This is a genomic window from Ligilactobacillus sp. UO.C109 (assembly GCF_026847815.1).
Lineage (GTDB): Bacteria > Bacillota > Bacilli > Lactobacillales > Lactobacillaceae > Ligilactobacillus > Ligilactobacillus salivarius.
Window position 1 is genome coordinate 1 of the sequence record NZ_JAPSFH010000004.1, and the last position, 90,471, is coordinate 90,471.

Annotated in this window: 76 protein-coding genes, 1 rRNA gene, 2 pseudogenes and 1 CRISPR repeat array; of the genes and pseudogenes, 58 read left to right on the forward strand and 21 right to left on the reverse strand. The window is 33.2% G+C overall.

Going from position 1 to position 90,471, the window contains the following annotated elements; all coding sequences use genetic code 11:
- The first annotated feature begins 159 nt into the window (after window positions 1–159).
- Window positions 160–276: ribosomal RNA gene (rrf, locus tag OZJ21_RS00830) — 5S ribosomal RNA — on the forward strand.
- Between the two features lie 106 nt (window positions 277–382).
- Here the strand turns inward: rrf and OZJ21_RS00835 are convergent.
- Together OZJ21_RS00835 and OZJ21_RS00840 are read right to left on the reverse strand one after the other, a co-directional pair.
- Complete coding sequence (locus OZJ21_RS00835; protein WP_081508941.1) at window positions 383–1,375, reverse strand: LacI family DNA-binding transcriptional regulator; 993 nt, start codon at window positions 1,373–1,375, stop codon at window positions 383–385.
- An 18-nt stretch (window positions 1,376–1,393) separates the two neighbouring features.
- Window positions 1,394–2,884, reverse strand: a complete 1,491-nt coding sequence (locus OZJ21_RS00840; RefSeq protein WP_268857278.1) for a sucrose-6-phosphate hydrolase — start codon at window positions 2,882–2,884, stop codon at window positions 1,394–1,396.
- 402 nt (window positions 2,885–3,286) lie between these two features.
- On the opposite strand from OZJ21_RS00840, the gene OZJ21_RS00845 reads away from it, so the two are divergent.
- From OZJ21_RS00845 to OZJ21_RS00870, 6 genes are all read left to right on the forward strand, one after another.
- Window positions 3,287–5,215, forward strand: coding sequence for a sucrose-specific PTS transporter subunit IIBC (locus OZJ21_RS00845; RefSeq protein WP_268857279.1), 1,929 nt, complete (start codon window positions 3,287–3,289; stop codon window positions 5,213–5,215).
- Window positions 5,216–5,332: 117 nt separating this feature from the next.
- The gene (locus OZJ21_RS00850; protein ID WP_268857280.1) at window positions 5,333–7,078 is read left to right on the forward strand and encodes an alpha amylase N-terminal ig-like domain-containing protein; all 1,746 of its coding nucleotides are present in this window, start codon (window positions 5,333–5,335) and stop codon (window positions 7,076–7,078) included.
- 150 nt (window positions 7,079–7,228) lie between these two features.
- Window positions 7,229–8,581: a TrkH family potassium uptake protein gene (locus OZJ21_RS00855; protein ID WP_225358241.1), complete on the forward strand. Its 1,353-nt coding sequence runs from the start codon at window positions 7,229–7,231 to the stop codon at window positions 8,579–8,581.
- A 19-nt stretch (window positions 8,582–8,600) separates the two neighbouring features.
- Window positions 8,601–9,239 carry a potassium channel family protein gene (locus tag OZJ21_RS00860; protein WP_003700714.1) on the forward strand — a complete coding sequence of 213 codons (639 nt, stop codon included), beginning with the start codon at window positions 8,601–8,603 and terminating at the stop codon, window positions 9,237–9,239.
- 76 nt (window positions 9,240–9,315) lie between these two features.
- Window positions 9,316–9,969, forward strand: a complete 654-nt coding sequence (locus OZJ21_RS00865) for a matrixin family metalloprotease (RefSeq protein WP_034990239.1) — start codon at window positions 9,316–9,318, stop codon at window positions 9,967–9,969.
- 26 nt (window positions 9,970–9,995) lie between these two features.
- Window positions 9,996–11,012, forward strand: a complete 1,017-nt coding sequence (locus tag OZJ21_RS00870) for a glycosyltransferase family 2 protein (protein WP_268857281.1) — start codon at window positions 9,996–9,998, stop codon at window positions 11,010–11,012.
- Window positions 11,013–11,089: 77 nt separating this feature from the next.
- Here the strand turns inward: OZJ21_RS00870 and OZJ21_RS00875 are convergent, their stop codons facing one another.
- Window positions 11,090–11,362 carry a hypothetical protein gene (locus tag OZJ21_RS00875; RefSeq protein ID WP_003701855.1) on the reverse strand — a complete coding sequence of 91 codons (273 nt, stop codon included), beginning with the start codon at window positions 11,360–11,362 and terminating at the stop codon, window positions 11,090–11,092.
- A gap of 184 nt (window positions 11,363–11,546) precedes the next feature.
- Between OZJ21_RS00875 and OZJ21_RS00880 the strand changes: the two genes are divergently transcribed.
- The 5 genes from OZJ21_RS00880 (at window position 11,547) to OZJ21_RS00900 (ending at window position 17,301) form a co-directional block, all read left to right on the forward strand.
- On the forward strand, window positions 11,547–13,340 hold the full coding sequence (locus OZJ21_RS00880; protein WP_268857282.1) for a DUF2207 domain-containing protein: 1,794 nt from the start codon (window positions 11,547–11,549) through the stop codon (window positions 13,338–13,340).
- Window positions 13,341–13,474: 134 nt separating this feature from the next.
- Window positions 13,475–14,011 (forward strand): biotin transporter BioY, encoded by a 537-nt coding sequence (locus OZJ21_RS00885; protein ID WP_178847590.1) that lies wholly within the window; start codon window positions 13,475–13,477, stop codon window positions 14,009–14,011.
- Window positions 14,012–14,252: 241 nt separating this feature from the next.
- Complete coding sequence (locus tag OZJ21_RS00890; protein ID WP_268857283.1) at window positions 14,253–15,509, forward strand: serine hydrolase; 1,257 nt, start codon at window positions 14,253–14,255, stop codon at window positions 15,507–15,509.
- A gap of 212 nt (window positions 15,510–15,721) precedes the next feature.
- Window positions 15,722–16,498 (forward strand): DeoR/GlpR family DNA-binding transcription regulator, encoded by a 777-nt coding sequence (locus tag OZJ21_RS00895; protein ID WP_003701918.1) that lies wholly within the window; start codon window positions 15,722–15,724, stop codon window positions 16,496–16,498.
- Entirely contained in the window at window positions 16,495–17,301 is an 807-nt protein-coding gene (locus tag OZJ21_RS00900) for an HAD family hydrolase (protein WP_268857284.1), read from the forward strand. Before OZJ21_RS00895 ends, OZJ21_RS00900 begins: the two co-directional genes overlap by 4 nt.
- Window positions 17,302–17,364: 63 nt before the next feature.
- Here OZJ21_RS00900 and OZJ21_RS00905 read toward each other — a convergent pair whose 3' ends face one another.
- Together OZJ21_RS00905 and OZJ21_RS00910 are read right to left on the reverse strand one after the other, a co-directional pair.
- Complete coding sequence (locus OZJ21_RS00905) at window positions 17,365–18,066, reverse strand: DUF4811 domain-containing protein (protein WP_268857285.1); 702 nt, start codon at window positions 18,064–18,066, stop codon at window positions 17,365–17,367.
- Window positions 18,066–19,544: an MDR family MFS transporter gene (locus OZJ21_RS00910; RefSeq protein ID WP_081536640.1), complete on the reverse strand. Its 1,479-nt coding sequence runs from the start codon at window positions 19,542–19,544 to the stop codon at window positions 18,066–18,068. Before OZJ21_RS00910 ends, OZJ21_RS00905 begins: the two co-directional genes overlap by 1 nt.
- A gap of 155 nt (window positions 19,545–19,699) precedes the next feature.
- Between OZJ21_RS00910 and OZJ21_RS00915 the strand changes: the two genes are divergently transcribed.
- Both OZJ21_RS00915 and gloA2 read left to right on the forward strand, forming a co-directional pair.
- Window positions 19,700–20,140, forward strand: coding sequence for a MerR family transcriptional regulator (locus OZJ21_RS00915; RefSeq protein ID WP_268857286.1), 441 nt, complete (start codon window positions 19,700–19,702; stop codon window positions 20,138–20,140).
- Window positions 20,140–20,520, forward strand: a complete 381-nt coding sequence (gene gloA2, locus OZJ21_RS00920) for an SMU1112c/YaeR family gloxylase I-like metalloprotein (RefSeq protein WP_003707229.1) — start codon at window positions 20,140–20,142, stop codon at window positions 20,518–20,520. The genes OZJ21_RS00915 and gloA2 overlap by 1 nt, the downstream gene beginning before the upstream one ends.
- Window positions 20,521–20,567: 47 nt before the next feature.
- On the opposite strand, the gene OZJ21_RS00925 is transcribed toward gloA2, so the two are convergent.
- The 5 genes from OZJ21_RS00925 to OZJ21_RS00945 form a co-directional block, all read right to left on the reverse strand.
- Window positions 20,568–21,254 carry a DUF554 domain-containing protein gene (locus OZJ21_RS00925; RefSeq protein WP_268857287.1) on the reverse strand — a complete coding sequence of 229 codons (687 nt, stop codon included), beginning with the start codon at window positions 21,252–21,254 and terminating at the stop codon, window positions 20,568–20,570.
- 158 nt (window positions 21,255–21,412) lie between these two features.
- Window positions 21,413–22,708: an ABC transporter substrate-binding protein gene (locus OZJ21_RS00930; protein ID WP_268857288.1), complete on the reverse strand. Its 1,296-nt coding sequence runs from the start codon at window positions 22,706–22,708 to the stop codon at window positions 21,413–21,415.
- A gap of 9 nt (window positions 22,709–22,717) precedes the next feature.
- Complete coding sequence (locus tag OZJ21_RS00935) at window positions 22,718–23,374, reverse strand: response regulator transcription factor (protein ID WP_268857289.1); 657 nt, start codon at window positions 23,372–23,374, stop codon at window positions 22,718–22,720.
- 14 nt (window positions 23,375–23,388) lie between these two features.
- A complete protein-coding gene (locus OZJ21_RS00940) occupies window positions 23,389–24,687 on the reverse strand; it encodes a sensor histidine kinase (protein ID WP_268857290.1) in 1,299 nt (432 codons plus the stop codon).
- The gene (locus OZJ21_RS00945; protein WP_268857291.1) at window positions 24,687–25,679 is read right to left on the reverse strand and encodes a substrate-binding domain-containing protein; all 993 of its coding nucleotides are present in this window, start codon (window positions 25,677–25,679) and stop codon (window positions 24,687–24,689) included. Before OZJ21_RS00945 ends, OZJ21_RS00940 begins: the two co-directional genes overlap by 1 nt.
- 270 nt (window positions 25,680–25,949) lie before the next feature.
- Here OZJ21_RS00945 and OZJ21_RS00950 point away from each other — a divergent pair, with 270 nt between their 5' ends.
- The 5 genes and pseudogenes from OZJ21_RS00950 to OZJ21_RS00970 form a co-directional block, all read left to right on the forward strand.
- Window positions 25,950–26,948 carry a PTS sugar transporter subunit IIB gene (locus tag OZJ21_RS00950; RefSeq protein ID WP_003705039.1) on the forward strand — a complete coding sequence of 333 codons (999 nt, stop codon included), beginning with the start codon at window positions 25,950–25,952 and terminating at the stop codon, window positions 26,946–26,948.
- A gap of 18 nt (window positions 26,949–26,966) precedes the next feature.
- Window positions 26,967–27,776, forward strand: coding sequence for a PTS mannose/fructose/sorbose transporter subunit IIC (locus tag OZJ21_RS00955; protein ID WP_003700745.1), 810 nt, complete (start codon window positions 26,967–26,969; stop codon window positions 27,774–27,776).
- Between the two features lie 18 nt (window positions 27,777–27,794).
- Entirely contained in the window at window positions 27,795–28,709 is a 915-nt protein-coding gene (locus OZJ21_RS00960; RefSeq protein ID WP_095842310.1) for a PTS system mannose/fructose/sorbose family transporter subunit IID, read from the forward strand.
- Between the two features lie 20 nt (window positions 28,710–28,729).
- On the forward strand, window positions 28,730–29,119 hold the full coding sequence (locus tag OZJ21_RS00965; RefSeq protein WP_003701867.1) for a DUF956 family protein: 390 nt from the start codon (window positions 28,730–28,732) through the stop codon (window positions 29,117–29,119).
- 33 nt (window positions 29,120–29,152) lie between these two features.
- Window positions 29,153–29,266 (forward strand): annotated as a pseudogene (locus OZJ21_RS00970) (family 1 glycosylhydrolase); the annotation flags it as partial.
- Window positions 29,267–29,368: 102 nt separating this feature from the next.
- On the opposite strand, the gene OZJ21_RS00975 reads toward OZJ21_RS00970, so the two are convergent.
- Complete coding sequence (locus OZJ21_RS00975) at window positions 29,369–30,925, reverse strand: C40 family peptidase (protein WP_328284329.1); 1,557 nt, start codon at window positions 30,923–30,925, stop codon at window positions 29,369–29,371.
- Window positions 30,926–31,345: 420 nt separating this feature from the next.
- On the opposite strand from OZJ21_RS00975, the gene serC reads away from it, so the two are divergent.
- The 4 genes from serC (at window position 31,346) to OZJ21_RS00995 (ending at window position 34,820) form a co-directional block, all read left to right on the forward strand.
- On the forward strand, window positions 31,346–32,437 hold the full coding sequence (gene serC / locus OZJ21_RS00980; protein ID WP_223687002.1) for a 3-phosphoserine/phosphohydroxythreonine transaminase: 1,092 nt from the start codon (window positions 31,346–31,348) through the stop codon (window positions 32,435–32,437).
- A 7-nt stretch (window positions 32,438–32,444) separates the two neighbouring features.
- Window positions 32,445–33,629 carry a phosphoglycerate dehydrogenase gene (locus OZJ21_RS00985; protein WP_268857293.1) on the forward strand — a complete coding sequence of 395 codons (1,185 nt, stop codon included), beginning with the start codon at window positions 32,445–32,447 and terminating at the stop codon, window positions 33,627–33,629.
- A gap of 1 nt (window position 33,630) precedes the next feature.
- Complete coding sequence (locus OZJ21_RS00990; RefSeq protein ID WP_268857294.1) at window positions 33,631–34,227, forward strand: uracil-DNA glycosylase family protein; 597 nt, start codon at window positions 33,631–33,633, stop codon at window positions 34,225–34,227.
- A 95-nt stretch (window positions 34,228–34,322) separates the two neighbouring features.
- Window positions 34,323–34,820 carry a hypothetical protein gene (locus OZJ21_RS00995; protein ID WP_034982288.1) on the forward strand — a complete coding sequence of 166 codons (498 nt, stop codon included), beginning with the start codon at window positions 34,323–34,325 and terminating at the stop codon, window positions 34,818–34,820.
- 1 nt (window position 34,821) lies between these two features.
- On the opposite strand, the gene OZJ21_RS09820 is transcribed toward OZJ21_RS00995, so the two are convergent.
- Window positions 34,822–35,031 (reverse strand): prepilin-type N-terminal cleavage/methylation domain-containing protein, encoded by a 210-nt coding sequence (locus OZJ21_RS09820; protein WP_407659825.1) that lies wholly within the window; start codon window positions 35,029–35,031, stop codon window positions 34,822–34,824.
- Here OZJ21_RS09820 and cas9 point away from each other — a divergent pair.
- From cas9 to OZJ21_RS01090, 19 genes are all read left to right on the forward strand, one after another.
- Window positions 34,992–39,029, forward strand: a complete 4,038-nt coding sequence (gene cas9, locus OZJ21_RS01000; protein ID WP_268857295.1) for a type II CRISPR RNA-guided endonuclease Cas9 — start codon at window positions 34,992–34,994, stop codon at window positions 39,027–39,029. The two genes, OZJ21_RS09820 and cas9, sit on opposite strands and share 40 nt — an antisense overlap.
- Window positions 39,030–39,223: 194 nt before the next feature.
- Window positions 39,224–40,129 (forward strand): type II CRISPR-associated endonuclease Cas1, encoded by a 906-nt coding sequence (gene cas1, locus OZJ21_RS01005; RefSeq protein WP_098034277.1) that lies wholly within the window; start codon window positions 39,224–39,226, stop codon window positions 40,127–40,129.
- Window positions 40,107–40,412 (forward strand): CRISPR-associated endonuclease Cas2, encoded by a 306-nt coding sequence (cas2, locus tag OZJ21_RS01010; protein ID WP_003709117.1) that lies wholly within the window; start codon window positions 40,107–40,109, stop codon window positions 40,410–40,412. The genes cas1 and cas2 overlap by 23 nt, the downstream gene beginning before the upstream one ends.
- Entirely contained in the window at window positions 40,409–41,080 is a 672-nt protein-coding gene (csn2, locus tag OZJ21_RS01015) for a type II-A CRISPR-associated protein Csn2 (protein WP_201897102.1), read from the forward strand. Before cas2 ends, csn2 begins: the two co-directional genes overlap by 4 nt.
- Window positions 41,081–41,111: 31 nt before the next feature.
- A CRISPR array of direct repeats spans window positions 41,112–43,247; the repeat unit is 36 nt; unit sequence GTTTCAGAAGGATGTTAAATCAATTAGGTTAAGACC.
- Window positions 43,248–43,416: 169 nt separating this feature from the next.
- Window positions 43,417–43,737 (forward strand): PadR family transcriptional regulator, encoded by a 321-nt coding sequence (locus OZJ21_RS01020; protein ID WP_034982287.1) that lies wholly within the window; start codon window positions 43,417–43,419, stop codon window positions 43,735–43,737.
- Window positions 43,738–43,739: 2 nt separating this feature from the next.
- On the forward strand, window positions 43,740–44,345 hold the full coding sequence (locus tag OZJ21_RS01025) for a DUF1700 domain-containing protein (protein ID WP_268857296.1): 606 nt from the start codon (window positions 43,740–43,742) through the stop codon (window positions 44,343–44,345).
- Between the two features lie 2 nt (window positions 44,346–44,347).
- The gene (locus tag OZJ21_RS01030; RefSeq protein WP_268857297.1) at window positions 44,348–45,313 is read left to right on the forward strand and encodes a DUF4097 domain-containing protein; all 966 of its coding nucleotides are present in this window, start codon (window positions 44,348–44,350) and stop codon (window positions 45,311–45,313) included.
- A 17-nt stretch (window positions 45,314–45,330) separates the two neighbouring features.
- The gene (locus tag OZJ21_RS01035) at window positions 45,331–45,561 is read left to right on the forward strand and encodes a PspC domain-containing protein (RefSeq protein ID WP_003704561.1); all 231 of its coding nucleotides are present in this window, start codon (window positions 45,331–45,333) and stop codon (window positions 45,559–45,561) included.
- A 339-nt stretch (window positions 45,562–45,900) separates the two neighbouring features.
- Complete coding sequence (locus OZJ21_RS01040) at window positions 45,901–46,212, forward strand: bacteriocin immunity protein (protein WP_003700769.1); 312 nt, start codon at window positions 45,901–45,903, stop codon at window positions 46,210–46,212.
- A 401-nt stretch (window positions 46,213–46,613) separates the two neighbouring features.
- Window positions 46,614–48,128, forward strand: a complete 1,515-nt coding sequence (gene glpK, locus OZJ21_RS01045) for a glycerol kinase GlpK (RefSeq protein ID WP_003700771.1) — start codon at window positions 46,614–46,616, stop codon at window positions 48,126–48,128.
- Between the two features lie 12 nt (window positions 48,129–48,140).
- Complete coding sequence (gene glpO / locus OZJ21_RS01050; protein WP_003700772.1) at window positions 48,141–49,970, forward strand: type 1 glycerol-3-phosphate oxidase; 1,830 nt, start codon at window positions 48,141–48,143, stop codon at window positions 49,968–49,970.
- A gap of 35 nt (window positions 49,971–50,005) precedes the next feature.
- Window positions 50,006–50,713: an MIP/aquaporin family protein gene (locus OZJ21_RS01055; protein WP_003700773.1), complete on the forward strand. Its 708-nt coding sequence runs from the start codon at window positions 50,006–50,008 to the stop codon at window positions 50,711–50,713.
- 118 nt (window positions 50,714–50,831) lie between these two features.
- Window positions 50,832–51,920: an ABC transporter ATP-binding protein gene (locus OZJ21_RS01060; protein WP_003709129.1), complete on the forward strand. Its 1,089-nt coding sequence runs from the start codon at window positions 50,832–50,834 to the stop codon at window positions 51,918–51,920.
- A 15-nt stretch (window positions 51,921–51,935) separates the two neighbouring features.
- The gene (locus tag OZJ21_RS01065) at window positions 51,936–52,736 is read left to right on the forward strand and encodes an ABC transporter permease (protein WP_003700777.1); all 801 of its coding nucleotides are present in this window, start codon (window positions 51,936–51,938) and stop codon (window positions 52,734–52,736) included.
- Complete coding sequence (locus tag OZJ21_RS01070; protein ID WP_003709132.1) at window positions 52,737–53,573, forward strand: ABC transporter permease; 837 nt, start codon at window positions 52,737–52,739, stop codon at window positions 53,571–53,573. It begins immediately after the preceding gene.
- Entirely contained in the window at window positions 53,573–54,658 is a 1,086-nt protein-coding gene (locus OZJ21_RS01075) for an ABC transporter substrate-binding protein (protein WP_003707194.1), read from the forward strand. The genes OZJ21_RS01070 and OZJ21_RS01075 overlap by 1 nt, the downstream gene beginning before the upstream one ends.
- An 808-nt stretch (window positions 54,659–55,466) precedes the next feature.
- Complete coding sequence (gene trpX, locus OZJ21_RS01080; protein WP_003700783.1) at window positions 55,467–56,459, forward strand: tryptophan ABC transporter substrate-binding protein; 993 nt, start codon at window positions 55,467–55,469, stop codon at window positions 56,457–56,459.
- On the forward strand, window positions 56,456–57,352 hold the full coding sequence (locus OZJ21_RS01085; RefSeq protein WP_268857298.1) for an ABC transporter permease: 897 nt from the start codon (window positions 56,456–56,458) through the stop codon (window positions 57,350–57,352). Before trpX ends, OZJ21_RS01085 begins: the two co-directional genes overlap by 4 nt.
- Entirely contained in the window at window positions 57,349–58,113 is a 765-nt protein-coding gene (locus tag OZJ21_RS01090; RefSeq protein WP_268857299.1) for an ABC transporter ATP-binding protein, read from the forward strand. The genes OZJ21_RS01085 and OZJ21_RS01090 overlap by 4 nt, the downstream gene beginning before the upstream one ends.
- Before the next feature lie 40 nt (window positions 58,114–58,153).
- On the opposite strand, the gene OZJ21_RS01095 is transcribed toward OZJ21_RS01090, so the two are convergent.
- Complete coding sequence (locus OZJ21_RS01095; RefSeq protein WP_081533480.1) at window positions 58,154–58,783, reverse strand: L,D-transpeptidase; 630 nt, start codon at window positions 58,781–58,783, stop codon at window positions 58,154–58,156.
- A 178-nt stretch (window positions 58,784–58,961) separates the two neighbouring features.
- On the reverse strand, window positions 58,962–59,435 hold the full coding sequence (gene greA, locus OZJ21_RS01100; protein ID WP_003705013.1) for a transcription elongation factor GreA: 474 nt from the start codon (window positions 59,433–59,435) through the stop codon (window positions 58,962–58,964).
- Between the two features lie 439 nt (window positions 59,436–59,874).
- Here greA and mnmE point away from each other — a divergent pair, with 439 nt between their 5' ends.
- Together mnmE and mnmG are read left to right on the forward strand one after the other, a co-directional pair.
- On the forward strand, window positions 59,875–61,269 hold the full coding sequence (mnmE, locus tag OZJ21_RS01105; RefSeq protein ID WP_003700790.1) for a tRNA uridine-5-carboxymethylaminomethyl(34) synthesis GTPase MnmE: 1,395 nt from the start codon (window positions 59,875–59,877) through the stop codon (window positions 61,267–61,269).
- 23 nt (window positions 61,270–61,292) lie between these two features.
- A complete protein-coding gene (mnmG, locus tag OZJ21_RS01110) occupies window positions 61,293–63,206 on the forward strand; it encodes a tRNA uridine-5-carboxymethylaminomethyl(34) synthesis enzyme MnmG (protein ID WP_268857300.1) in 1,914 nt (637 codons plus the stop codon).
- 350 nt (window positions 63,207–63,556) lie between these two features.
- Here mnmG and OZJ21_RS01115 read toward each other — a convergent pair whose 3' ends face one another.
- Together OZJ21_RS01115 and OZJ21_RS01120 are read right to left on the reverse strand one after the other, a co-directional pair.
- Window positions 63,557–64,228, reverse strand: coding sequence for a histidine phosphatase family protein (locus tag OZJ21_RS01115; RefSeq protein WP_003705011.1), 672 nt, complete (start codon window positions 64,226–64,228; stop codon window positions 63,557–63,559).
- 55 nt (window positions 64,229–64,283) lie between these two features.
- A complete protein-coding gene (locus OZJ21_RS01120; protein ID WP_268857301.1) occupies window positions 64,284–65,147 on the reverse strand; it encodes a CPBP family intramembrane glutamic endopeptidase in 864 nt (287 codons plus the stop codon).
- Window positions 65,148–65,282: 135 nt separating this feature from the next.
- On the opposite strand from OZJ21_RS01120, the pseudogene OZJ21_RS01125 reads away from it, so the two are divergent.
- The 7 genes and pseudogenes from OZJ21_RS01125 to OZJ21_RS01155 all read left to right on the forward strand — a co-directional run.
- A pseudogene (locus OZJ21_RS01125) lies at window positions 65,283–65,744 on the forward strand (flavodoxin); the annotation flags it as partial.
- 92 nt (window positions 65,745–65,836) lie between these two features.
- A complete protein-coding gene (locus OZJ21_RS01130; protein ID WP_034982273.1) occupies window positions 65,837–66,154 on the forward strand; it encodes a carboxymuconolactone decarboxylase family protein in 318 nt (105 codons plus the stop codon).
- A 442-nt stretch (window positions 66,155–66,596) separates the two neighbouring features.
- The gene (locus tag OZJ21_RS01135; RefSeq protein WP_160993784.1) at window positions 66,597–67,721 is read left to right on the forward strand and encodes a 5-methyltetrahydropteroyltriglutamate--homocysteine S-methyltransferase; all 1,125 of its coding nucleotides are present in this window, start codon (window positions 66,597–66,599) and stop codon (window positions 67,719–67,721) included.
- A gap of 51 nt (window positions 67,722–67,772) precedes the next feature.
- Entirely contained in the window at window positions 67,773–68,615 is an 843-nt protein-coding gene (locus OZJ21_RS01140; RefSeq protein ID WP_268857302.1) for a MetQ/NlpA family ABC transporter substrate-binding protein, read from the forward strand.
- A gap of 21 nt (window positions 68,616–68,636) precedes the next feature.
- Complete coding sequence (locus tag OZJ21_RS01145) at window positions 68,637–69,698, forward strand: methionine ABC transporter ATP-binding protein (protein ID WP_268857303.1); 1,062 nt, start codon at window positions 68,637–68,639, stop codon at window positions 69,696–69,698.
- Window positions 69,691–70,392, forward strand: coding sequence for a methionine ABC transporter permease (locus OZJ21_RS01150; protein WP_003700804.1), 702 nt, complete (start codon window positions 69,691–69,693; stop codon window positions 70,390–70,392). Before OZJ21_RS01145 ends, OZJ21_RS01150 begins: the two co-directional genes overlap by 8 nt.
- Window positions 70,393–70,433: 41 nt before the next feature.
- Window positions 70,434–71,582 carry an ArgE/DapE family deacylase gene (locus tag OZJ21_RS01155; protein WP_160993788.1) on the forward strand — a complete coding sequence of 383 codons (1,149 nt, stop codon included), beginning with the start codon at window positions 70,434–70,436 and terminating at the stop codon, window positions 71,580–71,582.
- Window positions 71,583–71,633: 51 nt separating this feature from the next.
- Here OZJ21_RS01155 and OZJ21_RS01160 read toward each other — a convergent pair whose 3' ends face one another.
- A complete protein-coding gene (locus OZJ21_RS01160; RefSeq protein WP_003702509.1) occupies window positions 71,634–72,278 on the reverse strand; it encodes a nitroreductase family protein in 645 nt (214 codons plus the stop codon).
- Between the two features lie 167 nt (window positions 72,279–72,445).
- On the opposite strand from OZJ21_RS01160, the gene OZJ21_RS01165 reads away from it, so the two are divergent.
- On the forward strand, window positions 72,446–73,279 hold the full coding sequence (locus OZJ21_RS01165) for an acetoacetate decarboxylase family protein (protein WP_160993789.1): 834 nt from the start codon (window positions 72,446–72,448) through the stop codon (window positions 73,277–73,279).
- Between the two features lie 16 nt (window positions 73,280–73,295).
- On the forward strand, window positions 73,296–74,177 hold the full coding sequence (locus OZJ21_RS01170; RefSeq protein WP_003702512.1) for a 3-hydroxyacyl-CoA dehydrogenase: 882 nt from the start codon (window positions 73,296–73,298) through the stop codon (window positions 74,175–74,177).
- A gap of 57 nt (window positions 74,178–74,234) precedes the next feature.
- Here the strand turns inward: OZJ21_RS01170 and OZJ21_RS01175 are convergent, their stop codons facing one another.
- Window positions 74,235–75,590, reverse strand: a complete 1,356-nt coding sequence (locus OZJ21_RS01175; RefSeq protein WP_268857304.1) for an FAD-dependent oxidoreductase — start codon at window positions 75,588–75,590, stop codon at window positions 74,235–74,237.
- A 290-nt stretch (window positions 75,591–75,880) separates the two neighbouring features.
- Here OZJ21_RS01175 and OZJ21_RS01180 point away from each other — a divergent pair, with 290 nt between their 5' ends.
- Window positions 75,881–77,980, forward strand: coding sequence for a putative ornithine decarboxylase (locus OZJ21_RS01180; RefSeq protein ID WP_268857305.1), 2,100 nt, complete (start codon window positions 75,881–75,883; stop codon window positions 77,978–77,980).
- A 59-nt stretch (window positions 77,981–78,039) separates the two neighbouring features.
- On the opposite strand, the gene OZJ21_RS01185 is transcribed toward OZJ21_RS01180, so the two are convergent.
- Complete coding sequence (locus tag OZJ21_RS01185) at window positions 78,040–78,564, reverse strand: hypothetical protein (RefSeq protein ID WP_003703111.1); 525 nt, start codon at window positions 78,562–78,564, stop codon at window positions 78,040–78,042.
- Window positions 78,565–79,033: 469 nt separating this feature from the next.
- Between OZJ21_RS01185 and OZJ21_RS01190 the strand changes: the two genes are divergently transcribed.
- The 3 genes from OZJ21_RS01190 to OZJ21_RS01200 all read left to right on the forward strand — a co-directional run bounded on the left by OZJ21_RS01190 (window position 79,034) and on the right by OZJ21_RS01200 (window position 81,656).
- A complete protein-coding gene (locus OZJ21_RS01190) occupies window positions 79,034–80,092 on the forward strand; it encodes a methionine ABC transporter ATP-binding protein (RefSeq protein WP_069468734.1) in 1,059 nt (352 codons plus the stop codon).
- A complete protein-coding gene (locus OZJ21_RS01195) occupies window positions 80,085–80,771 on the forward strand; it encodes a methionine ABC transporter permease (RefSeq protein ID WP_003700817.1) in 687 nt (228 codons plus the stop codon). The genes OZJ21_RS01190 and OZJ21_RS01195 overlap by 8 nt, the downstream gene beginning before the upstream one ends.
- A 69-nt stretch (window positions 80,772–80,840) precedes the next feature.
- Window positions 80,841–81,656 (forward strand): MetQ/NlpA family ABC transporter substrate-binding protein, encoded by an 816-nt coding sequence (locus OZJ21_RS01200; RefSeq protein WP_081530176.1) that lies wholly within the window; start codon window positions 80,841–80,843, stop codon window positions 81,654–81,656.
- A gap of 175 nt (window positions 81,657–81,831) precedes the next feature.
- On the opposite strand, the gene OZJ21_RS01205 is transcribed toward OZJ21_RS01200, so the two are convergent.
- Both OZJ21_RS01205 and OZJ21_RS01210 read right to left on the reverse strand, forming a co-directional pair.
- Window positions 81,832–82,386, reverse strand: coding sequence for a DUF4256 domain-containing protein (locus OZJ21_RS01205; protein WP_081530177.1), 555 nt, complete (start codon window positions 82,384–82,386; stop codon window positions 81,832–81,834).
- Window positions 82,387–82,392: 6 nt separating this feature from the next.
- Window positions 82,393–82,629 (reverse strand): hypothetical protein, encoded by a 237-nt coding sequence (locus OZJ21_RS01210; protein ID WP_268857306.1) that lies wholly within the window; start codon window positions 82,627–82,629, stop codon window positions 82,393–82,395.
- Window positions 82,630–82,854: 225 nt separating this feature from the next.
- Between OZJ21_RS01210 and OZJ21_RS01215 the strand changes: the two genes are divergently transcribed.
- The coding region (locus tag OZJ21_RS01215) for a mucin-binding protein (protein WP_268857307.1) at window positions 82,855–90,471 on the forward strand (7,617 nt) is incomplete at its 3' end.

Consider the following 90,471-nt stretch of genomic DNA (forward strand, 5'->3'; position numbering starts at 1 on the left):
AGATGATCAGGTAGATAGGATGGAAGTGGAAGTGCTGTGAGGCATGGAGCGGACCATTACTAATCGATCGAGGACTTAACCAAGTAGAGAAAACGTGAGTTTTCGGTGAAAGAAGTAAATGATATCTAGTTTTGAGAGAATAAAATCTCAAGTAAATAGTGCGGTGATGATGGCACGAAGGATACACCTGTTCCCATTCCGAACACAGAAGTTAAGCTTCGTAACGCCGAGAGTAGTTAGAGGAACGCCTCTTGCGAGGGTAGGAAGTCGCCGTGCAAATGAGAGCTAGGAAGTAATTCCTGGCTTTTTTATTTATCTCATGAATAATAGAATAGATATATGTATAGTAAAAAGTTCCTACCGGTTTTCGATAGGAACTTTTTTAATTGTCTGAAATTGTTTTAGACTTAATGAATCTAATAGGTAAAATATAACTTTTTTGTTTTAGATCTTCATCAGGATGAGCAATTCTACGTTCTAGAAGTTTAACCAATAAAGCAGCAATATCTTTAGTAGGTTGAACAACAGTTGATAATTCAGGATGATATTGTTGGATAAATTTAGTACCATCAAAACCAGTTATCTTTAATTGTTCAGGAATATTAATACCAAGTTCTTGTGCTGCTTGAATGACTAGCAATGCAGTAAGATCATCGGTACATACAATTCCATCTGCTTTATGTTCGGAAAGTAGTTGTTTAATTGCCATAATCTTAAGCATAGGTGTTTCTGAAAAAGATACTGGATGAATATGTAAAGTTAATCCTAACTTTTTAATTGTGTCACGATAACCTGAGAGGCGGTGGTCAGTTGGATTTCCTTTTTGAACAGGATTACCCACAAAATATATATGACGACAACCGGCATCAAAAAGTTCTTGAGTAGCAATAACTCCACCTTTATAGTTATCCGAACTAACAATAGGAACATTTTCAGATAAACTTCTATCAAAAGAAACGATTGGCAAACCAAATTCTTGATACTCATCGATACCTAAATTATGAGCACCGGCAATAATTCCATCAACTTGATTGGCTAAGAGCATTCTTAAATAAGAACGTTCTTTTTCTTTATTATAAGCAGCATTACATAAGATAACTTTATAACCATCTTCAAAAAGTTTATTTTCTATTTCTTCGACCAATTCACCAAAAAATGGATTGGAAACACCAGGAAATATTAAGCCAACTAGATTAGTCTTTTTACCGTGTAGCGAGCGGGCTAATGAGTTAGGTTGGTAATTTAACTCCTTCATTGCTTCATGTACTTTATTACGAGTTTTATCACTAATATAACCGTAATTATTAATAACACGTGAAACAGTTGTAGGAGAAACGCCAGCCTTTTTAGCAACATCGCTTAATTTAGCTCGCATATAACTTTCACTCCTTAACTAAATATTTTTCATATTCCAATAGGTTCCAGTATATTGTAGCTTTTTATCACTAATAAATGCAATCTTATTATTACCATCAGGAGCAAAAAATCTTGAAGTTAAGGTATGTCTACCATTATTAACAAAGATTTCGCAAACAGAACCGTCAACGAATATATCTAAGCTAAGTTGTTTGTTAGCTGGCAAAGCAATAGTTCTAGTTGTACCGTAATCTTCTGCGAAAGGAATACCAGCCTTACTACGATCTACTGTAAGGAAAGCATCATCAGCAGTAGAGAATTTAATTTCAATTCCTTGGGATAGATCTTTATTAGCTGCTAGGAATAATTTACCATTTTGACCAGCTGTAAGATCAAGTTTTAATTCATAATGTTTTGAAGCTGCAGAGTGGACAATTTGTTGGCCATCAAATACTTCTTCACTTCTAACAAGAGTTCCTTCTTCTCTAAGTGATGCCATAGCTGGAACAGGGCGTTGGTATAATTCACCATCAACTACAGATAATTCTTTAACCTGACTTAAGCAGTTAGCCCAGTTTTCACTATCAGTTGGATAAGAGATGTCAGGAAGTCCAATCCAAGAAATAGCATAAGCTTTACCATTAGGTGCATTGAATGCTTGTGTAGCATAAACATCAAAACCATCGTCAAGATTTAGAGGTGCTTTTTGATTAGTATTGAATTTAGCTTTGTCTAAACGAATATCTGAACCAACAATATACATATTAGGATAGATATTTTCATAATCAGCAACTTTCTTATCTAAACCTTGTGGGCAGAAAATAAGTACAGGTTGATCATCAACAAAGACTAAATTAGGGCATTCTACCATGTATCCCATTTCTTCTTCAGTAAAATCAAGATAACCTAGGTCTTGCCAGTTCTTTAAATCTTTTGAACGGAAGAGTGAGATTTTACCAGTCTTTGTTTCAGCATCTTGAGCACCTAAGATAACAAAGTATTCATCGCGATGTTTTAGTAGTTGTGGATCACGAAAATGTTCTGTTATATGATCTACAGGTTCAATCATAGGTTTATCAAGTTTAGTAATATTGTTGTCCTTGTCCATGATCGCACCAATTTGATAAGGGTAACGAACCCATTCTTTACTACGATGATTACCAGTATACATTAAGAATAATTTATCATCGATAACACGTGCTGAACCAGAGTAAGCACCATGACTATCGTATTTAGTATCAGCATTGATTGCTAATCCGAGGTTTTTCCAGTGAACTAAGTCTGGAGAAGTTAAATGAACCCAAGATTTCAAACCATGAACTGCACCAAATGGATAAGATTGATAGAAAACATGGTACTCATCATTAAAGTAAGAAAAACCGTTAGGATCATTTAATAAGCCTGATTGAGGGCGAATATGATAAGACATTTGGTATTTTGAAGCTGTTGCTTGTGCCTGTAACTTCAGTAAAGTTTCCGCATCCCATTCAGAATATTTTTTATAACGTGATTCACGTGTCCATTCCATAATAATTCCTCCTATTATTGTAAACGTATTCTTATCTGTTATTATATTTAATATTGAAAAAACTGTCAATCGTATAACATAACTACAAGTATTATTATAGCATGTAAAAAAGCGATTAAATAAGGAATAAATCACTGAAATTGTCATGAAATATTGGATTTTTATCTGAAATAGAGATTTTTGAGCATTTTTAAGCCAAAATTGCTAAACGATATTCATAAAATTTAATTAAGTAGAGAAAATATAGATTTCATCAGCGTTTTAAAGGGATTTTTAAAAGAAATAAAATATTTTTTGTGATAAACGATTGACATATAATAAAAATACGTTATCATAAATAGTGTAATAATCATTAAGCGTTTTCAAGAAAACGTAAATTTAGATGAGAAGGAAGTGTAGATCATGGATCACAAAAAAGTTGCTAAAAATGTAGTTGACGCTGTTGGTAGAGATAATTTAATCGCTGCCGCTCACTGTGCTACGAGATTACGTTTGGTACTTAAAGACGATAAGAAAGTAAACCAAGCTGCTCTCGATGCTGATCCAGATGTAAAAGGAACATTTAAAACAAACGGACAATATCAAGTTATCATTGGACCGGGCGATGTAAATAACGTCTATGATGAATTGATTAAAGATACAGGTTTAAAGGAATTATCTACTGATGATTTAAAGAAAGTTGCTGAACAAGGTCAAAAGTTTAACCCAGTAATGGCATTTATCAAGCTATTATCAGATATTTTTGTACCAATTATCCCTGCCTTAGTTGCTGGTGGTTTGTTGATGGCTTTGAACAACTTCTTAACTCAACCTGGATTATTCGGACCTAAGTCAATTGTTTCAACATCTCCAGTTGTTAAGGGCTTATCAGACATGATTCAATTAATGTCTGCTGCTCCATTTATCTTCATGCCAATTCTAGTTGCAATCTCAGCTTCTAAGCGTTTTGGTGCTAACCGTTTCTTAGGTGCTGCTATTGGTATGATTATGACTTCTCCAGATTTAGGTAAGACTGCTAAATACTGGGACATCTTCGGAATGCATGTTGCTCAAACAAACTATGCTTATCAGGTTATTCCTGTAATCGCTGCCGTATGGGTACTTGCCTTTTTGGAAAAGAGATTCCACAAGTTGTTACCAGCAGCTGTTGACTTCACATTCACACCATTACTTTCAGTTATGATTACTGGTTTCTTAACATTTACAGTAATTGGACCAGTTCTAAAGACTGCATCTGATATGTTAACAAACGGTATTGTATGGTTATACGACACAACAAGCTTTGTTGGTATGGGTATTTTTGGTTTAACATACTCTGCAATTGTTATGACAGGTTTACATCAAAGTTTCCCTGCAATCGAAACACAATTGGTTACAGCATTTGCTAACGGACATGGTGCCGGTGACTTTATCTTCGTTGTTGCATCAATGGCTAACGTTGCTCAAGGTGCTGCAACATTCGCAATTTACTTCTTAACAAAAGATAAGAAGATGAAGAGTCTATCCTCATCTGCTGGTGTATCTGCTTTACTAGGAATTACTGAACCAGCTTTATTCGGGGTAAACTTGAAGTATAAATTCCCATTCTTCTGTGCTTTAATTGGTTCTGGTGTGGCAGCTGCATTTGCAGGCTTAATGCACATTATCGCAGCTTCAATGGGTGCTGCTGGATTTATCGGATTCCTATCCATTTATCCAAAATCAATTCCAATGTACGTTGTTGCTGAATTAATCAGTTTCGCCGTAGCATTTATCTTGACATTTATCTACGGTAAAGGTCATATGAAAGAAGAAGCTCCTGTTGTATCTGCATCTGAAGCTGCTGAAACAGAAGCAAAAGTTGAAGAACAAGTAGCTGCTGAAAGCAAATTAAACGATGAAGTTGTTGCAGCTCCAATTAGTGGTGAATCAAAGAAATTAACTGACGTAAACGATCCTGTTTTCTCTACTCTAGCAATGGGTAATGGTGCTGCAGTTGTTCCAACTGATGGTACAATCTATGCTCCAGTTGATGGTGAATTAACAGTTGCTTATGAAACTAAGCATGCTTATGGCTTGAAATCAGATAATGGCGCTGAAGTATTAATCCATGTCGGCATTGATACAGTTAACTTGAAAGGTCAACATTTCGAATCATTCGTAAAACAAGGCCAAAAAGTTAAGAAGGGCGACAAGTTAGGAACTGTTGATTTAGATGCAATCAAAGCAGCTGGCTACGACACTACAGTAATGGTTGTTGTTACAAACACTATGAACTATGCTTCTGTTGATAGAATTGACAATACAAAAGTAAATCATGGTGACGATTTAGTAGCAGTAACTGCAAGATAAGAATATAGATTGTAAAAGTATCTGACTTAATTAGGGGTCGGATACTTTTTATTTTTCTTAAAATGTAAGCGATGTTGTATAATAATGCTAAGAGAAATTGTAAAGGTGGGATGTTAGTTGAATAAAGCAGCGATATTACATATACCAGCAAGTGAGATGGCTTATTATGAAAATAAGGATGAACTACACCTTCAATTACAATCAGCCCACAATGATTTAGCGGATGTAACGGTTTTGGTAGGTGAAGTTAGCGGAAATAATAATGATAGCTGGAGATATGAAAGCTTTTTTATGCAGAAAACTTTCGCAACTAGATATCATGATTATTGGGAAGTCACATTAAAATTAAACAAAAATGAAGCACAGTATGTATTTAAAGTTACAGATACTTACGGTAATGTGGGACTTTATGACGCCCAGCGTTTATGTGAAGCTACGGAAGAAAATGCTAATTCACCATATGGATTTATCATTGAAAATAGAGATATGCGACAAGTAACGCAAATTCCAGATTGGGTTACAAAGACAGTCTGGTATCAAATTCAAATTGATAGATTTGCTAATGGCAACGATAATCTAGCTAAGTTATCCGAGAATGAAGACAATACAACTCAAATTTTAGGCGGAGATCTAACTGGTATTTTGAGTAAACTAGATTATTTACAAAATTTAGGCATTAATGGCATTGTGCTATCTTCTATTTTTGAAGGTGATGGACCATTTAAATTAACGACTAATGATTTTTATAGCATTGATAGCCAGTTTGGCAATAAAGATCTCTTCAAGATGTTAGTCAGCAACTTACATCGCCGCAATATGAAAGTAGTACTAAAAATGAATTTAGCTTATTTAAGTGATAATTCTAGACAATGGCGTGAAATTCTAGAAGAGGGACAACATGCGAAATATGTAGATTGGTTTAATATTAAGGGATTTTCACCTAAATATAGCCAAGATCCACATAATAAAAATATTGTCAGAGCTAATTATAAATTCAGTGAGTTAAATCCACATTATCCAACATTGAATTTAAAAAATCCAGAAGTTCAAACATATCTAATTCAAGCAATAAAATACTGGGTAGAACATTTTGAGATTGATGGATTAATATTGGATCATGCTGATAAATTGAGTCGAGAATTTGTACATTTATTAAACCGAAATCTTAAGAAGATGAAACCTGATTTTTACCTAGTTGGGAAATCAGAATTGAGCACTACTAGTGTAGTTCAATTAGGTGATTTTGATGCGATGACAGATGATGCTTTGGGTAATTTATTATTGAATTTTGCTAGAGATAAGAAAATCGCCGCTAGTGAATTTAAATATCAATTAAGTCGACAAATGTTAGCCCAAAATACCAAGCTAAGTCGAGTGACTTTAAGAACATTGGATGATTTAACATCTTCGAGAATTTTAACGCGCTGTCGCGAAAATAAGGCTTTGATGCGCTCCTTGTTAACCTTTATGTATTTATTAAAGGGTAGTCCAGCGATTACTTATGGAACAGAACTAGGTCTTTCAGGACACGATTTTCCAAGTAATCTAGCAGGAATGGATTGGAACCAAGAAGATCAAGACGATAAGATGATGCGTTTTATCAAAGTGTTGAATAATTTTAGGTTGCAAAACTATAAAATTCTAAGTGAAGGCAGTTTTGAGTGGGGCCAGATTAGTGATAGTTATGATTATGTAAGTTTTATCAGAAGAAAAGATAAAAGAAGATTATTTGCTTTATTTAATTTTGGCTACAATGGAATAAAATTTGTCTTACCTAAACATGCCAAATTAATTTTAGGTCAAAATATTGTAGATGAAAAATCCGAAATAGGTCAGTACGGATTTGTAATATTAGAAGCATAAAGTAAAAGCATATTTGGAAATCATTTCTAAGTATGCTTTTTTAGTAATTTGAGAAATTATGATATATTAATTGTAATGTTATGATTTTTATTTTATAGAGAATAAGGGATTAATATGTACGGAAGAAGAAAAATGCGAACGAGGCAGGGCTTGTCTCGAATTCAAATTATTACTTTGAGTTTTCTACTAGCGATAATGATTGGTAGCTTGATTTTAATGTTGCCTATTATGAGTGCGAATGGAGAAAGTACAGATTTTGTTGATGCATTATTTACTGCAACAACAAGTGTCTGTATTACTGGATTAGTAACAGTTACGACAGCAACTCATTGGTCGAGCCTAGGACATATCGTAATTTTATTGCTAATCCAGCTTGGAGGTTTAGGAACGATAACGCTGATGTCGTTAGCCTTTTTTGCAACTGGTAAGCGAATATCACTACAAAATAGACTATTAATGGCTGATGCTTTTAATCTAGATAATAATAAAGGAATTGTAAACTTTGTAATTCGAGTCATTAAAGAGTCATTGATGATAGAAGGATTAGGAGCAATAGCTTATTCTATATATTTCATACCACACTTTGGTTTTCTTACAGGAAGTTGGTATTCAATTTTTCATTCAGTATCTGCTTTTTGTAATGCCGGAATTGACTTATTGGCAGATAATAGTTTAATTGCTTATGCAGGTAATTGGTGGCTGAATATCGTAACAATGCTACTTATTGTTTGTGGGGGTCTAGGTTTTACAGTATGGAATGAATTAATAAAAGGTTTTGTTAATCAGTACCGTTACTACAAAAATGGTAGAGGAAAAAGATTAAAAAATACACTGTCACAACATACTAAGATGGTTTTGACAACAACATTTGCCTTGATATTTGGTGGAGCAATTCTATATTATCTTTTTGAAAGAAGTAATCCTAACACATTAGGTAGTGTTAAAAATAGTCAGGCGATGTTAGAGGCACTATTCCAATCTGTGACTACTAGAACAGCTGGTTTTGTAACTATTCCTCAAGCAAACTTAACCATTCCATCAGTAATGTTGACAGTATTCTTAATGTTTATTGGTGGTTCTCCAACTGGTACAGCTGGTGGGATTAAAACAACTACATTAGCAGTAATACTAGCTGAAGTTAGAGCAACAATAAAAGGTGAGCCAGAAGCAATTTGTTTCAAACGGCAAGTTCCACGTCAAACAACTAGAAAGGCGATTGCGATCACACTAATTAGTGTTGCAGCAAGTGTTTTAGCTGTATTAATAATGTATTTTATCCAACCTGGAGATATGACAGATAATGTCTTTGAAGTTTATAGTGCTTTGGGAACAGTGGGTATAAGTCGCGATTTGACTCCACATTTAACGACAGCAGCAAAATATTTGATTATTGCTTGCATGTATTTAGGTAGAGTAGGTCCAATTTCTATTTTATTAGCATTAATGAGAAGAAAACATCATGCAAATCTAAAATATGCCCCGGGAAATATTCGAGTAGGTTAAAAAGAAGGTAGGTAAAAGAATGGACAGATCATATGCAGTTTTCGGTTTAGGAGAATTCGGCCGAAGCGTTTCTTATGAATTAATGGAAATAGGAGCCGATGTGTTAGCAGTAGACAAGAATGAAAATAAGATCACAGCAATTGCTGATGATGTAACGATGGCTATTTCAATCGATGCATTAAATGAAATGGCATACGAGAAACTGGGATTGAATAATATGGATGGTGTGGTTGTTTCAATGTCAGGTAACCTCAGTGCTTCGATCATGGCAATTATAGCAGCTAAAGATGCAGGGGTACCCTTAGTAATAGCTAAAGCATCGGATGATACACAGAGAACGATTTTTAAAAAAGTTGGAGCTGATCGAGTGGTAATTCCTGAACGCGATGGTGCGGTGCGAACAGCTCATAATTTAGTTGCAAAAAATTTCTTAGATTACATAGAACTTTCAGATAAAATTTCAATAATAGAAATAAATGTTAAAGATGAATGGTTACATAAACCATTGGCGGAATTAGATTTACGTTCAAAATATGGTCTCAATGTAATTGCGATTAGACGAAATAATGATTTGCAGACAGATATTGGTCCTAATTTGACTTTTGATAAGGGAGATACAATTCTGGTTGTAACAGATAAACACGATTTAGGATTATAAAAAAGTCTTAAGATACACAATTTATAACTAAGTGTATGTTAAAATAGCAGGTAAATTAAGCTAAGGATGGGATAGTGTGAAGACTATTTTTCGACTAATAGTAAGGTTAGGAATTATAGCGGTAATTCTAGTAGGAATACAAAAAGTCTTAACAACACCACGATATTTACAGGCGATAATGCCATATGTAAATCAAGTAGAAGAATTATTAGGAAAAAAGACCAATTATACACTTGAAAGTGGAGAACAGAAGAATAAAGTACAAACGGATAATGTTAAATATGACAATAACCGTTGGCCTAACAATACAGCCACAGTCTATATAGATATTGATGATAGTACTTTATACAATGCCTTTGTGTCAGCAATAAAGCAGTGGAATAATACCGGTGCATTTACATTTAAGATTGTGAATGATAAGAAAGACGCAGACATAGTAGGCAAGTTAATGGAAAATGATGATGGAACTGCAGGAACGACAGATACTACAACTGACGAGCAAACTAAGCGAATTATTAAAGCTACTGTTTACTTAAATCGTTATTATCTAGAAAGTGCCACATATGGTTACAGTGAACAACGAATTATTAATACTGCTGAACATGAATTGGGACATGCGATAGGACTAGATCATACGGATGAAGTATCAGTTATGCAGCCAGCAGGATCTTATTATACGATTCAGCCACGCGATGTAGATGTCGTTAAGAAACTGTATCAGGAAAATTAGAATTAAATTCAGGGGAGAAGATTGGGGTGGAAGATTATCTAATTACGATTGTAATACCAATGTATAATGTAGAAAGTAGTATTGAGAGACTTATTATTAGTATTTCGGAGGCTTTTAAGGATCAAGAAAGTTTAGTAGAGGTGCTAGCTATAGACGATGGGTCTACTGATAAGACAGTGGAAATTTTTAAAAATTTACATGGAAAGAGTCAGCTATTAGCATTAAAATTAATACAAAATTCACATGGTGGGGTAAGTAAAGCTAGAAATACGGGAATTAAATATAGTAAAGGACGTTATATAACTTTTGTTGATAGTGATGACGAACTTGCCTTAGTAGATGTAGTTGATTTGAAAGAAAAGTTAGCCCAAAACGCTGAGGTAATAATTTTTGATACGGATAGAAATGAGACTATAGATCTAAATAAGGATGGTAACAGAGTAAAAGCTTTGGCAGAAATTTCGATGTTAGGTAGACATGTGATTAGCGCTGGAATACAGAATAAAATATATTTGCGATCATTTTTAATTGAAAATAACATATTCTTTAGTGATAAATTACGAGTAGGGGAAGATACCTTATTTATTTTCAATGCAATATCAGTGGCAGACAAGATAGTGAAAACAAATAGTAATTTTTATGTAGTTCATGAATCTAGTTCAGTGCATCTATTCAATGAATATAACCTAACTAATGAATTGTTTTTTCGTAAGTATATGTTAGAAATATTATCTAGATTTGAGACTGACCCGACGATCGAGAAAATTAAAATACGTTTTGGTATAACTGGGATAATTTTCTTAATTGAATGCTATTTTGCACCTTTAGTGAGAACTGGACGCTTGACTTATACAGAAGCTAAAGTAAAGTTAGAAGATATTGTACGTGAAGGACAGTATGAAGGTTTTGATAGTAATATTTTTGATAAAGCACTATCTAAGCGTGGGAAAATTTTCAGAAGATTAATTAATAAGGGAATGTTTAAAACGGTAATTTTCTTGTTAAATACTGAAGATAGGATAAAAGGAATTAATCGAATATAAAAGTAAAAATTGCTAGAGATCATTATTAAAACGATCTTTAGCAATCTTTTTATTATTGAGAAATTATTTAATTTTCTTTATAAAAATTGATATTCTTCTAGAGAATCAAACCAGTCATAACGTAGTAATTGTTTTAACTTCTTATTTACTGGAATCCAAATACCACTACGTAAAATATCAATCATAGTTTTTAAGAAGAGTTTATCTTTGATAGTACTTTTTGGTCTATCAACCGTAATAATCTCATTGTCTTCGGTTTTTAGAGTAATTGTTTTATTATTAACTTTTATAACTTGTGCAGGGACAATATCATTTTCATTAATTTTAACTTCTACATTTTTTTCATTAATTTTAATCAGCTCATTTCTAAAAGAAACACTTATCTGTATCAACGATTCTTATATTAACAGAGTGTTATAAAGTAAATGTAAACGATAACTAAAGATTTGTTAAAATAATTGACGATATTTTGAAATTTTAGTAGATAAATCTTATTTGGTATAATAAAAATGTAAAATAGAAAGAGGTGGGATGATGAAAAGGAACATAGTACTTATTCTTTGTTGCATATTCCTCTCGCTAATAGGAATAAAGAATATTCAAGCTGATGTAAATTATGATGTAAAAGACTATACAGTTAATGTTGATGTTCAAAAAAATGGATCATTAATAATTAAAAGACATATTCGCTATGATTTTCCAGATGAAGCACATGGCGTATACTATCGTCAAAATTTGGAAAGTAATCAGCAAATAAGTCAAACTCAAGTATGGATTAATGGACAAGAAGCTCAACAAAACGATAGCGCAGGAAATAATACATACAAATTAACACGCGATGATAAAGGATATTTATTTAAGGTCTATCATAATGTAGACAATCAAGAAGTAAATTTCACGTATCAATATGTATTAAATAATGCTGTTATTAATTGGAAAGATACAGCTGAATTGAATTTTAAAGTAATTGGCGATGGCTGGGAAACAGAGTTAAATAATGTAAAAGTGACGATTAAATTGCCAGGACAAGATGTCTCTGATTTGCAAGCTTGGAGTCATGGACCGTTAACAGGAACGACAAAAGTAGATAAGAAATCAGGGCAGGTAACACTTAGTTTGGCAGAATTACCAGCTAAAAATTTTGTAGAAAGTCATATTTTATTTCCAGTAGCTCTTACTCCGGAGAATACTAACGTACGAAATGAAAAGCATAAGGCTGAGGTTCAGAAACAGGAAAAACAACTAGCCTTAGAAGCTAATCGAAAACGTAAAGCGCAGGAAAGAAAAGATAGACTTTGGGCTGGAGCGATGTTTGTGGTAATCTGTGTGGGATCTTTTGGAAGTATCTTGTATAATTTGATGCCACTAAAGGAGAAGACTTACCGTCCATTATCAGTTAAGAACGCCCCTCATGTGTTCGAGCTACCAAATTATGAAGCTGCGGTAGCGCAAAGTTTATTTAGAGATACAGATCCTGATAACAAGGCGTTAAGTGCTTATTTACTAGAGCTATCAGTAAAAAGAGTAATAAAAATTGAACCAATCCCAAATAAAAAGAAAGACTATCTTTTAACCTTACTGGATGAAACAGCGTTATCCAATAATGAAATATTAAAATTGTTGTTTAATAAAATAGGTGATACCAAGCAGGTAAGTATGAAACAAATAAAGAAATACGGTAAGAAAAAGCATGAACATATGAATGTTGTAAATGCGTATAAGGCTTGGCAGAAATCAGTTAGAACTAAGGCTAGCAAACTAGGATGGGTTTCGGATAATGCAAAATCAGCTATGATTAGAAGAGCAATCATTTCTGGTATTTTGCTGTTAATATTAATTGTGGGACTCATTGTCACTGATAATTCAGCCGCTCTATGGGTCATGGGGGTAAGCTTAGTGTTACTAGTGGCCTCAATTCTATACTTTATAATGAAAGGTTCAATTTATACCAAAACAGGTGCAGCTGGAATGACAGAGCTGCGAGGTTTTTATCGTATGATGGACGATATTGGTAGATTTAATCTTAAAGAAGTTGGTGACATTGTTTTATGGGAAGGATTGTTACCATATGCAGTTGCTTTAGGATTATCTAAAAAAGTATCTAAAGCCTTAATTGATAACTTTACAAGTGAAGAACTGCAAAATAGTAATTTTATTTACTACTATCCATTCATCTATCATAATGGAATTGCTAATTTTAGTAATGATTTTAATAGTAGCTTTACCAGAGGAATGGGAAATTATTCCTCACCATCAGGCGGATCCGGTGGCTTTTCTGGTGGTAGTTCTGGTGGATTTGGTGGTGGCTCTGGTGGTGGAGCATTTTAGAATTAATCTCAGTAGGAAACTACTGGGATTTATTTTTGTGTTTATTGTTAACTTAAATATAAAAATAGGTTAACAATTATCGAAGTATAGGGTATAATATCTATATGTTTTGAATTAGAAAGTGAGGAAGAGAATTGAAAACAAAAAATGTAGCATTAATTGCGATGATGACAGCAATTATTATTGTATTAGGATTTGTACCACCAATTCCTTTGGGATTTATTCCTGTTCCATTAGTTTTACAAAACATGGGAATAATGTTAGCTGGGGCTATTTTAGGCTCTAAGCGTGGATTTTTATCAGTTATTATTTTCTTACTACTCGTAGCAGTTGGATTACCATTAATGACAGGTGGTAGAGGTGGAGTTGCAGTCTTTGTTGGAGCAACCGCTGGCTATATTTATGCTTACCCATTTGCAGCAGCATTAATAGGTTACGGACTAAAGAGATTTTCATATGCAAATTTCTGGCTAGAACTTTTGATTGTCTGGACAGTAGGTGTTATCTTCATAGATGTTTTAGGAGCAGTAGGGTTGACAGCCATAGCTCACATGCCATTTATGAAAGCACTGATATCTAACTTAGTATTTATTCCTGGTGATACAATTAAAGCTTTGGTTGTAGTGCTAATTTATAGAAGATTGAAAAAAATGAATGTTATTGAGAGATAGAAAAAACTAGATTTTCAGATAAATTTTAAAATATCAATATTCAAAAAACACTAGGAATTAAGTAATTTCTAACGTTTTTTAAAGTTTGAGATTTTTTCCAAGAATTCTTTTGTAAGTTAGACTTTGAATTAAAAATGTGGGACTATTATGTACAAAAAAGTATGAAAATTCAATCTGAAATAAACTTATTGTATAATGATACTATTATTTCGATGGATGTAAGTATAGAAAGGAAAAAATAGTGTTTAAGAAATTAAAAAAATTAGGAATAAGTATCTTAACTTCTTTGATAATAGTAACAGGTGTAGGACAATTAAGTTTAATCAAGGCTGATCAAACTTTGCCACAACTAGATTTAGAGGCTAAATCTGCAATTGCGATAGATGCAAAAACGGGACAAATTATCTATGCCAAAGATGATAAACAAACATATCCAGTTGCTTCAATGTCCAAACTTTTGACAGCTTATATATTATTACAAGCAATTCATGAAGGAAAAATTACTTGGGAAACTAAAGTAACTCCTACTGTAACTGAAGTAGATATCAGTAATAATACAGAGTTAACAAATGTTCCTTTAAAAGAAGGGCATAGCTATACTATAAAACAGTTATATCAAGCGATGTTGGTAGGATCAGCGAATGCTGCAACAATGTTGATTGGTAATGCCATTTCAGGAACACAGACAAAATTTATAGATAAAATGAGAGAAACTGCCAAAAGTTTGGGAATTACAGATGCTAAGATCTACAGTGCGAATGGACTAACAGCTAAGTATTTGGGCGATGAAATTTATCCTAATACAGATGAAAATGCAGAGAACGAATTTTCAGTACGAGATATGGCTATTATTTCGCAAAAGTTGATTAAAGAGTATCCAGAGATTTTAGAAACGACTAAATTAACTAAGATCGATTTTAACGATAATGGAGAAATTACAACTGTTAATAATACAAATGAATTACTACAAGATGATTCACATTTAGAAGTTGATGGTCTTAAAACGGGAACATCAGATGCAGCAGGTTATTGTTTTGCATCAACAACTAACAAAGATGGTCATCGCATCATAACAGTAATTGCTGGGGCAAAAGACAATGATGCTAGATTTGATCAAACCAAGAATTTGTTAAATTATATTTACAATAATTATGATTACTTGGCTATAAGTACAAATCAAGCGTTAAGACAGGATGTTAAAGTCAAGTATGGAAAACAAAGCAGTGTATCAGCAATAATCGGAAATGATTTAAGTTTATGGGTACCTAAAAATATTAAAGAAAGGGCATTGCAGATTAAATTAATACCAAAATCTTCTACAATAGAAGCACCAATCAAGCAAGGTGAAGTAGTTGGAGAGTATCAAATATCTGTTGCTGGTAATTTAGGATTTATAGATGGTTCAAATAATTTAAAAACTAAAGCATTATCTGATAATAATGTAGAAGGAATTAATATTTTCATAAAATGGTGGCAAATGTTGACTGATGCAATATAAGAGAAAAGACGAAGTTCAAATGAATTTCGTCTTTTTTCAGCATTTGTCATGAAATGCTGAACTAATAATCTGATTATATTAGTATTTATAAAAAAATGATCAGTATTTAAAACTTAAAATGCCGATATATACTGAATTTAAATTGTAATATGCTGATTAAATGCGTCTGAAATCAGTAAAATATGCTAGAATTAACTTGTGAGGTGATGAAAATGCTTTCTCAAGAGCAAAGATTAGAAGAAATTAAAGAGATGTTAGCAAAAAAACATAAATTAACAACACATGAATTAGCTGATCATTTTGGGATTGCATTTGATACGGCTAGAAGAGATGTATTGAGATTGACATCTACGGGACAAGCAGCTCGAATTCATGGTGGGTTGATGGAAATTAAATTTAATAATGTACCAGGATTTGTAACACGTTCCCACATTCAGTCCCCAATTAAAGCTAAAATGGCTCGATTAGCTAGAGAAGAATTTAATCCAAGTGGCTTATATTTTGTAGGTGCCTCCACAACATTGATGCAGATGTGTGAGCAATTAGGGCAAATTAATACTACAATTATGACCAATTCAATTGATAATGCTGTAAGACTAATGTTAAATAAGTTGCCAGAAGTGGAATTATTAGGTGGAAAAATTGATAAGGGGAATCGTTATACATATTCAATGGAAACATTGTCCCAATTAGATAATATTACTTTTGATGCTGCATTTATCGGAACTTCTAAGATTCAACCAGATGGAGTTATGGTAGTGGATTCTTATGATGCAGCGATTGCTAAAAAAGTTGTTGAACGATCAAGAAAAGTTATTTTGATTGCTCAGAAGTATAAGTTTGTAACTAATAATTCCTCACCATATAAGTCCGCTAATTTAAAGGATATTGACGTATTAATTACAGATGTGCCATTAGAAGAAAAATATCGTAAGTATTTTAAACCAGATATAAAGATAAAGTACGTGAAAGAAGATGAGACAAAATGATAAAGCATATATTTACAGATATGGATAAAACATTGTTGAATGATAAGGGACAAATTAATCCCAAAACAGCAGAATATCTACAAAAGATAGATTTGCCATTAACTTTAGTAACTGCACGTGCTCCTAAGGAAATGCAGTTTGCGATTGATGATTTAAATTTAAAAGGTGAACAAATTGCTTTTAATGGTGGATTGATATTCTTCCCACATAAAGATGGAAATGAAGTAATTTCTTCTAATCCATTACAAGCAGAAGCTGCCAAGCGAGTAATTGAAAAAATTCAAGATAAATACGAAGGCGTGTCAGTAAGTTGGTATACAAAAGATGAATGGTATGCTCAACAAGAAGATGATGGTACAAGATATGAGACAAGTATCACTAATATCAAACCAACATTGAAGAAATATGATGAAATTGACTACACTGAACCTATTTATAAAATTATGATTGTTGGAACAAATATGGAAAACTTCGATAAAGTCGTAGATATAATTAGAGGAATGAAATTAGATGGCGTTAGTGCAAATCATTCTAATTATAATTACTTTGAAATTACTAATGAAGTTGCGGTTAAGAGTTTTGGAATTGAGTACATCAGACAAAGAGATAACTTAAAGAAAGAAGAGTTATTAGCATTTGGCGATGGAGAAAATGACATTAAGATGTTCGAAACAGTTGGTACTTCGGTAGCGATGGGAAATGCTAACGATAAAGTTAAATCAATTGCGACATATACCACTCTATCAAATGAAGAAGATGGAATTGTTCATGGTTTAGAAAATGTTGTTAAGCATTTACTATAAGATAAAACCCACGATAAATCTAAGTAGAAATTAGACTTATCGTGGGTTATTTTATATGCTTGATTATTTTTCTTTTACAGATTGAATTAATTTTTGCATCGCAGCTTGAGTAGCCTCATTTTGAGCTTGTTGGATTAATTCTTTTTGTTGTTCAGCTGACATTTGTGGGTTGGCTTGCATTGCAGCAGCAACTTTAGCCTTAACTTCAGTTTCTACTTGAGACTTCAATGCAGCTTGATTCTTTTTAACCAACTTATCTAATTCTTTAGCTTGCTTAGCTGTTAATACATTCCAATCACGATTGATATTGAAAGTGTAATAGCGATGCTTCAATTCATTATTATTGTGAAGAATGCCAAAGAAGAATTTAGATACGCCATCTTTGTAAACATAGCGTTTTTCAGTAATTGTTACATTTGGCTTATCACTTGTAATAACGTACTTAGCACTAGAGTCTTTAGTTTTTATAGGTTTGATCTTTTGCTTGGAAGAAGTCTTGTAAAGATAAACTTTTTCAGATTCATTTCCAAGTGGTTGATATAAAAGCACGTTCATCTTATCTGAAGCTGAAACTAATTGGTAACGAGTAGTAGTAGTCTTCACTTTCATACCATAGTGGTAAGTATCATTAGCAACAATTGAGACACCACTCAAAGTAGCAATTACTAAGAAAAAGAAGGCAATGATTCCGTGATATTTATTAAATGGAATTACGGAACAAATAAAGAAGAATATTAAAGCAATAATTAGTAAAATAATACTCATTATTTTTTACCTCCTAACATAGCAGCTTCACGAGCACGATTTCCTTTCTTAAGGAAGAATGCTAGAGCTAAAGCAACGATTGCGAAGATTGCAGCTACTAAGAATGCGGCTGTATAACCACTTAAAACAGCGTCAATAGCCTTATCACGATAAGCTAAAGGTGTTGCGTGAAGTAAGGACTTAGCAGGCATGTTGTCTTTAGTAGTTGTACTTAATACAGATACTAAAATAGCAGTACCGATTGAACTAACAACTTGACGGAAAGTATTGTTTACAGCAGTACCGTCAGAAATTTGCTTGAATGGTAGGACGTTCATACCAGAAGTTGTAACAGGCATCATAACCATTGCGATTCCGAACATACGCACAGCATAGAAAATAGTGATGTATAAAATAGAAGTGTGACTAGTTAGGAAAAGGAATGGTAATGTTCCTAGAGATAACATTGTCAAACCAGTAATTGCCATGTATCTAGCACCGTAACGGTCAAATAAGCGACCAGTAATTGGAGACATAATGGCCATTGCCATCGCACCTGGAAGTAAAATTAAACCAGAGTGGAAAGCTGATTCTCCGCGAATATTTTGAATGTATAATGGTAAAATCATTTCAATTCCCATCATAGCAAGGTTGGATACACTTGATAAGATGGCAGCAAGGCTAAATTCCCCATATTTGAAAACAGAAATATCAAGGAATGGTACTTCCATCTTAAGCTGACGCCAACCAAATAAAATAACGAAGATAATACCAACAAAAATAAATGCTAGTACAAGTGGATCAGTCCAACCGTCGTTACCAGCTTTGGAGAATCCATAAAGCATGGAACCAAAACCGATAATGGATGTAATAGCAGAAATAACATCGATATCTTGATCGCGGTTAGGGATAACATTTTTCATTAAGAAGATTGAAAGAATGATAACACCTAAAACAATTGGAAGCATCATACCGAATAAATCACGCCATGAGAAGTTATCAACGATCCATCCAGAAAGAGTAGGTCCAATCGCAGGAGCTACACCGATCGCAATCCCTACAGTACCCATTGCGGCACCACGTTTTTCAGGTGGGAAGATGGATAACATGATTGTTTGAAGAAGAGGCATAGATACCCCAACACCCAAACCTTGGATTAAACGTCCAGCTAACAATGTAGCAAAGTTAGGGGCGATAAATGATAATAAAGTACCAACAAAGAATGTTGACATAGCACCAATATACATTGTACGAGTATTAAACTTATTAATCATCCATGCAGAGATAGGAATCATAACCCCGTTAACTAACATAAAACCAGTTGTTAACCATTCAACCGTTGCGGTGCTGATGTCAAATGACTTCATAATTGCTGGAAATGCAGTTGCGAGTAAAGTAGCATTTAAAATAGTACAAAAAGAACCAATCATTAAAACGAGAACTAATAAAGATCGGTTATATGGTTTTCCGTAAATATCAGTAGCTTGTGTTTCAGCCAATTTTTGTTTCCTCCTTAAATAATATATTTTCATAGCTTACAATTTAACTTTGAAAATATTACACCCTAATTTTATTTTTGTCAAGAAAGTTGACAAATGAGTTAAAAAAGTTACAATTGATGTATAATATATGGACAAAAGAAAGGAGCAAAGTTGTGTTTTTTCAAAATACAGATGGTAAAAAGGCGATGGATGATATCCAAATTGGAATAGGGGATATGAGCAAATCTACCGGTGTTTCTTCTCGACAATTAAGATATTGGGAGGAAAAAGGATATATAAAATCAATCAATGATGGTGATGGAAATAAAAGAAAGTTCACAATTAATGAATATTATCATATAAGATTGATAAAACATTTTTTAGATGAAGGATATACTTTAAATACTTCAATTGAAAAAGCAGAGGAGCGCAGACAACAATTATTAGTTTTGCGAAGATTTGGTGTCGAAATTATCAAAGATGTTGAGATAACAGATAGAGATAAACATTATGGCAAAATTGACTTGGGAAAAGTATGCAACGATGAAAATAAGCATGCATATGGAATAGTAAATGAAGATGGGTGTTCAATAGAAATAGAAGGTGAAGAATAATGGATTTTAGCAAGGTACACCATATTGCGATTATTGGAACAAATTTCGAAGAGATGAAAGAGTTTTATGTAGACAAACTGGGCTTTACTTTGTTAGATAAGCATGTTAGGCCAGAAAAAGATGATATATTATTTAATGTTGGATTCGGAGAAATGGTATTAGAAATCTTTATCAAAAAAGGAGCTCCAGTTCGACCAACCTATCCAGAAGCTAAAGGATTACGTCATCTAGCTTTTAGAGTTGATAGTGTAGAAGAAACTGTTAAAGAATTAACTGCCAAAGGGGTAGAATGTGAACCAATTCGTAATGATACCTTTAATGGTAAGGCGATGACATTTTTCTATGATCCAGCAGGAACACCATTAGAAATACACGAATAAAAAAGTTAAATCTGATCATTTGATTTCAAGGATCAGACTTAACTTTTTTAAATTATACCGATGTAATGAAGAATAAAGAAGAGAATACCAGATACAAGTAGCGATGGTAATAAATTCATAGTTTTAAACTTTTTAATTCCAAGAATACTAAGACCAGAGGCTAGAATTAAAACACCGCCAACAATTGACAATTCATGTAAAAAATCAGGATTAACGCTACTTTGTAACAAGAAGGCTATTAAATAAAAGCTACCTTGCCAGAAGAATAAAACAAGTGCAGCTAACATAATGGTTAATCCAAAAGTTGATGCTAGAATGATAGAAGTAATGCCATCAAGAATACCGTTTGTAAAAAGATAAGTATAATTGTGGTGTAAAGCAGCTTCAACTGGACCTAAAATGGATAAAGTACCCATACAATATAGCAAGATAGCAGTTGACAATCCTTCAGATGATTTAGAATTACTGAATTTTTTAACAGAATTAGAAAAACGAGTAGCTAGGTCAAATTTAACTCCTAATACGCCACCAATTGCCAAACTTAAAATAAACAAGATAGGGAGTTTACTTTTAGGGAGATTTTGCAAGACAGCTTGCATTCCTAAGCAAGTGGCGGCTAATCCCATCGCTTGCATCAGAATTTCTTGATATTTATCAGCAAAGCTTTTCTTGAAGTAATTTCCAAGTAAACTTCCAATTAGAATTGTACTGACATTGAAGAATGTTCCAATCATGAAAAATATCCTCCTTAATTTTAGTGTATAAGACTAAAATATCATAAAAAGTAAAAAAGAACGATATAGATATAGGACCAATTTTCTAATTTATGCAATGTAAACGGTTGTTTGTATAAATTAGAAAATTGGTCCTATCTTAAAAATAGCATTTTTAACTATTTCGCTAATTCTTCTTGGATCTGATTTTGAATATTTGATAATTGAACTTCAACGTTACCATTTTCAAGGGCAATATTAATTAAATAATCAGCTGTCTGCATGACATTATTATAATTTTTGAATTCAGGATATTTTTGTGATTTTGCCATAATACTTGCGAATTTTTCCTCGGTTAAAGCATTGTCAGCATTATTTTCCTTTTGTAAATTCTCGGTAATATCTTTACTCTTCATAACACTCTTAAGAACGGAAGCTCCTTGAGAGTAGGTAAAGAGTTTCTGTTGAACATCGCCATTATTAGACAAAAATTTAACAAGTTTCCATGATAAAAGTGGATGTGTACTTTGAGAAGACATTGCCACCATGGAAGTATTCACATAGGTTGAGTTAATATCTGGAGTAGCTCCAGGCATTCTAATGCACGTCCAAGAAAATGATGAATAGCGCGAAACGCGATAAGGGTATGATTCATAAGTGCGATATTGAGCTAGTGTCATAGGAAGAAAAGCAACTTTTCCCTTATCAAAGTCATCTGCGGTTACTTTATAATCTTTTTGTAAATTATATAATTTTTCCATCATGGTTAAAGCTTGGCGTACTTTATCTGAATTAAAATAGCTAGCTGTGCCTTGACTATTGAATAATTTAGCATTATAGGCTTGGGCTGCATCTTTCCAAGAATAATCTGCATAGCCAAATTGATCCACTACACCATCATGATTAGTATCTTTTGTAACTTGATGACAAATTCGATAGAAGTCATTTAGTGTCCATCCCGATTTTGGAATAGTAATGTGTTCTTTTTTGAGTAAATCAGTATTAACGCACATCATCATCGGATTACTTTCGAGTGGGAGTGCATATTGCTTACCTGCGGACATTCCAGCTTTTAAATTAGTAGGGTAATAATCATCGGTATTTAATCCAGATAAATCCATGAAATAATTTAAATTTCGCATAGTTCCTAGAGAAGATAAAAAGCCAAATTGCTCAGAAGGAACGATAAAAACATCTGGTGCTTTATTATCAACAATCTTTTGTGACAACCATTCTAAGTAATCATTCTTATTAATGCCACTTTCATATTTAACCTTAACATTTGGATTTTCTTTCTCGAATTTCTTCACGACATAGTCAATGAATTTGTATTCATTATCATTAGGAACGTCCCAACTACTATCACTGTAAATGCCGATAGTAATAACTTTTTGCTTTTTCTGATAAATAAAAATCCCACTTATTATTACTAGAATCATTAATAATATCGATAGAATAATATATCTTTTTTTCATGATATTTACCTACTTACGTGGAGCATTTTGAACAGCCCAAATTGCCAATTGAGTACGGTCGCGTAAATTTAACTTGGAAAGAATATGTGATAAGTGATTACGGACAGTACCCTCAGATAAAAAGAGTTCTTGGGAGATTTCTTTATTAGATAAACCACGTCCAACTTGGTAAATTACACGCCATTCAGCATCCGTAATTAGAGTCGCTCCTTCCTTATCTACATCAATTTCAAAATCACTTTGAGCCATTTTAGAAAACAATTTTACAACTTTAGCAGCAATATTAGGATTAATCATGGAGCCGCCATTGTAAACTGTGGTGATAGCGTCATGTAATTCAGTAGGAGAGACACCCTTTAAGATGTAGCCAGATGCCCCATATTTGAGTGCGCTAAAAATGAAATCATCATCATCAAAAGTTGTTAAAATAATGATTTTTATGTGAGGGTAGGACTGCTTAACTAATTTTGTGCTTACAGTTCCATCCATATTAGGCATGCGGATATCCATTAAAATTACATCTGGTTCTTGTTCTTCAATACTTTCTAGGACTTGTTTACCATCGCCAACCGTATCAATTACTTGAATATCTTGATAGGTATCTAAAACAATTTTCAGTGATTCCCTGATTAACTTTTGATCATCAGCTATTAGTACTTTTATCATAAATATATTTCCCCCTAGTTTTTAATAATGAATTTTATTTTTGTAGTAAATCCGTGATCTCCTTGGTAGGTTACAGTACCACCGATAATAGCAAGTCTTTCTTGCATCTGAGTTAGACCAAATCCAGGCTTGATAGTTGGACTACCTTTACCGTTATCGTGAATTTCAATATAGTAGTATTTATCATCTTTAGTCATTCTTATCCAAATCTTTTCAGCATGACCATGTCTAATAGAATTAGTAATGGATTCTTCGATAATTCTAAAGACGACATTTTCAGTAGTTTTCTCTAAATCAACGCCTTGCCATTGAAAATCTAAATCAATCGTTAAAGTTGGAATATTATCATAGCGACTAATCATATCAACAATCGAATCGTATAAGGATAATTTTTCTAAAGCTCCGGGACGCATTTTATTTAATGACTTACGTACATCTACAATACCTTGACGTACTACCTCAGATAAATTCCTTAATTGCTCCTTGGCGCTATCTTTATCCATATCAATTAGTACTAGGACAGCGTCAATACCAGCTGAAATTCCAGTTAAAGCATGGCCTAGAGTGTCGTGTATTTCCCGGGAAATACGTTTTCGTTCACGCAATTCGGCGTTCTCTTCGGCAACACTAATATAGTGCTGAAGTTCGACATTAGCGTGATCAACCATTCTAAGCTCTTCTTCGATATTGCGTTTCTCATTTGTTATATAAACGACATATGTAAATAAGGATAAAGTAAAAATAACGATACTAATAATAAAAAGAAATAGACGCATTAGAGATAACAGAGTTGCCACATGACTCGGTAAAAAGCTAATATAAATTTCTAATGATGGTAAGGAAATTAAAGTTGCCAAAAAATTACTATTTGATACTAGTAAGCATACCGAAGCAACGATAATGAAAATCAGCCAATAAAATTTATTACTAATGGTGTGGAAGTCATCAGTTGAAAAAAAGATATCAGCAAAGGCTAAGAAGACTAAACCACCATAAGTTGCCTTAGTTAGCCAAAAAATTAATACTATTAGTAATAATTCTAGCCAGAGTAATTTATTCGTCTTTTTATTGGTTGAGGTTCGGCGTAAATAGATGACAGTAACTAAGTATCCAAAAAGTACAAATACTACCCAAAAAAGTAATCTAAAATTACCAGGCATGACTTGTAATTGTTGTAAGAGGTATAAGCTAAGATTCTTTTTTGAAATGTAACTAGTAATTAGTAAATATAAAGATACATCAAACATTACTGAAATAAAATTTACCATTACTAACAACCAATATACATAAGTTGCTTTGGTTAATCGACTCATTATTGCCACCCCGATATATCGTAATCATTGATATTTTTCTTTGTCAGCAAGAAGACTGGTACAACAACATCTTTGGAAACTTTTTTTCCTTTGACGAGCTTATAGCAGACTTGGATTGATTTCTGGCCTAACTTAATAGGAGATTGGGCCACTGTTGCCTGTGCATTAGGATTACTTAGTAGTAGATGCTTCATATTAGTCGAACCATCAATTCCATATACCATAATTTTATTGTGAAGATTTAGGGCGTCCATAGCAGCTAATGCCCCAACGGCACTTTGATCATCCATTGCCATAATAATATCAAATTTATCAGGATTGACTTCTAGCAGTTCTTGTACATTTTTTAAAGCCACGTCAGTCTGACCTAGAGTTTCAAGATTTTCTGTAATCTGATAGTTAGGATTATCTTTAATTTCGCTAACAAAGCCTCGATATCGTTCTTTTACAGACAAAGCATTCCAATGACGCAGAACTAAAATTTTAGCCTGGGGAGAATTTTTCATCATATACTTTGCATCTAATACGCCAGCTTTAAAATTATCAGAAACAACATTGGCATTAACAAAAGAAGAATTGCTCAACTGACTGTCTACAACGACAATTTTTATACCTTTATCATGGGCAATTTTTAAAGCATGTTGAATTTGTTTACTTTCACCATTCACAGGATTGATTAAAATAACATCTACTTTTTTGTCGATAAAATCATATATTTGTTGACATTGTTTAGAAACACTTAATCCTGGATCACGAGTGTATAAAATGTCACCATTTTGGCTAACTTGTTTTTTTACTTCCTCATTAATGGTTTTATAAAAGCTATTATTGAGGGTCATGTAGGTTGAACCAATCTTTACTGGCTGTTTCACAAAAGGCATGTAAAACGAGCCAATCCAAACAACAAGTATGATACCTAATAAAAAAATAGCGATCGAGATTAAGCGAACGAAATCTTTCTTTTTTATGAACTTTGTTAATTTATACTTCACAATAATTCTCCTAAAAGCGTTTTATATCTTGATTATATCATTTTTAACATAGCTATGAACGTGATAAATGTCATAGTAGAGCGAGTGAAATCATAAATTTTTGTGTCTTTTAGCATACTTAGGAGAAATGATATTGTGATTGAGGTCACTTGTTGAGATTTTAGAAATCGTTTACAATTGCGAAGTAATAATTATTTATCAGTATTACGTATAGAAATTATTATTTACATATTATTAGAACTGATAACGTATATGTAAGGAGGAGTACTTATGGTAGGAGTTATTCTTGCTAGTCATGGTGGTTTTGCAGACGGCATTCATCAATCTGCTGAAATGATCTTTGGGCCTCAAGAAAATTTTAAGAGTTGTATCTTAAAGCCTGATGAAGGTCCAGAAGATGTTAAAAAGAAAATGCAAGAAGCCGTTGCAAGTCTTGATAATCAAGATGAAGTTTTGTTTTTAGTAGATTTATGGGGTGGAACACCTTTTAACCAAGCTTCAAGTTTAGTTAAAGAACATGAAGATAAGTGGACAATTGTTGCGGGAATGAATCTTCCAATGGTAATTGAAGCATTAACACAACGTTTCTCAGTAGAATCTGCTAGAGAAATCGCTAGAGCAATTGTTCCAACTGGTAATGACGGTATTAAGACATTCCCAGAAGATGCAATGCCAGTTAAAAAAGAATCTGATACTAAAGCAGTTAAGACAAGTGGCAAAAAGAAGACAATCCCTGAAGGTACTGTTTTAGGCGATGGACATATCAAGTATGTTCTTGCTCGTGTAGATACACGTTTACTTCACGGACAAGTTGCTACAGGTTGGACACATACTACTCAACCAAATCGAATTATTGTTGTTTCAGATACAGTTTGTCATGACAAGTTGAGAACTAGCATGATTAAACAAGCTGCACCTAATGGAGTTCGCGTAAGTGTAGCACCTATCAAGAATATGGCTAAAGCTAATAATGATCCTAGATTTGGTGATACTCGTGCGATGCTCTTATTTGAATCAGTTGAAGATGCTTTAGCAGCTGTTAAGGCAGGGGTAGAAGTAAAAGAAATTAACCTTGGTTCTTCTGCTTATAAAGAAGGTAAAGTTAACGTAACAAAGGCTTTATCATTTGATCAAACAGACGTTGATTCGATCAAAGAATTACAAAGTATGGGTGTAAAATTTGATGTTCGTGGGGTTCCAGCTGATAGTCCTGCAAATATCGATGACTTAATTAAATTAGCTGAAAAGAAATTAGCTGAGAAAAATTAATTTTGGAGGTTTAATGAAATGAGTACGATTCAAATTATTTTAGTCGTTATCGTAGCCTTTATCGTAGGATGTAGTTCTGTTAACGACCAAATCGAAACTTATCAACCAGTTGTAGCTTGTTCTTTAATCGGACTTGTTACAGGTCAACTAGAACTTGGTGTTATGCTAGGTGGTAGTTTACAATTAATCACAATGGGTTGGGCTAACGTTGGTGCTGCTATGGCTCCTGACGCAGCTTTGGCCGGTGTAGCTTCTGCAATTATTCTTATTGAAGGTAACCAAGGTGCACAAGGTATTGGACCTGCTATCGCTTTGGCTGTTCCTTTGGCTGTAGCTGGTTTAGGTTTAACTATGATCGTTAGAACAGCAACAGTATTTATCGCACACATTATGGATAAGCGTGCTGAAAAGGCTGATATCAATGGTATTCAAGCATGGCACTTTATTGGTATGACTTTACAAGGTTTACGTGTTGCTATTCCTGCATTACTTTTGATGTTGATCCCTGTAAGTCTTGTACGTCAAGGACTAGAAGCAATGCCAGAATGGTTGACAGCTGGTATGACAATCGGTGGTGGTATGGTTGTTGCTGTAGGTTATGCTATGGTTATCAATATGATGTCAAGTCGTGAAGTATGGCCATTCTTCTTCCTAGGATTTGCTCTTGCAGCTATTAAGCAACTAACTTTAATTAGTTTAGGTATTATCGGTGTATGTTTAGCTATATTATTCCTTGCTCTTGAAGGTAGTGGTGGTAGCTCAAATGGTTCATCAAATGGCTCTGGCGATTCAGATGATCCGCTTGGAGATATTTTGGAAGACATCTAACTTAGGAGGGGAAAAACAATGGAAGAAAAGAAAATTAAATTAACAAAAGCTGATCGTTTTAAAATGTTCTTGCGTTCTTACTTTCTATTAAGTTCCTTTAACTATGAACGTATGCAAAATGGTGGGGTTGCTTATACTTTAATCCCTGCAATTAAGAAACTTTATTCAAGCAAAGCTGATCGTGCAGCTGCTTTGAAGCGTCACTTAGAATTCTTTAATACACATCCTTTTATGGCAAATCCTATTTTTGGGGTAACACTTGCCTTAGAAGAAGAACGTGCTAATGGCGCAAATGTTGATGATGCTGCTATCTCTGGTGTTAAAATTGGTATGATGGGACCTTTAGCTGGTGCCGGTGACCCACTATTTTGGTTCACATTACGTCCAATTATGTTATCATTAGGTGCAAGTCTTGCTGTATCTGGTAACGTTGCTGGTCCATTTGTATTCTTCATTCTATGGAATATCATGGCAGCTGCTGTTAAGTGGTATACACAAGAATTCGGTTATCGTGCTGGTACTGCTATCACTGATGACTTATCTGGTGGTTTATTACAAAAGGTAACTCGTGGAGCTTCCATGATGGGTATGTTCGTTATCGGTTCCTTGATTCAACGTTGGGTATCTATCACATTTACTCCAGTTGTTTCCACAGTTAAACAACAAAAAGGTGCTTATATTGACTGGGAAAAACTTCCAGCAGGCGCAAAAGGTTTGAAAGAAGCATTTACACAATATGCTGCTGGTCGTTCACTAAGCGAAACAAAAGTTACAACTTTACAAGATAACTTAGATCAATTAGTTCCAGGTTTGGCTGCTTTAGGTCTAACATTCTTATGTATGTATCTTTTGAAGCGTAAAGTTTCACCAATCATTATTATTCTTGGAATCTTCGTGTTAGCTATTGTATTCCACGTAATTGGTTTACTATAAAAAGAAAGGTTGAGATTTAAATGGTTAAGTCACTAAACACAAAAATGGATATGTCTTGCAAAGGTACGTGGTACCGTAATGGTCCTTTTTACGGAAATATCATGGTTGGTGACAACGCCTTTGAATTCTACAACGAGACAAAGTTACAGGATTATATCCAAATTCCATGGGATGAAATAACTTATGTAGTAGCAGATGTTTATTTCGGTGGGAAATATATTCCACGTTTTGAAATTAGGACAAAAAGCAATGGTACTTTTAGATTCTCTGCTAGAAATAGTCGCCAAACTTTAAGAGCTATTAAAGCTAGAATTCCACGTGAAAGTTTGCGTAAAGCACCAAGTATGGGATTTATTCTCAAACATAGATTTAAGAATTTGGGTAAAATGATCTTGAAGAAGAAAGCTTAATAATAAGACAAAGACTGGTAAAATTATCAGTCTTTTTTTTATGTAGATCGTGATGACGAAGGAAATGGAAGTTTGGAACGTTTAAAGAAAGACTTATTTTATTGGTACAAAAAAGTAATTGAATCAAATGGTACAGATTTAGATTAAAGAATAAAGATGGACTGATATGTATATAGTGCATATCAGCCCATTTTTTTACTATATAAAAAGACTTAGGATCTAGACTCCTAAGTCCTTGTGGTAAGTATTCTATTGAAGCACACGAACTGCGAAAGATGGTTGGAAGTATTGAGTGCTACCAACTTTTACACTTTCACCAGGTTCTGGAGCATGGATAAAGCTACCACCACCAGTTGCGATTGCAACGTGGTAGGAAGAACCTTTAGCACCCCAGAAGTATAGATCTCCTGGTTGAGCAGCAGATACAGGGATAACTGTACCAGCATTTTCTTGAGCTGTTGTTACACGAGGTAAGTTAACACCATAGTGTGCGTATACGTATTGTACTAAGCCAGAGCAGTCAAAACCAGATGGTGTAGATCCACCCCAAACGTAAGGAACACCAATGAATGATTGTGCGTAACTAATGATTGCACTAGCTGAAGCAGAACCAGTATTAGTTGTTGTAGTTACGTTAGAAGTATTAACTGTTGTAGCGTTGTTGTTTGTAGCTGCAGTATTAGTTGTAGTTGCTTGTTGAGTATTGTTTGTTTGAGCAACAGAACTGGAGCTAGCAGCAGAACTACTTGATGCTGCTGGAGTAGTTACAGTTTGTTGTTGACTGCTGCTTGTTTGGGCAACAGAACTAGAACTACTTGCAGCTGATTGTTGTGAGTTACTACTTTGAGTTGTAGTAGCTGCAGTATTGTTTGTAGCAACACTATTAGAAGAAGAACTTTCTTCTTGGCTAGGTGTCTTTGTAGGGTTAACAATTGTTAATGTTTGTCCTGGTAATAATGTGGCACCAAGATTATTATTTGAACGAAGAGAATCAATTGAAACTCCAAAACTTTGAGCAATAGAGTACAATGAGTCACCAGCTTTAGCTGTGTATTGTACTTTTTGTGTATTGTCATCTTTTACTTCAGAACTACTTTGAGTAGTTACCTGTGAAGAACTTTGTTGAACTGCAGAACTAGAGCTAGCAACAGGTTGTTGAGCAACAGAACTGCTTGAACTTGTAGTAGCAGCTTGTGAAGCAGCTGGAGTAGTTACAGAAGAACTAGTAGCGGTTGTTGCAGCAGAGCTACTTTGAGCTGTTGAAACAACTTGTGAACTGCTGGAAGCAGAAGTAGCTTGTGCTTGACTGCTTTGATTATCAGTTGCTGGAGTAGTAACAGCTGCTTTATCTTGTACTTGTTGTTGAGTACTTGATGTGCTTGTAGCAGCAGCTGAAGTTAACTTAATAACTTGTCCAGGATAGATAATGTCACTAGCATTCAAGTTATTCAAAGATAACAACTCATCAAGAGAAATGTGATTATTTTGGGCAATTCTCCATAATGTATCACCACTCTTGATGGTATAAGTAGATTTATTATCATTTTTATTTACAGTTTGAGAGCCATCCTTTGAAGGAATTTGTAAAGTTTGACCTGTAATAATTAAATGATTGCTGTTGATACGGTTTAACTTTTCAATAGATTGAATAGAAACACCATACTTCTTGGATAAGGCCCAAACTGTTTCATTTTGCTTAACTTTATGTGTAGTAGTTGAATCGGCATTAGCGGCAGTACTTGATGCCAGAAGTACTCCTGCAGCACCGACTGTACCTACTAATAACTTCTGTGCTGTTTTTTTCAAGTAAGTCACTCCTTAATATAATCCCTGAAGATTATAGTAAATTATTTTAATATCTACATTGTACCCCTTTTTTATTGCAAGTAACTATATAAATATATTACATTTATGTAAAATCTTGTAATAATTGTGTGCTAAATAAAATAATAAGAATATAGCTAGATAGGACAATGAACCCTAATTCTAAATAACTCATTTGTGAAGTTTTAAATTACATAAATGTTACATAAAAGTTAAATTATGATAGTGAGGAGTTAAGTATTACAGGAAGTAGCAAATATTATTAAGAAAATAATTGACAATTATTTGAAATTACGATAATTTTTAAAGTAGTAATATTAGATTATTATTAGAAATGTTTTTATATTATATAATAATGAATATCATATTGTTACTGAATTTTTATTTTGGAAGGTGAAGGAAATGACGAAAGTATACAACTTTTCAGCTGGTCCAGCTGTGTTACCAAAAGAAGTTATAAAAAAGGCACAAGATGAACTAACTTCTTTTAAAGGTAGTCAAATGAGTGTAATGGAGATAAGTCATCGATCTTCACTTTACACAGAAATGTTTCAAAAAGCAGAAGAAGATTTGAGATATTTAATGGAAATTCCAGATGATTATGATATTTTATTTCAACAAGGTGGGGCAACTTTACAATTTACGGCAGTTCCACTAAATTTAGCTAATAATTATCGAAGAATCGGATATATAGATACAGGACATTGGTCTCAAAGAGCGTATCAAGAAGCAGAATTATTACATAAATTTGATGTAGATGTTGTCGCAAGTTCTAAAGATAGTAACTACACTGAGTTAGTGCATCAAGTTGAATTGAAGAACAAAAATTATGATTATGTTCATTTAACTACTAATAATACAATTGAAGGAACAATGTATCGAGACTTACCTTCTGGACTTGCCGGACAAACTATTGTGGCAGACATGTCGTCTAATATTTTAGGACAAAAATATAATGTAGATGATTTTGGATTAATTTACGCTGGTGCTCAAAAGAATATTGGTATTGCAGGACTAACAGTGGTGATTGTAAAACGTGATTTAATTGGAAAAGTAAGCAATTTACCCTCAATGTTAGATTACAAGAAGCAAGCTGATAAGCAATCAGCTTTGAATACACCACCAGTTTTTGCGATTTATATGGCAGGATTAGTATTTGAATGGTTAAAAGAACAGGGTGGAGTAGCAGCGATGCAAGCTCTAAATGAAGAAAAATCACAATTACTATATGAATATTTAGATAATTCTACGTTATTTAGTTCTCCAGTAAAAAGAGAAGATCGTTCATTAACAAATATTCCTTTTGTGACTGGCAATAAGCAGTTAGATGAAAAATTTATAGCAGAAGCCACATCAGCAGGACTATTGAATTTAAAAGGACACCGTTTAGTAGGTGGAATGAGAGCTAGTTTATACAATGCTTTTGAACTAGAAGGTGTAAAAGTGTTGGTAGATTTTATGAAGGAATTTGAGTTAAAAAATAAAGGGGAATAATATAATTATGAAAGATATAAAAACTTATAACGTAATTGCACAAGAAGGACTAGATGAATTACCAGCAGATATGTACACGGTGAATAAAAGTACTAAACCTGATGCTTTGTTGATTAGAAGCCAAGATATGCATAAAACACCTTTTGGAACTAGTGTTTTAGCGATTGCTCGAGCTGGAGCAGGAGTAAATAATATTCCTTTAGAGAAAGCAACTTCACAAGGAACTGTAGTTTTTAATACTCCAGGTTCAAACGCAAATGCGGTTAAGGAACTTATTATAACAATGCTATTACTATCTGTTAGACCAGTTTTTGCATCTATAAAATGGGCCCAAAAATTAGCTGGGGCAGATGTTTCTTTACAAACAGAAAAAGGTAAAAATCATTTTGCTGGAACTGAGTTATATGGAAAGAAAATAGGGATAATCGGTTTAGGTAATATTGGTTCACGTGTGGCTAAGGCATGTATGGATTTGGGGATGAAAGTAATTGGATATGACCCATATATTTCTGTTGAAAAAGCATGGCAACTTTCCAATGATATTCCTAGAGCTGAAAGTTTGGAAGAATTGCTAGAACAAAGTGATTTTATTACTATTCACATTCCTTACACTGATAAAAATAGAAATATCATTGGTGAAGATGAGATTAATGTGATGAAAGATACGGCAGTATTACTCAATTATTCACGCTGGGGAATTGTGAATGAAGATGCAGTAATCAAGGCACTTAATGCTAAAAAATTACGTTTATTTATCACAGACTTCAGTTCTGAGAAAATTTTAAATAACAAACAAATAATTGTAACTCCTCATTTAGGTGGAACAACAGAAGAAGCAGAAGTTAATGGAGCTAAGATGGCTGCTAATACTTTGAGAAAGTATCTTGAAACTGGAGATATTGTTAATTCCGTTAACTTGCCAAATGTAGAAATGGCATTCGATGCTCCATTGCGTCTAACTCTTATTCACCAAAATGTTCCTAATATGGTGGGTAGAATTACTACTATTTTGGCTAAAGAAGAAATAAATATTGATAACATGATTAACCGTTCACGTGGTAAAATTGCTTATACAATGATTGATGCTGCGGATATTTCAGAAGAAAAGCTTAAAGACCTAAAGAAAGAGTTACTAGAAATTCCTGAAGTTATTCGAGTTCGAGCATTGCATAATCCAAAAATTGTGAAATGAGATGATTAAAACGGCTGATGAATTTCAAAAGGTTTTTGAAGAGATAAAGCTAGATCCTCAAAATCAAGAATACACTGAAAAGGGGATTGAACCTCTATATTATGCTAATCCTAAGGCTAAAATATTAATAGTAGGTCAAGCACCTGGACAAAAAGCTCAAGATACGCATATGGTCTGGAATGATTTGAGTGGAGATAGGTTGAGGACATGGTTAGATGTGTCTCGCGATGAATTTTATAATTCAGATTTATTTGCGATTATGCCAATGGATTTTTATTTTCCAGGCAAAGGTAAGGGTGGAGATCTGCCACCACGAAAGAATTTTGCAGTAAAGTGGCATCCAAAGTTAAGAAAGTTAATGCCAAATATTGAATTAACTATTTTGGTAGGTAGCTACGCTGTTAAGAAATATTTGAATCTAAAAAGTAGTGCTAAATTAACTGATATTGTAAAAGATTATCAAACGTATCTGCCAGAGTACTTTCCTTTGGTACATCCTTCACCTAGGAATTTAATTTGGTTAAAGAAAAATCCATGGTTTGAGGAACAAGTAGTAAAAGACTTACAGAAATTAGTATCTGAGATTAAGAATAAATAATAGTCTGGCAAAAATGTCAGGCTATTTTTTTGATCAAATTTGGTGTTATACTTAGATTGAAAGAGTTTGATAGAAGGTTGGAAGGAAGTAATACTATGCTAAAAAATCTAAATTTAACTTTTGGACCTGAAAAACAACTACAAGAAATTATTGAAAACAATAAAGATCGTCAAATGGTACTATTAGAATCTGTAACTGATTCAGAAAAGTTTGCACTATTAGATGTTTCAAACGAAGAAAGTATTTTTCATAGTCAATTAGATTATCGAATCTATCACACGATAAATCTTAAAGAATGGGATGGATATTTTGAATTTAGATATATAACTTTGGATACAGAGCAACAAAAAATTTTTAATGCTCATTTAGATAAATGGGATGATTCATTCAATCGTCCAGTTGGTTTAAAATCTACACTTGTTGGCCATGATGAGAGAAAAGACTATGAATTCTTGATGATTAATATCTGGGAAGATCAAGAAGATTATGTCGAATGGGAAAATGAAAGTGACAATGAGTTCAGAGAATTCGGCCATGGCGGAAATGCTAAAGCATTAGTTGCACAATATAAATTGGTAAAAAATAAAGAATAGTTTAAAAGGTGTGTGGATCTGATCTGCATGCCTTTTTGTTTTGGATAAACAAAACAATAGCCATTTCAATCAGGGTAAATCCATGTCTAAAATTATTTATTATATATTTGGAAATTTGATAAAAATTATTGTATAATTTAATTGTGTTTAAACAAAGGAGGATTAAATAAAATGGAAAAATATCACATCGGATTAGATATAGGGACTTCATCTATAGGATGGGCAGTAATAGGCGATGATTTCAAAATTAAGAGAAAAAAAGGAAAGAATTTAATAGGAACTCGTTTGTTTAAGGAAGGAAATACCGCCGCAGAACGTCGAGGTTTCAGAACTCAAAGAAGACGACTTAATAGAAGAAAATGGCGATTGAAACTATTAGAAGAAATTTTTGATCCGTATATGGCAGAAGTAGATGAGTATTTTTTTGCTAGATTAAAGTCTTCAAATCTTTCTCCAAAAGACAGTAATAAGAAGTATTTAGGTTCATTATTATTCCCAGATGTATCTGATTCAAATTTCTATGATAAGTATCCAACAATTTATCATTTGCGAAGAGATTTAATGAAAAAAGATGAGAAGTTTGATTTAAGAGAAATCTATTTAGCAATTCACCATATTGTCAAGTATCGTGGCAATTTCTTAGAAAATGTTCCTGCAAAAAACTATAAAAATAGTGGAACATCGATTGGATTCCTTCTAGAAGAGGTTAACAGTTTATATAAGGATATTATTGGTGATGAAAGTGTTGCTATTCTTAACAGCGGAAAGTTTGAAGATGTAGAAAAAATAATCTTAGATGAAGAGACTAAAAATCTTGATAAACAAAAGAGTGTAGGGAAACTATTAGTAGAAGATAAGAAGAAAAAGAATATAGTTACTGCATTTTCTAAAGCTATTTTTGGATATAAATTTAATATTGAAGATTTATTATTGATTAAAGATTCAACATTGATAGAGAGTGATAAAAATAAAAAAATAACGTTTAATGATGAAAATATTGATGACATTTTTAATGAATTATCACATTCCCTAGATGATAACCAAATGGATTTACTAACTAAGACTAGAGAAATCTACTTTAAGTTCAAATTAAATATGATTGTTCCGACTGGATATACATTATCTGAATCCATGATAGAAAAGTATGAGATGCACAAAGTTCATTTAAAAATGTACAAGGAATTTATCAATACTCTAAATACAAAAGATAGAAAGACCTTAAAGAATGCTTACAGTAATTATATTAATAATGAAAAAGCTAAAGCTGCTAACGCACAGGAAAATTTCTATAAAACTGTAAAGAAGACCATTAAAGACAATGATTCAGATACGGCTAAAAAGATTATAGGCTTAATTGATGAAGGTAATTTTATGCCTAAGCAAAGAACTGGTGAAAATGGTGTGATTCCTCATCAGTTACATCAAATAGAGTTAGATAGAATTATTGAAAATCAGGCTAAGTATTATCCATGGTTAGCAGAAGAAAATCCTGTAGAAAAGAATAGAAGGTTTGCTAAATATAAATTAGATGAACTAGTTACTTTTAGGGTGCCATACTATGTTGGACCACTGGTAGATAAGACAGAGTCTAATAAAAACGAAAAAGAAACAAAATTTGCGTGGATGGTTCGAAAATCAAAAGGAACAATAACTCCATGGAATTTTGAAAATTTAGTTGATAGAACAGAATCTGCTAATCGTTTTATTAAACGCATGACTTCCAAAGATACATATATAATTGGTGAAGATGTATTGCCTGCTTCTAGTTTGTTATACGAGAAATTTAAAGTACTTAATGAATTGAACAATATCAAAGTAAATGAAAAAAAATTAGATATTGAACAAAAGCAGAATGTTTATCTTAAACTATTTAAGACTGAAAAAAGTGTGACGAAGAAAAATTTAGCTACTTCTTTAAATTGTGATGCAGAAAGTATTACTGGACTAACCGACAACAAAAAGTTTAATTCTTCACTGTCAAGTTATATTGATTTAAAAGCAATATTAGGAAATGTAGTAGATGATTACAGTAAAAATGAAGATTTAGAAAAAATTATTGAATATTCAACTATTTTTGAAGATGGTAATATCTACAAAGAGAAATTAAGTGAAATATCATGGTTGACTGACGAGCAGATTAAGAAATTATCAAATATTCATTTCAAAGGATGGGGAAGATTATCAAAGAAATTACTAACACAGATTACTAATGAGAATGGTGAAAGGATTATTGATGCATTATGGAATACATCTAATAATTTTATGCAAATTGTAAATGATGAAAGTATTCAAGCAAAGCTGGCTGAAATTAATGGTGAGTATGCTGATAAATATGATTTGGAAGATATATTAGATGAGGCGTACACCTCTCCTCAAAATAAAAAAGCCATTAGACAAGTAATGAAAGTTGTCGAAGATATTGAAAAGGTGATGCAGTGTGAGCCAACATCTATAGCTATTGAATTTACCCGGGAAAAACGAAAGAGTAAATTAACGAATACTCGTTATAAGAAAATATCTGAAATTTATGAGAAAATTGCAGACGAACTAATATCTGAATATGAATTAGAAAAGTTACAATCAGAATTAGATAGTAACGCCAATAATATAAGAGATAGGTACTATCTATACTTTATGCAGTTAGGTAGGGATATGTATACTGGTGAAAAAATAAATATTGATGAATTACATCAAAAGTATGATATTGATCATATTCTTCCACAATCATTTATAAAAGATGATTCTCTTAATAATAGAGTGTTAACTCGTAAAGATGTAAATAATAAAGAAAAGTCAGATAAGACAGCTGCAGATTTGTATGCAGCGAAGATGGGGAACTTTTGGCGTAAACTTTATGAACAAGACTTAATAACTAAGCAAAAATATAACAACTTATTAACTAAGACAGATAGTATAAACAAGTATGTTAAACAAGGTTTTATTAAGCGTCAATTAGTAGAAACAAGCCAAGTAGTAAAATTAGTTGCTAACACATTGAAAAAACAATATAGTGATACAAAAATCATTGAAGTAAGAGCAAGACTGAATAGTGATTTAAGAAAAGAATATGAGTTGATAAAAAATCGAGAAGTTAACGATTACCATCATGCAATAGATGGGTATTTAACAACCTTTATTGGACAATATCTGTATAAAACCTATCCTAAATTACGCAGTTATTTTGTATATGATGATTTTAAAAAACTAGATAGTAATTACTTGAAATATATGAATAAATTTAACTTTTTATGGAAATTGGAAGATGAGGAAGCAGAAGATGTACATGATAAGGTAAATAATGAATTTGTTTTAAATGTGCCAGAGATGAAAGCCTATATACAAAAAATTAATGATTACAAATATATGTTAGTTTCGAAAGAAGTAACTACTAAAAACGGTGCGTTTTACGATCAAACTAAATATAATGCTAAGACGGTTAACTTGATTCCAATAAAGAAAGATAAACCAACAAATATTTATGGAGGTTATAAAGGAAAGATAAGTGGTTATATGATGCTTGTTAAGATTCAAAAGAAGAAGGGAGTAATATATAAATTTGTAGGTGTACCTAGACTTTGGACTGATGAATTAGATAGATTAAATGATACTGATGAAAAGAAAACATTATTGAAAAAAATAGCAAAAGCAAGTTTATCTAAAGCAGAACAAAATTTTGAAGTTATTTTAGACAAAGTTTACTATGGACAACTGATCATAGATGGAGGTCAAAAATATACCTTAGGAAGTTCCGAATATAAGTATAATGCGATGCAACTGCATTTGTCAGAACGTGCGTTAAAGATTTTAGCTAAGGAAAAAGATAAAGAAGCAAAAGTAACAGACAAAGAATTAGTAGATGTATATGAAGAAATATTATCAGTTGTTAACAAGTATTTTGAATTATATGATATTAATAAATTTAGACAAAGGCTAAATGAAGGATTGGAAATGTTTAAGAAATTACCTATCCACAATGTGTATGAAGGCAATAAACTAAAGCAAGTTGGAAAATTTGAAGTGTTGAACAGAATTTTAATTGGATTACACGCTAATGCAATGATAACAGACTTAAAGGTTTTAGGAATAAAAACCAAGCTAGGTCAAATGCAAGTAATAGGTGGTATAAAATTATCGCCAGAAGCTAAATTAATATATCAATCACCAACAGGAATTTTTTCAAGAGTTGTTAGAGTGAAAGATTTAGAGTAATTCTTTTTAGAAATAAAAAATAAAAAGGAGTCAAATGACTCCTTTTTATGTATTGTCCATAATTATATGGATCAAAAAGAAAAACTCAGCTATAAAAGCTTTGTTTGATTTCAACTCAGAATGTTAAATCAATGAGGTTAAAACCTACAAGTATATTATAAAACAATTGATAGTAGAAAGGCAAGTGAAGATTTATGGGATTCAGAAATGTAATTATCACCCAACATTCTAAGTTATCGTATTCTAATAATGCGATGATAGTCCAAAATAAGGATGGGATTAATCAAATACCGTTAGTAGATATGGATATATTACTTATTTCAACTACTCAAGCAGTTATCACTAGTGCGTTAGTAAGTAAGTTAGCAGAATCTGGAATCAAAGTAATTTTTACAGATAATAAAAATGAACCTGTGACTGAAACAGTAAATTATTATTCCAATAATAGGTCATTAGGTACATATTTACAGCAATATGAATGGAATGATCATGTAAAGGAAATTTTATGGACGAAAATTGTTAGAAGTAAAATTATTAATCAAATAAAGGTTCTCAAAAATTATCAAATAGATTGTCAAGATTTGAAAAATGAATTAGATAAGTTAGAAATAAACGATATGACCAATCGTGAAGCCGTAGTGGCAAGAAAGTATTTTGAAAAGCTATTTGGCAAAAAATACAGTAGAAAAGATTTTACACCTATGAATGCAGCACTAAATTATGGATATTCAATTTTATTATCAGCTGTAAATAAAGAAATTGTTTCTGCAGGTTATGTAACATATTTAGGAATTCATCATCAAAGTCAAGAAAATATGTTTAACTTTGGATCAGATTTAATGGAACCGTTTAGACCAGTTGTAGATTATTGGTTGGCAGATAAGAATTTTTTAGAGTTTACACCAGACATTAAATATGGATTAGTTGATTTATTGAACTTAGAAATTAAATACAATAAAAAACAAATGCTGTTAAAGAATGCAATTGCTAAGTATGTAAGAGATGTAATTGAATACTTAAATCAAGAAACTGTTGAATTTGATGTGGAGGTAGAATTTACGAATGAGGTACCGAATAATGCGATTAATGATAATGTTTGATTTGCCAGTAGAAACAAGTGAGGAAAGAAAGGAATATAGGAAGTTTAGAAAGAATTTAATAAATGAAGGATTTATTATGATTCAATACTCTGTTTATGTAAGAGTTTGTGTAAACAAAAAATCAGCGGAATTTACAGAAAAACGCATAGAATCTTTCTTACCTTCTAAAGGGGTAGTGCAATCTTTGATATTAACTGAAAAGCAATACAATGATATGCATTTTTTATTGGGTAAAAAGATAAAAGAAGTTAGAAATAGCGCAGAAAGGACAATTATTCTATGAAATTATATTATACCGGGCATAAGGATATTGAAATAAATGCTGGAAAAATCACTGTATTAGGAACGAATAATGTAAATGTGTATAAAGAATTTATTGATACTTTTTTAAATGGGTACGGAAGTAATATTCAATTAAGTGATGATAAATATAATCGAAAAGATATAAGTACGAGCGTTGATTGGGATGGGGATGTAATGTTAACAGACCAAATTAGCAAAAAATATATGAATGTATTGATCAAGAAGATTATTGAAGACATCACAGATGTTGAAAGACAAGCAATACTAAAATCAGTAAATGGTTTGTATGATCGTATTCGAGAGGTTTTGTATAAAATTGATATACCTTTACAAGTAGATTATGACAATGATTTAACAAGACTATTTAAGTATTGTCAGGTACATACAGAGGCATTGCTATGGAAAAATGCGTATGATAGAATATCTTCAGATGTTAAATTACATGTGGAACTAAACAGAGAAAGAATTATAGGTCTAACCAATGTCGCACATTATCTCACTAAAGAAGAGTTTCAGGAACTTGTAAATCTTGTTAAGGCGACTAACGCATCAATGTTTATAATTGAATTCACAGAAAAGAATGATCAGAGATTCTTTGAAAACTGTGATAATTACTATATTGATGAGGATTATATTGATTGGTACTAACGAATCGTTAAATTTTGATTATAAAATAACGGTTTCAGAAGGATGTTAAATCAATTAGGTTAAGACCAAGGCTTGCCCCGTTTTGCAGCTAACTAACGTTTCAGAAGGATGTTAAATCAATTAGGTTAAGACCTGTGGTTGCTTGTAAGGCTTTTTGTTTTGCGTTTCAGAAGGATGTTAAATCAATTAGGTTAAGACCCTTAATTCATAATAAAGAGACTCTACACCAGTTTCAGAAGGATGTTAAATCAATTAGGTTAAGACCTTCACAACATAGGAGCTAAAGCTTTCGCCGGTTTCAGAAGGATGTTAAATCAATTAGGTTAAGACCAGTTTATGAAATTCTAATTGCTAGGGGCGAGTTTCAGAAGGATGTTAAATCAATTAGGTTAAGACCTTTCTTGTGCGACAAAACTGTCTCCCCAGTGTTTCAGAAGGATGTTAAATCAATTAGGTTAAGACCTGACTTATCGACTAATATATCATGAACCTTGTTTCAGAAGGATGTTAAATCAATTAGGTTAAGACCTTGCACGTTGGAGAGCTGATGAACTCACTGGTTTCAGAAGGATGTTAAATCAATTAGGTTAAGACCTTGTACATATTTTTGGCATTTTCCTTACTTGTTTCAGAAGGATGTTAAATCAATTAGGTTAAGACCCAAAAAAATTAAATACAGAGTAAAAAAGAAGTTTCAGAAGGATGTTAAATCAATTAGGTTAAGACCTTAGTTAATATAGATCAGATCGAGCAAGGCGTTTCAGAAGGATGTTAAATCAATTAGGTTAAGACCGTCTGGTATATGTTTATCAATATCAACTCTGTTTCAGAAGGATGTTAAATCAATTAGGTTAAGACCATTTACTAATTTGTTAATATAATTTACTAAGTTTCAGAAGGATGTTAAATCAATTAGGTTAAGACCCTGATAATCAATTAAAAGAACAATTGAGCAGTTTCAGAAGGATGTTAAATCAATTAGGTTAAGACCTAATCGCATAGTACACCTCCATATTATATAGTTTCAGAAGGATGTTAAATCAATTAGGTTAAGACCGCGGAGATTGGGCTACAGCTTGGTTTTCAAGTTTCAGAAGGATGTTAAATCAATTAGGTTAAGACCTGTTGCGTTTTGGATCGGAACGCATTAAGAGTTTCAGAAGGATGTTAAATCAATTAGGTTAAGACCTCGGAAAAAACAGAAAAACTAGACTGTTATGTTTCAGAAGGATGTTAAATCAATTAGGTTAAGACCAACAAATAACATTTTCTACACCCCTTAATAGTTTCAGAAGGATGTTAAATCAATTAGGTTAAGACCTTAATCGTTTTGCTAAATTACCAAGCCCAGGTTTCAGAAGGATGTTAAATCAATTAGGTTAAGACCTATTTGTAAATAGTTTTACCATACTTTTTTGTTTCAGAAGGATGTTAAATCAATTAGGTTAAGACCTTCAAGTTTGAAATCACTACTTGCTTTCTTGTTTCAGAAGGATGTTAAATCAATTAGGTTAAGACCACGTTATCCACGCTTGTATCGAACCCTGAAGTTTCAGAAGGATGTTAAATCAATTAGGTTAAGACCTTTTACAGATTATTTTTCTGAATAATTTCTGTTTCAGAAGGATGTTAAATCAATTAGGTTAAGACCTTGAATTATGAAAAAACTCGATATGCAGAAGTTTCAGAAGGATGTTAAATCAATTAGGTTAAGACCTTTCTTCGTTATATTTGTGCTTGTAAGCATGTTTCAGAAGGATGTTAAATCAATTAGGTTAAGACCTTTATGAAAATTTTAGACGTATGTTGTGGAGTTTCAGAAGGATGTTAAATCAATTAGGTTAAGACCCTAGCTCCTCAATATCTACTTTTTTAGCATGTTTCAGAAGGATGTTAAATCAATTAGGTTAAGACCTTTCCAAGTCTTTTAAGTGTCGTTTACATGGTTTCAGAAGGATGTTAAATCAATTAGGTTAAGACCTTGTTTCCATGACTCTAGTTTTGTTTTGTTGTTTCAGAAGTATGTTAAATCAATTAGGTTAAGATCTACTTTCTTTTATGATATAATTTAGGCGTAATTTCAGAAGTATATTAAAGATCTTTAGGACTTGGAAAGTCACAGGAGGATTAAGTTTCAGAAGTATGTTAAATCAATTAGGTTAAGACCTAAAGTACCAAAAATATCTTATAGTACTTATAAATCTATCAGAAAATTTTCTGATAGATTTTTTTATGCAAAAATTTTGTATTTTATGCTATATTATGGTTGATAACGTAATATTATATGATATATAATATAGTTGAAGATAAGATATAAAAGAAAGTGAGGGATGATGATGAAAATTCAAGTTAGTTCTGATTTACTAGATGGTTTAGTATTAGCGCTTTTAGATAAGCAAGATTATTATGGATACTCATTGACACAGGATATGCAAAGAGCAATTTCAATTTCAGAATCAACACTCTACCCAGTATTACGCAGGTTAAAGAATAATGGTTTATTAGAAACATATGATCAATCATATCAAGGGAGAAATCGTAGATATTATCGCATAACAAATAGTGGGGAAGAACATTTAGGAAGAGTTAAAAAAATGTGGAGTGACTATAAAGTTAGTTTGGATTCAATTTTCGAAAAAAATAGAGAGGGGGAATAATAATGAACTCAGAAATAACAAAGTATCTACAAGAATTAAAAAAATATTTAAGACGTTTAGATGATAGTGAGATCAAAGATATTGAGGATTTCTACACAGAATATTTAGAAGATGCAGGGGTACAAACACGTGCAGAAATTGAAGAAAAAGTTGGAACACCTAGACAATTAAGTCTACGAATACTAGCAGATTATTCATTGAAGGATGATGGTAAGGAAAGTGGTGGCATTTTACCTAAGACAAATATCAAGACTGCTTGGCTAATCATTTTGGCATTACTTGCGACACCAGCAACTTTAATTATAGGGGTAGCCTTACTAGGAGTTTTAGTAGCAGCAATTGGTGTAGCTTTTGCAGTAGCAGTAACAATTATTGCCTTAGCTGGAGCAGCTATCTTTATAACCCTAACTAGTTTATATGTAGGAATATTCCTATTGTTTACAAAATTAGGAGTGGGACTATTTTATCTTGGAATAGGAATTATTGGTATCGGAGCATTAATGGTTATTCTACCAATAATTTACTTGATAATAGTAACAGTTGTAAAAATGGTAGCGAACTTCATTCGATATATTTACAAACGTTTCAACAAAAAGGGGGTTAGATAGCTATGAAAAAGACAATAATAAGTGGTTTTATAATTTCCATTATTGGCGCTATTTTATTAGCAATTGGCTTTGGACTTAAAGGAAATAAAAGTATTGTTTTTGAAGATTTAAAACCTGTTATTGCAGATAGTACTAAAGTTACTCAAGCTCATACCTATAAAGACATTAACAAACTTGATATAGATGTTAAAGATGTTAATGTGGAATTTAGAGAAGGAAAGAACTATTCTGTAAGATACGAAGGTGCAAAATCTAGCTCCCCAACGGTAAAGAAGTCTGGTAATCAACTAGAAATTAAAGGACGCTTAAGTAGTCATAGCATAAGATTTAATGGAATGAGCATGTATGATGATTATTATCGAAATTCTGATCGAAATAAGATGATAATTACTTTACCAAAGGATAGTAAATTAGATGAACTAAATCTTAAATTATCTGATTCTTTATTATCACAGGTTAATATGACAGGAATTGAAGCAGATCAAGTTAAGGCATCTATTCATGATACTAAACTAGATTTAAGAGATGCTAATTTTGGAAATGTAGAATTATCTGCAGGTGATTCAGATATTAGTATGACCAATACGGTGTTAAGTAATGGTAAGTTAGACTTAAATGACACAGATGTACGCTTAAATGGTGGATCATTGATGCAAGTTGCAATGAATATTACTGACGGAGATGTGGATTACAATAATTTGTCTATTCAAGGTGGTAACTTACGTAATAATGATGGTGACATTAAGATGAGTAATACACAAATTCAAGGTGGATACAAGATAGATGATACTGACGGAGACGTACTAGTTTCTCGTGTAACAGTTGATGGCTATCGAGTTCAAAGTAATGATGGCGACGTAAGATTATTTGAACAAACAACAAGTAATGGTAATGTTTTAGAGAAGAATTCTAACTCAGATAATGTATTAGATATTATAAGTAATGATGGCGATATTACTGTAAATTAATTAAGGAGGAGATAAATATGAAAAAATTGACTAAATCAAATGATAAAGTTTTGACTGGTGTATTAGGTGGTTTTGCAGAATATTTTGGAGCAGATAAGGCTCTAGTTAGAATTATTGGTGCTGCATTGATGATGGTAACTGGATTCTTCCCAGGAGTATTCCTTTATATTATTGCAGCAGTAATAATGCCAGAAAAAACAGACAAAGATAATGACGACGTAATTGAAGGCGAATTTCACGAGAAATAATGAGTATTAAAAAGTATGTTTAGGAAACTGAGCATACTTTTTTATTAGCAGGTATTTCGGATTTTAAATAAAGTAATTACTGAGTGATAGCAAAAGAGCAACACCTTAGTCAGTATTATAATCATGATATACTTTCAAATGCTGATATGTTTAGAAAGCATGAGGCTAAAAGGGTTAAATATTACTTTGACGTATGATACAGTAGACTTGTAGGAAGAAAGATAATGATTTCTCGAGAAAAAAAGATAGGAAAGTGCACAAAACTATCAATAATTATCATTGGCCTACTTGAAAATAGTAGTGAAGTTAGAGCTAGATTTAAGTATGGAGTGATAAAATATGGAAAAAGTACAAGAATTACAAAGATTAGTTGTAGAGTTATATGACAGTTTTGAAAATGATAATCGTAAAGGTGTAGAAGAAATTCGTCAAGTTCTAGCAAATGTAAATGAAAAGTATAAAACAAGTAGTCATCCATTGGCTTGGACAGGAAGATTGGTACTTTATCTACAAGTGAATGCTGTGAAAAAAGACTTATATTTGACACCAGAACAAAAGGATATTATCAAGGAATTGGCTAGAATTGGTAAAAGAACAAATTTGAATTATGTTTATCTTAGTCCAGTGGATGATGCTAAACAATTTGTTTAGTTAAATAATTAATAATAGTTTGAAGTCAGCGAATCAAATTTTTGATTAAATTTGGTTCGCTGATTTTTTTATGGATTAAATATACGAAATTATATTTTGTAACACAAATGTAACATTCTTAACATAATTTTCTCAACGTGTGCAAATTATGTTTTAAACACTTACAGCATCAGCGTTTTCTCGATGTGCACAACAAGAGCAAAAATGATTAGATTATGAGAAAATATCTCATTCACAAATCTATACCCTTTATTAATAAGCGTTTTCAAAACTAAAAACACTAATTTGTGAATAATAAGATAATTATTTTATATGTTGAAAAACTATATTTTACATGATATGCTTAGTTCATAAATTAAAGAAAACGTTTTCTTAAAAGAGGTACATAAGGAGGTCTAATGATGTCAGATAAATATATTATGGCTATCGACGAAGGTACTACAAGTACACGTGCGATTATCTTCGACAAAAAAGGAAATAAAGTTGCTGAAGGACAAAAAGAATTTCGTCAATATTTCCCTCAACCAGGTTGGGTAGAACATGACGCTAATGAAATTTGGAACGCAGTATTATCAACAATAGCTAATTCTTTTATTAGCTCAGGGATACAACCAAAACAAATTGCAGGTATTGGTATTACTAACCAACGTGAAACAACTATTATTTGGGACAAAGAAACAGGATTACCAATTTATAACGCTATTGTTTGGCAATCAAGACAAACAAGTGACATTGCACAAAAATTAATTGATGAAGGTTATTCTGATACTATTCATGAAAAGACAGGTTTAATCATTGATGCCTACTTCTCAGCAACAAAGATTCGTTGGATCTTAGATCATGTAGAAGGCGCTCAAGAACGTGCTGAAAAAGGTGAATTATTATTCGGTACGATTGATACATGGCTTACATGGAAATTAACAGGTGGTAAAGTTCACGTAACAGATTATTCTAATGCTAGTCGTACAATGTTGTTCAACATTCATGATTTGAAATGGGATAAAGAAATTTTAGAATTATTGAATATTCCTGAAGCTCTATTACCAGAAGTTAAAGGAAATTCTGAAATCTATGGTCAAACTGCAGCATACCACTTCTTTGGTAGTCAAGTTCCTATTTCCGGTATGGCTGGTGACCAACAATCTGCTTTATTCGGTCAATTAGCTTTAGAAGATGGAACAGTTAAGAATACTTATGGTACAGGTTCATTTATTGTAATGAATACAGGTAATAAACCAGTTCTTTCCAAGAATAACTTGTTAACAACTATTGGATATTCTATTGATGGCAAGATTAATTTTGCTTTAGAAGGTTCAGTATTTGTATCTGGTTCAGCACTTCAATGGTTAAGAGATAGTATGGAAATTATTGAATCAGCTCCTGAATCAGAAAGAGCAGCTAATGAATCAACTAACCATAATGAAGTTTACGTTGTTCCAGCCTTTACAGGTTTAGGTGCTCCTTACTGGGATAGTGATGCTCGTGGGGCAGTGTTCGGATTAACACGTGGTACAACTAAGAATGACTTTATTAAAGCTACTTTACAATCACTTGCTTACCAAACAAGAGATGTATTAGATACGATGGAAAAAGATACAGGTATTAAGATTCCAGTCCTTCGTGTTGACGGTGGAGCTGCTATGAATAACTACTTGTTACAATTCCAATCTGATTTGCTTAATAAGTCAGTTGAAAGAGCTGGAAACTTAGAAACAACAGCTCTAGGTGTAGCTTTCTTAGCTGGATTAGCAGTTGGTTTCTGGAAAGACACAGATGAATTGAAAGAATTATTTACAGTTGGTCGTAGATTTGAACCAGAAATGTCCGATGATGCTAGAGAATATCTATATGCTGGATGGAAGAACGCAGTAGAAGCAACACGTATATTCAAACATAAAATAAACGAAAATCTTTAGGAGGAAGATACAATGACATTTTCAATTAAAACACGTAAAAACACAGTTGATAAATTAAAGAATGAAGAATTAGATTTGTTAGTAATTGGTGGGGGAATTACAGGTGCAGGTGTTGCCCTCCAAGCTACAGCTTCCGGTTTGAAGACTGGTTTAGTTGAAATGCAAGACTTTGCTGAAGGAACAAGTTCTCGTTCTACAAAATTAGTTCATGGTGGTATCAGATACCTAAAGACATTTGATGTAGGTGTTGTTGCAGATACTGTACAAGAACGTGCAGTTGTTCAAGGAATTGCTCCACATATTCCAAGACCTTTCCCAATGTTATTACCTATTTATGACGATCCAAGTTCAACATTCGACATGTTCAGTGTTAAGATTGCGATGGACTTATATGACCGTTTAGCTGGAGTAACAGGCACACAATATGCTAACTACACAATTTCTCGTGAAGAAGTATTACAACGCGAACCAAACTTGAAGAGCGATAAGTTATTAGGTGCAGGTGTTTACCTTGATTATGTAAATAATGATGCTCGTCTAGTTATTGAAAACATTAAAGAAGCTGATGAATTAGGTGGCTTAATGGCTAGTCACGTTAAGGTTGTAGGTGTTCTTCATGATGATAATGGGCGTATTAATGGTGTAAAAGCTAAAGACTTATTAACAGATGAAGAATTTGAAATCAAAGCTAAGATGGTAATTAATACTACAGGTCCATGGGTAACTAAGACATTAGGCTTAGATGACAAGAATGGTGAAGGCGAAGTAATTCGTCCAACTAAGGGTGTGCATTTAGTTGTAGATAGCTCACGTCTAAGAGTTCCTCAACCAACATATTTTGATTCTGGAATTGGTGACGGTCGTATGATTTTCGTTGTTCCACGTGAAAACAAAACATACTTTGGTACAACAGACACAGACTACACTGGTGATTACAAGCATCCAAGAGTTGAACAAGCTGATGTAGATTACTTATTAAAAGCTATCAACAACAGATACCCAGAAGCTGAAATTACAATTAATGATATCGAAGCAAGCTGGGCAGGTTTAAGACCACTTCTATCTGGTAATGGAAGTTCTGACTATAACGGTGGTGGATCTAACACTGGTAAAGTATCAGATGAAAGTTTCGAAAACTTAATTAAGATAGCTGTAGCATACAGTAAAGATGAAGCAAGTCGTGGCGAAGTTGAAAAATCAATCAGTAGCTTGAAGACAGCTTCAGCAGAAAAGACTCTAAGCCCATCACAAGTATCTCGTGGTTCTTCACTTAAAGTAGGTGATGATGGTTTAATCACACTTTCTGGTGGTAAGATTACTGACTACCGTAAGATGGCAGCTGGGGCAATGGAATTAATCCGTAAGTTATTCAAAGAATTATTTAATAAAGATGTACGCGAAGTTGATTCCAAGAAATTACAAGTTTCAGGTGGACACTTCGATCCTACAAACGTTGATGAAACAATGAAATTCTACCAAAAGATTGCGATGGACAAAGGTATGCCAGCTGCAGATGCTGCTGACTTAGCAAATCGCTTTGGTTCAAACACAAGTCGTGTAATTTCTTACGCAGACGATGTAGAAGCAGCTCCAGGTTTAACTTTAGCTGATACATTGAGCTTACATTACTCTGTAAACGAAGAAATGACCTTGAATTTAGTAGACTTCTTATTACGTCGTACAAACTATGTTCTCTTCCATAAAGATGAATTAATGATGAAGAAAGATGCCTTTGTTGATGAAATGGCACGCATTATGGAATGGAATGAAGAAGAAAAAGCAGCTGCAGCTAAGCAATTAGATGAAACTATTGCAGAATCAAGCTTAGCATATTTAAAGTAAACTGCTGATAAAACTAGATAATAGAGGTGATTTGTGTGAACGGGTTTTTAGGAGAATTTTTAGGGACAATGGTCCTAATCGTACTAGGTGTGGGCACGGGTGCTGGTGTTAACCTTAAAACATCATATGCACGTAATTCAGGTTGGCTATTCATCACAATTGCTTGGGGTATGGCTGTAACATTTGGTGTTTATGTAGCTGGTAGCTTTGGTTCTCAAGGACATTTAAATCCTGCAGTTACAATCCCATTCGCAATCTTTGGATTCTTCCCATGGGATCAAGTATTGCCATACTTATTAGGTCAGTTCTTAGGAGCCTTTGTTGGTGCAGTTTTAGTCATCATCCAATATGGAGCACAATTTAAGAATGCCAAAGACGCTAATGACGGTAATGTAGTAGGAATTTTTGCAACAGGTCCTGCTATTAACAATGGCTTATACAATTTCTTAAGTGAAACAATCGCAACTTTTGTATTCATCCTAACATTATTAAACTTAGGAGACTTTACAAAAGGATTGAAGCCATTGATTGTTGGTTTACTAATCATGGTAGTTGGTCAAGCTTTAGGTGGAACAACAGGATTTGCCTTGAATCCAGCTCGTGACTGGGCTCCAAGATTTGCTTACTCAGTATTACCAGTACCTAATAAAGGTGATTCAAACTGGGGTTATGCTTGGGTTCCAATGTTTGGCCCATTAGCAGGTGGTTTAATTGCAGCTTGTGTTCAATATTTCTTAATGTAATAGGTAAATATATATTTCAGAGGAGAAGTGTAAAGGGTTTGCACTTCTCTTTTTTTATATATAAAAGTGTGCTACAATTTATCTTTTGAAGACAATAAAAGATAACGAGGTGAAAAAGTTGAAGCAGCCATTAATTTCATTTAAACATGTTGTTAAAAGCTATGATGACGATGTTCAGGTACTGAAAGATGTAAGTTTTGATATAGAAGAGGGTAAATTCTATACGCTGCTGGGTCCTTCAGGTTGTGGGAAAACTACAATTTTGAATATTATTGCAGGTTTGTCTGATGCTACATCGGGGGACGTTTATTTTGATGGTAAACGAATAAATGATGTACCAGCTAACAAGCGACAAGTTAATACAGTATTTCAAGACTATGCATTATTCCAACATTTGAACGTGTACGATAACATCGCATTTGGATTGAAAATAAAGAAAGTTCCAGCTGATAAAATTAAGGAAAAGGTTACTGAGGCCTTGCGCATGGTACGTTTAGATGGTTATGAAGATCGAGCTATATCTGAAATGTCAGGTGGTCAAAGACAACGTGTTGCAATTGCAAGAGCGATCGTATTGGATCCCAAGGTTCTCTTGTTAGATGAGCCGCTTTCAGCTTTGGATCAAAAGTTAAGAGCAGAAATGCAATATGAATTACGTTCATTACAAAAAAAACTAGGAATAACATTTATTTTTATTACTCATGATCAAGAAGAAGCTTTGGCGATGAGTGATGAAATCTTTGTTTTAAATAATGGTAATATTGTTCAAAGTGGAACGCCAGTAGATATTTATGATGAACCAATTAATCATTATGTGGCAGATTTTATTGGAGAATCTAACATTGTAAATGGAATAATGATTAAAGATGAGTTGGTAGAGTTTGCTGATCAACAATTTCCTTGTGTTGACGGGGGAATGAAGCCTAACGAACCAGTTGAAGTTGTGATCAGACCTGAAGATTTAGTTTTGACAAGCCCAGAAAAGGGACAATTGAAGGTTAAAGTAGATACACAATTATTCAGAGGGGTTCATTATGAAATTCGTTGTACAGATGCCTTAGGTAATAAATGGTTAGTACATTCTACCAAGCGAGCTGTACCAGGTGAAAATATTGGACTTTCATTTGGACCTGAAGATATCCATGTTATGAGATTCAATGAATCAGAAGAAGATTTTGATGCTCGTTTGGATAGCTATAATGATTAATAGGGGGAATAGTAAATGAAAAAGATAAATCCTTTATTAACAATCCCTTATTATCTATGGATAGGTTTATTTGTAATTGCTCCAGTGTTGTTAATTGTCTATTATTCTTTCATAGACATCCATGGGAACTTCACTTTAAGTAACTATGGAAATTATTTCGGTTCAGGCAAGTATTTAATGATGACTTTTAACTCATTCCTATATGCTTTTATTATTACCTTTTTTACGGTTTTAGTAAGTTATCCCATGGCATATTTTTTGACGAAGTTAAAGCATAAAGAACTTTGGCTATTGTTAGTCATCTTACCAACCTGGGTTAATTTGTTGTTAAAAGCTTATGCCTTTATTGGTATTTTTGGAATTGACGGAAGTGTAAATCATTTTCTTAGTTTTTTTGGAATAGGACCTAAACAGATATTATTTACTGATTTTAGTTTTATTGTTGTTGCGACCTATATTCAAATACCTTTCATGATAATGCCAATATTTAATGCCCTTGAAGAAATTAATCCGTCAGTTTTACGTGCTAGTCGAGATTTAGGTGCTAATGAATGGCAAACCTTCTTTAAAGTTGTAATGCCATTATCTATGAATGGGGTAAAAAGTGGAATTCAAGCAGTATTTATTCCATCGCTCTCACTATTTATGTTGACACGTTTGATAGGAGGAAATAGGGTAATCACTCTAGGTACTGCTATCGAAGAACATTTCTTGGTAACACAAAATTGGGGAATGGGTTCAACAATTGGTGTTGTTTTGATTGTTATAATGTTCATTGTTATGGTAATTACCGGCGAGAAAAGGGGGCATAAATAGATGAAGAAAATTAATTGGAAAAATGTGTATCTATGGGTAATGTTTATCTTCTTATATGCACCAATCTTTTACTTAATATTTTATGCCTTTAATAGCGGTGAAACGATGAATAGATTTGAAGGTTTTAGTTGGGTTCATTTTCAAGAATTATTTGCTGATACGCGATTATTGATAATCTTGTTAGAAACTTTTATTTTAGCTTTCTTATCTGCATTGATTGCGACTATGATAGGAACTTTTGGTGCAATTTCAATTTATCGTTACCAAAAACGCAGAACAAGACTGGCTTTATTATCATTAAATAATATTTTGATTGTATCGCCAGATGTTATTATAGGTGCTAGTTTCTTAATTCTATTTACATTATTAGGTTCCTGGATACATAGTTTATCATTAGGATTTGCTAGCGTACTATTATCCCACATAGCTTTCAGTATTCCAATTGTAGTTTTGATGGTATTGCCCAAATTACAAGAAATGCAAGATTCTTTGACGATGGCAGCTTATGATCTAGGTGCAAACCACTGGCAAGTTTTAACAAATGTTGTACTTCCTTACCTAACACCAGGAATAATTGCAGGATACTTTATGGCATTCACATATTCATTGGATGATTTTGCAGTTACATTCTTTGTTACAGGAAATGGCTTTACAACTCTGTCAGTTGAAATTTACTCACGTGCTAGACGAGGAGTCAGTTTAGAGATTAATGCTTTGAGTGCGTTAGTATTTTTATTCTCTTTAGTTTTAGTGATAGGTTATTATTTTATCAGTCGTGATAATAGCGCCAACCATCGCCGCCAAGGTAAGCAAGTTAGAAAAGAGGTGCTACACTAATGAAAAAATTACTAGCACTAATATCAGGAATTATTGTAATTATTGTATGCTTGTCCTTAGGTGTTATGAGACTTAATCGTACAGAAAATACACAAACGAATAGCAGTAGTAAGAAAGTGTTAAATATCTACAATTGGGGAGATTACATTGATCCACAATTGGTAAAGAAGTTTGAAAAACAAACAGGATATAAAGTTAATTACGAAACTTTCGATTCTAATGAAGCAATGTTTACTAAGATTAAGCAAGGTGGAACACCATATGATATTGCTGTTCCAAGTGATTATATGATTCAAAAAATGGCAAAGGAAAAATTGCTATTGCCATTAGATAAACACAAGATAAAAGGAATGGATAACAATGATCCACAATTCTTGGATTTAAGTTTTGATAAGCATAATAAATATTCTGTACCTTATTTCTGGGGAACACTGGGAATTGTATATAACGATAAGTATATAAAACCAGGTGAAATAACTAATTGGAATGACTTGTGGAATTCTAAGTACCGTAAGCAAATTTTGTTTATTGATGGTGCTAGAGAGTTCATAGGAATTGGGCTAAATAGTTTAGGATATTCTTTAAACTCTAAGAATGATTCTCAGATTAATCAGGCATATGATAAGTTAAAGAATCTAACACCTAATGCTAAAGCTTTTGTAGCAGATGAAATTAAAACGTATATGCAAAACGATGAAGCGCCTTTGGCAGTAACATATTCGGGGGAAGCATCAGAAATGTTAGATAATAATTCTCATCTTCACTATGTAATCCCAGATGATGGAACTAACTTGTGGTTTGATAATATTGTTATTCCTAAGACAGCTAAGAATGTTAAAGGTGCGTATGAATTCATTAACTTCATGTTAGAACCAAAGAATGCTGCACAAAATGCAGAATATATTGGTTATGCTACGCCAAATGATAAAGCAGCTAAATTACTTCCTAAGTCTATAACTTCTGATAAGCAATTCTATCCTACTAAGAAGCAGATGAGTAAAATGGAAGTATATGCTGACCTAGGTCAAACATATCTAGAAAAATATAACGATGACTTTTTAGAATTAAAAATGTATCGACAATAAAAATAAGCAGTATTGGTATTTTCACCAGTACTGCTTTTTAAATTCTAATTAAAAACACAACAAAACAACCCTTAGCTTCTTCATTTAACTTTAATATCACTTGGAATCTAATGTTCCCTGTCTTCAATGAAGCTAAGAGTTGTTAATCTTATAATAAGGAGTTCTACTCAATTGTTCCCACACCTTTAAAAATATTTTCTATCTGTTGGTTCATAACCTAACAAGATCTCCTAATTAATCCAATTAGTAACGCAATTCAAAATCAAGATTTTCTGACATATTAAAATGTCTAAACTCAAGTTGTTGGTTCTATCACCCTCTAAGGACTTATTGCAACAACGACTATTCAGTTGTATGATTCGTACTAATTGTGGGAATCCTTTGACTCCTTACACTTATTTTATAACATATATTTCTCTTTATTGCAAGCGTTTTCCTTGGTTAAATAAAATTAACTTATTTTTAAGAAATATATTGACAATAATATAAAGTCTTTTGTATAATCAATTACAACAAATGACGGAAAGGAAGAAGTATTATGAATAACTCTAAGATTAATGAATTGAATATTCGTTGGCAAAGCCAGTATTAGGGTTGTTTCTGTGAGTGCAGATACGACCTTGTCAGATTGTCGTATCTGTGCTGGCTATATATTATATTTCTTCAATTGCCCGCACGGATTAAGTACTTCGTGCGGGTTTTGTTTTTTTAGGCATCTCCTGCAAAATGTGGGAGGTGCCTTTTTTGTTGGTACGACAATTTGAACAAATAATTGAAGATAAATTTCAAAGAAAGGATTTTAAGAAAAATGAAAAGATTAATAGCAACAATTATTGCATTAGCAGTATTTTTAGGAGTAGCTTTTAACGTAGAAAAAAAGCAAGAAGAAAGCAAAAATAAAATGCCTACAGTCGCTATTTTACAAACATTAAGTCATCCAGCTTTAGATCAAATCCATCAAGGAATAGTGGATGGATTGAAAGAAGAAGGTTTTGTAAATGGTAAGACTATGAAGATTGATTACCAAAATGCTCAAGGTGATCAAAGTAACTTAAAGACAATGAGTGATAGATTTGTACAGGAAAAAGCATCAGTACTTATTGGAATTGCTACACCTGCAGTTCAATCACTAGCAAATGAAAACAGTAAGATTCCTATTACAATGGGAGCTGTAAGTGATCCAGTTGGAACTGGTTTGGTAAAAACTTTAGAAAAGCCAGGTGGTACAGTTTCTGGGGTAATGCACAAGGAACCTGTCGCTGCTCAAGTGAAGTTGATTAGAGAATTCATGCCAGACTTGAAAAACATTGGAGTAATTTACACATCCAGCGATGATTCATCAACTGCCGAATATAAGGAATTTAAGAAGTTAGCTGAAAAAGCAGGAATTACAGTTAAAACTTATACAATAACTTCTACTAATGATATTGATCAAGTATCTGCAACTATGGCAAGTGAAGTACAAGCTGTTTATGTACCTTCTGATAATACCGTTGCTTCTGGCTTCTCTACTTTAGTAAAGAATACTAATGCGAAGAATATTCCAATTTTCCCAGGTGTTGACTCAATGATTAAAGGTGGCGGTGTAGCAACTGTTAGTGTTAGTCAATATGAATTAGGAAAATTAACAGGTAAGATGGCAGCTCAAGAACTTAGAGGTAAGAATCCAGCAACAATGCCAGTCGAAACAGTGAAAAAAGGTTCTACAGTTATTAATCAAAAACAAGCAGATAAGCTTGGTTTGAAAGTACCAGCAAGTGCTATAAAGCAAGCAAATGAGAAAGGGGAAATTATAAAATGAGTTTAGTAACATCAGCAATAGGTCAAGGCTTATTATGGGGAATATTAGCGTTAGGTTTATTCTTAACATTTAGAATTTTAAATTTCCCTGATATGACAGTTGAAGGGACATTCCCATTTGGTGCAGCTGTATGTGTATCAGCTTTGGTTCATGGAGTTAATCCAATTGTCGCAACTGCATTATCTTTTGGCGCAGGATTATTAACAGGATTAATGACAGGTTTACTTTATACAAAAGGTAGAATTCCTATTTTACTAGCAGGTATTTTAGTAATGACAGGTATTTACTCTATTAACTTACGCATACTTGGAAGAGCCAATGTTGGTTTGATGCATCAAAAGACATTATTCTCACCAGAATTTTTAAAGAATTTACCAGACGGTTTTGATAGTGTCTGTATGGGAATTATTTTTACAATAGTTATCGTAATTTTATTGGCAGTTTTTCTAAATACTGATATTGGACAAGCATTTATCGCTACTGGTGATAATGAAAAAATGGCACGTTCATTAGGAATCCATACTGACAATACAAAAATATTAGGGCTCATGATTTCTAACGGTTTAATTGGTTTAGCAGGTGGATTGATTTCACAAAATAACGGTTATGCTGATGTAAACATGGGTGTGGGAACAATCGTTATTGGTTTAGCTGCTATTATTATTGGTGAAGTAGCATATGGAGAATTGAGTTTGACTGCACGTTTGGTGGCCGTAGTAGTCGGAAGTATTTTATATCGTTTCGTGCTATTAATTGTCTTGAAACTAGGCTTCAGCACTAATGACTACAAATTACTTTCAGCAATAATTTTGGCATTCTGCTTAATGCTACCACTATTACAAAAGAAATTTCACGTTAATAAAGTTTTGAAGAAAGGGGTTGAACGTCCATGAGCCAAGTAGCGCTAGAATTAAAGAACATTAATACTACTGTGAATATTGGAACACCTGAAGAAAAAAGAATTTTAAAGGATTTGAACTTAACTTTAGAGAAAGGTGATTTCGTAACATTACTAGGAACAAATGGTGCTGGTAAGTCAACTTTATTGAATGTAATCAATGGATCATTGAATACTACTTCTGGTCAAGTAGTTCTAAATAATCATGATTTGACTAAGTTATCAGAAGTTAAACGCGCTAAATATATCGCTCAGGTATTTCAAGATCCTAAGATGGGAACAGCTCCAAGAATGACAGTTGCTGAAAATTTATTATTAGCTACTAAACGTGGCCAAAAAAGAGGGTTAAAGCTTAGAGGTCTGAAGAAATATCTAGCAGAATTTAAAGAAGAAACGGCTCAATTACCAAATGGTTTATCAGATAGATTAAATACATTTGCTGGTAGCCTTTCTGGTGGTCAAAGACAGACACTAAGTTTCTTAATGGCAACAATTCAAAAGCCAGAATTGTTATTATTGGATGAACATACTGCAGCTTTAGATCCTAATACGAGTCACCAATTGTTAGAATTAACAAATGAAGTTGTAGAAAAAGAAAATTTAACATGCATCATGATTACTCACCAAATGAAAGATGCACTAAAGTATGGTAATCGAACTGTAATTTTAAATGATGGTAAGGTTGTGCTAGATGCTAAGGGTGCAGAAAGAGAAAAGTTGACTGAAGAAGATGTATTAAAATATTTCGCAAACTAAGCAAAAAAAGCTACTGGTTTTTTAAACCGGTAGCTTTTTATTATTCAACAACAACTTTTGTTCCTGTTTTAATATTTTCATAAAACCATTTAGCATCTGCGACAGACAAACGTACACAACCATGAGAATTACTTGATTTCCCCAATTGTTCAGCTTCGGAAACGACATAATTACCGTTAGCATCAACTGGAACTGTATGGAAAAGATAAATTCCGTGATCTTTAAAAGATACCCAATAGTTTGCACCTTCACCAGACTGAGCATTGTAGAAATGATCGCCACGCTCAGCTTGAATTTCGAAAGTTCCCTTAGGTGTTTCTTGACCCTTGGAGCCAGTAGAACATAACATGGTATATAAAACTTTATTACCATTCATAAGGTAGACGCGATGCTTGCTAGTTGAAACTTTGACCCACATATTGGGATAGGCATTAACATCTGGATATGGTTTTTTCTCAGATGGACTTTGCCAATCTACTTTAGATGCTTGGTGAGTAACAACAGTTTCAACACTGGAACTACTCGAATTAACATTTTGACTAGCTGTATTTTTAGCATAATTAAAAAGTAACTTGTAACCACCAACGGCAATTACGACAAGTATCAGTAGAAATTTGAAAAAATTCTGTTGATATTTTCTTTTGCTAAATTTTTCAGATCTAGAAGGCAAAACTAGCACCCCTTTCTCTCTATACTAATTTAACGTATAGCAGATTAATAGTCAAAAATAAGCAGATAAAGTTGACAAAACTTAATAATTTTGTAAGAGTATTGTATTTTCAAAAAATACATGTTATACTGTAGTTTCTATATTATACGGTTTAGCTAGGAAAAGGTCCTAGCTTTTTTCATATCGAAATAGAGATGATTTTGACAGTGTAAGAGCCAGCTGGAGCAATAACAGTAGCTGTGTGACCAACTTTTTTGTGCATAATAGCCTTACCTATAGGGGAAACAAAAGAAATTTTGTTATCATCAACATTAACTTCTTGCTTTCCAACGATCTGATATGTTTCTAGGTCGTTTTCATCATCATCGAATTGGATAGTTACAGTGGTTCCAATATCTACACTATCAGCATTTTTAGGAGTTATGATTTCTGCATATTGAAGTTGTTTATTTAAGTAGCGTAATCGACTTTCTAAATGACGTAAGTCACGTTTAGCGGCACTATATTCAGCATTCTCTGATAAATCGCCTAAAGCTCTAGCTTCTTGAAGTTGTTTGATTTTAGCCGGACGATCGAGTTTTAATTGTTCAATTTCATTTTCGATTTGTTTATAACCGTTTGGTGTCATTTTTTGGAAATATATTTTGGGCATATTGTCACCTCTTTGTAAGTTATAGAGATAATTATAATAAGAAAAATTTCAAATTCCAATAGTAAATAATTGACACAAGGAAGTAGTCATTGTATAGTGGTTACTTATAAAATGTTAGTAAGAGAGAAGTGAGTGAAATAATTACTGCAGATATTTTAGGATTAACAGCTTTAATTGGTATTTTATTATTAGTTCAAAGTAGTTTAACAAAACGTAAAAAGTAAAGATATTAATAATCTATATATGTTGGGCAATAGATAGTCAATATTGACATTTTTTATACAAGAATATATATTATAAGTAATCATTCTTATCTGAACTTAGATGAAGTAGTCAAAGTGCTTTGTCCACGTTCCCTATTTTAATTTATGGGGCGTGGTGTAGGCACTTTTTTATTTGTTTAAATTTATGTATTGTAAAGAAGTAAGGAGGTAAGGGCATGGCTACAATGGTACCAACAGAATTTGATACAATCGCTGCAATTTCAACTCCACCTGGAGAAGGGGCGATTTCAATTGTTCGTTTAAGTGGGGAAGACGCTGTTAAGATTGCAAATAAGGTGTTTAAAGGAAAAAATTTAGAAAAAGTTCCAACACATACCATTAATTACGGACATATTGTTAATCCTAAAACTAATGAAGAACTTGATGAAGTAATGGTGTCAGTAATGTTAGCACCTAGAACATTTACTCGTGAAGATGTTATTGAAATAAATTGTCACGGAGGGATTGTTCCAACTAACCAAATTCTACAATTACTATTATCAAATGGAGCAAGATTAGCAGAACCTGGTGAATTCACAAAGCGTGCTTTCTTACATGGAAGAATTGACTTAACTCAAGCAGAATCTGTAATGGACTTAATCAGAGCTAAGACTGATCGTTCAATGAAAGTGGCTTTAAATCAATTAGATGGTAATTTATCACATTTAATTAGAAACTTACGTCAAGATATCTTAGATGTTTTGGCTCAAGTTGAAGTTAATATTGACTATCCAGAATACGACGATGTGGAAACACTAACCACTAAGATGTTACGTGAAAAAGCAATTGAAGTTAAGAAGAGTATTCAACAATTGTTAACAACTGCTAAGCAAGGAAAAGTTTTACGTGAAGGCTTGGCAACTGCAATTGTAGGGCGACCAAATGTTGGGAAATCTAGTCTATTGAATCATTTACTTCATGAAGACAAAGCAATCGTAACAGATATTGCTGGAACAACACGTGATGTAATCGAGGAATATGTTAATGTAAGAGGTGTTCCTTTGAAATTGATTGATACAGCTGGAATCCGAGAAACTGAAGATAAAGTTGAAAGGATAGGGGTTGAACGTTCCAGAAAGGCAATCGAACAAGCTGATTTAGTTATGTTAGTTTTAAATGCTAGTGAAGAGTTAACTGATGAAGATAAAGAATTAATTCAGGCTACGAGTGGTAAAAAGAGAATTGTTATCTTAAATAAGACAGATTTACCACAAAAGCTTAATATGGATGAAGTGCGTGAATTAGTGCCAGAAGATGAACTTATTACGACATCTGTTTTAAAGAAAACAGGGGTAGATAAGTTAGAAGAAAAGATTGCAGAACTGTTCTTCGGTGGAATAGAGAATTCACAATCTACAATTATGGTAACCAATGCTCGTCATATCGCTTTATTAAATCAAGCAGAAGATTCTTTAGATGCAGTTTTACAAGGATTAGATTCAGGAATGCCAGTTGACTTATGCCAAATTGACATGACAAATGCCTGGGATGAACTAGGCGAAATTACGGGCGATTCTTACCAAGATGAATTATTAACACAGTTGTTTAGTCAGTTCTGTCTAGGAAAATAAGAAAAAGAACAAAGAGGGAAATCATGGAATTCGGAAAAAGATATAAAGCTAAAGACTATGATGTAATTGTTGTTGGGGCAGGACATGCCGGATGTGAGGCAGCCTTAGCTTCAGCTAGAATGGGTAATGAAACTTTATTAATTACGATTAACCTTGAAATGGTTGCATTTATGCCATGTAATCCATCTATTGGTGGACCAGCTAAAGGTATTGTAGTTAGAGAAATTGATGCCATGGGTGGCGAAATGGGACGTAATATTGATAAGACTTACGTTCAAATGAGAATGTTGAATACAGGTAAGGGGCCTGCTGTACGTGCTTTAAGAGCCCAAGCTGACAAGCGTCAATATTCTATTGAAATGAAACATACAATTGAACAAACACCACATTTAACTTTGCGTCAAGGAATTGTTGATGACTTGATTATTGAAGATGGTGAAGTTAAAGGTGTAGTAACCAATACTGGTGCTTGCTATGGTGCGAAATCAGTAGTTTTAACAACTGGTACAGCTGCTCGTGGAAAGATTATCATTGGTGAATTAATGTATTCTTCTGGTCCAAACAATACTCAGCCAGCTTTAGAACTATCTAAGAACTTAGCTAAATTAGGATTTGAATTGAAGAGATTTAAGACAGGTACTCCACCTCGTGTCGATGGAAATACTATTGATTACGACAAGACTGAAGAACAACCAGGTGACGTGGAACCTAACCACTTTAGTTATGAATCTAAGGATGAAGATTACTTAAAAGTTAAGGATCAATTATCATGTTGGTTAACATATACTAACGAATATACACATAAAATTATTCAAGATAATTTAGACAGAGCACCAATGTTTACTGGCGTTATTGAAGGGGTTGGACCTCGTTACTGTCCATCAATCGAAGACAAGATTGTACGTTTTTCTGACAAACCTCGTCATCAATTGTTCTTGGAACCTGAAGGACGTAATACCGATGAATACTATGTTCAAGGTTTATCAACATCTTTACCAGAAGAAGTTCAACAAGAAATGGTACATTCTATTGATGGCTTAGAACATGCTGAAATGATGCGTCCAGGTTATGCAATTGAATATGATGTTGTTTCACCATATCAACTAAGACCAACATTGGAAACTAAGTTGATCAAGGGACTATACACAGCTGGACAAACTAACGGTACTTCTGGTTATGAAGAAGCTGCAGGTCAAGGCTTTATTGCTGGTGTAAATGCTGGTCGTCGTGCTAAGGGACTAGAAGAAATCACTTTGAAACGTAGCGATGCTTACATCGGTGTTATGATTGATGATTTGGTAACAAAAGGAACAAACGAACCTTATCGTCTTCTAACTTCACGTGCAGAATATCGTTTAATTTTGCGTCATGATAATGCAGATTTACGTTTAACAGAATTAGGTCATGAAATTGGTTTGATTTCGGATGAACGCTATGCTGCTTTTGAAGAAAAGAAAGCACAAATTGAAGCTGAAAAGCAAAGACTATCAAAGATTAGAATTAAGCCAAATGCTGAAGTTAATGCCTTTGTGGAAGCTCATGGTGATCGTGAATTAAAAGATGGTGTGCTAGCAACTGAATTCTTAAGAAGACCTTATGTAACTTATCAAGATCTATTGAAATTCATCCCAGCACCTGCTGAACCATTAGATAGACGTGTAATTGAACAAATTGAAATACAATTCAAGTACGAAGGATATATCAAGAAAGAATATGCTAAAGTTGAAAAACTAAAGCGTATGGAAGCTAAGAAAATTCCAGCAAGAATTAATTACTCTCGTATTGAAGGAATTGCTACTGAAGCTCAACAAAAATTAGCTAAGATTCAACCTGAAACATTAGCACAAGCTGGACGTATCTCAGGGGTAAATCCAGCTGACTTGTCCATTTTAGCTGTTTATATTGAACAAGGAAAGATTGCTAGAGTCGACGATTAGCATAAATTTACTTTTTCTTATACATTTTGAAAAAATTTGTCGAGAAAATTCATATTTTCTTCATAATTAAAAGGTATTATATAAACATAAGCTAATGATAAATTAACCCCATTTATTATTAGACTTTTTCATTTTTTCTCATACCTTATAGTTTTCTCCCCCAATTAAATAAAACTATAAGGTGATATAACATATAACTCCTTTTTCTCCATGGTTTTTCTGTTGTTGACCATGGAGTTTTTTTATATATAAGAATTTATTTTTTATTGAAAATGAGCTAGATAAATTTACCTAAAAATAACAAAAAAGTTCTATACCAATACGTCGGTATAAAACTTTTTTTATTGATATTAGTAAGTTTCGTTATCTAAATAATGATTGTAATACTCAACCTTAATATCATCTTTTGAAACAATTAATTTAGTAACTGAACCATTTCTAGGTCCAAGTTCAGCTGCTCCCAATTCTGGGGCAAAACGATCTACAATACTTCTAATTGTAATACTGTGACTAACAAGAAGAATGTTTTCACCATCTTGGCGATGACGACGAAGATGATCAAAGCCAGCATTGATTCTAGCCCAGTATTGTTCATCTGTTTCTGCATCTTTGAATGGGTCAATTTCATTTAAAAAGTCGCGAGTTTTACCTAAACTATAGTTTGCAATAAGTTCGTTATATGAACGATAGCCACCATGTTGAGCACCTAACATTGTCCAAACTTGTGAAGAGTCATTGCCTTCAAAATAACCAAAGCTTTGTTCACGGAAATTGCGAATTTCTTTAGGTGTAATATCATTGGATGCAATGTTTTCTTCAAGAATATAACGACATGTTCTCATAGCACGAGTTGTATCTGAATGATATGCATGATCAAAATTGATATGAGCTAGATGACGTCCAGCACTATGAGCATCTTCCATTCCCTTAGGAGTTAGTGGGGAATCGCACCAACCTTGGAGACGGTTATACTTATTTAAAAATGTTTGTCCATGACGAACCATGTAAATTGTAAATGCCATTGAATACAAAACCTTTCTCTAAATTTAATCTATTATAAATTTTAACATAGAAAAACTAGTTTAGGTCCAATTTATTATCTGAATATTTTTGACCTAGGTAAACAGTTAAAAATGACAATAAGATTAATACGATGATGCAAGTAAGACTAGCTTCAATACCGAAAGCACCACCATTTAACCAAAGATGGTGAGGTACAGAAGTAGACTTAAATAATAGTTCTGTCCCACTAATTCCAGAAACTGGAGTACCAAAGAATGGGCCTTCAGCAAAATTCCAAGCACCATGGAGAGCACCACATAGCCAAAGATCACCTGTATAAAAACGAAGCAAGGCTGTTAGAATACCGAATGCAAGCAGACCGACGAACCCTTCGAACGAAACACCAGCATTTCCTAAGTGACCACTTGCAAAGAAGAGGGCACTAAGAGCAATTGCCCAAAATACACCTAATTTTTCAGTAATCCTTCCTTGAACATAACCACGACAAACAATTTCTTCGGTAGTTCCTTGGATGAGAAATCCAATAAGCATTAATACAAATAAAACAATATTTTTACTTGACCATACAATCTTAGTAGTAAAACCTCCACCAAAAACAGCAATGGCGAAAATTATAGCAAAAGCTAGAAAACCTATGAGGTATCCTATGCCAAATTTTTGAGCAATTTTATCTTTCTTAAATGGCATAACAATATCAAGTGCATCTAAATTATTTTTAGCACGATAATAAATAAAGAGATAGATAGGAACAATAATCTCACCTATTAAAGTGATAGTTAGAAATACAGGAGTATCAGTGGAAGTACCAGGATTTGATGTGGAACTGTATCCCATGACAAAACCTCCTGGAATACTTGCTAAACTCAAAAGTAAGAAAGCAAGTAATAATGTCTTAATGACAAATAATGTTTTTTTCATAAAAGCACCCTTTTCCTTTAAAGATATTACAAGTATACATTAATTATTAACTATAAACAAAATTTGATTAATAAAAAAGAATTGACTTGGAGTTAACTCAAAGGTGTATGTTAGTGATGAAGGGAAGGATGGCATATGACTAAAAGTTTAGTGATATATTTTTCAATGACAAATAATACTAAAAAAGTAGCAGAGATGATTGCCCAAGAACTAGGTGCTGATACATATCGCATTCAAGCTAAGCAACCATATACTTCTGAAGATTTGAATTGGCATAACAATAATAGTCGTGCTAATCGCGAACAAGAAGATAATAATAGTCGTCCGGAATTTGCAGGACAACTTCCAGATCTTACAAAATACGATAGAATCCTTATTGGACATCCTACGTGGTGGGGAATTCCTCCACGTATAATTAATACTGTAATTGAAAAGCTTGATTTGAGTGGAAAAGAAATCGCAACCTTTTCTACATCAGGTGGGTCGACTTATGACCAAGCACAGAAAGTAATGAATGAGTTAATCGGATCCGATATTAAGCCTGGCCGTGTTTTGAGTTCTAAAAAAGATGTTGAAAATTGGTTACGAGATATTAATTTTAATCATGTTGCAATTACTAAAGGTAACAGTGAATGGCTTGAACCTGTTAGCGATGAAGAATATAACAAATTAGGATAGGGGAAAATAAAATGGTTGAAAAACAAACTGCTGGACGCGATAATTTAGGAGATTTTGCACCTAAATTTGCGGAATTAAATGATGATGTATTATTTGGACAAGTGTGGTCACGTGAAGATAAGTTAAGTCCAAGGGATAGAAGTTTCTTAACAGTAACTGCTTTAATTTCTCAAGGTGCTTTTGAACAATTAAAATATCATATGAATAAAGCAAAAGAAAATGGCATCACAAAAGAAGAAATTTCTGAAATTATAACTCAATTAGCATTTTATGTAGGTTGGCCTAAAGCTTGGTCAGCATTTGGAATTGCTAAGGAAATTTGGAAGTAAAAGACTAAATGATTTAGAAAAATATCACTATATCAAAAATATATAGTGGTATTTTTTTATTAATTTCAAATTTAGTGTTGACATTATATCCTGTATCACATATTATTATGACATAATAATTAGAAATAGCTAAGAAAAGATGAGTAATTAATGTGAGTATCACTAAAGAGAGTCGTGAATGGTGAGATGCGATGTGTTGAAAGCTTAATGAAGATGGTCTTGGAGCTAGATTATCTGTGAGCCATGGCAAGCAGATAACAGGGGTCGCCTGTTATAGCGAACGAGTATAGCTTGTACAGTGTACTTAGTGAGGATATTACTGTGAGGTAGTATCGAATAATGGGTGGTAACACGTGAATTAGATGATAACACGTCCCTAGAATGACAAAAGTTGTTCTAGGGGCGTTTTTTTATGCCAAAAAAGAAGATAGGAGAGATTTTTATGACAAAAGATGTATTACATTACGATACTGTAGGAAGTTTTTTAAGACCAGAAAAATTAAAGCAAGCTCGACAAGAATTTTTAGAAAATAAAATTTCAAGAGAAAAATTAAAACTTGTTGAGAACGAGGCAATTGCTGATTTAGTTGAGAAGGAAAAGCAACTTGGATTAAAAGTAGTAACTGATGGTGAGTTTAGAAGAAGTTATTGGCATCTAGATACTTTTTGGGGATTTGGTGGGATTGAACATACCATTCCAGAACATGGATACTTTTTCCATGGTGAAGAAACAAGAGCAGATTCAGCAACAGTTTCAGGAAAAATTCATTATGTAGAAAATCATCCTGATGTACAAGCATTTTCATATCTAAAAGAATTAATTAAGGATGATGATGACGTAACTGCACGTCAAAGTATCCCAGCTCCAGCGCAATTATACGTAGAACTTTTCAGAGATGAGCATAATAAGAAAATTACAAATGAGTTTTACCCAGATCACAAAAAATTAGTGGCAGACATCTCTAAAGCTTATCGTGAGTTAATTCTTGATTTGTATAACCATGGTTGTCGTGATATTAAACTCGATGATTGTACTTGGGGAGTTATCGTTGATGACGATTTTTGGAATGTTTTCTCAGAAGACGGAAAGTATACAAGAGATGGTTTACAAGATTTATATCTTGAATTAAATAATGGTGCTTTAGTAGATCTGCCAGAAGATTTAAGAATAACGACACACATTTGTCGTGGAAACTATCATTCGACTTGGGCATCTAAGGGAGGTTATGAACCAGTTGCAGCACATGTTTTTGCTAAAGAAAATGTTGACGCATTTTATTTGGAGTTTGATGATGAACGATCTGGAGGCTTCGAGCCATTGAGATTTGTTCCAAAAGGTAAAGAGGTAGTCTTAGGAATTATTACAAGTAAGAAACCAGAATTAGAAGATAAAGAAGAATTGAAGCAAAGAATCAAAGAAGCTGCTAAGTATGTTGATTTAGAAAATCTAGCTTTAAGTACACAATGTGGATTTGCTTCAACAGAAGAAGGAAACAAGCTAACAGAAGAAGATCAAGAAGCGAAAATCAAGTTAGTAATAGAAACGGCTAAAGAAGTTTGGAAATAATCTAGAAATTTAAAGATTGCTAAGTATTTTACATATAAGGAGACGGATATTATGAGAAGAAAAGGTTTATTAGGATTTATTGCAGTAATTATTGTGATTGCAGTAGCAGCATTTTTCACTTTTGGTCATAAAAAGACTGAAGCTAAGAAAACAGTGACAGTAGGTGTAGTTGGACAAACTAATCAAGATGAAAAAATTTGGAATCAAGTAAAGAAAACAGCTAAAGAAAAATATGGAGTAACAGTTAAAATTAAAAACTTTACAGATTATAATCAGCCAAATAAAGCTCTACAAAATGGCGAAATAGATTTGAATAGTTTTCAACACAAAGCTTTCCTAAATGCGTGGAATAAAGCCAATAAAGGTACCTTAGTTCCAATTGGAAATACAGTTATTGCACCAATCAGATTATATTCCTACAAATACAAAAATATTAATGAGTTACCAAAGAATGCAACAATTGCTGTTCCTAACGATGCATCAAATGAAAGTAGAGCATTGTACGTATTAAAGAATGCGGGATTAATTAGTTTCAAGAAAGGAACTGGAAAATTAGCAACAATTGCTGACATTGAAAAAAATCCAAAGAATTTAACAATTAAAGAATTAGGTGCTGAACAAACAGCTCGTTCTCTAAATGACGTAGATGCCGCTGTAGTAAATAATACTTACGCTATTCTAGCAAAATTAGGTGATAAACAAACAATTTATACTGAACCATTAAATAAAGATTCAGAACAATGGATTAATGTCATCGTAGCTAATAAGAAAGACAAGGATAACGAAGCATATAAAGCAGTGGTTAAATCTTATCAAACAGATGCTGTAAAGAAATTAATCCACAAAGCTTATGGTAACAGTGAAGTTACAGCTTGGAATTTAAAACTAAAATAGAAGTAAAGGGGACTATGATGTATGACGGATATTATTACATTAGAAAATATAGATGTCACATTTAAACAAGGAAAGCAAATCGTTAATGCTGTTAAGAATGTCAATTTAAATGTTGAAAAGGGAGATGTTTTTGGAGTAGTAGGTTATTCAGGTGCTGGTAAATCCACATTAGTACGTACAATTAATCTACTTCAAAAGCCAACTTCAGGAACTGTAAAAGTGAATGGAACATTGTTATTTGCGGATAATAAGCAACAAATTAGTAACAAAGAACTTCAAAAGCAAAGACGAAGCATAGGAATGATATTTCAACATTTTAATCTTCTAAATGAAACAACAGTAGTAGATAACGTAGCTTTTGCCTTACGTCATAGTTCTTTATCCGATAAAGAAATTGAAGAAAAAGCTTTAAACTTATTGAAACTAGTAGGATTAGAAGATAAAGCAAAATTTTATCCGATTCAATTATCTGGTGGGGAACAGCAAAGAGTAGCAATTGCAAGAGCTTTGGCAAATGATCCCGAAATATTGATTTCTGATGAATCAACTTCTGCGTTAGATCCACGAACGACAAATCAGATTTTAGATCTTTTAAAAGAACTCAATGCAAAATTAGGTTTGACCATAGTTTTGATTACCCACGAAATGGATGCTGTAAAAAGAATAGCTAATAAAATAGCCATTATGGAACATGGAGTGATAATTGAAAAAGGGAAATTGCGCGATGTATATCTTCGTCCTAAAGAAGAATTAAGTCGACAATTTGTGGGAGGATCACTCGCAGCTATCGAAACTTTGAAGGCATTCAATTTGGGTAACCTATCACCTAATCAAAAATTATTTCAACTTGTCTTTTCTGCAGCAAATGTTACAAAGTCAATAATTCTTGAATTGTATAAAGAGTTAGGATTAGACGTGTCAATGTTGTACGGAAATATTGAAGTTTTAGAGAGTGAACCTGTAGGAACTATGTTTATTTTGGCTAAGGGAGAACCGGATAAACTCGATAAGGTTGCAGATTATTTGAAAAAAGAAAATGTTGAAGTAACAAGAATTGATGAACGGGGGATTTGGAATGACTAGTATTATTGAAAAATATTTACCCAATGTAGCAAACTTGGGCTGGACTGGTGATAGTGGTTGGTGGACTTCAATTATTCAAACACTTTATATGACTTTATGGCCTGCAATTTTTGGTGGGATTTTAGGATTGATTTTTGGAATTATCTTAGTAGTAACTAAGCCCAAAGGAATTTTAGAAAGCAAGCTCTGGTTTAGTATCTGTGATAAATTAGTTTCACTATTTAGAGCTGTTCCATTCATTATTTTACTAGCTGTTATTGCCCCAGTGACTAAACTAATTGTTGGTACACAAATTGGAACAACGGCAGCAATTGTTCCTTTATCACTGGGAGTTTTTCCATTCTATGCTCGACAAGTTCAAGTAGCATTAGAAAGTGTAAATAATGGTAAAGTTGAAGCAGCACAGGCCTTAGGAGCAACTAATACAGACATTATCCTAGATGTATACCTTCGAGAAGCGCGATCAGAACTCGTTAGAATTTCAACAGTAACTCTTATCAGTTTAGTTGGTTTAACAGCGATGGCTGGTGCGATTGGTGCTGGAGGTTTAGGTAATACGGCTATTTCTTATGGATATAATCGTTTCAATAACGACATAACTATTGTAGCGACATTATTAGTTCTATTGATAGTTATAGTAATCCAATTAGTAGGAGATTTTTTAGCAAACATATTAAATCATCAAAAGAGATAGTTTTCAAAATTAGATAAAATCTAAGAATCGAGGCTAAAATTATGGAAGAAAAAGAAAAGATTAAAATTTTGCAGGATTTAATCCAAATTAATTCAGTTAATGGAAATGAATTAGAAGTAGCAGAATATTTACACAAGCTTTTTGCAAAATCAAATTTAGAATCGAAGGTTGATGAATTTGGTGATAGAAGAGCTAATTTAGTACTAGATGTTGGACAAGGCGAAAAAGTACTAGGACTTACAGGACATATGGATACTGTTGCATTAGGAAATGAAGATAAATGGAGCTATCCCCCATTAGAAGCTAAAATTGATGGTGACAGATTATATGGACGTGGAGCAGCTGATATGAAGAGCGGCTTGGCAGCTTTAGCAATAGCAATTATTGAATTATCAGATTTGGGAAAAATACCAGGACATATTAGATTTATTGCAACTGCTGGCGAAGAGTATGGTACACCAGGAGCTAACAGGCTAAGAGATTTAGGAGTAGCTAAAGATCTGGATGCATTAGTTGTAGGTGAAGCAACTAATGGAGATATAATATATGCACATTCTGGGAGTTTCAATTATCGTATCGTAAGTCATGGAAAATCTGTTCATTCATCAACACCAGAATTGGGAAATAATGCATTAGATGCTTTAGTTGATTTTGCTGCTATAGAACGTACACTTTTTGATGATGTTCCTCGCGACCCATATTTAGGTGAACTAAAACATAGTGTAACTATTTTAAATGTGGGTGAACAAGTTAACACAATTCCTGATGAAGGGGAACTTTATGGAAATATTCGTCCAACTAGTGCTTTTAATAATAAACAAATAGTTGAACGTTTAAAATCAGCGGTAGATGAAGTGAATGATAAAAATAGGGCTAAACTCACTTTTGAATTAATTCATGACTGGTATCCTGTTGTTTCAAATCCAGAAGATGATTTTGTACAGACAGCATTAACTGTTAGTCAAGAAGTATTCTCTAATTATGTTGAAGGTAAGCAACCAGAATTGATAACAATGAATGGGGCTACTGATGCATCTGTTTTTGTAAAAGATAACACTAATTTACCTGTTATAATTTTAGGACCTGGTGAAAGTAATGTAAGTCATCAGATCGATGAATATACAACAATTTCTAGTTATTTAGCATTGGTAGAAATTTACAAACAAATAATATTGAGATATTTTGAATAAAATAAGGGTTGGAAAAGATAATTGTCGCCTTTTCCAACCCTTAATTATTATTTATTGAAATTCAATAACATCGTCAACACTATAACGAGTAGATTTAATGTCAGTGGATTGACTGTCTGCTTTACCAACAGCAATTGCCATAACTGGGACATAACGTTCTGGATCTAGCCCTAAAGCAGTAGCAGCTTTTTTAGCATCATATCCAGCAATTGGATTAGTGTCGTAGCCATGAGCACGAGCAGCTAGCATGAATTGCATAGCAGCTAAAGAACTGTCAACCATAGCATCAGCAGTTAATAATTGTTTATCGGCATTTTCATACAATGGTAAGAAAGTATTAAGGATACGATCTAATTCTTCCTTACTAATTTGTTTTTGTTCGTAGATGTTTTCCCATAAAGCACGATATTTCTTAAAAGCTAGAGTATCACCGAAAAGCATTACAATAGCAGAAGATGTTTCTAACTGTGGTAAATTGAACTTCATGAAGAATGAACGTAATTTATCTTTTCCTTCTGGAGTATCAACTACGATGAAATGCCATGCTTGTAAGTTACATGCAGAAGGAGCCGTAATAGCATTGGCAACCATTTCTTTCAATTCTTCACGAGGAATTTTTACAGAAGTATCGAATTTACGTACTGAATGACGACCTAACATTACACTTTCGAAATCATTGTTTTTGAAATTAGTCATGATAATTCGCTTCCTTTGGTTCTATAATAGTGATCGTTTTCACATAATATTATATCACTAAAATAGTTATAGAAAAAAATTCAAAATGATAAAACTGTTTCTTTTTATTGCAAAATAAAAGAACTATAATACAAATGAAAACGTTTTAAAAGAATGGAGTGATTTTCATGAGTAGTTTTGTTGCTAATGAGGAAGAGATAAGAAACTTTCTTTGTCGTCCTAACATGAAGAAGCAAGATGGAATAATGTTTGCCTATGTAACTTCAGCTGAGAGGTTAGCTGAAGTGGTGCCTAAACCTTTGAAAGTTGTAGCACCTGTCATCATGGGCTACGTCACCCATATGGGAGATCCAACTTTTGCTGCTCCATATGATGAAGCTGTATTGTATGCGTTTGTTAGTTATCAAGATAAGATAATGGGAGCCTACCCATTTGTCTTATATCTAAGTGGTGAAGGTGCAGAGGAGGCGATGATTGCCGGTCGCGAAGGCGCATGTATGCCTAAGAAATTGGCAGATGATATTAAAATAGAAAAATTAGAAAATAAAGTACAAGCTAAAATAATCAGACATGGTACAGAAATTTTGAACTTAAAGTGGGAAGCTGGAGTGCCTAATGATATTGAAACAGTTAAGAAAATGTTTGGTAGCCAAGTGAAATTAGGTGAACCATCAGAAATGGCAAGTTTCTTCATTAATTACGATATTGAACAACAAGATGATGGATCTAATAAGTTTGTAAATACTGAGTTAATTGCAACTCAAAGTACAGGCTTAACTACTGATATGGAAATTGGAAAAATAGATATGAAACTTACTTCCAGCGAAGATGATCCTTTGGCTGAATTAGAAGTACTTAAGCCAGTTGGTGGCGCACATTACAAGATGGACTATTCTGTTATGCATAAGACTCTAAAGCTAGACTCTCTTAATCCAGAAGAAATTGCTCCATACTTGATTACTGGACACTACGATAGAACTTTCGTAACTAAGCAAGATTAACGAGAAGGTGTAGATTATGAGTTTTAAGAAAATTACAATTGCCGGAGCAGGTACATTAGGTAGTCAAATTGCATTTCAAGCCGCATTTTATGGATTTACAGTATCTATCTGGAATCCGCATCCAGATCGTGCAATTAGAAGATTGAATAAAGTTCAGAAAATGTATAAACAAGAAATGGGGATTACGGATAGTGATGTAAAAAGAGCGATGAAGAATATTGTTGAGATTACTAATGATATGGAAATCGCTACTAAAAATACAGAATATGTGATTGAATCAGTTCCAGAAAATCTAGAAATAAAAGGGATTTTCTATCAAAAGATGTGTCAGGTACTACCAAAAGATGTAATTTTAGCAAGTAATAGTTCAACTTTGGTTCCTAGTCAGTTAGTAAAATTTGTTGATAGACCAGAAAAGTTTTTGCATATGCATTTTGCAAATCACATCTGGAAATTCAATACTTCTGAAATTGTGGGCAATGAAAAAACGGATAAAGAAGTTATTGATAAAGTGGTAGAATTCGCTAAAGAAATCAATATGTTACCAATTGTTTTAAAGAAAGAACAATCTGGATATATAATGAATTCTCTATCGGTACCATACCTAAATGCAGCTCTAGGATTGTGGGCTAAAGGGGTTGCAGATCCAATGACAATTGATAAAGATTGGATGAAAGCTACAGGTTCGCCGATGGGACCATTCATGTCACTGGATGCAATTGGATTAAGAACAACATATGCAATATTTAATGCACATGCTGAAGATGCAGCAGCTAAAGCAATTGCTGATAAATTGAAGCAAATGATTGATGAAGGTCATTACGGCATTGAAGCTGGCGAAGGATTTTATAAATATCCACATCCAGCCTATGAGTCAGCAGATTTTTTGAAAGTTTAAAAGCACAAAAATAGTATCAGAGAAGGATATATTATCACTTCTTCTGATACTATTTTTCTAATCTTCATCTTCTTGCTTTTCAGCAGCTAAACCAGCTAAGTTCAAAATGTTCCAAGGTTTATCGAAACCAGGTTGGAAGAAGAAATCTTCATAAGCTAGATCATAAATTGTTTGCTTAGTTTTAATTGCAAGTGAGATAACATTGATATAAGCTGTTAAGTCATGCTTGGAAAGAATTTGACCACCTAAAATAGCTTTTGTATCTGGATCATAAGTCAATTTGAACCAAACATGAGCATTTTCTTCTTTAGGAACAAAGTCCATTCTGAAATCATCTTCGACTACTACTGAACGTACTTGCTTACCTAATTTTTGAGCATTTGTGGCATTCAATCCACTTGAAGCAAATTTATAATCAAATACTGATAATGCAGAAGTTCCTTGTACTCCAGGGAAAGGATGGAGAGGAGCTTCTAAATTCTTAACCGCAAATCTACCTTGCTTACGAGCATTAGTTGCTAAAGCGATGTTCAATAAAGTATTTCCTGGATTGTATTTAAGTAATGTTGCATCGCCAACTACAAATACATCATCCGCGCTTGAACGCATAAAGTTATCAGTCTTAACGATTCCATTTGGATACATTGCAAGTTCGCCTTTCAGCCAAGCTGTATTTGGTTTAACACCAGCAGCAACAATAACTAAATCTGCAGGATATTCACCCTTATCAGTTTTCACACCAGTAACGGTATTTTCGCCTAAATATTCTTGAACGAGTTGATTGCCATGAACGTGTACATTGTTTTGAGTAAGTTCAGGTTCAATTACGTCAGTCAATTCTTTATCAAGATATGTAGCTAATGGTCGTGGTAACATATCTAAGACTTCAACCGATTTACCTGCTTTGGCAAATACTTCGGCAGCTTCGATACCAATATATCCACTTCCGATAACAACAACATTTTTAACATTGTTATCAAGAACTTTTTCTTTAAGTTTAACTGCCCAATCATGGCCACGCATATAGTAGACGTTTTCAAGATTTTTACCAGGAACGTTTAATTCCATTGGAACAGCACCAGGACTGAGAATTAGTTTATCATAACTTTCAGTTCTAACTTCACCTGTTTGTAAATCCTTAACTTCGATTTTGTGGTCTGCACTATGTAAGGCAATTACTTGTGTTTGTTCGAACAAACTTACACCACGACTTCGAATGGCTTCAGGAGTCATATAACGTACTTTATCAGCACTATCAACTTTGCCTTCCAAAAATAGCTGCATACCACAAGATAGGAATGAAAGGAAGTCGCCTTGTTCATACCATTGGATTTCTGCGTCAGGATAATCTTTTAATAAACCTTCAACCGCTTCATAACCACCGTGTGATGAACCTACAACAATAACTTTCATGTAATCATCTTCCTTCAAAATATATTTTACACTATTTAATTATAGAACGTTTTCACAATATTTCAAGTTAAATTTTGCACAAAGTATTATTTTTTTTGAATCAAATCAATTTGCTACGATTCCATAATCGAATCACAAAATATGACGCGATTATAGAAATCGAGTCATAAAATCTGACTCGATTTGATAAATCGTTGCAAATTCTCCATCTAATTCTTTTGGTAATTTCTAAATTTTGGTTTTACAATAAGAGAGTAGAGATAGATCAAATACAATGAGGTAGAGTAGAGATGGCAAATAAAATACTAAAAATAGGTACTACTTCAACAACTGAAGAATACGTACCATTACCATGGCTTGCTAGCAATGTTTATAGTGGAATTACAGCAGCCGAATTAGCAGCTTTTGTGTTGCCTAAAGCAGATGAAGTTGCTTATCAAAAAGCTCAAGAATTAATGGCAAAAGACGGATTGCAGGTTCCGGTAATTTTAGTAGATGCTGGTGAAAGTTTGTCGAAAGAAGAACTTCAAAATAAGGTAGCACAAGCAGCACAACAATATGAAGCAGAAAATGTACCTGGATTTTTGCGTGATTTAATCAATTTTGCTGATGAAAAACCAGTCAGTTATACAACTCCAGGACATCACAATGGACAATTTTATGAAAAACATCCAGCTGGTGTAGTATTCAAAAAGTTCTTTGGAGATAATATGTTACGAGCTGATGTGAGTGACACAGTGGCAGAATTAGGCGACACCTTAACTCATGGTGGGACTCCACTTGATTCTGAACAAGAGGCAGCACAAGCATTCAATGCTGATAAAGTTTACTATGTAACAAACGGAACAACCAGTTCAAATACAATTTGCGCAAATGCTGTTTTATCAGAGGGAGACTTGGTCTTATTTGATAGAAATAATCATAAATCTTTATACAATAGTGCACTTATTATGACTGGAGCTAAACCTGTATATCTTCCAACAAGTCGTAATCCTTTGGGACTAATTGGTCCGGTAATTAGCGATGACTTAGATGAAGAAAAAATTAGAGCTGAAATTGCCAAAGTTGATCCAGAAAGAGCTAAAGCTAAAAGACCATTTAGAATGGCAGTTTTACAACTCGAAACATTTGACGGTGTTTTCTATAATGCAAAGTGGCTATTAGATAAGATTGGCAAACTTTGTGACTATGTTCTCTTTGACTGTGCTTGGGGTGGTTACGAACAATTTGTAAATATCATGAAGCAACTATCACCACTACAATATAAATATACAGCTGATGATCCCGGAATTTTAGTTACACAATCTATTCATAAACAACAAGCAGGCTTAGCTCAAACTTCGCAAATTTTGAAGAAAGATGCACATATTAAAGGGCAAAAACGTTATGTAGACCATAAACATTTCAATAATGCTTATTTGAAATATGTAACAACTTCTTATTCCTATCCAATTTATGCATCATTGACAGTGAATACAGCTTTGGCTAAGGGTGAAGCACCTAAAAAATGGTGGGAAGAAGCTATGAGGAAGGGAATAAGATTTAGAAAAGCTTTGAATCGAAAATCTAAATTATTTAAGACCTTAAATGCCCAAGAAATAAATGAAAAGTCAGAACAAGAATTAATGGATAACCTATCTTACTGGAAGATGGAAGAAACAGATGATTGGCATGGATTTAAAGGAATAGCTAAGGATGAAGCAATTATCAGTCCATTAAAATTAACTGTGGTTTGTCCTGGAATTAACTTAGCAACTGGTAAATACGAAAAAACAGGAATACCTGGAAAAGTTATTGGAGAGTATTTAACAGAGAAGAGAGTAATTACATGTAAGTCTGATTTGTATTCAACATTATTCTTGCTAACTCCTGGAGAAAGAGATGCTGATTTAGAAGCACTGTTAACCTCATTTTTAGAATTTGAAGAATATTACTTGCGCGATGCACCATTGGAACAAGTATTACCACGATTGGTTAAACAAAATCCTGAACGTTATCAAGGATATACAATTAGACAACTTTGCCAAGAAATGCATGAATATTATGCTAAAAATAAAATCTACAAACTTCAACAAGATTTGTTTTTAAAGAAGACCTTCCAAGATTATGAAATGACACCTGCCGAAGCAGATAAGTTATTCATGAAGAATGAAGGAGAGTTAGTAGACTTAGATGAGATTGAAGGAAGAATAGCTCTTGAAGGTGCGCTACCATATCCACCAGGAGTATTTATTGTAGCTCCAGGTGAAAAATGGCAAAAGATTGATGTGTATTACTTTAAGATTCTAATGGGGGCCATTGATAAATTCCCTGGGTTTGATCCAGAAATTCAAGGTGTGTATTTGAATAAAGATACTGGGGTAACAAAGGCTCAAGGATTTGTGTTATAGTGAATAAAAAGCGACATTTTTGTGTCGCTTTTTATTTTATCGAATTGTTCTTAAACCTATTAATAATCATAAGCAGAACGATTTTTAATTTTGAAAGTAACGGTTTTATCATCTGCATATGGTCCTACCTCTGTGTTAAGAAGGTAGTCTAAAAATCCAGAATTAAGATGGACTTTATCTCTATCCAAAGTTAGAAATCTAACATCATGTGTTTCAAAACCCTTGTTTCTCTCTTTTTCTATGCTTTTGATAGCTTCAGCGTTAACTTTATTGTCATCAGCTAACTTTTTAGCTTCTGTTGCTGTTAATATCTCTATTGGTAAAGAAGAGGTAATTTTATTTTGCTTAGGTGTGGTAAAGTCGATATTTAGTTTTACCATAGTGCCTTCGATAGATTTTATTACATAACCATTGTGTTCCTTTATTTCAGTAGTAAAACCTAGTTTTTCTAGTAATGCTGCAATTTGTGTAGCTATTGAATCAAAACAATAAATAAAGGTTGAAGCCTCACCTCTATCGGCATCTAAGCATATATTATTTGCAGCATAATTTAAAATTGCTAAATCTATATGGCTTGTTTCCATTGTAACTACTCCTTTCTTACTTCAAAATTAAGCAACTTAATATTATCACTTTGCTGGAATTTTCCAAGCAAAAATAAATTTATTAATTAGTTGGGCTAATTTAAACATTTACATTAAATTAAATTTTTTCTTAGATTTTTCTCATATATCTGTTGACAAATGAGAAAAAGCACGTTACTATCTAAGTACAAATTGAATAAGATATAATAAACGATGATGAGAAGAGATCTGACAGAAGTATTATAAGAGAGCTTCGTAAGGTGAAAGGAAGCATATGGAGTCAGTGAGAATGGGCTCGGAGTTAGAGTAAATGGTGCAAGCCATTACTCCGTTAGAATACGATATAATTTAAGCTATTAAGCTAGTGAGGTTGTTTTAATTAACAACGAACTAAGGTGGTACCGCGGTTTTCGCCCTTATATTTGGGTGAGAACCGCTTTTTTATTTTTAGAGAAGGGGTTGATAGGAGATGGTTGATACACCAGCAATTAAGTTTGAAAACATCTCAAAGACATTCCAAACGGCTGATAATGAAGTCAAGGCTGTACAGAATGTAAATCTTGAAATCAAATCCGGTGAAGTATTTGGAATTGTCGGCTTTTCTGGAGCAGGGAAAAGTACATTAGTTAGAATGTTAAATGGATTAGAAAAACCAACGGAAGGTAAAATTCTTATTCATGGTAAGCGAGTAGATAATCTTGCCGGAAGAGACTTGCGTGAACAAAGAAAGAAAATCGGAATCATTTTCCAACATTTCAATTTACTTTGGTCACGAACAGTTTTGGAAAATATTACTTTTCCGTTAGAGATTGCAGGAGTTCCTAAGAGCAAAAGAATTGATAAAGCTAAGAAATTAGCAGAATTAGTAGGATTGGGCGATAGATTACATGCATATCCTAATCAACTATCTGGGGGACAAAAGCAAAGAGTTGGCATTGCAAGAGCATTAGCTAATGATCCTGAAATTTTAATCTCAGATGAAGCTACTAGTGCTTTAGATCCACAGACTACCGAAGAAGTGTTGGATTTACTTGAAGATATCAATAGAAAGTTAAATCTAACAATTGTAATTATTACTCACGAAATGCATGTTATTAGACGTTTGGCTGATAAGGTGGCAGTAATGGAAACAGGTAAGGTTATTGAAGAAGGTCCTGTTTCAGAGGTATTTACTCATCCTCAACAAGACTTAACGAAACGTTTTGTTAATGCAGAAGTTGATACAAACAATACTCCTGATGTTAAGGAAGTTGTAAATCAACTTTTAGAAAAATATCCACATGGTCAATTAATAGAATTGAGATTCCATGGAGACCAAGTTCAATTACCAGTAGTTTCGGAATTGGTCAGACAATTTCCAGAAGTGCAGTTAAGTATCTTGGAAGGATCAATTCATCAGTTGGCCGACAAAGCTCGAACAATTGGAACGTTATTTGTTCAGTTAGTTGGTAGCGATGAAGATATTCAAGAAGCTTTGAAGTTCCTTGAAACTTTAAGAGTGGAAGTGAGGGTGATAAGTAATGAATAATCAAGGTATACAGTCATATTTCCAGTTTAAGAATGTTAACTGGCCAGATATGTGGAGTGCAACTTGGGAAACGATTTGGATGACAGTCGTATCAATCGCTATCGTCGCAATTTTAGGATTATTATTAGGTCTGCTATTATTTGAAACTTCAGGTAGTGATAAATTATCGGTTAAGATCTTGAATGTTATTGTTGGAGTATTTGTTAACATTTTCCGCTCAATCCCATTTATCATTTTAATCGTATTGTTACTACCATTGACACAAGTTTTGGTTGGCTCTATTACAGGAGCTAAGGCCGGAATTCCAGCTTTAGTTATCGGTGCGTCCCCAATGTATGCTCGTCTAGTTGAAATTGCGTTTCATGAAGTAGATAAGGGTGTTATTGAAGCAGCGGTAGCGATGGGAGCTAATAAGTGGCAAATCTTATATAAAGTTTTAATTCCTGAATCACTACCTGCACTAGTTTCAGGGATAACAGTTTCAACAATTGCGTTGATTGGTTATATTGCCATGGCTGGAGCAATCGGTGCTGGTGGTTTAGGACAACTTGCCTATACTGATGGGTTCCAATCCTACAACAATGCGATAACATTAGTCGCAACTGTAATTATCGTTTTAATCGTGTTTGTTTTCCAATGGTTAGGCGACTCAACAGTTAAGAAGATTGATAAACGTTAATTAAAGGATGTTAAACTCTACATCAAAAAGGTAGTTTATAGAAAAATAGAATTATGAGGTGAATGGATTATGAAGAAAAAAACAGTTTTTGGTTTAATTACATCAGTTGCAGCAGCTGCTTTCTTATTTACAGGCGTTTCTAAGGCAAATGCCGATACAACTTTAACAGTTGGGGCATCTCCAACTCCCCATGCTAAAATTTTGGAACATGTAAAGCCTGAATTAAAGAAGGAAGGCATCGATTTAAAGATTAAGAAGTATGACGACTACATTATTCCTAACAAGGCTTTGGCTAACAAGGAAATTGATGCTAACTACTTCCAACACACACCATTTTTAAATAACTGGAACAAGAAGAACAATGGTACATTAGTTTCAGCTGGTAATATTCACTTGGAACCAATCGGTGTATACTCCAAGAAGTACAAGAGTTTGAAGGATTTACCTAAGGGAGCAACGGTCAATGTTTCTTCCAACGTAGCTGACTACGGTCGTATTTTGACAATTTTTAAAGATGCAGGACTAATTACATTAAAGAAGGGTACAAATATTGAAACAGCTAACTTTAATGATATTGCTACAAACAAGAAACATTTGAAATTCAAGCACTCTTTTGAAGCTAAGTTAATGCCTCGTTTATACAAAGAAGGTAAGGATGCAGCTTATGTAATCAATGCTAACTATGCTGTACAAGCAGGTTTAAATCCTTCTAAAGATGCAATTGCTCTAGAAAAGAAGAGCTCTCCATATGCTAACATCATTGCTGTACGTAAAGCTGACAAGAACAAACCAGCTATTAAGAAGTTAGTAAAAGTATTACAATCTGATGATACACAAAATTGGATTAAAAAAGAATTTAAAGGTGGAGTACTTCCAGCTAAATAATATTAAGAACTATTAAAAATTACTGGATCTCAATTGATTGGGATCCAGTAATTTTTTTGCTTTTTTTTAAAAAAGTCGAATCTAGACACAGGACCAATTTTCTAATTTATACAAGTAAACGTTTGATTTGCATAAATTAGAAAATTGGTACTGTGTCCAAATATGGAAAATGGAATTATTTTAAAATTAATTTAGCTCTAAAACCACGACTAGCATAATAAGAATCTGCACCATTGTGATAAATGAAAGTTGTATCATAACGGCGATCACCAAAAATCGCACCACCATGTTGCCGAATACTATCAGGTGTAAGTAACCAACTTGAAGTTTTGAGATCGACTTCTTGGATATTTTGAAGTGAGCGATAGTCATCTTTAGTCAGAAGATTTACATTCCATTGCTTACAAACTTCACAAACACTAGAAATAGGTGGGAATTTTTTTCTATTAACACGAGCAGATTTGTCGTAACATAAGCTTCTGCGTTTTTTAGGAGATTCTTTACAAAAATCAATAAAAGCAATTTGGTTATTGATCTCAGTAACATCAGGTTCTCCCCCACTAGTTTCAAGATAGGATAAGCTAGAAATCTTCTCGGAATCATTTTCTAACAAAGATGCGATTTCATCCCATTTTATATTAGGATGACGATAAATATTTTTATTAAAACGATTTTCTAAAGTTTTAAATAAGTCATCTTTTGAGATTAAGTTATCAATAATTTTTTCCATAACAGTTTACCTATATTTTTTTTCTTGCTTTTCTAGTTGTTTCATACGTTTCTTATAGAAGTACGCAGTAAATACTATTGTTAATAATGCACATAATACAACAAAGTCAATGAAAAACATAACTAAAGTAATAACAGCACTAGCTTCACTAATGATTAACCATGCAGAAACTCCAATACAAATGAGGCTTAATATTAGTAAAATGCTAAAAGCGATAGTAGCTTTCTTTTTTAAGTTATCCATAATAAAAAATATCATCCTTTACAAACTTGATATGAGATATTATATCAAACTTATGAAGCAGTGCTATAATAGACAGTAAACAAACAAGAAAAATAATAAATGAATATGGTAAAATATAAATGAGTATATGGTGTGTGGTCTATTAATTTTTTATTAGTATTTGTGATTTTTTAGAACAAATAATAGTGAAAGGTGAATTTTTAAAATTCATTAGAGGGCGAGTTTATGTTAGGAAGGAAAAATATAAAATTAAGAAGAGAAAAATTTTATGATAAGAAGCAAGTTTATGGCTTGAAAAAGTTATCAATAGGGACAGTCTCTGTTCTTTTGGGAATGACATTTATTGTTTTTGATAATCACACAGTTTCTGCGAATACAACAGATGCCGTCCAAGAGTCTGAAAGTACAAATAGTAGTGCTACATCAATCCAAAAGAAGACGCTAACATTAAAAACAAGTGCGACTTCAACATCAGATGTAAGTACAGCAGATACAACATCTACCAGTTCAAGTACTACCAACAACGCAACAAGTAATGAAACAAATACAACTTCAACTGCTACAAGTACTGCTGCTACTTCTACTAGTGAAGAAAGTACAAGTAGTCAAAATAATCAAGTTTCTAATTATACAACTGTAGAACTAGAAAATAATGCAACTATGAATAGTGCAGAAAATCTTGATGAAAATAAAGCTACATCAAGCATGCAAAATGGAACACGACCAGTTACTATACCAACACATACTACAACCTCTTCAACAGATGTTAACGGCTTTATTTTGTCAATCAATCGTACAACTGTCGGTAATGATGGTGATGCTGGAAAGAATTTAAATATAGTATTAACGGGTACCTTCCAACCAGGGGATATCTATACTATTAAAGTTCCAGTAACTAGCTTTGGAATTGATGATAGTGCTTATACACCTGAAAGATTAGGTGGTCAGGCTGAAATTGTTAAGTCTGATGAAATCATTGATGGAGAAAAATACAAGGTATATAAAGTAATATCTAGTGGATCATATACAGTTACAGACGGACTTAGGATAGTAGTTCCAGATGGCAATAATTATGCTGGACAGCCTAATGTAAATTCTTCAAATCATTTGGATCCAAATGGTCCAATTAAGAGACAAATATTTTGGAGTTATCAAAATAGTGATGATCCAAGTAAGGTAATTAATAATTATCCACTGGAATTTACTTCAACTGTTCAAACCTCTATGGCCCCAACTATTCGTCAAGTTAAGCCAGATCCCAAATATGTAAAGAATTTACGAGTAGATACAAGATATGATTTTGAAATTGACATCAATCAACCTACAGGGGTAGGAGAAAATGGTTATGGTTCAAATAAGGTTAATAATACTCAAAACTTAGGAACAACAATTACAGTTCCAGTACCTGGCAATTTTCTCCTTGATCCTCAAGCAAGTATGGATGCTAGCAAGCTAGGATCTAACAGTGGCGTGACTTTCACTCAAGATAAAGCTGGCGGTGATGTAATTATTACAATTCCGGCTGGTTCAGGAAGTCAATTTTACCAGTACGATACAGGTTATCATTTAGTAGGTAAGTTTATACAAACAATAGAGCCATTTGGTAAAAGAGATTACAGTGCAAATGGATTAATTACTGTTGATCAAAAAATAAGAACTACTGATGGAGAAAAAGATTTAACCGCACAAGTTAATAATCCGTGGACAGTAACTTTAGTTGGTCCTAAATTTACTCCTCAAGACGGTCAATTTGAAGTAGTAATAGCTGGAAACAATATAGCTAAGCAATTTACTCAAAGTCAGCCAACTAGAGTCGTAAATTACTTTGGATTTCAAAATTCTACCGCTATTAGTTACACAAATAGTTTGCACATCGATGCAGCATTCCCAGATGGATTAGATGTAACTGGGGTAAAGACTCCTGGAATCAATAATACTATGCGTCCAGGAACCACATCATATGCATATAATATTGAAACTAAGAGTGGCAAAATTTTATCAGGTGTAGTTAATGCAGGAGAGACAATTCTTGTACCAACAGGTGAATACATTCTTAAAGTAGATATAATACCTAATTATGTAGAAGTAGGTGCCTCTACAAAATATGGCGGTGCTGTAGATAATATTATTAAAGATAATATCGGAAACAGACAAGCAGATGATCCAGATATTTTTGAAGCATTAGGGACATTATCAGATGCAATGAATACCATGGCAGTAATTCCGCCTGATACAGTATTAACGACTAAGTTAGCGGTATTTTCACCACAATTTAACAATAATACCTACTATACGTTAGCTGTCGATCAAAAAGTTCAAAGTTTGGATCAATTAAGAGCTTCAATTGGTGCATGGAGATATCAGGCTCAAACAATGTACAACCCTAAAAATACAGATCCTAACTATTATGGAAAGTTTGATACTCACTGGTATGGAACGGGATATACAACTGATAGAATCTATGAGCCTATTATTTATTATGTTTTGCCCAAGTATTTTTCCTACTCTCGTGGTTGGGATGGCGTGCAGATAAAAACAAAAGATGATAATGGAAAAGTAGTAGTTCCTAAATATTCAACCTACGTAGTTGATGGACGACAGGTTATAAAGTTTGATTACACAGGTACTGGATATAGTTTGTATACTCGAAATGAATCCACTAATCAGATATTTATTATGATGGATCCAGATGCAGTTGCAGGTAAATATCCTTATGATGTATATATGTATACTCGAACAGGATTAATTAATTACAATACAAAATATACAAGTTCGAATGTTACAGATTTAGTAAATCAATATACTGGAAATGTGATGACAAGTAGTATTCCAGGAAGTTTATATAAACTAAATACGATTTATGGAAATTACTTTGTGGTTGATAAGCAAATTATCACTTATGTACCGGTAACATCACAAGGGAATCAAAATCCTAAGTCAGTTCTAGTAGGTACAAGTGATGATAAGGGAGATAACACTTTAAGTTACTACCTTAATATCGCCAACTATGATAGTAATGATCTTAGTGCAGCTAGATTGTTAATAGATTTACCACAAAAGAGTGATGGGGCAAGTAGCTATGATGTTCATTTATCAGGACCAGTTGTGTACGATAAGAGTTATGGTAATTTATCAGATGATGCGTATACTATCTTATACTCGACTAATACACAAAATTTGCCAAGTTCTTCAGTTAAGGGTACACAAACAAGTTTAGAAGGATATATACCTGCTGATCAAGTAACAGATTGGTCGCAAATTAAATCAATTATAGTTGTATTTAATGAGTCAATTCCTAGCCAAGATTATGTAGGACGTTTCATTGTTAAAGGGACAGATCCAACTTTCAAAGAAGATGCTGGAAAGATAGGGTATATTAAAGTTGCTCTTACTGGAGATAATTTCTCACCATTTACTGTCAATAATAGTGGAATTAAGATTCAAGGAACATCGACTGTTACAGCACGACTACATTATCAAGATGAGAATGGGGTTGACAAGTACATTGATATTCCAGCGATGACAAAAACTTATTCAGATAATGTTGATACCCTTAAAAGTAGTGACTTTAGTGCAAGTAGTGTCCCAGCAAATATGATTCCAAAAGGATACGAGGTATCAGGCTCGCCACAATTAATTATCATAAATAAAGATGATGTAAATAATGCAGCAAAATTTGATAGTTTAGTTAGGTACTATTTTGATGGGGATATTGTGCAATTTGAATTATCAGAAATTGTAACTACAGAAACTAAGAAAGTAACACAAAATGTTTACTATATCTATGACTCTAGTTCTGCTAAATATCAAGCTGGAGGTACCAACCTTGATAACGCTATTGTTGTTAATGGGCAGAAAGTTTCTCCAACAACCGTAACATATACTGTTACACGTAAAACTCATCAAGCTTCTGGAAAGAAGGAATATATCGTAGTAAACGATGAAACTGGTGAAGCATTAACGGTTGATAGTAACGGTAACTTTGTAATTCCAGGAGTTACAGCAATTCCTAGTTTGCCGGGTTATACAGCAAATGGACTTGATATAACTAATGCGAAAAGCAATACTAATTTTAATATTGATAATCAATTTCTAGCTAATACTGGAAGTGAAATAGATCTAAATAAGACGATTGCGTACACACCAAATAGTCAAAACTTGTCATATAGAATGTATAATACGACACAAAAGAAGTGGATTGCTGATAATCCAATTCCATTCATGACTGGAAAGACAGACGATACAGTTAATGGAGGAATTGATGCTTTTGATAAGAAAATCCATGATTTCTTAGTTCCTAGTGCTTATATTCTTAATAGAGTTAACTATTATGATGTAACAACTGGTAACTTTGTTTATTTTACAGATGAACCTGGAACTGAAGGAAATTATGTTTTGAAAGTACCAGCAAACTTTAATAGTGATAACAGTAAAAATATAATTACTTTGTATGTAAGCGACCCAATATCATACAGTGCAGAAAATAAAGTAGTTACACGTACAATCACTTATCATGATAAAGATGAGAATAACGCGTTAATTAATGCTGTTAATGCGAATATTAATAAGGATAATTATCCAGATACTACTACCGATACAATTACGTTTACACGTTACAAAGTAATTGATAAAATTACGGAAAATGTTCTAGGCTATTACAAGCCTAGTCAGATGGAATCAGTCAATGGTGAGTCAGTCCCTAAAGCTGGGGAAGACTATATTCCATATACCAGCGATACAGCTAATGTAAGTTCTGCTTTCGAAATTTTGGTTAATGGTGCTTATACTACAAGTGCGAAATTTGGAGATGTTACACCTTATGATTTAACTAAATATGGATATCAGCCAGCAGTTGATATGAATGGTAATACTCTAACCATAATCACTGGTAGAACAGTGCAAGTAACTACAAGTAATTTTGAAGAACATGTCTTCTATAAACATCAATGGGCTAATATTAACCCTAATACTAAGCCACAAGAAGGGCAAAAAGTAGATAGTACTGATCCTAATAGTCCAGTTTATCCTAAGAATTCGTATGATTCAAAAGATAGTATTAGCACTGTTAAACGAATTATTCATTACGTATATGCAATAGGAACTAAAATTGATGGAGTAGACGTTAGCAGAAAGCCAGTCAATGGACTTAGTGATACAATTCAGATGATAACTTATTATCAAGATGCACAAATTGATTTAGTAACAGGTAATATTAACTATCTGGGAACTTGGAAAGCTGTGAAATCAGAAATTACGCAGAATGGAGTCACAACAATAATTCCAAATTACAATCAATTTACAGAGGTAACTTCTCCAGAAATTGATAATTATAAGCCGGTCCAATCTACCATAGATGCGTTGACACCAAATAGACAAGACAAAACTTTAGATGTATATGTAATCTATGTGCCAAATACAACTTCAGTCGTGGTAAATTATCTGGATCAAGACAATGCGAATGGTGTAATTTTTGCTAAAATTTTGAATGGATCTCATGGTGATAAAATTGATTACACTACTACTGATGAGATTAAGACTTTAGAACAAAAAGGCTATGAGTTAGTTGATGATGGTTTCACCGATCAAACTGGTGATAAATACTATGATTCATCTAAATCACAAACTTGGACAGTTTTATTGAAACATAAAAAAGTAAAAATTACAGCTGATGATCCACATAGTAGTGATGAAAATCTTACTACTCCAGATGGCGGCTATCAACATAATTATCCAAGTGGTATAAGTGAGCAAGATTTAAATACTACGGTTAGTCGTGAAGTTGACTTTAAATACAATCAAGGTGTTTACCGTAATGGTACAGATGTCAGTGGACAGCAAGCAGTTGATGATAATGGAAACTTGATTGAGAATGTTGTGCAGAAGGTTCCTTATGTAAGAACTGCAACAATAGATTTAGTAAAATTAGCTGATAATAATCAAGCTAATACTGCAGTTACTTATAGTAATTGGGTAGCTAAAGATGGAGGCAGTGGTGATTTTGCTTCATTTACGGTGCCTGAGATTAAGGGATATCATGCTTCAATGCCAATAGTACCTGAAGTGACTCCAATAAAGGATATTCAAGGAAAGCCACAAAATGCAAAGAACTTGACTGTATTATATGATGCTGAAGATCGAACTATTGAAATTGTCTTTGTAGATGGAGATGGAAATGTTGTTGAACCACAATATCCAATTACTGGTAAAACAGGCGAGACTGTTCCAGTAACTGATGGAAAGGGTAATCCAATCAAACCTCCAATGGGTTGGAAATATAAGTATCCAGATGATCCAGATAAAGTGGTTCCTGGAACAATTACTTTAACCCCAGATGGAACGCCAGAACTTAAAATTCCAATAGAACATACAACGGTTAGAGTTGATCCAAATGATCCACATGAAGCAAATACAGGAAAGAATCCTGATAATCCAATTAGACCATATCCAGCTGGTGTTGGTAAGAACGATTTAAATCATACAGTTACTAGAACGATAATTGTTCATATGCCAGACGGTACAACTAGAGAAAAGAAACAAGAATTGCTTTTCCAACGTTGGGCAACTGTTGACGAATTAAATGGGAATGTTACTTATGATCCATGGTTACCTAAGAATGGGACAACTTTTGAAGCTGTACAAGCAGAAGATGTTGTTGCAACACCAAGTGGTTATACTCCTGGACAAGGAGCCCCAATGGTAGAAGGAATAACTGAGGAAAGTGAAGATTCAACTTTTGATATTGTATATACTCCTAATGATCAACATGCAGTATTAAGAATTGTGGATAATGATACTACTATTAATGGCGAACCAAAGGAAATATTTACAACATCTGCCACTGGTAAATATGGTACGATCATTAATTTTGCTGATTTAGATAATGAATTAAATGACTTGAAGTCTAAGAATTATCAAGTTGAAAATAACTTTAATAAAGAAACTAAATATCAGGCAGATGATGCAAATAACAAATTTGTTATTCATTTATCTCATAAGAAAACCGTTGTTGGGGGCGGGCTTTCTGTTAGAGAAAAAATTTCTTATATTTATGTTGATAGTAACAATGATAAACATTCTATTGCAGATGATTATATAACTGATGTCGGAAGTAGGGTAACATTTACTCAAACTGGTACATTAGACTTGGTAACAGGTAAATACGTTTGGAATCATGACTGGAAAATTGAGAACAATAAGTTTGATACTGTTGCTAGTCCAAATATCCGAGGCTATGTAATTCGTCAGGGTATGGAAGAAGTTCCTGCACAGACGGTTTCGATATCTGAAGATGGAACTATTACAATTAAAGATGATAAGTTGGGTGGAAAAATTAGTAGAGTTTCAAGCGATGGTTCGACTGCAACTTATTTTGTATCATACGAGATGTATTATGATGCAGCTGACCAAAAGACAACTGTCACTTATGTAGATGATGATTTAGCTGGAAAAGTGGTTGGTTCTATACGAGAAATTACAGGTAAAACATTTGAAACTGTAAAAACTAATATTACTAATCCAGATAAAGATAAGTATGAGATAGTAAATGAGGACCAAATTCCAAATGAGATTGTATTTGGAACAAATGGCTATCCAGCTATAACTGTTCATTTGAAGCATAAGCATGAAAAGGTAACTAGAAATAAGACGGTAACTAGAACAATCCAGTATCAAGATGAAAGTGGTAAGTTATTAGATGCAGTAAAACAAAGTTTGGTATTTACTCGAACAGGAGATAAGGATTTAGTAACAAATCAAGTAAGCTGGAACAAAGTTCCAAGTCAAAGCTTCGACGAAGTGAAGACGCAAAAAAAGGCAGGCTATACTCCAGATAGAGCTGTTGTT

Bases quoted from the DNA above. Each gene is read 5' to 3' on its own strand.
- OZJ21_RS00930 (WP_268857288.1), bottom strand. From the start codon at position 22,708: ATGAAAAAAAGATATATTATTCTATCGATATTATTAATGATTCTAGTA.
- OZJ21_RS01145 (WP_268857303.1), top strand. From the start codon at position 68,637: ATGACGGATATTATTACATTAGAAAATATAGATGTCACATTTAAACAA.
- OZJ21_RS09820 (WP_407659825.1), bottom strand. From the start codon at position 35,031: ATGAAGTCCCTATATCTAATCCGATGTGATATTTTTCCATTTTATTTA.
- OZJ21_RS00905 (WP_268857285.1), bottom strand. From the start codon at position 18,066: ATGAGTATTATTTTACTAATTATTGCTTTAATATTCTTCTTTATTTGT.
- OZJ21_RS01185 (WP_003703111.1), bottom strand. From the start codon at position 78,564: ATGGAAACAAGCCATATAGATTTAGCAATTTTAAATTATGCTGCAAAT.
- OZJ21_RS00990 (WP_268857294.1), top strand. From the start codon at position 33,631: ATGATTAAAACGGCTGATGAATTTCAAAAGGTTTTTGAAGAGATAAAG.
- OZJ21_RS00925 (WP_268857287.1), bottom strand. From the start codon at position 21,254: ATGATTGGAACATTCTTCAATGTCAGTACAATTCTAATTGGAAGTTTA.
- OZJ21_RS01205 (WP_081530177.1), bottom strand. From the start codon at position 82,386: ATGGAAAAAATTATTGATAACTTAATCTCAAAAGATGACTTATTTAAA.
- OZJ21_RS00840 (WP_268857278.1), bottom strand. From the start codon at position 2,884: ATGGAATGGACACGTGAATCACGTTATAAAAAATATTCTGAATGGGAT.
- OZJ21_RS00845 (WP_268857279.1), top strand. From the start codon at position 3,287: ATGGATCACAAAAAAGTTGCTAAAAATGTAGTTGACGCTGTTGGTAGA.
- glpO (WP_003700772.1), top strand. From the start codon at position 48,141: ATGACATTTTCAATTAAAACACGTAAAAACACAGTTGATAAATTAAAG.
- OZJ21_RS01120 (WP_268857301.1), bottom strand. From the start codon at position 65,147: ATGAAAAAAACATTATTTGTCATTAAGACATTATTACTTGCTTTCTTA.
- OZJ21_RS01075 (WP_003707194.1), top strand. From the start codon at position 53,573: ATGAAAAAATTACTAGCACTAATATCAGGAATTATTGTAATTATTGTA.
- OZJ21_RS01035 (WP_003704561.1), top strand. From the start codon at position 45,331: ATGAAAAAATTGACTAAATCAAATGATAAAGTTTTGACTGGTGTATTA.
- OZJ21_RS01165 (WP_160993789.1), top strand. From the start codon at position 72,446: ATGAGTAGTTTTGTTGCTAATGAGGAAGAGATAAGAAACTTTCTTTGT.
- OZJ21_RS01175 (WP_268857304.1), bottom strand. From the start codon at position 75,590: ATGAAAGTTATTGTTGTAGGTTCATCACACGGTGGTTATGAAGCGGTT.
- OZJ21_RS01030 (WP_268857297.1), top strand. From the start codon at position 44,348: ATGAAAAAGACAATAATAAGTGGTTTTATAATTTCCATTATTGGCGCT.
- OZJ21_RS00965 (WP_003701867.1), top strand. From the start codon at position 28,730: ATGGTTAAGTCACTAAACACAAAAATGGATATGTCTTGCAAAGGTACG.
- OZJ21_RS01190 (WP_069468734.1), top strand. From the start codon at position 79,034: ATGGTTGATACACCAGCAATTAAGTTTGAAAACATCTCAAAGACATTC.
- csn2 (WP_201897102.1), top strand. From the start codon at position 40,409: ATGAAATTATATTATACCGGGCATAAGGATATTGAAATAAATGCTGGA.
- trpX (WP_003700783.1), top strand. From the start codon at position 55,467: ATGAAAAGATTAATAGCAACAATTATTGCATTAGCAGTATTTTTAGGA.
- OZJ21_RS01160 (WP_003702509.1), bottom strand. From the start codon at position 72,278: ATGACTAATTTCAAAAACAATGATTTCGAAAGTGTAATGTTAGGTCGT.
- OZJ21_RS00860 (WP_003700714.1), top strand. From the start codon at position 8,601: ATGGACAGATCATATGCAGTTTTCGGTTTAGGAGAATTCGGCCGAAGC.
- OZJ21_RS00940 (WP_268857290.1), bottom strand. From the start codon at position 24,687: ATGAGTCGATTAACCAAAGCAACTTATGTATATTGGTTGTTAGTAATG.
- OZJ21_RS01020 (WP_034982287.1), top strand. From the start codon at position 43,417: ATGAAAATTCAAGTTAGTTCTGATTTACTAGATGGTTTAGTATTAGCG.
- OZJ21_RS01150 (WP_003700804.1), top strand. From the start codon at position 69,691: ATGACTAGTATTATTGAAAAATATTTACCCAATGTAGCAAACTTGGGC.
- OZJ21_RS01025 (WP_268857296.1), top strand. From the start codon at position 43,740: ATGAACTCAGAAATAACAAAGTATCTACAAGAATTAAAAAAATATTTA.
- OZJ21_RS01210 (WP_268857306.1), bottom strand. From the start codon at position 82,629: ATGGATAACTTAAAAAAGAAAGCTACTATCGCTTTTAGCATTTTACTA.
- OZJ21_RS00935 (WP_268857289.1), bottom strand. From the start codon at position 23,374: ATGATAAAAGTACTAATAGCTGATGATCAAAAGTTAATCAGGGAATCA.
- OZJ21_RS01135 (WP_160993784.1), top strand. From the start codon at position 66,597: ATGACAAAAGATGTATTACATTACGATACTGTAGGAAGTTTTTTAAGA.
- OZJ21_RS00960 (WP_095842310.1), top strand. From the start codon at position 27,795: ATGGAAGAAAAGAAAATTAAATTAACAAAAGCTGATCGTTTTAAAATG.
- OZJ21_RS01040 (WP_003700769.1), top strand. From the start codon at position 45,901: ATGGAAAAAGTACAAGAATTACAAAGATTAGTTGTAGAGTTATATGAC.
- OZJ21_RS00985 (WP_268857293.1), top strand. From the start codon at position 32,445: ATGAAAGATATAAAAACTTATAACGTAATTGCACAAGAAGGACTAGAT.
- OZJ21_RS01085 (WP_268857298.1), top strand. From the start codon at position 56,456: ATGAGTTTAGTAACATCAGCAATAGGTCAAGGCTTATTATGGGGAATA.
- serC (WP_223687002.1), top strand. From the start codon at position 31,346: ATGACGAAAGTATACAACTTTTCAGCTGGTCCAGCTGTGTTACCAAAA.
- OZJ21_RS00995 (WP_034982288.1), top strand. From the start codon at position 34,323: ATGCTAAAAAATCTAAATTTAACTTTTGGACCTGAAAAACAACTACAA.
- OZJ21_RS01200 (WP_081530176.1), top strand. From the start codon at position 80,841: ATGAAGAAAAAAACAGTTTTTGGTTTAATTACATCAGTTGCAGCAGCT.
- cas1 (WP_098034277.1), top strand. From the start codon at position 39,224: ATGGGATTCAGAAATGTAATTATCACCCAACATTCTAAGTTATCGTAT.
- OZJ21_RS01130 (WP_034982273.1), top strand. From the start codon at position 65,837: ATGGTTGAAAAACAAACTGCTGGACGCGATAATTTAGGAGATTTTGCA.
- glpK (WP_003700771.1), top strand. From the start codon at position 46,614: ATGTCAGATAAATATATTATGGCTATCGACGAAGGTACTACAAGTACA.
- cas2 (WP_003709117.1), top strand. From the start codon at position 40,107: ATGCGATTAATGATAATGTTTGATTTGCCAGTAGAAACAAGTGAGGAA.
- mnmE (WP_003700790.1), top strand. From the start codon at position 59,875: ATGGCTACAATGGTACCAACAGAATTTGATACAATCGCTGCAATTTCA.
- OZJ21_RS00955 (WP_003700745.1), top strand. From the start codon at position 26,967: ATGAGTACGATTCAAATTATTTTAGTCGTTATCGTAGCCTTTATCGTA.
- OZJ21_RS01180 (WP_268857305.1), top strand. From the start codon at position 75,881: ATGGCAAATAAAATACTAAAAATAGGTACTACTTCAACAACTGAAGAA.
- OZJ21_RS00900 (WP_268857284.1), top strand. From the start codon at position 16,495: ATGATAAAGCATATATTTACAGATATGGATAAAACATTGTTGAATGAT.
- OZJ21_RS01070 (WP_003709132.1), top strand. From the start codon at position 52,737: ATGAAGAAAATTAATTGGAAAAATGTGTATCTATGGGTAATGTTTATC.
- OZJ21_RS01065 (WP_003700777.1), top strand. From the start codon at position 51,936: ATGAAAAAGATAAATCCTTTATTAACAATCCCTTATTATCTATGGATA.
- OZJ21_RS01090 (WP_268857299.1), top strand. From the start codon at position 57,349: ATGAGCCAAGTAGCGCTAGAATTAAAGAACATTAATACTACTGTGAAT.
- OZJ21_RS00950 (WP_003705039.1), top strand. From the start codon at position 25,950: ATGGTAGGAGTTATTCTTGCTAGTCATGGTGGTTTTGCAGACGGCATT.
- mnmG (WP_268857300.1), top strand. From the start codon at position 61,293: ATGGAATTCGGAAAAAGATATAAAGCTAAAGACTATGATGTAATTGTT.
- greA (WP_003705013.1), bottom strand. From the start codon at position 59,435: ATGCCCAAAATATATTTCCAAAAAATGACACCAAACGGTTATAAACAA.
- OZJ21_RS01170 (WP_003702512.1), top strand. From the start codon at position 73,296: ATGAGTTTTAAGAAAATTACAATTGCCGGAGCAGGTACATTAGGTAGT.
- OZJ21_RS00880 (WP_268857282.1), top strand. From the start codon at position 11,547: ATGAAAAGGAACATAGTACTTATTCTTTGTTGCATATTCCTCTCGCTA.
- gloA2 (WP_003707229.1), top strand. From the start codon at position 20,140: ATGGATTTTAGCAAGGTACACCATATTGCGATTATTGGAACAAATTTC.
- cas9 (WP_268857295.1), top strand. From the start codon at position 34,992: ATGGAAAAATATCACATCGGATTAGATATAGGGACTTCATCTATAGGA.
- OZJ21_RS01140 (WP_268857302.1), top strand. From the start codon at position 67,773: ATGAGAAGAAAAGGTTTATTAGGATTTATTGCAGTAATTATTGTGATT.
- OZJ21_RS01195 (WP_003700817.1), top strand. From the start codon at position 80,085: ATGAATAATCAAGGTATACAGTCATATTTCCAGTTTAAGAATGTTAAC.
- OZJ21_RS00895 (WP_003701918.1), top strand. From the start codon at position 15,722: ATGCTTTCTCAAGAGCAAAGATTAGAAGAAATTAAAGAGATGTTAGCA.
- OZJ21_RS01155 (WP_160993788.1), top strand. From the start codon at position 70,434: ATGGAAGAAAAAGAAAAGATTAAAATTTTGCAGGATTTAATCCAAATT.
- OZJ21_RS01115 (WP_003705011.1), bottom strand. From the start codon at position 64,228: ATGGCATTTACAATTTACATGGTTCGTCATGGACAAACATTTTTAAAT.
- OZJ21_RS00835 (WP_081508941.1), bottom strand. From the start codon at position 1,375: ATGCGAGCTAAATTAAGCGATGTTGCTAAAAAGGCTGGCGTTTCTCCT.